The sequence below is a fragment of the Actinoplanes sp. G11-F43 genome (genome assembly GCF_050589265.1).
In the GTDB taxonomy this organism is placed as follows: Bacteria; Actinomycetota; Actinomycetes; order Mycobacteriales; family Micromonosporaceae; genus Actinoplanes.
Genome location: NZ_JBNZCE010000017.1, coordinates 505,854 through 617,200, shown reverse-complemented (window position 1 = coordinate 617,200; position 111,347 = coordinate 505,854). Strand labels below are relative to the sequence as shown.

At 70.9% G+C, this 111,347-nt stretch carries 106 protein-coding genes and 5 pseudogenes (2 of these 111 cut by a window edge); 74 read left to right on the top strand and 37 right to left on the bottom strand.

What is annotated here, in order from left to right; all coding sequences use genetic code 11:
- Together ACQ0O7_RS21665 and ACQ0O7_RS21660 are read left to right on the top strand one after the other, a co-directional pair.
- Positions 1–79, top strand: partial view of an O-methyltransferase gene (locus ACQ0O7_RS21665; protein WP_430783950.1) — the end only. The gene continues 956 nt to the left of window position 1, outside the view; only the last 79 of its 1,035 coding nucleotides appear in the window; its start codon lies beyond the left edge, outside the window; the stop codon is at positions 77–79.
- Positions 79–2,058 carry an acyltransferase family protein gene (locus ACQ0O7_RS21660; RefSeq protein ID WP_430783949.1) on the top strand — a complete coding sequence of 660 codons (1,980 nt, stop codon included), beginning with the start codon at positions 79–81 and terminating at the stop codon, positions 2,056–2,058. The genes ACQ0O7_RS21665 and ACQ0O7_RS21660 overlap by 1 nt, the downstream gene beginning before the upstream one ends.
- Positions 2,059–2,229: 171 nt before the next feature.
- On the opposite strand, the gene ACQ0O7_RS21655 is transcribed toward ACQ0O7_RS21660, so the two are convergent.
- From ACQ0O7_RS21655 to ACQ0O7_RS21635, 5 genes are read right to left on the bottom strand one after another with little or no spacing between them, the layout of a single operon-like run.
- Positions 2,230–2,625 carry a GtrA family protein gene (locus ACQ0O7_RS21655; protein ID WP_430783948.1) on the bottom strand — a complete coding sequence of 132 codons (396 nt, stop codon included), beginning with the start codon at positions 2,623–2,625 and terminating at the stop codon, positions 2,230–2,232.
- Complete coding sequence (locus ACQ0O7_RS21650) at positions 2,612–3,592, bottom strand: glycosyltransferase family 2 protein (protein WP_430783947.1); 981 nt, start codon at positions 3,590–3,592, stop codon at positions 2,612–2,614. The genes ACQ0O7_RS21655 and ACQ0O7_RS21650 overlap by 14 nt, the downstream gene beginning before the upstream one ends.
- The gene (locus ACQ0O7_RS21645; protein ID WP_430783946.1) at positions 3,589–5,124 is read right to left on the bottom strand and encodes a hypothetical protein; all 1,536 of its coding nucleotides are present in this window, start codon (positions 5,122–5,124) and stop codon (positions 3,589–3,591) included. The genes ACQ0O7_RS21650 and ACQ0O7_RS21645 overlap by 4 nt, the downstream gene beginning before the upstream one ends.
- A 26-nt stretch (positions 5,125–5,150) precedes the next feature.
- Positions 5,151–5,768, bottom strand: a complete 618-nt coding sequence (locus ACQ0O7_RS21640) for a hypothetical protein (protein ID WP_430783945.1) — start codon at positions 5,766–5,768, stop codon at positions 5,151–5,153.
- Positions 5,768–7,945, bottom strand: coding sequence for a glycosyltransferase (locus ACQ0O7_RS21635; protein WP_430783944.1), 2,178 nt, complete (start codon positions 7,943–7,945; stop codon positions 5,768–5,770). The genes ACQ0O7_RS21640 and ACQ0O7_RS21635 overlap by 1 nt, the downstream gene beginning before the upstream one ends.
- Positions 7,946–8,028: 83 nt before the next feature.
- Between ACQ0O7_RS21635 and ACQ0O7_RS21630 the strand changes: the two genes are divergently transcribed.
- Positions 8,029–10,503 carry a glycosyltransferase family 2 protein gene (locus ACQ0O7_RS21630; RefSeq protein ID WP_430783943.1) on the top strand — a complete coding sequence of 825 codons (2,475 nt, stop codon included), beginning with the start codon at positions 8,029–8,031 and terminating at the stop codon, positions 10,501–10,503.
- A 231-nt stretch (positions 10,504–10,734) separates the two neighbouring features.
- Here the strand turns inward: ACQ0O7_RS21630 and ACQ0O7_RS21625 are convergent, their stop codons facing one another.
- Positions 10,735–12,012 carry a nucleotide sugar dehydrogenase gene (locus ACQ0O7_RS21625; protein WP_430783942.1) on the bottom strand — a complete coding sequence of 426 codons (1,278 nt, stop codon included), beginning with the start codon at positions 12,010–12,012 and terminating at the stop codon, positions 10,735–10,737.
- 9 nt (positions 12,013–12,021) lie between these two features.
- Positions 12,022–13,764, bottom strand: a complete 1,743-nt coding sequence (locus ACQ0O7_RS21620) for a stealth family protein (protein WP_430783941.1) — start codon at positions 13,762–13,764, stop codon at positions 12,022–12,024.
- A gap of 223 nt (positions 13,765–13,987) precedes the next feature.
- On the opposite strand from ACQ0O7_RS21620, the gene ACQ0O7_RS21615 reads away from it, so the two are divergent.
- The 5 genes from ACQ0O7_RS21615 to ACQ0O7_RS21595 all read left to right on the top strand — a co-directional run bounded on the left by ACQ0O7_RS21615 (position 13,988) and on the right by ACQ0O7_RS21595 (position 17,932).
- Positions 13,988–14,206, top strand: a complete 219-nt coding sequence (locus ACQ0O7_RS21615; RefSeq protein WP_430783940.1) for a hypothetical protein — start codon at positions 13,988–13,990, stop codon at positions 14,204–14,206.
- Between the two features lie 63 nt (positions 14,207–14,269).
- Positions 14,270–15,826, top strand: a complete 1,557-nt coding sequence (gene ffh / locus ACQ0O7_RS21610; protein ID WP_430783939.1) for a signal recognition particle protein — start codon at positions 14,270–14,272, stop codon at positions 15,824–15,826.
- Positions 15,827–15,882: 56 nt separating this feature from the next.
- A complete protein-coding gene (locus tag ACQ0O7_RS21605) occupies positions 15,883–16,413 on the top strand; it encodes a hypothetical protein (RefSeq protein WP_430783938.1) in 531 nt (176 codons plus the stop codon).
- Between the two features lie 274 nt (positions 16,414–16,687).
- Positions 16,688–16,828, top strand: coding sequence for a hypothetical protein (locus ACQ0O7_RS21600; RefSeq protein ID WP_430783937.1), 141 nt, complete (start codon positions 16,688–16,690; stop codon positions 16,826–16,828).
- Positions 16,829–16,855: 27 nt separating this feature from the next.
- A complete protein-coding gene (locus ACQ0O7_RS21595; RefSeq protein WP_430783936.1) occupies positions 16,856–17,932 on the top strand; it encodes an amidohydrolase family protein in 1,077 nt (358 codons plus the stop codon).
- Positions 17,933–17,935: 3 nt separating this feature from the next.
- Here the strand turns inward: ACQ0O7_RS21595 and ACQ0O7_RS21590 are convergent, their stop codons facing one another.
- A complete protein-coding gene (locus ACQ0O7_RS21590) occupies positions 17,936–19,312 on the bottom strand; it encodes a PQQ-binding-like beta-propeller repeat protein (protein ID WP_430783935.1) in 1,377 nt (458 codons plus the stop codon).
- Positions 19,302–19,796 (bottom strand): sigma-70 family RNA polymerase sigma factor, encoded by a 495-nt coding sequence (locus ACQ0O7_RS21585; RefSeq protein WP_430783934.1) that lies wholly within the window; start codon positions 19,794–19,796, stop codon positions 19,302–19,304. The genes ACQ0O7_RS21590 and ACQ0O7_RS21585 overlap by 11 nt, the downstream gene beginning before the upstream one ends.
- A gap of 84 nt (positions 19,797–19,880) precedes the next feature.
- On the opposite strand from ACQ0O7_RS21585, the gene proS reads away from it, so the two are divergent.
- The 13 genes from proS to ACQ0O7_RS21520 all read left to right on the top strand — a co-directional run bounded on the left by proS (position 19,881) and on the right by ACQ0O7_RS21520 (position 28,469).
- A complete protein-coding gene (gene proS, locus ACQ0O7_RS21580; RefSeq protein WP_430783933.1) occupies positions 19,881–21,287 on the top strand; it encodes a proline--tRNA ligase in 1,407 nt (468 codons plus the stop codon).
- A gap of 3 nt (positions 21,288–21,290) precedes the next feature.
- Complete coding sequence (locus tag ACQ0O7_RS21575; protein WP_430783932.1) at positions 21,291–21,944, top strand: DUF402 domain-containing protein; 654 nt, start codon at positions 21,291–21,293, stop codon at positions 21,942–21,944.
- A gap of 173 nt (positions 21,945–22,117) precedes the next feature.
- Positions 22,118–22,540 (top strand): 30S ribosomal protein S16, encoded by a 423-nt coding sequence (gene rpsP / locus ACQ0O7_RS21570; RefSeq protein WP_430783931.1) that lies wholly within the window; start codon positions 22,118–22,120, stop codon positions 22,538–22,540.
- A complete protein-coding gene (locus tag ACQ0O7_RS21565; protein ID WP_014447131.1) occupies positions 22,518–22,775 on the top strand; it encodes an RNA-binding protein in 258 nt (85 codons plus the stop codon). The genes rpsP and ACQ0O7_RS21565 overlap by 23 nt, the downstream gene beginning before the upstream one ends.
- Positions 22,776–22,781: 6 nt before the next feature.
- Entirely contained in the window at positions 22,782–23,348 is a 567-nt protein-coding gene (gene rimM, locus ACQ0O7_RS21560) for a ribosome maturation factor RimM (protein ID WP_430784022.1), read from the top strand.
- Positions 23,345–24,109 (top strand): tRNA (guanosine(37)-N1)-methyltransferase TrmD, encoded by a 765-nt coding sequence (gene trmD, locus ACQ0O7_RS21555; protein ID WP_430783930.1) that lies wholly within the window; start codon positions 23,345–23,347, stop codon positions 24,107–24,109. The genes rimM and trmD overlap by 4 nt, the downstream gene beginning before the upstream one ends.
- A gap of 123 nt (positions 24,110–24,232) precedes the next feature.
- A complete protein-coding gene (gene rplS / locus ACQ0O7_RS21550; RefSeq protein WP_430783929.1) occupies positions 24,233–24,589 on the top strand; it encodes a 50S ribosomal protein L19 in 357 nt (118 codons plus the stop codon).
- 124 nt (positions 24,590–24,713) lie between these two features.
- Positions 24,714–25,604 carry a signal peptidase I gene (lepB, locus tag ACQ0O7_RS21545; RefSeq protein WP_430783928.1) on the top strand — a complete coding sequence of 297 codons (891 nt, stop codon included), beginning with the start codon at positions 24,714–24,716 and terminating at the stop codon, positions 25,602–25,604.
- Entirely contained in the window at positions 25,601–26,260 is a 660-nt protein-coding gene (gene lepB, locus ACQ0O7_RS21540) for a signal peptidase I (protein WP_430783927.1), read from the top strand. Before lepB (ACQ0O7_RS21545) ends, lepB (ACQ0O7_RS21540) begins: the two co-directional genes overlap by 4 nt.
- A 24-nt stretch (positions 26,261–26,284) precedes the next feature.
- The gene (locus ACQ0O7_RS21535) at positions 26,285–26,755 is read left to right on the top strand and encodes an NUDIX hydrolase (RefSeq protein ID WP_430783926.1); all 471 of its coding nucleotides are present in this window, start codon (positions 26,285–26,287) and stop codon (positions 26,753–26,755) included.
- Between the two features lies 1 nt (position 26,756).
- Positions 26,757–27,596 (top strand): ribonuclease HII, encoded by an 840-nt coding sequence (locus ACQ0O7_RS21530; protein WP_430783924.1) that lies wholly within the window; start codon positions 26,757–26,759, stop codon positions 27,594–27,596.
- Positions 27,593–27,916: a DUF2469 domain-containing protein gene (locus ACQ0O7_RS21525; protein WP_020517955.1), complete on the top strand. Its 324-nt coding sequence runs from the start codon at positions 27,593–27,595 to the stop codon at positions 27,914–27,916. The genes ACQ0O7_RS21530 and ACQ0O7_RS21525 overlap by 4 nt, the downstream gene beginning before the upstream one ends.
- A 76-nt stretch (positions 27,917–27,992) precedes the next feature.
- Entirely contained in the window at positions 27,993–28,469 is a 477-nt protein-coding gene (locus ACQ0O7_RS21520; RefSeq protein WP_430783923.1) for a M23 family metallopeptidase, read from the top strand.
- On the opposite strand, the gene ACQ0O7_RS21515 is transcribed toward ACQ0O7_RS21520, so the two are convergent.
- From ACQ0O7_RS21515 to ACQ0O7_RS21505, 3 genes and pseudogenes are all read right to left on the bottom strand, one after another.
- Positions 28,460–29,647: an aminotransferase class V-fold PLP-dependent enzyme gene (locus ACQ0O7_RS21515; RefSeq protein WP_430783922.1), complete on the bottom strand. Its 1,188-nt coding sequence runs from the start codon at positions 29,645–29,647 to the stop codon at positions 28,460–28,462. The two genes, ACQ0O7_RS21520 and ACQ0O7_RS21515, sit on opposite strands and share 10 nt — an antisense overlap.
- Positions 29,648–29,665: 18 nt before the next feature.
- Positions 29,666–30,163 (bottom strand): annotated as a pseudogene (locus ACQ0O7_RS21510) (tyrosine-type recombinase/integrase); the annotation flags it as partial.
- A gap of 642 nt (positions 30,164–30,805) precedes the next feature.
- A pseudogene (locus tag ACQ0O7_RS21505) lies at positions 30,806–31,045 on the bottom strand (site-specific integrase); the annotation flags it as partial.
- Positions 31,046–31,130: 85 nt separating this feature from the next.
- On the opposite strand from ACQ0O7_RS21505, the gene ACQ0O7_RS21500 reads away from it, so the two are divergent.
- A complete protein-coding gene (locus ACQ0O7_RS21500) occupies positions 31,131–31,592 on the top strand; it encodes a pyridoxamine 5'-phosphate oxidase family protein (RefSeq protein ID WP_430783921.1) in 462 nt (153 codons plus the stop codon).
- Positions 31,593–32,055: 463 nt separating this feature from the next.
- On the opposite strand, the gene ACQ0O7_RS21495 is transcribed toward ACQ0O7_RS21500, so the two are convergent.
- Both ACQ0O7_RS21495 and ACQ0O7_RS21490 read right to left on the bottom strand, forming a co-directional pair.
- The gene (locus tag ACQ0O7_RS21495; RefSeq protein WP_430783920.1) at positions 32,056–32,460 is read right to left on the bottom strand and encodes a winged helix-turn-helix domain-containing protein; all 405 of its coding nucleotides are present in this window, start codon (positions 32,458–32,460) and stop codon (positions 32,056–32,058) included.
- 101 nt (positions 32,461–32,561) lie between these two features.
- Positions 32,562–32,819, bottom strand: a complete 258-nt coding sequence (locus ACQ0O7_RS21490) for a hypothetical protein (protein ID WP_430783919.1) — start codon at positions 32,817–32,819, stop codon at positions 32,562–32,564.
- Between the two features lie 533 nt (positions 32,820–33,352).
- Here ACQ0O7_RS21490 and ACQ0O7_RS21485 point away from each other — a divergent pair.
- Positions 33,353–33,538: an AlpA family phage regulatory protein gene (locus ACQ0O7_RS21485; protein ID WP_052164533.1), complete on the top strand. Its 186-nt coding sequence runs from the start codon at positions 33,353–33,355 to the stop codon at positions 33,536–33,538.
- 118 nt (positions 33,539–33,656) lie between these two features.
- Here ACQ0O7_RS21485 and dprA read toward each other — a convergent pair whose 3' ends face one another.
- On the bottom strand, positions 33,657–34,838 hold the full coding sequence (gene dprA / locus ACQ0O7_RS21480) for a DNA-processing protein DprA (RefSeq protein WP_430784021.1): 1,182 nt from the start codon (positions 34,836–34,838) through the stop codon (positions 33,657–33,659).
- A 434-nt stretch (positions 34,839–35,272) separates the two neighbouring features.
- Positions 35,273–35,980: pseudogene (locus tag ACQ0O7_RS21475) on the bottom strand (ATP-binding protein); the annotation flags it as partial.
- 56 nt (positions 35,981–36,036) lie between these two features.
- Here ACQ0O7_RS21475 and ACQ0O7_RS21470 point away from each other — a divergent pair.
- From ACQ0O7_RS21470 to ACQ0O7_RS21455, 4 genes are all read left to right on the top strand, one after another.
- Entirely contained in the window at positions 36,037–37,596 is a 1,560-nt protein-coding gene (locus ACQ0O7_RS21470; RefSeq protein WP_430783918.1) for a recombinase family protein, read from the top strand.
- Between the two features lie 488 nt (positions 37,597–38,084).
- Positions 38,085–38,456: a hypothetical protein gene (locus ACQ0O7_RS21465; protein ID WP_430783917.1), complete on the top strand. Its 372-nt coding sequence runs from the start codon at positions 38,085–38,087 to the stop codon at positions 38,454–38,456.
- Between the two features lie 155 nt (positions 38,457–38,611).
- Positions 38,612–40,642, top strand: a complete 2,031-nt coding sequence (locus ACQ0O7_RS21460; RefSeq protein ID WP_430783916.1) for an AAA family ATPase — start codon at positions 38,612–38,614, stop codon at positions 40,640–40,642.
- A gap of 1,033 nt (positions 40,643–41,675) precedes the next feature.
- Positions 41,676–42,353, top strand: a complete 678-nt coding sequence (locus ACQ0O7_RS21455; protein ID WP_430783915.1) for a hypothetical protein — start codon at positions 41,676–41,678, stop codon at positions 42,351–42,353.
- A gap of 664 nt (positions 42,354–43,017) precedes the next feature.
- On the opposite strand, the gene ACQ0O7_RS21450 is transcribed toward ACQ0O7_RS21455, so the two are convergent.
- Both ACQ0O7_RS21450 and ACQ0O7_RS21445 read right to left on the bottom strand, forming a co-directional pair.
- Positions 43,018–43,458 (bottom strand): hypothetical protein, encoded by a 441-nt coding sequence (locus ACQ0O7_RS21450; RefSeq protein WP_430783914.1) that lies wholly within the window; start codon positions 43,456–43,458, stop codon positions 43,018–43,020.
- A 232-nt stretch (positions 43,459–43,690) separates the two neighbouring features.
- Positions 43,691–43,885, bottom strand: a complete 195-nt coding sequence (locus tag ACQ0O7_RS21445; protein WP_430783913.1) for a helix-turn-helix transcriptional regulator — start codon at positions 43,883–43,885, stop codon at positions 43,691–43,693.
- A gap of 110 nt (positions 43,886–43,995) precedes the next feature.
- On the opposite strand from ACQ0O7_RS21445, the gene ACQ0O7_RS21440 reads away from it, so the two are divergent.
- The gene (locus ACQ0O7_RS21440) at positions 43,996–44,199 is read left to right on the top strand and encodes a hypothetical protein (protein ID WP_430783912.1); all 204 of its coding nucleotides are present in this window, start codon (positions 43,996–43,998) and stop codon (positions 44,197–44,199) included.
- A 70-nt stretch (positions 44,200–44,269) separates the two neighbouring features.
- Here the strand turns inward: ACQ0O7_RS21440 and ACQ0O7_RS21435 are convergent, their stop codons facing one another.
- Positions 44,270–44,455 (bottom strand): hypothetical protein, encoded by a 186-nt coding sequence (locus tag ACQ0O7_RS21435; protein ID WP_430783911.1) that lies wholly within the window; start codon positions 44,453–44,455, stop codon positions 44,270–44,272.
- A 170-nt stretch (positions 44,456–44,625) separates the two neighbouring features.
- Here ACQ0O7_RS21435 and ACQ0O7_RS21430 point away from each other — a divergent pair, with 170 nt between their 5' ends.
- A complete protein-coding gene (locus ACQ0O7_RS21430) occupies positions 44,626–44,916 on the top strand; it encodes a hypothetical protein (RefSeq protein ID WP_430783910.1) in 291 nt (96 codons plus the stop codon).
- 199 nt (positions 44,917–45,115) lie between these two features.
- Here ACQ0O7_RS21430 and ACQ0O7_RS21425 read toward each other — a convergent pair.
- Positions 45,116–46,054: pseudogene (locus ACQ0O7_RS21425) on the bottom strand (YifB family Mg chelatase-like AAA ATPase); the annotation flags it as partial.
- Positions 46,054–46,413: a YraN family protein gene (locus tag ACQ0O7_RS21420; protein ID WP_430783909.1), complete on the bottom strand. Its 360-nt coding sequence runs from the start codon at positions 46,411–46,413 to the stop codon at positions 46,054–46,056. The gene ACQ0O7_RS21420 and the pseudogene ACQ0O7_RS21425, both read right to left, overlap by 1 nt.
- Positions 46,414–46,748: 335 nt before the next feature.
- On the opposite strand from ACQ0O7_RS21420, the gene rpsB reads away from it, so the two are divergent.
- The 7 genes and pseudogenes from rpsB (at position 46,749) to ACQ0O7_RS21385 (ending at position 53,675) form a co-directional block, all read left to right on the top strand.
- A complete protein-coding gene (gene rpsB, locus ACQ0O7_RS21415) occupies positions 46,749–47,645 on the top strand; it encodes a 30S ribosomal protein S2 (RefSeq protein WP_430783908.1) in 897 nt (298 codons plus the stop codon).
- A gap of 33 nt (positions 47,646–47,678) precedes the next feature.
- Positions 47,679–48,509, top strand: coding sequence for a translation elongation factor Ts (gene tsf, locus ACQ0O7_RS21410; RefSeq protein WP_430783907.1), 831 nt, complete (start codon positions 47,679–47,681; stop codon positions 48,507–48,509).
- Between the two features lie 111 nt (positions 48,510–48,620).
- Positions 48,621–49,376 (top strand): UMP kinase, encoded by a 756-nt coding sequence (gene pyrH / locus ACQ0O7_RS21405; protein ID WP_203796550.1) that lies wholly within the window; start codon positions 48,621–48,623, stop codon positions 49,374–49,376.
- Positions 49,377–49,433: 57 nt separating this feature from the next.
- The gene (gene frr / locus ACQ0O7_RS21400) at positions 49,434–49,991 is read left to right on the top strand and encodes a ribosome recycling factor (RefSeq protein ID WP_430783906.1); all 558 of its coding nucleotides are present in this window, start codon (positions 49,434–49,436) and stop codon (positions 49,989–49,991) included.
- Between the two features lie 277 nt (positions 49,992–50,268).
- Positions 50,269–51,147 (top strand): annotated as a pseudogene (locus tag ACQ0O7_RS21395) (phosphatidate cytidylyltransferase); the annotation flags it as partial.
- A gap of 43 nt (positions 51,148–51,190) precedes the next feature.
- Positions 51,191–52,384: a 23S rRNA (adenine(2503)-C(2))-methyltransferase RlmN gene (gene rlmN, locus ACQ0O7_RS21390; RefSeq protein ID WP_430783905.1), complete on the top strand. Its 1,194-nt coding sequence runs from the start codon at positions 51,191–51,193 to the stop codon at positions 52,382–52,384.
- Between the two features lie 37 nt (positions 52,385–52,421).
- Positions 52,422–53,675, top strand: a complete 1,254-nt coding sequence (locus ACQ0O7_RS21385) for a DivIVA domain-containing protein (protein ID WP_430783904.1) — start codon at positions 52,422–52,424, stop codon at positions 53,673–53,675.
- Positions 53,676–53,715: 40 nt separating this feature from the next.
- Here the strand turns inward: ACQ0O7_RS21385 and ACQ0O7_RS21380 are convergent, their stop codons facing one another.
- Positions 53,716–53,949: a DUF2631 domain-containing protein gene (locus ACQ0O7_RS21380; RefSeq protein WP_430783903.1), complete on the bottom strand. Its 234-nt coding sequence runs from the start codon at positions 53,947–53,949 to the stop codon at positions 53,716–53,718.
- 121 nt (positions 53,950–54,070) lie between these two features.
- Between ACQ0O7_RS21380 and ACQ0O7_RS21375 the strand changes: the two genes are divergently transcribed.
- Complete coding sequence (locus ACQ0O7_RS21375; protein WP_430783902.1) at positions 54,071–55,621, top strand: Rieske 2Fe-2S domain-containing protein; 1,551 nt, start codon at positions 54,071–54,073, stop codon at positions 55,619–55,621.
- Here ACQ0O7_RS21375 and ACQ0O7_RS21370 read toward each other — a convergent pair.
- Positions 55,618–57,171, bottom strand: coding sequence for a phytoene desaturase family protein (locus ACQ0O7_RS21370; protein WP_430783901.1), 1,554 nt, complete (start codon positions 57,169–57,171; stop codon positions 55,618–55,620). The genes ACQ0O7_RS21375 and ACQ0O7_RS21370 overlap by 4 nt on opposite strands.
- An 11-nt stretch (positions 57,172–57,182) precedes the next feature.
- Positions 57,183–57,980: a YhjD/YihY/BrkB family envelope integrity protein gene (locus ACQ0O7_RS21365; protein ID WP_430783900.1), complete on the bottom strand. Its 798-nt coding sequence runs from the start codon at positions 57,978–57,980 to the stop codon at positions 57,183–57,185.
- A 48-nt stretch (positions 57,981–58,028) separates the two neighbouring features.
- On the opposite strand from ACQ0O7_RS21365, the gene dxr reads away from it, so the two are divergent.
- Genes dxr through ispG form a run of 3 tightly spaced genes read left to right on the top strand, consistent with a single transcriptional unit; the run spans position 58,029 to position 61,671 of the window.
- Complete coding sequence (gene dxr / locus ACQ0O7_RS21360) at positions 58,029–59,231, top strand: 1-deoxy-D-xylulose-5-phosphate reductoisomerase (RefSeq protein WP_430783899.1); 1,203 nt, start codon at positions 58,029–58,031, stop codon at positions 59,229–59,231.
- Entirely contained in the window at positions 59,231–60,490 is a 1,260-nt protein-coding gene (locus tag ACQ0O7_RS21355; protein WP_430783898.1) for a M50 family metallopeptidase, read from the top strand. Before dxr ends, ACQ0O7_RS21355 begins: the two co-directional genes overlap by 1 nt.
- 8 nt (positions 60,491–60,498) lie before the next feature.
- Positions 60,499–61,671 carry a flavodoxin-dependent (E)-4-hydroxy-3-methylbut-2-enyl-diphosphate synthase gene (ispG, locus tag ACQ0O7_RS21350; RefSeq protein ID WP_430783897.1) on the top strand — a complete coding sequence of 391 codons (1,173 nt, stop codon included), beginning with the start codon at positions 60,499–60,501 and terminating at the stop codon, positions 61,669–61,671.
- 80 nt (positions 61,672–61,751) lie between these two features.
- Here the strand turns inward: ispG and ACQ0O7_RS21345 are convergent, their stop codons facing one another.
- The gene (locus ACQ0O7_RS21345) at positions 61,752–62,591 is read right to left on the bottom strand and encodes a GNAT family N-acetyltransferase (protein WP_430783896.1); all 840 of its coding nucleotides are present in this window, start codon (positions 62,589–62,591) and stop codon (positions 61,752–61,754) included.
- A 123-nt stretch (positions 62,592–62,714) separates the two neighbouring features.
- Between ACQ0O7_RS21345 and ACQ0O7_RS21340 the strand changes: the two genes are divergently transcribed.
- On the top strand, positions 62,715–63,305 hold the full coding sequence (locus tag ACQ0O7_RS21340; protein WP_430783895.1) for a PadR family transcriptional regulator: 591 nt from the start codon (positions 62,715–62,717) through the stop codon (positions 63,303–63,305).
- A 237-nt stretch (positions 63,306–63,542) separates the two neighbouring features.
- Here the strand turns inward: ACQ0O7_RS21340 and ACQ0O7_RS21335 are convergent, their stop codons facing one another.
- The gene (locus tag ACQ0O7_RS21335) at positions 63,543–64,520 is read right to left on the bottom strand and encodes an LLM class F420-dependent oxidoreductase (protein WP_430784020.1); all 978 of its coding nucleotides are present in this window, start codon (positions 64,518–64,520) and stop codon (positions 63,543–63,545) included.
- 129 nt (positions 64,521–64,649) lie between these two features.
- Between ACQ0O7_RS21335 and ACQ0O7_RS21330 the strand changes: the two genes are divergently transcribed.
- The 3 genes from ACQ0O7_RS21330 to ACQ0O7_RS21320 are packed head-to-tail and all read left to right on the top strand — an operon-like array spanning position 64,650 to position 68,002.
- Positions 64,650–65,273 (top strand): ABC transporter ATP-binding protein, encoded by a 624-nt coding sequence (locus tag ACQ0O7_RS21330; RefSeq protein ID WP_430783894.1) that lies wholly within the window; start codon positions 64,650–64,652, stop codon positions 65,271–65,273.
- Positions 65,270–67,402 (top strand): YhgE/Pip family protein, encoded by a 2,133-nt coding sequence (locus tag ACQ0O7_RS21325; protein ID WP_430783893.1) that lies wholly within the window; start codon positions 65,270–65,272, stop codon positions 67,400–67,402. The genes ACQ0O7_RS21330 and ACQ0O7_RS21325 overlap by 4 nt, the downstream gene beginning before the upstream one ends.
- 3 nt (positions 67,403–67,405) lie before the next feature.
- Positions 67,406–68,002, top strand: a complete 597-nt coding sequence (locus tag ACQ0O7_RS21320) for a TetR/AcrR family transcriptional regulator (protein ID WP_430784019.1) — start codon at positions 67,406–67,408, stop codon at positions 68,000–68,002.
- Positions 68,003–68,011: 9 nt separating this feature from the next.
- Here the strand turns inward: ACQ0O7_RS21320 and ACQ0O7_RS21315 are convergent, their stop codons facing one another.
- From ACQ0O7_RS21315 to ACQ0O7_RS21295, 5 genes are read right to left on the bottom strand one after another with little or no spacing between them, the layout of a single operon-like run.
- Positions 68,012–69,079, bottom strand: a complete 1,068-nt coding sequence (locus ACQ0O7_RS21315; RefSeq protein WP_430783892.1) for an ABC transporter permease — start codon at positions 69,077–69,079, stop codon at positions 68,012–68,014.
- The gene (locus tag ACQ0O7_RS21310; protein WP_430783891.1) at positions 69,076–69,969 is read right to left on the bottom strand and encodes an ABC transporter ATP-binding protein; all 894 of its coding nucleotides are present in this window, start codon (positions 69,967–69,969) and stop codon (positions 69,076–69,078) included. Before ACQ0O7_RS21310 ends, ACQ0O7_RS21315 begins: the two co-directional genes overlap by 4 nt.
- 49 nt (positions 69,970–70,018) lie before the next feature.
- A complete protein-coding gene (locus tag ACQ0O7_RS21305) occupies positions 70,019–70,672 on the bottom strand; it encodes a response regulator (RefSeq protein ID WP_430783890.1) in 654 nt (217 codons plus the stop codon).
- Positions 70,669–71,907 (bottom strand): sensor histidine kinase, encoded by a 1,239-nt coding sequence (locus tag ACQ0O7_RS21300; RefSeq protein WP_430783889.1) that lies wholly within the window; start codon positions 71,905–71,907, stop codon positions 70,669–70,671. Before ACQ0O7_RS21300 ends, ACQ0O7_RS21305 begins: the two co-directional genes overlap by 4 nt.
- Positions 71,908–71,929: 22 nt before the next feature.
- Positions 71,930–72,256, bottom strand: a complete 327-nt coding sequence (locus ACQ0O7_RS21295; RefSeq protein WP_430783888.1) for a MerR family transcriptional regulator — start codon at positions 72,254–72,256, stop codon at positions 71,930–71,932.
- 593 nt (positions 72,257–72,849) lie between these two features.
- On the opposite strand from ACQ0O7_RS21295, the gene ACQ0O7_RS21290 reads away from it, so the two are divergent.
- From ACQ0O7_RS21290 to ACQ0O7_RS21260, 7 genes are all read left to right on the top strand, one after another.
- Positions 72,850–74,346 (top strand): amino acid permease, encoded by a 1,497-nt coding sequence (locus ACQ0O7_RS21290; RefSeq protein WP_430783887.1) that lies wholly within the window; start codon positions 72,850–72,852, stop codon positions 74,344–74,346.
- Positions 74,347–74,358: 12 nt separating this feature from the next.
- Entirely contained in the window at positions 74,359–75,705 is a 1,347-nt protein-coding gene (locus ACQ0O7_RS21285; RefSeq protein WP_430783886.1) for a glutamine synthetase family protein, read from the top strand.
- 16 nt (positions 75,706–75,721) lie between these two features.
- Positions 75,722–77,083 carry an aldehyde dehydrogenase family protein gene (locus ACQ0O7_RS21280; protein WP_430783884.1) on the top strand — a complete coding sequence of 454 codons (1,362 nt, stop codon included), beginning with the start codon at positions 75,722–75,724 and terminating at the stop codon, positions 77,081–77,083.
- The gene (locus tag ACQ0O7_RS21275) at positions 77,084–77,848 is read left to right on the top strand and encodes a 3-oxoacyl-ACP reductase (protein ID WP_430783883.1); all 765 of its coding nucleotides are present in this window, start codon (positions 77,084–77,086) and stop codon (positions 77,846–77,848) included.
- A gap of 170 nt (positions 77,849–78,018) precedes the next feature.
- Positions 78,019–78,717, top strand: coding sequence for a gamma-glutamyl-gamma-aminobutyrate hydrolase family protein (locus ACQ0O7_RS21270; protein ID WP_430783882.1), 699 nt, complete (start codon positions 78,019–78,021; stop codon positions 78,715–78,717).
- A 23-nt stretch (positions 78,718–78,740) separates the two neighbouring features.
- On the top strand, positions 78,741–79,454 hold the full coding sequence (locus tag ACQ0O7_RS21265; RefSeq protein WP_430784018.1) for a gamma-glutamyl-gamma-aminobutyrate hydrolase family protein: 714 nt from the start codon (positions 78,741–78,743) through the stop codon (positions 79,452–79,454).
- Between the two features lie 66 nt (positions 79,455–79,520).
- A complete protein-coding gene (locus ACQ0O7_RS21260; protein WP_430783881.1) occupies positions 79,521–83,054 on the top strand; it encodes a SpoIIE family protein phosphatase in 3,534 nt (1,177 codons plus the stop codon).
- Here the strand turns inward: ACQ0O7_RS21260 and ACQ0O7_RS21255 are convergent.
- Positions 83,045–83,359: an STAS domain-containing protein gene (locus tag ACQ0O7_RS21255; RefSeq protein ID WP_430783880.1), complete on the bottom strand. Its 315-nt coding sequence runs from the start codon at positions 83,357–83,359 to the stop codon at positions 83,045–83,047. The genes ACQ0O7_RS21260 and ACQ0O7_RS21255 overlap by 10 nt on opposite strands.
- Before the next feature lie 69 nt (positions 83,360–83,428).
- On the opposite strand from ACQ0O7_RS21255, the gene map reads away from it, so the two are divergent.
- Positions 83,429–84,286, top strand: a complete 858-nt coding sequence (gene map / locus ACQ0O7_RS21250) for a type I methionyl aminopeptidase (RefSeq protein ID WP_430783879.1) — start codon at positions 83,429–83,431, stop codon at positions 84,284–84,286.
- 15 nt (positions 84,287–84,301) lie between these two features.
- On the opposite strand, the gene ACQ0O7_RS21245 is transcribed toward map, so the two are convergent.
- From ACQ0O7_RS21245 to ACQ0O7_RS21235, 3 genes are read right to left on the bottom strand one after another with little or no spacing between them, the layout of a single operon-like run.
- On the bottom strand, positions 84,302–85,009 hold the full coding sequence (locus tag ACQ0O7_RS21245) for a nucleotidyltransferase domain-containing protein (RefSeq protein WP_430783878.1): 708 nt from the start codon (positions 85,007–85,009) through the stop codon (positions 84,302–84,304).
- Between the two features lie 44 nt (positions 85,010–85,053).
- Positions 85,054–85,482, bottom strand: coding sequence for a ferritin-like domain-containing protein (locus ACQ0O7_RS21240; RefSeq protein WP_430783877.1), 429 nt, complete (start codon positions 85,480–85,482; stop codon positions 85,054–85,056).
- A gap of 18 nt (positions 85,483–85,500) precedes the next feature.
- Positions 85,501–85,953 (bottom strand): hypothetical protein, encoded by a 453-nt coding sequence (locus ACQ0O7_RS21235; RefSeq protein ID WP_430783876.1) that lies wholly within the window; start codon positions 85,951–85,953, stop codon positions 85,501–85,503.
- Positions 85,954–86,112: 159 nt separating this feature from the next.
- Between ACQ0O7_RS21235 and rimP the strand changes: the two genes are divergently transcribed.
- The 17 genes from rimP (at position 86,113) to dapB (ending at position 104,545) form a co-directional block, all read left to right on the top strand.
- Complete coding sequence (gene rimP, locus ACQ0O7_RS21230; protein ID WP_430783875.1) at positions 86,113–86,742, top strand: ribosome maturation factor RimP; 630 nt, start codon at positions 86,113–86,115, stop codon at positions 86,740–86,742.
- Positions 86,739–87,755, top strand: coding sequence for a transcription termination factor NusA (nusA, locus tag ACQ0O7_RS21225; RefSeq protein ID WP_430783874.1), 1,017 nt, complete (start codon positions 86,739–86,741; stop codon positions 87,753–87,755). The genes rimP and nusA overlap by 4 nt, the downstream gene beginning before the upstream one ends.
- The gene (locus tag ACQ0O7_RS21220) at positions 87,733–88,119 is read left to right on the top strand and encodes a YlxR family protein (RefSeq protein WP_430783873.1); all 387 of its coding nucleotides are present in this window, start codon (positions 87,733–87,735) and stop codon (positions 88,117–88,119) included. Before nusA ends, ACQ0O7_RS21220 begins: the two co-directional genes overlap by 23 nt.
- A 108-nt stretch (positions 88,120–88,227) precedes the next feature.
- Positions 88,228–91,368, top strand: coding sequence for a translation initiation factor IF-2 (gene infB / locus ACQ0O7_RS21215; RefSeq protein WP_430784017.1), 3,141 nt, complete (start codon positions 88,228–88,230; stop codon positions 91,366–91,368).
- Between the two features lie 65 nt (positions 91,369–91,433).
- Positions 91,434–92,459, top strand: coding sequence for a TRM11 family SAM-dependent methyltransferase (locus ACQ0O7_RS21210; protein WP_430783872.1), 1,026 nt, complete (start codon positions 91,434–91,436; stop codon positions 92,457–92,459).
- Positions 92,460–92,492: 33 nt separating this feature from the next.
- Complete coding sequence (locus ACQ0O7_RS21205) at positions 92,493–92,786, top strand: DUF503 domain-containing protein (protein ID WP_430783871.1); 294 nt, start codon at positions 92,493–92,495, stop codon at positions 92,784–92,786.
- 74 nt (positions 92,787–92,860) lie between these two features.
- Positions 92,861–93,325 (top strand): 30S ribosome-binding factor RbfA, encoded by a 465-nt coding sequence (rbfA, locus tag ACQ0O7_RS21200; RefSeq protein ID WP_430783870.1) that lies wholly within the window; start codon positions 92,861–92,863, stop codon positions 93,323–93,325.
- Positions 93,322–94,335 (top strand): DHH family phosphoesterase, encoded by a 1,014-nt coding sequence (locus ACQ0O7_RS21195; RefSeq protein ID WP_430783869.1) that lies wholly within the window; start codon positions 93,322–93,324, stop codon positions 94,333–94,335. Before rbfA ends, ACQ0O7_RS21195 begins: the two co-directional genes overlap by 4 nt.
- A gap of 291 nt (positions 94,336–94,626) precedes the next feature.
- On the top strand, positions 94,627–94,782 hold the full coding sequence (locus ACQ0O7_RS21190; protein ID WP_430783868.1) for a hypothetical protein: 156 nt from the start codon (positions 94,627–94,629) through the stop codon (positions 94,780–94,782).
- A gap of 76 nt (positions 94,783–94,858) precedes the next feature.
- Positions 94,859–96,175: an MATE family efflux transporter gene (locus ACQ0O7_RS21185; RefSeq protein ID WP_430783867.1), complete on the top strand. Its 1,317-nt coding sequence runs from the start codon at positions 94,859–94,861 to the stop codon at positions 96,173–96,175.
- Positions 96,176–96,276: 101 nt separating this feature from the next.
- Positions 96,277–97,164, top strand: a complete 888-nt coding sequence (truB, locus tag ACQ0O7_RS21180; RefSeq protein ID WP_430783866.1) for a tRNA pseudouridine(55) synthase TruB — start codon at positions 96,277–96,279, stop codon at positions 97,162–97,164.
- 458 nt (positions 97,165–97,622) lie between these two features.
- On the top strand, positions 97,623–98,549 hold the full coding sequence (locus ACQ0O7_RS21175) for a bifunctional riboflavin kinase/FAD synthetase (RefSeq protein WP_430783865.1): 927 nt from the start codon (positions 97,623–97,625) through the stop codon (positions 98,547–98,549).
- A 114-nt stretch (positions 98,550–98,663) separates the two neighbouring features.
- Entirely contained in the window at positions 98,664–98,933 is a 270-nt protein-coding gene (gene rpsO, locus ACQ0O7_RS21170) for a 30S ribosomal protein S15 (protein ID WP_045741481.1), read from the top strand.
- Positions 98,934–99,128: 195 nt separating this feature from the next.
- Positions 99,129–101,459, top strand: coding sequence for a polyribonucleotide nucleotidyltransferase (locus ACQ0O7_RS21165; RefSeq protein ID WP_430783864.1), 2,331 nt, complete (start codon positions 99,129–99,131; stop codon positions 101,457–101,459).
- Positions 101,460–102,794, top strand: coding sequence for a M16 family metallopeptidase (locus ACQ0O7_RS21160; protein WP_430783863.1), 1,335 nt, complete (start codon positions 101,460–101,462; stop codon positions 102,792–102,794).
- Between the two features lie 102 nt (positions 102,795–102,896).
- Complete coding sequence (locus ACQ0O7_RS21155) at positions 102,897–103,796, top strand: phosphatase PAP2 family protein (RefSeq protein ID WP_430784016.1); 900 nt, start codon at positions 102,897–102,899, stop codon at positions 103,794–103,796.
- On the top strand, positions 103,793–104,545 hold the full coding sequence (gene dapB / locus ACQ0O7_RS21150; protein WP_430783862.1) for a 4-hydroxy-tetrahydrodipicolinate reductase: 753 nt from the start codon (positions 103,793–103,795) through the stop codon (positions 104,543–104,545). The genes ACQ0O7_RS21155 and dapB overlap by 4 nt, the downstream gene beginning before the upstream one ends.
- Positions 104,546–104,599: 54 nt before the next feature.
- On the opposite strand, the gene ACQ0O7_RS21145 is transcribed toward dapB, so the two are convergent.
- Complete coding sequence (locus ACQ0O7_RS21145; protein ID WP_430783861.1) at positions 104,600–105,154, bottom strand: GNAT family N-acetyltransferase; 555 nt, start codon at positions 105,152–105,154, stop codon at positions 104,600–104,602.
- Positions 105,155–105,193: 39 nt separating this feature from the next.
- Between ACQ0O7_RS21145 and ACQ0O7_RS21140 the strand changes: the two genes are divergently transcribed.
- The 5 genes from ACQ0O7_RS21140 (at position 105,194) to ACQ0O7_RS21120 (ending at position 111,236) form a co-directional block, all read left to right on the top strand.
- Positions 105,194–106,423 (top strand): winged helix-turn-helix domain-containing protein, encoded by a 1,230-nt coding sequence (locus tag ACQ0O7_RS21140; RefSeq protein ID WP_430783860.1) that lies wholly within the window; start codon positions 105,194–105,196, stop codon positions 106,421–106,423.
- 5 nt (positions 106,424–106,428) lie between these two features.
- Positions 106,429–106,968: a DUF2752 domain-containing protein gene (locus tag ACQ0O7_RS21135; protein ID WP_430783859.1), complete on the top strand. Its 540-nt coding sequence runs from the start codon at positions 106,429–106,431 to the stop codon at positions 106,966–106,968.
- Positions 106,969–106,994: 26 nt separating this feature from the next.
- Entirely contained in the window at positions 106,995–107,888 is an 894-nt protein-coding gene (dapA, locus tag ACQ0O7_RS21130) for a 4-hydroxy-tetrahydrodipicolinate synthase (RefSeq protein WP_430783858.1), read from the top strand.
- A gap of 13 nt (positions 107,889–107,901) precedes the next feature.
- Complete coding sequence (locus tag ACQ0O7_RS21125; protein WP_430783857.1) at positions 107,902–109,590, top strand: ribonuclease J; 1,689 nt, start codon at positions 107,902–107,904, stop codon at positions 109,588–109,590.
- Between the two features lie 116 nt (positions 109,591–109,706).
- Complete coding sequence (locus ACQ0O7_RS21120; RefSeq protein WP_430783856.1) at positions 109,707–111,236, top strand: S1 family peptidase; 1,530 nt, start codon at positions 109,707–109,709, stop codon at positions 111,234–111,236.
- Positions 111,237–111,287: 51 nt separating this feature from the next.
- Here ACQ0O7_RS21120 and ACQ0O7_RS21115 read toward each other — a convergent pair whose 3' ends face one another.
- Positions 111,288–111,347 carry the final stretch of a YbjN domain-containing protein gene (locus ACQ0O7_RS21115; RefSeq protein WP_430783855.1) on the bottom strand. It continues 417 nt past the right edge of the window, so 60 of the gene's 477 nt are visible here — the last part of the coding sequence; its start codon lies beyond the right edge, outside the window — the gene reads right to left on this strand; its stop codon occupies positions 111,288–111,290.

The window sequence follows — 111,347 nt, the reverse complement described above, 5'->3', positions numbered from 1 at the left end:
CCGAGAGGGTGAGCTGCTCGGCCGGCACGCCGTACTGGCCTTCGCCCGGCCGCCCGCGTTGGCTGCCACCCACGCCTGATGACCGTCACGCTGACCCGGCGCCGCCCTCGACCGGCGCCGGGCGCCGCACCGCGCGCGTACCGGGGTGACATCGAAGGACTGCGCGCCGTCGCGGTCCTGCTGGTGGTCCTCGCCCACGTCGGCGTACCCGGCCTGGCCGGCGGATTCCTCGGCGTCGACGTGTTCTTCGTCGTCTCCGGCTTCCTGATCACCGGCCTGCTGCGGCGGGAACTCGAAACCACCGGGCGGCTCGACCTGGCCCGGTTCTACGCCCGGCGGGCCGTCCGGCTGCTGCCGGTGGCCACCCTGGTGATCGTGGTGACCCTCGCCGGCGCCTGGTTCTGGGCGCCACCGATCCGGTTCACCGCCTTCGCCGGCGACGCCCTCGCCGCCGCCACCTGGACCATGAACCTGCGCCTGGACACGGCCGGCACCGACTACTTCGGCGACCCGGTGCCGTCCCCGTTCCAGCACTTCTGGTCCCTCGCCGTCGAAGAACAGTTCTACCTGCTCTGGCCCCTGCTGCTGCTGGCCCGCAGCCGGCTGCTGCTGGTCGCCGTCACGGTCGCCTCGTTCGCCTGGTCACTGCACCACCTGTCGTACTTCGGCTCACCCGGGCGGGCCTGGGAACTCGGCGCCGGAGCGCTGATCTCCCTGATCGCCTGCCGCCGGCAGCCCTGGCTCGGCTGGGCCGGACTCGCCGTCGTGGTGGCCGGGGCACTCACCGTCGACCAGACCACCCGATGGCCCGGACTCGCCACCCTCATCCCCGTCCTCGGCACCGTCGCCGTCATCGCGGCCGGCGGCAACCGGCTCTTGGAGACCGCACCCATGCGGTGGCTCGGCCGGATGTCGTACGGCTGGTATCTGTGGCACTGGCCGCTGCTGCTCGCCGCCCCCGACGGCCTGGCCGCCCGCACCGGCGCCGTCCTCGCCGCGCTCGCACTGGCCGTGGTCAGCCATCACCTGCTGGAGAACCCGGTGCGGCATCACCGGATCTGGACCGTACGGCCGCGCCGTGGTCTTCTCCTCGGTCTCGGCCTGGCCACCACGGCCGCCGCCGTCGCCGGCGCCGGCATGCTCCGCCCGCCACAGATCCCGGCCCACGGCAGCGCCCCCGACGCCGACCGGGCCGTCGCCGCAGCCGGCGACCCGTCCGCCCGGCTCACCCGCCTCCTGCATGAGGCGACCAGCGCCACCGACCTGCCCCGCAACCTCACCCCCGCCCTCGACGACGTGGCCGACCAGCGGCTCGCCCCCCAGCGCGACGGCTGCCACGTCGGTCTGACCGGGCCGTTCCGGCCCAGGAGCGACTGCTCATACACCAGCGGTACGCGTACCGTCGTCCTCTTCGGTGACTCGCACGCCCTCCAGTGGTTCCCCACCCTCGACGAACTGGCCCGCAAGAACCGCTGGCGGCTCTACAGCTTCACCCGCAGCTCGTGCAGCCCCGCCGGGATCGCCCTCGACGAACGCCGGGCACAGAGCCGGTACACCGCCTGCGACGACTGGCGGACCCAGGTGATGGCCCGGATCGCCCAGCTCCGGCCGGACCTGCTGGTGGTGTCCTCCAGCGTCAACTACCGGCAGGTGCTGACCGGCGCCCCCGCCGACCCCGACGCCGTCTGGCAGACCGGCTGGGCCCGCGGCCTCACCGCCCTGAAACGCTCCGCCGACCGGGTGGTGCTGCTCGGCGACACCCCGTTCCTGAAAGTGGCTCCCGCCGACTGCCTCAGCCTCAACGCCACCAACGTGTCCGGCTGCGCCGACCCCCGCGACGAGATCCTGCCCGAACCCCGCTGGCGGGAGATCCAGCTGGCCACCGCCGACGCGGTCGGCATCCCGGTGGTGGACCCGGTGCCGTGGCTGTGCGTGGACCGGTGCCCGCTGGTGGTCGGGGACACCATGGTCTACCGGGACAGCAACCATCTGACCGAGGCGTACGCCCGCCTGGTCGCCCCCGTCATGGAGACCCGCCTGCCACGCCTGACCGGTTAGGGGCGAGCCCTCGGCGGGGGACGGCGGGTCCGCGTTCACCCGGCCGGGTCCGCGCCGGGACCGTCGCATTCGCCCGGCGGCCGCTGGGCGGCCCGGAGTGGCGCCCGCGTCGCGTGGTGGGGGCGGGGGATCCCGGGTCGGCGGGAAGTGGCCGATCGTACGGAAAATGTCTCAGTCTCCGGCGAAGGTCCACCGTGAGTTGAGCGCATAGTTAAGCCCCGGGATCAGCAGGATCGCCACCGCCTGGGCCAGCGGGAACGGGGCGCCGAGCCGCCCACCGCTCCAGAGGATCACGGTGTTGAGGGTGAACGCCGCCGCCGTGACGGCGAGGAACCGCGGGCCGGTGACGGCGTGCCCGGCGCCGGGGGTGAAGACCCAGGCGCGCTGCAGCAGGTAGGACACGGCGACGCTGGCCGCGAATCCGGCGGTGGAGGCGGGCACCGCCGGTATCCCGAACAGGGTGACCCCGGCGAGCCCGACCACGAAGTGGGTGACCGCGCTCAAACCCCCGCTGACCGCGTAACGGGCGAGGCGGGCCAGGCGGGTCAGCTGGTCAGCGTTCGGCACGCTGTTCGACCACCCAGCGTTCGGGTGCGACGGGCTGTTCGGGGACGACGGCTCCGGCGCCGGATCGTTCCCGGATCAGGTACCGGGGGCGGCCGCGGACCTCCTCGTGGATGCGGGCCAGGTATTCGCCGATGACGCCCAGGCCGATCAGGACGAAGGTGCCGGTCACCAGCAGCAGCAATATGACCGTGGTGAATCCGGCCACCGAGCCGCCGCTGACCCAGCGGACCAGGGTCTGTACCCCGAGGACCGCGGCGAACAGGGCGAATCCGAAGCCGGCCAGGGTGACCATGTGCAGGGGCGCGGAGGTGAACGAGGTGAGCCCGTTGACGGCGAGCCGGGCGAGGCCGCGGGCGGTCCACCGGGAGGCGCCGCCTTCCCGGTGGTCGATCTCGACCTCGACGGTGGCCCGGGTGAAGCCGATCCAGCTGCTGGTGCCGCGGAAGAACGACGAGTGTTCGGGCATCCGGGCCAGGGCGTCCACGGCGGGGCGGGCGAGGAGCCGGAAGTCGGTGGCGTCGACCAGGTCGACCCGGGTGAGGCGGGTGAAGGTGCGGTTGAACAGTTTCGCGGAGAGCCGGTTGCCGAGGGACTGGCCGGTGCGGTTGCGTTTGACCGCCTCGACCACCTGGGCGCCGTCCTGCCAGCGGCGGACCATCGCGGGGATCGCCGACGGCGGGTGCTGGAGGTCGGAGTCGATGACGACCACGGCGTCGCCGCCGGCGTGTTCGAGGCCGGCCAGCAGGGCCGCCTCCTTGCCGAAGTTGCGGGACAGGCGCAGGCCGCGGACCCGGCGGTCGAGCAGGGACTGCCGGCTGATCCGGGACCACGAGTCGTCGGCGGAGCCGTCGTCGACCAGGACGAGTTCGAAGTCGATCTGCGCGGCCTCCAGCACCTCGGTGAGCCGGGTCACGAACCGGTCGACGCCCGGTCCCTCGTTGTAGATCGGCGCCACCACCGAGATCATCGGGCCGTCCTCTCGCAGAACGGCACGCCGGCCAGGGTCCGGGAGGCCACGTCGAGGGAGTCGGCGTAGCGGGTCTGCAGGAACGGTTTGCCGGCGTTGGCCGTGATCGCCTCGTCGAGGAGCGCGCACCGGCGGGCGTTGCCGTCCGGGCCGGGTTCGAAGGCGGCCATCGCGGCGGAGAGCCGGGTGTCCAGCCGGGTGGCCGGGACGGCGGCGGCGGTGTCGGCGTAGGCGTGGTTGGCGGTGGCCGAGACGGTGCCCCAGAGCACGGTGGCGGCCAGGATCCCGATCGCGATCCGGCGCCTGGTCATCAGCAGCAGGGCGACGGTCAGCAGCATGCCGCCGGGCACGGTGAGGGCGGAGTCGCGCCAGCCCTGTTCCCACAGTTCGCGGCCGGTCATCGCGGCGCGCACCGCGACGCTCAGGGTGGCCAGCAGGGCGCCGGAGAGCAGGATCACCAGGGCGACGGCGGCGAGGCCGGCCAGCTCCCGGTTCGCCGGGCGCGGGGCTTGTCTCAGGAGCTTGCCGGTACGCACGGCGAGCACCCCGAGAACGATCAGCACGACCACCGGCACCAGCCCCCACAGCCAGGTCCCGTCGGCGCCGGTGGTGGCGGCCCGCCACTGCAGCGGTGGCAGCCAGGCGGTCATCCGGACCGGCAGCAGCAGGATCGACCGCCCGTCCACGATCAGGTCCGAGCCCTGGTAGCAGCCACCGCCGGCGCAGAATCCGCGGATGATCCAGCGGACCGTGCCGAACACCGGCAGGAATCCGGCCCAGAGCAGGGCGGCGAACCGGAATCCGGCGCCGCGGAACAGTTCCCGCGCGGTCAGCCCGAGCACGAACCGGCCGCGCAGCAGCACCGCGGCCCCGGCCAGTGGGACGGCGAAGTAGGCGGGTTCGTTGAAGACCGCCAGCGCGGCCCCGGCGGCCACCGCGAGCACCCCGTGCCACCAGCGGAACCGGTCCAGCCGGCAGGCCGCCGCGGCGACGGTGAGGACCAGGGCGGCGGTGCTGAAGTAGAGGCCGCCGAAGAGGACCGTGGTGCTGTCCGGCCCGGCCGCGACGAATCCGGCGCCGACCGCGTACGGGATCAGCAGCGCCACCACCGACGGGGTGGAGCCGAGCAGCCGGCCCCGGTTGAGCACGCTCTCGGCGAGGAGCACGGCGGCGAGGGTGAGCACGATCGCGGCGAGGACGGAGACGGCCCGCAGCATCACCGCGGCGGGTAGGCCGAGCTGCTGCATGCCGGTGAAGGCGAGCAGGTCGAGGCTCTTCTCCAGCATCCGGCCGAGGGGGCGGAAGTTGCCCAGCCGCAGGTAGGCGTCGCCGCTGGCGATGGTGTGGGTGACGATGGCGGCCGGGTCGTCGCGGAACATGCCGCCGTGCCAGTAGACGTTGAACCGGTGGTCCCGGGTGGGTGCGACGGCGAGCAGTGGGGTCAGTACGGCGAGCGGGACGAGCACGCACCGGCGGGCCACGTGACCCCACAGCCGCGGTGCCCCGGACTGCTGCGGTACCGAGACCGACAAGTCCGGAATTATCGTTGTCTGGGCCGTCATGTCTGCTGCAACGACTCCCGTACCGGCGGGGTTGTGTCCAGCATCTGCGGCAGTGTCGGCGGTCTCTCCGGGTCGACGAAGCTCACCCGGGTGGCGCCGTGCTCGGCGTACAGCCGGGACAGCCGCTCGGACAGCACCACGTCCCACGGCTGATCCGGGCGGTGCCGCTCCCAGGTCTGCCGGTCCGGCAGGTACTCCAGGATCAGCCCGGCCTTGCGCAGCAGCGAGAACTCCGGATTGTCGGTCAGCACCACGGCCCGGTGATCCGGCTCCACCAGCACCAGCCGGCGGACCGTCTGCACGAACTCGCGCAGGGTCGGCAGATCCAGCCCGATGGCCACGTACAGCCGGGCCGGCAGTGGCCGTTTGGCGGCGGCCCGCCGCTGTGGAACCCCGCGGCGGGCCCGGCGCATCAGCCGGATCGGATCCCGGGCCAGGCTCACCAGCCCGCGGCCCAGCCGGTAGGAACCACTGCCCCGCAGCCTGCGGACCGCCTCCCGCTCCTGGTCACGCTCCCCGGCCAGCCCGTCACAGCGGTCCCGCCAGGCGTCCCGCTCCTGCTCGATGGTGCGCAGCCGGACCACCAGCGACTGCAGCTCGTCCTCGTCGGGCATCAGCTTCCCGCCTTCTCGGTCAGATCGGCCAGCCAGTCCGCGGCGTCCCCGGCGCCGTTGCGGCGGGCCACCTCCGCGCAGCGGCGGCTCAGGGCGTCCCGGACGTCCGGCCGCACCGCGCGGGCCAGCACCCGGTCCAGATCGTCGCCGTCCGGATCCTCCACGATCAGTGCCGCACCCGCGGCCGCCGCGAACCGGGCCCGGCTGACCTGGTCGTCCAAGGCGGTCTCCCGGTTCGGTACGAAGACCGCCGGGATGCCGAAGGCGATCAGCTCATGGAACGAGTTGTAACCCGAAGCGCTCACCACCAGGTCGAAACCGCGCAGGTATCGACTGATCGGGTAGACCCGCACCACCCGGGTGCCGGGCGGCTGCGGCATCGGCTCGGTGGCGATCGCCGACTCGGCCAGCACCACCTGGAACCCCGCCGACCGCAGATGCCGGGCGATCCGGGCGGCCGGAGACGAGATGTCGTTGATGTTCCCGGCGCCCAGCTGCAGCAGCGCCGCCGGCCGGCCCGGCTCCAGCTCCAGGACCGTGCGGGCCTCCTCCGGCTCGACCAGGTCGCCCGGGTCCAGGTAGGTGATCGGGCCGACCAGGCGTACGCCGTCCCGGTCCGCGACCGTCGCCCCCTCGTCGGCCGGCTCGGCGAACTCGCCCGGCTCCAGCACGTGATCGAAGACCGGCCGGCGCTCGATCCACTCGGCGCCGACGTCCCGCCGCCACATCGGCCGCCGCACCCACACCCAGGTCACCTCCGGCCGGGCCCGGGCGGCCGCCACGATGCCGTCGTGCGGGACGCTGTCCACCGCCACCACGGCCGGGCGGTGCAGGTCGATCAGATGCTCCAGGCGGCTGCGCAGCAGCTCGGTCCAGTTCTGCCGGGGCAGGCCGAGGACACCACGGGACGGGATGTACTCGGTGAGGAACCCCTCCCGGTGCGCCACCGACGCGCCGTGCGACTGGGTGGCCACCACCACCGGGGTGTCGCCGGGCAGCCGCCGGCCGATCGCCATCAGCCGGGACAGGTGGCCGAGACCCACCCCGTTGTCGCTGACCAGCAGCACCGCGCGCGGCGGGGCCGGCGGTGGGCCGGCCAGCGCCGGCGGCTGCGGTGCGCCGGCCCGGACCCCGCGGTCGGCGAGCCGGGCCAGGTGGGACGGGTAGCCGTACCGGGACTCGATGAACTCCCGCCCGTGCAGCACGATCTGCCGGTACCGCTCCCGGTCCGCCCACAACTGGCGGACCAGCGGAAGCACCCCCGCCGGGGTGGTGTAGAGCGCGGCGTCGCCGAACAGCGGCCGGAAGTGCTCACCGACGATCACCGGCACCCCGGCGGCCATCGCCTCCATGATGGTGCGGCCGAACGCCTCGATCAGGTCCGGGTCGTGGAAGTAGACGAAGAAGTCGATCCCGTGCAGGAACGCGGCCGGCTCGACCGTGCCGAACTCGACGATCTCCCAGTTCGCCGGTCTGCGGCCGAGACGTTCCACGGCCAGCTCACCGCCGCCGAGGATCCGGACCCTCACTTCCGGATCGATGGGGTACGCCTGGAGCAGCTCCTCACGGGTCCGCGGCCACTTCACCGGATCCGGCCGTCCGTGCCGCCCGATGACCGGGGGCCGCCCGGTCCCGCCGTCCGGCGCCCGCCACCACTCCGACCCGTCGATGATCTCGTGCCAGTCGGCCGGGGTGAGCACCGCCGACGGATCGGCGCGCAGCACCTCCTCGCGGACCCGCGGACTGATCGGCGCCCATTCGATCCCGGCGCCGAACAGCTCGGCCACCCGATCCCGGACCTCGGCGTACCGGTAGTAGCGGGCCGGATCCCCGGCATCCCCCGGAGCCTGGTTGAGCACCATCACCGCCCGGCCGGAACGCACCCGGGGCAGCACCGCCGGATCCTCGGTGAAGATCCGGGGCTGGCGGACCACCAGCAGCCGGGCGGTCACCTCCTCGCCCTCGGACGCCAGCACCGCCGAACCGTCCCGGATCAACGCGACGATCAACGGGTGGAACGGGCGCTTCGCCTTCAGATGCGGCGACCGCACATGGACGAGCACCGTGGTCAGCCCGGCCCGGGCCTGGGCGCGGACCTCCGCGGCGATGCTGGCGGAGGTGCCTCCCGGATAGCGGAAGTCCGAGAGGATCGCCACGTCGTACACGGTCGCGGTCATGGTCACCTCAACGAACCGTGAACCCCCCGCGTCACGCACCCCACCCCCGGCGCGTTGATCCGGACGAGCTCTGAGGGGGGTCATTGCGCAGGCAGCACACCACACCGGACGCGTACGGCACCGACCTGCTGGAACGTCACTGGCGGAACCTGACCGCCGGGTCGCCCGGCGGCCCGGCCGCGGCGGCTCTGCACACCCGCTCGGCCTCGGCCCGCGCCCTGCTCGCCTGGGCCGCGGCCCGCCGGCCGGCCGACGAGCTGGTCGCCGCCGCCCGGGAGGGCCGGCTGTTCCCGGACGCCGACCCGTGGGCGCTCGGCGAACTCGCGCGGGTGATCTCGCTCCAGGACCTGTACCCCGGCGACCGGGGCGAGGGCCTGGTCCTCTTCGACTCGCTGCTGCGCACCTTCGGCCCGGCCGGGGTGGCGCCCGAACACCAGGGGCTGCACGCGCAGATCGCGTTCGCGACCGGCGACCTGGTCCGGGTGGCCCGGCTGCTGGCCGACTACCCGGACGTGCCCGCCCCGATCCGGGAGGCGCTCGGCGTCGACCTGTCCACCCGGGAGGAGTGGGCCGACCGGTTCACCGCCCTGCTCCCGGCGCCCGGACTCGACTTCGGCATCGACGCCGGCACCCTCTTCGACCGGATCGACTCCCCGGCGGTGCCCCGGCACGGGTCGGCGCACCGGATCAGCACCATCGTCACCACGTACCGGCCCGGACCGGAACTGATCACCGCGGTCCGCTCCCTGGTCGCGCAGAGCTGGACCAACCACGAGATCCTCGTCGTCGACGACGGCTCCGGCGCCGGCTACGAGGAGGTGCTGTCCCGGGCGGCCGCGCTGGACGCCCGGGTGCGGATCATCCGGATCCCGGCGAACAGCGGCACCTATCGGGCCCGCAACGCCGGACTGGACCTGGCCAGCGGCGAATTCGTCACCTTCCAGGACTCCGACGACTGGTCGCACCCGCTGCGCCTGCAACGCCAGGTCGCCCCGCTGCTCGCCGATCCGGCCCTGTTCGCGACCACCTCCGCCGCCATCCGGGTCACCCCCGACCTGGTGATCACCCGGCCCGGGTACGCCGAGTTCCGGTCGTACAACCTGTCGTCGGTGATGATCCGGCGGGAGACCGCCCTGGACCGGCTCGGCTACCTGGACCCGGTCCGCAAAGGCGCCGACGCCGAGTACGTGGAACGCGCCCGCGCCGTCTTCGGCCGGCCCGCCGTCCGGCACCTCGGCAGCGAACCCCTCGCCCTGATCCGGCTCGGCGCCGGCTCACTGTCCAGCGCCGACATCGGGCCCGGCTGGATGAGCCCGGCCCGGCACGCGTACCTGTCCGCCTTCCAGGCCTGGCACAGCCGGGTCGCCGACGGGCTGGAACCGGCGGTACGCCCGCGCAACCCCCGGTTCCGGGCCTTCGCCGCCCCGCGCGGCCTGGCCGGCGACGCCGGACTGCGCCGGTCCAGCTACGACGTGATCGTGGCCGGCGACTGGACCACCCGCGGCGACACCGACTGGCCGGTCGCCGAACGGGTCCGCGCCCTCGTCGAACCCGGCCGCACCGTCGCCGTCCTGCACGTGGACACCCCGGCCGGCGTCGCCGCCGGCCGCCCGCGACTGGACCCCACCCTCCAGCAGATGATCAACGCCGGGGTGGTCGACCAGGTGGTCCTCGCCGACGACATGCACGCCCGCCTGGTCCTGGTCCACCATCCGGCGATCCTCGGGTACGCGCCCGGCACCCCGTCCGGAGTCCGCGCCGGCCGGGTGGTGATCGAAGCCGACCCGGCCTGGCTGCCCGCCGCCGCCCACTGCGCCGCCGAGGCCCGCCGCCTGTTCGGCGTCGAACCACACTGGGCACCCACCGACCCGGCCGGCCGCGCCACCCTCACCGGCGGCGACGTCATCACCCGGATCGCCGCCGTCGACATCCCCGGAACCGTCAGCCCCCGCCGGTGGCGCCTGCACCGGTCCGGCCCCCGTGCCGACCGCCCGGTCATCGGCCGCGTCCACTCCGGCGGCTCGGCCGACTGGCAGCGCCTCACCGCGACCCTCGGCGGCACCACCGGCCTGGACGTCCGGATCCTGGCACACACCCCGCCGCCCGGCCCCGCCCCCGACGGCTGGCTGGTCTACCGCCCCACCGACGTGGACACCCGCGGTTTCCTGCACCAGCTCGACTTCTACCTGTACCTGCCGTCCGAGGAGCCGGCCGCGGCCACCTGCCCGGAGATCCTGACCGCGATGGCGGCCGGCTGCGTCCCGGTCCTGCCGCCCGGCCACGCGGTCGCGTTCGGGCCCGCCGCCCGGTACGCCGAGCCACCGGACGTGGCCGCCACGGTGACCGCCCTGCGCCAGGACCCGGCGGCGATGCTGGCCCAGTCCGCGCGGGGCCCGGCCTTCCTGGACCGGAACCACCGCCACACCCACTACGCGGACGCCGTCGCCACCCTCCTGAACCCGCCCCCCACCACCGGCGACGAGGTGATCACCGGCGAGATCATGCTGGCCCTCCCGTCGGGCGAGGTGGTGGCCCTGCCGACCCCGGTGACCTCGTAGCGGGAGCCCGGGTCGTGTGCCGGGCTGTGGCTTGAATCGAGCCACAGCCCGGCACACGAACGGAGGTCCTGACGCGGAGAGCTCTTCGGCGCCCGCCTCCGCCGCCGGCCCTCGGTGTGGTGGCCGGTGAGGGGCCCGCATGAGCGGGCGGCGGGGGACGGTCGGGAGGGGACGCCGACCGTGGCCGCCAGATGGCACGGGGCCATCCGTGATCCGTACCGGAGCGGGTTCTCAGAGGCGGTGGGCCTCGCGGACCGTGGTGACGCCGCGGGTGTCGAAGAAGCGTTTCGCGATGCGGGCCAGGTGGTCGGGGTCGTAGTCGCGGTGGTTCTGGACCAGGATGACCAGGTCGGCGGAGGCGGCGGCGCCCTCCAGGTCGTCGGTGCGGGAGACCGGCACGCCGTCCAGGTCCCACGTCGTCACGTGCGGGTCGTGGTAGGCGACGGTGGCGCCGAGGGCCGACAGTTGCCGGGCCAGCGGGGCGGCGGGGGATTCGCGCTGGTCGGCGATGTCGGGCTTGTAGGTGATGCCGAGCAGCAGGATGGTCGCTCCCCGTACCGCCTGGCCGTCGGTGTTCAGGAGGTTCTGCGCGCGCCTGGCGACGTACGCCGGCATGGTGGTGTTGATCTCCTGCGCCAGCTCGACGAACCGGAACGGGTAGCCGAGCTTGGTGCGCACGTTGTGGGAGAGGTAGTTGGGGTCGATCGGGATGCAGTGGCCGCCGACGCCGGGGCCGGGGTAGAACGCCTGGAAGCCGAACGGTTTGGTGGACGCCGCGTGGATCACGTCCCACAGATCGATGTCCAGTTCGTGGCAGAACCGCGCCATCTCGTTGACCAGCGCGATGTTGACGTGCCGGTAGGTGTTCTCCAGCAGTTTCGCGGTCTCCGCCTCCCGGGTGGACCGGGTGCGGACCACGGTCTGCACGAACCGGCCGTAGAACGCGGCGGCCGAGTCGGTGCACGGCGGGGTGTAGCCGCCGACCACCTTGGGGGTGTTGTGCGCGCCGTACACCGCGTTGCCCGGGTCGATCCGTTCCGGGGAGAACGCCAGGTGGAAGTCGATGCCCGCGGTCAGTCCGGAGAGGTTCTCCAGCAGCGGCCGGACCTCCTCGTCGGTGGTGCCGGGGTAGGTCGTCGACTCCAGCACCACCAGCGTGCCGGGGCGCAGGTTGCGGCCGATCGCCGCGGTGGCGCCGAGGACGGCCCGCAGGTCCGGCCCGTCGCCGTCGGACAGCGGCGTCGGTACGCAGATCACCGCGGTCCGGGCCGGTCCGATCAGGGTCTCGTCGGCGGTGGCTCGGAATCCACCGGTCAGCATCGCGCCCACGTCGGCGTCGCTGAGGTCGTCGACGTGTGAGCGGCCCGCGTTGAGCGCGTCCACCACGGTCTCGTCGACGTCGAAGCCGAGGACGGTGAGGCCGGCCCGGATCGCCTGCTGTGCCAGGGGCAGCCCGACGTACCCGAGTCCGAGGATGACGACGTCGTAGCTCAAGGTGGTCTCCTTCATGAGAGCAGGTCAGGCGACGGGGGCGGGCGGGACCGGCCGGTCGTCCCGGTCGGGGCTCGGCTGCCGGGGCGCCGCGGGGGTTCGCAGGGTGCGGTGCTGGAGTTCGAACGGGGAGGTGAACGGCAGGTAGGCCGGCAGGAATTCGGCGACCAGTTCCTCCTGGTCGGCGACGGCGGCGCTGTGCATGTCCACGTCGTTGAGGCAGAACGCGTCCACGTTGCGGCCGCGCAGCAGCCGGGCCAGCTGGAACGGGGTGGCCGGCTGGGCCAGGTCGGTGTAGAGGTAGCGGATCTTGCCGGGGGCGGCCTTGCCGGTCAGGTACGCGTAGTACTGCTGCAGCGACGACAGCAGCGAGATGTCGTCGGGGTGCCGGAACTGGTGCCCGGCGGTGGCGGTGACCTGCTCGGCGAACCGTTCCTCGATCTCGGCGATGACGCTGCGCCGGGACGGGTGCGGGGTGTGCATCATCTTGCGGGTCAGCATCCGGCCGAAGGTCTCCTGGATCAGCCGCCTGTTGTTCTTGGCGGCCGAGTCGGCGGGCCGGTCGGCGGGCCCGCGTGGCGCGGTGTCGACCCGGGCCGCGGAGGCGAAGAACTTGGTCAGCCCGCCGGGGGTGAAGAACAGGTTCGGGGTGACCGGCCGGCCCAGGATCACGTCGTCGTTGAGGTAGAGGAAGTGTTCGGCCAGCCCGGGGATCCGGTGCAGCCGCGACTCGATGGCCTGGGAGTTGAAGGTCGGCAGGGTCCCGGTGGCCCCGAAGATCTCGCGATGCGACACCACGGTCAGCCGCGGGTGGGTACGGTCCAGCCAGTCCGGCACCTGATCATCGGTGACCAGGAACACCCGGCGTACCCACGGGGCGAAGCAGTGCAGCGCGCGCAGCGAGTAGCGCAGTTCGTCGCGGCTGGTGTAGCGGGAGTCGTTGGCGGCCTGGACGCTGACGTCGCCGACCCAGGTGTTCTCGGCCAGCGCCCGGGCCTTGCGCCGCTGCCATTCCGGGTCGGATCCGTCCACCCAGGTGTAGACCACGTCGACCGGGAACTCGATCCGGTCCGGGTCGACGGCGGTGAAGATCCGGCGGGTGCGGTACGTGGTCGTGTCGTCCGGCGCGCTGAACGCCCCGAACACCGGCTCGGTGGCGGTGGTGACCGGTTCGTCCACGCCGATCGTGTCGGCCACCGGGTTGCGGCGCGGAGCGATCAACCGATCGTTCTGTACGCGCCAGAACTCCACTTCGCAGGCCAGGTCATGGCCGAGCACCAGACTGCCGCCGGGATCGGTGACCGGCCAGCACACCCCGACCACTTCCGGCGTACGGCGGCGGGGGCCGGGCCGGACCACCCGCAGCGAGCCGTCCCCGGCCGGGATCAGGCGGCGCAGCAGATCCAGCACGGCCGGCCGGTCGGTGGCGCGGACCGCGACGGCGGTGCGGGCCGGGTTGTTCGCCGGCACCCGGAACCAGTCGACGCCGGCCTCGTCCAGCGCCCGGATCACCCGCTCCAGGTTGTGCCGGCGCACGTCGGCGGGGGCGGCCGCCGGGTCGATCCGGGCGGTCAGCGTGCCGGCCGCGGTGCGGACCCGGATCCGGCCGTCGACGGCGCGGGCCCGGGCCGGGCCGAGCGGCATCAGGGTGCGGGCGACCCGCAGTCGCCGTTCCGGATCGACCCGGGGCAGGACTCGCGCCTCGACGGTCTCGAAGATCCGCCGGCGGACCGACCACGGGGTCAGCCGCAGGACCTGTCGCAGGGCCACGCCGTCGTCCTTTCGCCGCACATTCGCCGAGGGTTCCAACGTCACGATCGAAACCAAAGTTGCGGTCTATATCCCCTTTAATTGGGTTATACGACTTTAGGGGCGCTCACGCACCGAATCGCCGGACTGCCACCCCTAGGGGAACGCCTAGGGGTCTCGGCCGATGCGGTTGTTGCGCGGGCCGGGCATGGTGGAGAGAGGTGACTACGGCGGGAGGCCGGCGATGGGCAAGGCAATCGCGTTCCTGGTGGCGGTGGTGGCCGTGGGCTGGGTGGCCAGCTCACTGCTCGGGCCGCTGATCTACTACCTGATCGTGGGCGCGCTCGTGGTCGGCGGCGGCGCCTACCTCTACTCGAAGGTCAAGCGCGGCATCGCGCCGGGCACCCGCACCCAGCGGCGGATCGAGGCGGCCACTCGCACCTACCGCATGCGCAACCGGTGAGCCCGCGGCGGGACCGCTAGGCTTGGGCGACGCCATCCTTTTCGACCAACGGGAAGTCGCACCGTGTTTGACACTTTGAGTGACCGCCTCTCCGGGATCTTCGGCAAGCTCCGCGGCAAGGGCAAGCTCACTGATGCCGACATCGACGCCACCGCACGCGAGATCCGTCTCGCGCTGCTCGAGGCCGACGTCGCGCTACCGGTGGTCAAGGCGTTCATCGCCAGCCTGAAAGAACGTGCCCGCGGCGCCGAGGTCTCCCAGGCCCTCAACCCGGCCCAGCAGATCGTCAAGATCGTCAACGAGGAGCTCATCCAGATCCTCGGCGGCGAGGGGCGGCGGCTCCAGTTCGCCAAGCAGCCGCCCACCGTGATCATGCTGGCCGGTCTCCAGGGTTCGGGTAAGACGACGCTGGCCGGCAAGCTGTCCCGCTGGCTCAAGGGCCAGGGCCACCAGCCGCTGCTGGTCGCCTGTGACCTTCAGCGCCCCAACGCGGTCAACCAGCTCCAGGTGCTCGCCCAGCGGGCCGGCGTGGACGTCTACGCCCCGCAGCCCGGCAACGGCGTCGGCGACCCGGTGCAGGTGGCCCGCGACTCGATCGAGCACGCCAAGCGGACGGCGAAGGACATCGTCATCGTCGACACCGCCGGCCGTCTCGGCATCGACGCCGAGATGATGCAGCAGGCCGCCGACATCCGCGCCGCGGTCGACCCGGACGAGGTCATCTTCGTCATCGACGCGATGGTCGGCCAGGACGCGGTGCGCACCGCCGAGGCCTTCCGCGACGGCGTCGGCATCACCGGTGTGGTCCTGTCCAAGCTCGACGGCGACGCCCGCGGTGGTGCCGCGCTCTCCGTCCGGCACGTCACCGGCCAGCCCATCCTGTTCGCCTCCACCGGTGAGAAGCTGGAGGACTTCGACGTCTTCCACCCGGACCGGATGGCCGGCCGGATCCTGGACATGGGCGACCTCCTGACCCTCATCGAGCAGGCCGAGCAGGCCTTCGACGAGGACCAGAAGGAGAAGATGACCAGCAAACTGCTCGGTGGCGAGCAGTTCACGCTGGAGGACTTCCTGGACCAGCTGATCGCGGTCCGGCGGATGGGCCCGATCGCCAACATCCTCGGCATGATGCCCGGCATGGGCCAGCTCAAGGGCCAGCTCGACGACCTGGACGACAGCCACTTCGACCGGGTCACCGCGATCATCCGCTCGATGACGCCCGCCGAGCGCACCAACCCGAAGATCATCAACGGCTCGCGCCGGCTCCGCATCGCCAACGGTTCCGGCGTCACCGTGATGGACGTGAACCAGCTGCTCAACCGCTTCACCGACGCGCAGAAGATGATGAAGCAGATGACCGGCATGATGGGCCTGCCCGGCGGTCGCCGCAGTGCCACCAAGAGCCAGAAGAACAAGCGCAAGGGCACCAAGGGCGGCAACCGGCCCCGCGTCGGCGGCCGTCCCGGCGGGATGCCGGGCGGATTCCCCGGCGGCATGCCCCAGCTCCCGCCCGGCCTGGACCCGAACGCGCTGGCCGGTGGCGGTGGCCTGCCGCCCGGCTTCAAGCTGCCGAAACTCGACTTCAACAAGCTGAGCAAGCCGAAGGACGAGGATCGCTGATCGATTTCACCCGCTGGAGTGAGGGCACGGAGCAGTAGGCCCGCGACTATTGCTCCATGACTTTCGAGGTGCCCGCCCAGGGCCGCTGGACCGTCGACGACATGGCGATCTTCCCGGAGAAGTTCCGCTACGAGCTCGTCGACGGTGTGATCGATTTCCAGGACCGCGCCCCGCTCACCTGGCTGGCCGGTGTCGCGGTGATGGGTGCGCTCAAGGACGGCTGCCCGCCCGGGCTCCGGGTGGTGCCGTGGGCGCCGATCCTGCCCGCCCCGCCGACCATCGCGGTGCTCGGCGGCGACGGCGCGGTGCTGGTGGTGGACGTGGTGCAGGCCGACTGGTCGTTCATCGACCTGCACGCCCGGACCCGCCTGTTCGCCGCGCTCCGCGTCCCGCAGTACTGGGCGGTCGAGCCGATGGGCTGGCGCGAGCTCGTGCTGACCGTCTTCGGCGGCCCCGACGACGACGGCTATGTCGTCGAGTCGAGCACCCGCGACGTCTTCCGCACCGACGACCCCTACCCGGTGACCGTCGACCTGCCGTCGATGGCCAGGCGCTGGCCGGTGGTGTCGGAATTCCATCGGTGGTGATGAAAGCGCGGTCAGGGCGCGCGTACAGGTGATACGGAGCAGGCTGACTCGCACCTACTGGATATGGAGCAAACGAACTGAGTGGCGATCCGTATCGAAGGGGCGAGCGTCAGCCCGGTTCTGGCGTTCGACGTCCTCCTGGCCGTCGAGGTCATCTCACCGTCGTCGGTCTCCACCGATCGCGAGGACAAGAAGAAGATCTGCGCGGACAGCCCGGATCCCCCGCTACCGGATCATCGATCCGCTCGCGGAGCGGGTCACACTGACCGAGTTCGTGCTCGGGCCGGACGGGCGTTACCAGCGGACGCTCCGCACTGAGGAGCGGGTGGCCCTGGACAGCCCCTGGGAGATCACCCTGGACGTGCCGGCCCGGACGCAACGGCGCGACCGCATCCAGCGGGCCCGGCGCGCCTGATCCGCGATCGTCCGGTAGGACTTGTGTATGGCGCTTCATGTGCGTGGGACGGTTCTGCCGGACGGCGAGGTCCGGGATCTGTGGCTGGTCGGGGACCGGGTCACCTTCGAGCCGGTGAGCGGGGCCGAGACGATCAGCGACGGTGGGTTCGTGCTGCCGGGGCTGGTGGACGCGCACTGTCACCTGGGGATCGCGTTCGGGGCGAAACCGATCACCGGTCTCGATCAGGCCCGTGAGCTGGCCCATCAGGATCGGGACGCGGGTGTGCTGGCGATCCGGGACGCCGGCTCGCCATACCCGTACCCGGAGCTGGATGACGAACCGGGAGTGCCCCGCCTGGCCCGCGCCGGTCGTCACGTCGCCGCGCCGCGGCGCTACCTGCGGGACATCGGCGTCGAGGTGGCCGCGGACGAGGTGGCCGCCGCGGTGACCGCGCAGGCGAAGGCGGGCACCGGCTGGGTGAAGCTGGTCGGCGACTGGATCGACCGGGGTGTCGGCGATCTGGCGCCGAGTTGGGACGCCGGCACGATGGCCGCCGCGGTGGAGGCGGCGCACGCGGCGGGCGCCCGGGCGGCGGTGCACACCTTCTCCGAGGAGGGTGTGGAGATCATGGTGCGGGCCGGGGTGGATTCGGTGGAGCACGGCACCGGGCTCACCGTGGACCTGGTCGACGAGATGGCCCGCCGGGGGACCGCCCTGGTGCCCACGATGATCAATATTCGGACGTTCGGGGCGATCGCCGACAGCGCGCGGGGCAAGTTCGACGGCTATGCCGATCACATGATCGCTCTGCGGGACCGCTTCCCGGCGGTGGTGCTGGCCGCGTACGAGGCGGGTGTCCCGATCTTCGTGGGCACCGACGCGGGCGGCGGCATCCGGCACGGGCTGGCCGCCGAGGAGATGCTCTACCTGCACGAGGCCGGGATCCCGGCGGTCGACGTGCTGGCCGCCGCCTCGTGGCGGGCCCGGGAGTGGCTGGGTTTCCCGGGCCTGGTGGAGGGCGGCCTGGCGGACCTCGTGGTGTACGACACCGATCCCCGGGTGGATCTGCGGGTGGTGCGGGCGCCCCGCCGGATCGTGCTGCGGGGCGCCGTGATCAGCTGATCGTCACCGGACGAAACGCCAGAGTCGCATCTCCGCGCCGGCCGGGCAGGCCAGGACGTCCGCGGTCCACGCGCAGTCGCCGCTGGTGCCGGACGTCTCGGGCAGGTCGGTCCGGCGGCCGTCGATCGCCGAGACCACCGCGTAGCCGGTTCCGTTCCGGAGCAGCACGTCACGATCGTCGAGCCAGGCGCCCCGGCCCGGGCCGTGAAAGACGATCAGGCCGTCCGGGCCGGTGATCGTCGTGGTGCCGTCGCTGCCACTCAGGAGCCGTCCGCCGGACAGCGCCGCGTTCGGGGCCTGGATCACGGTTCGCTGGCCGTCGTCGGTCACGCAGAACCGGTCCGTCCCGCACCGCTGGAACCGTTCCAGCCCCGGCCCCTCGGCCAGTCCCGGATAGCGGTCCAGCGCGGTGGTGTCGACGTGGGACAGACCGGTGACCCAGATGTCCTTCCCGGTGCGGGTGAACAGCCGATCACGTTCGATGTACGCGTCCTGGGCCTCGGCCGCCGTCCGGCCCCCGCCCGACCAGGTCTCCCCGGTGCGCATGCCCCGCACGATCAGCCGGCCGCTCTCGGTGATCTCGTAGAACCGGTCGCCGGCCCGGGTGATCGGAATCAGCGGGTTGTCGACGGTCCCGTCCGGGCCGAGGGCGAACAGCACCGTGTCGACGGTGTCGCCGGGCATCCGCCGGGGGCGCAGATCGCTGTCCGCCGGGATCCGCCACAGCCGTCCACCGCCGTCGGCCAGGTCGTATCCGGAGACCGAGCCGTCCGGGAACCGCATCACCAGTTGCTCGTCACCGGCGACGATCTGTGTTCCGGGGCCCCAGCCGAACTGGAGCAGGGTCTTCCCGGTGGCCGGATCCACGGCCACCGCGTCCACCGCGTCCCGGTCGGCCGGGCTGGAGCTGGGGGTGGCTACCAGCAGCGGGCCGCCGGGCACCGCGACCACACCACCCTTGTCGCTGTAGTCGCCGTACGGCCCGCCGGCCCAGAGGGTGGCGCCGGTCCCGGCGTCCAGCGCGACCACCCGGTTCTCCCCGGACGGGATCTCCAGCACCGAGAAGATCCGGCCGTCCGCGGCGGTGGTCTGGTGCCAGACGTTCTGGTCGCTGCCGAACACGACGGGCCCGGTCACCGGGCTCATCCCGCGGATCCGCCCGTCCGGGGCGGTGGGCAGCACCGGCCGCGGATCCGGCTGGAACCGGGCCACCACCCCGATCCCGGCGATCAGGGCCAGCACCGCCCCGGCCGCGGCCAGTGCGGCCTGCCGCCGGCCGCGCTGCCGGCCCCGGCGGATCACCTGCTCGGGGGGACCCAGCGGCAGCGTGTCGGCCTGCCGGCCCAGTGCGGTGAACAGTTCGTCGAGGTCAGCGGGCACGGCGGGCTCCCTCCGGGGCGCGGGTCTCGGCGAGGGCGGCGGCGAGTGCCGTCCGGCCCCGGGAGAGCCAGGACTTGACGGTGTTCGGGGTGCTGCCGGTCTCCTCGGCAATCTCGGTGATGGACCGGTCCAGCAGGTAGTGCAGGGCGAGCGCGCGCCGGTGCCGGTCGGGCAGCGCCCGCATGGCGCGGACGAGCAGGACCACGTCCTCGGACGGCGGCTCCACCGGCGGGGCGGGCGGCTCGGCGGCGGCGCGGGCCCGGCGGATCCCGATCCGGCGCCACCGGTCGGTGGACAGCCGGTTCACCACCAGCCGCAGCCAGGCTTCCGGGTCGTCGTACCCGGCCAACCGCCGTCGTCGCTGCCAGGCCCGGGCGTACGCCTCCTGCACCAGGTCCTGGGCTTCGGCCGCGTCCCCGGTGAGCCCGTATGCGTATCGCAGCAGCCGCCGGGACGTGTCCCGGTAGAAGCCATCGAAGTCCATTCGTCACTCCCGTTCGTCTCCGTTGAGGGACACGGGATGCCCACCCGGCTGGTTGCGGAGGTGGCGCGACTACGATGCTTCCTCATGGCTCGCGTGCTCACTCCCCGTGCGGAGGACTTCCCCCGCTGGTACCAGGACCTCATCGCCAAGGCGCAGCTCGCCGACAACGGCCCGGTGCGCGGCACGATGGTGATCCGGCCGGTCGGCTGGGCCATCTGGGAGCGCATGCAGGCCGACATGGACCTGCGCATCAAGGAGTTGGGCGTGCAGAACGCCTACTTCCCGATGTTCATCCCGGAGAGCTACCTGCGCCGTGAGGCCGACCACGTGGAGGGCTTCTCCCCGGAGCTGGCCGTGGTCACCCACGCCGGCGGCAAGCAGCTCGCCGAGCCGCTGGTGGTCCGCCCCACCAGTGAGACCGTGATCGGCGAGTTCATGGCCAAGTGGGTCGACTCGTACCGTGATCTGCCCCTGCTCCTCAACCAGTGGGCCAACGTGGTCCGCTGGGAGCTGCGCCCGCGGACCTTCCTGCGGACCACCGAGTTCCTCTGGCAGGAGGGGCACACCGCGCACGCCACCGAGGCCGACGCCCGGGAGCACGCGCGCGACGTCCACAAGAACGTCTACGAGCAGTTCATGACCGAGCTGCTGGCGATCCCGGTGGTGCCGGGCCGCAAGACCCGTGGTGAGCGGTTCGCCGGCGCCACCAACACGATGACCGTCGAGGCCATGATGGGCGACGGCAAGGCGCTGCAGATGGGCACCTCGCACGAGCTGGGGCAGAACTTCGCGAAGGCGTTCGACATCACCTACTCGTCGGCGGAGCGCACCGTCGAGCACGCCTGGACCACCTCGTGGGGCACCTCGACCCGGATGGTCGGCGGCCTGATCATGGTGCACGGCGACGACAACGGCCTGCGGCTGCCGCCACGGCTGGCGCCGATCCAGGTCCAGATCATGGTGGTCAAGGCCGGCGAGGGCGTCACCGAGGCCGCGACCCGGCTTCGCGACGACCTCAAATCCGCTGGTGTACGGGTGAAGCTCGACGATCGTGCGGACATCCCCTTCGGGCGGCGAGCCGTCGACGCCGAGCTGCAGGGCATCCCGATCCGGGTCGAGGTGGGCCCGCGGGACCTGGCCAACGGCAACGCCGTGGTGGCCCGCCGGATCGACGGCTCGAAGTCACCGATCGCGCTGGCCGAGGTGACGAACGCGGTGGTCGCCGCGCTCAAGGCCGACCAGCAGCGGCTGTACGACGACGCGCTGGCCTTCCGCGAGGAGCGCACCGTCGACGTGAAGACGCTCGGCGAGGCGATCGAGGCGGCGCAGACCGGCTGGGCCCGGGTGCCGTGGTCGGCTGTCGGCGAGGCCGGTGAGAAGGAGGCGAACGGCAAGGCGGTGACGGTCCGCTGCCTGACCCGGCCGGACGGTTCGATGCCGGAGTCGGACGAGGAGACGGACCTGATCGCGTACGTCGGTCGCTCGTACTGAATCGTGGGTTTTGATCCGGGTCGTCTGATCCTGCACCGCGACACGCATCACGGCGGGATCGGCTTCGTGCACCCCGGCCGGGTGATCTCGGACGACGAGCGCGGGCTGCTCATCTGGGTGGCCCGCGGCTCGGTGGTCGCGGTGGAGCGGTCGCTGGACGGCCGTGGGCCGCGGGACTTCCCGTTCGCCGACTGGATGGCGCAGGCCCGCGAACCCCGGACCGCGCGGTGGAACGGTCCGGGGGTGCTGCGGTTCTTCCCGCCGGGGGAGAACCACTCGGTCTGGTTCTTCCGGGACGACGAGGGCGCCTTCACCGAGTACTACGTGAACCTGGAGGAGTCGGCGGTCCGCTGGGACGACGGCGGTGCCGCCGGGATCGACGTGATCGACCAGGATCTGGACATCGTGGCCCGCGCCGACGGCACCTGGCGGTGGAAGGACGAGGACGAGTTCGCCGAGCGGCTGGCCCGCCCGGACCTCTACTGGGTGCCGGACGAGGCGGCGGTGTGGGCCGAGGGCCGCCGGGTGATCAAGCGGATCGAGGCGAGGGCGTTCCCGTTCGACGGCACCTGGTGTGATTTCCGCCCGGACCCGTCCTGGGAGACCCCCACTGAGCTGCCGAAGGGCTGGGATCGCCCGGTGGTGGCCCGAACCTGAGGCCGGTTGGGTGCGATGCCGGATCGTCTGGCAGAATGGCTTGTTGGTATCCGGCTAGCGACAGGCGCCCTCTAACCCCTGATCGTGACGCCAATCCACGAGGCTTCGGTCCCGCAATCCCCACGTGGGTTCCGGTCGGCTTCACCCACGTATTCACCAGGAGCGAAAACACCGTGGCCGTTAAGATCCGGCTCCTGCGGATGGGCAAGATCCGCAACCCGCAGTACCGCATCGTCATCGCCGACTCGCGCACCAAGCGTGACGGTCGCGCCATCGAGTACGTCGGCATCTACCAGCCGAAGGAACACCCCTCGGTCATCCAGGTGAAGTCCGAGCGTGTGCAGTACTGGCTGTCGGTCGGCGCGCAGCCGAGCGAGGCCGTGCAGCGCATCCTCGAGAAGACCGGTGACTGGCAGCAGTTCAAGGGCCTCCCCGCCCCGCCGCCGCTCCTGGTCAAGGAGCCGAAGGTCAAGCCCGAGGTCACCGAGGAGGAGGCCAAGCCGGCCGCCACCCCGAAGAAGGCCAAGAGCGACGCCAAGGCGGAGACCACCGAGACCGCTGAGGACCCGGCCGGTGCCGGCGCCGACGCGAGCTGACGGGGCGCTCCGGCCCGCGCTGGAGCACCTCGTCAAGGGCATTGTGGACAACCCGGACGACGTCCGGGTTCGTCTGGTCGACTCGCGCCGTGGTAAGCGGCTCGAGGTCCGCGTGCACCCCGAGGACCTGGGAACGGTCATCGGGCGCGGCGGGCGGACGGCCAAGGCCCTGCGTCAGGTGATCGGCTCGATCGGCGGGCGTGGCATCCGGGTCGACATCGTCGACGCGTACTGAACGATGCTGCTCGTCGTCGGCCAGATCGGTAAACCGCACGGCATCCGGGGCGAGGTCTCGGTGGTCGTGCGGACCGACGAGCCCGAGGAACGCTTCACCGCCGGTTCGGTGTTCATCACGGAGGTCCCCAGGGACCGCCGGGTGAGTGCCGGCCCGGCGGCCGCGCCCGCTCCCGGTGCTCGCTTCGAAATCCCGCAACAGCTCACCCTCGAATCGATCCGCTGGCACCAGGGCCGCGGCATCGCCGTCTTCGAGGGCATCCACGACCGCAACGTCGCCGAGGCGTTGAAGGGCGTGTTCCTCCAGGTGGACAGCTCCGAGCTGACCCCGCCGGAGGATCCCGAGGAGTTCCACGACCACCAGCTCACCGGGCTGAAGGTGGTGTCCGCGGACGGCACCGAGCACGGCACCGTGCAGCGGATCGAGCACGCGCCGGCCTCGGACCTGATCGTGCTCGCCAAGACCGGTGGTGGCACGGCTCTGATCCCGTTCGTCACCGCGATCGTCCCGACCGTGGACCTGGGCGCCGGCCGGATCGTCGTCGACCTCCCGGAAGGCCTGCTCGACCTGTGAGGGTTGACATCGTCTCGATCTTCCCGGACTACTTCGCGCCGCTCGATCTCTCGCTGATCGGCAAGGCGCGGGCCGCCGGGACCCTCGAACTGGCCGTGCACGACCTGCGCACCTGGACGTCCGACGTGCACCGGACGGTGGACGACTCGCCGTACGGCGGCGGGCCGGGCATGGTGATGCGCCCGGAACCCTGGGGACAGGCCCTGGACGCCGTGGTGTCGGACGGGGCCACCCTGGTCGTACCGTCGCCGGTCGGGAAGCCCTTCACCCAGGCCGACGCCCACCAGCTCGCCGGCCTGGACCACCTGGTCTTCGCCTGCGGCCGGTACGAGGGCATCGACCAGCGGGTGCTGGACGAGGCCGCGGACCGGATGCCGGTGCGTGAGGTATCCCTCGGCGACTACGTGCTGTTCGGTGGTGAGGTCGCGGTCATCGTGATCCTGGAGGCGGTCACCCGGCTGCTGCCCGGGGTGCTCGGCAACGCCGACTCGCTGACCGAGGAGTCGCACGCGGCCGGCCTGCTGGAGGCCCCGGTCTACACCAAGCCGCAGGAGTGGCGGGGCCGTGAGGTGCCGGACGTGCTGCGTTCCGGGGACCACGGCCGGATCGCCCGCTGGCGCCGGGAGCAGAGTCTGCTGCGCACCGCCGACCGCCGGCCCGACATGTACGCCTGCTACCCACCGGAGAATCTCGACAAGAGGGACCGGAAGGCCATCGCCGAGGCCGGATTACAGCTCCCCGCTCCGCGTGTGGCAGAGTAGTGGGGTTGCCGTGTTCGCTCACACCGTGAGCTGGCCACGAGGATCCTCTGAGGTGGTGGAGGATCAGCATTGCCCACGTGCGCGCCGACTCCCGGTGCGCCTATCGAGTACGAGGATGCAGCGATGAACACGCTGGACGCTATCGACGCCCAGTCGGTGCGCACCGACCTCCCCAACTTCCGGGCCGGTGACACCGTCAAGGTGCACGCCCGCGTCGTCGAGGGTAACCGGTCCCGTGTCCAGGTCTTCCAGGGCGTCGTGATCGCCCGTCAGGGCAGCGGCCTGCGGGAGACCTTCAAGGTTCGCAAGATCAGCTTCGGTGTCGGCGTCGAGCGGACCTACCCGCTGAACAGCCCGGCCATCGACAAGGTCGAGGTCGTCACCCGCGGTGACGTCCGTCGCGCCAAGCTCTACTACCTGCGCGAGCTGCGCGGTAAGAAGGCGAAGATCAAGGAGCTGCGGGAGAAGCAGACCGTCTGATCTCCGCGGTGCGGGTGCACTGTTGGTGAACCATTCCAGTCCTACCGCCCGTAACTTCCCGTAGCCGGGAAGCTCGGGCGGTAGTGCTGTATCCGGGGACGGTTCGGCCGGTAGGCGGCGGGAGATGCGAAGCGTGGATCCGATGGAAGGCTATCGGCCGGCACGGCGGCGGCGTGGCGTGGTGCGGAAGGAGATGCCTCTCTGGCAGGAACTTCCTCTGCTGCTGATCGTGGCGTTCTGCCTGGCCGTGTTGATCCGGACCTTCCTGGTCCAGGCCTTCTTCATCCCCTCCGGGTCGATGGAGAACACCCTGCAGATCAACGACCGGGTGCTGGTCAACAAGGTCGTCTACGACATGCGTGATCCGCTGCGCGGCGAGGTCGTGGTGTTCCGCGGCACCGACGACTGGGCGCCCGAGGTGACCGAGCCGGTCAGCGACGCGTTCATCGCCAAGCTCGGCCGGACCATCGGTGACCTGGTCGGGGTCAGCCGCCCCGGCGAGCGCGACTTCATCAAACGGGTGATCGCCCTTCCGGGCGACAAGGTCGCGTGTTGTGACGCGCAGGGTCGGATAACCGTCAACGGGGTCGGCATCGACGAGGAGTACATCACCGACGGCTTCAACTCGGATCTGAGCCAGCCGCCGATCCCCGGGCAGTGCACCAGCCGCCGGTTCGCCGAGGTGACCCTGCCACCCGGGCAGATGTTCGTGCTGGGCGATCACCGCTCGGTCTCGCAGGACGCCCGCTGCCAGGGGCCGGTCCCGATCGAGAACATCATCGGCCGGGCCTTCGTGATCGTCTGGCCCAGTGACCGTTTCACCGGCCTGGACGTCCCGGACGTGTGGAAACAGTTCGACGAGCAGTTCCCGTCGGCCGCCGCGGCCCGTCCGGTCGAGGTCCGGGAACCCGAGCCGATCGTCGCGGCGAATATGTTCCCCCTCCTACTCGGTGTGGTTTTATCCGCGCGTTCCGGCATGTCGTTCGCGACTCGACGACGTAGGCTCCGAGCGTGATTGACGAGCACACCGAAAAGCGCAAGGGATCTTTCTGGCGCGAACTCCCCATCCTCCTGGGGGTGGCGATCCTCGTCGCCGTCCTGGTTCGCGCCTTCGTCCTGCAGACCTTCTACATCCCGTCACCCTCGATGCAGCACACGCTCGAGCTGTGGGACCGGGTGCTGGTCAACAAGCTCGTCTACAACTTCCGGGAGCCGCGGCGGGGCGAGATCATCGTCTTCAAGGCGCCCACCGCGTGGCAGTCCGGCGCCGACGGCGAGGACTTCATCAAGCGCGTCATCGGCCAGCCCGGCGACAACATCGTGTGCTGCGACGCCGAGCGCCGTCTCATGATCAACGGTCAGTCGCTGGACGAGCCGTACGTCTACGTCGAGTCCGACGGCACCCGCAACCAGGTCGCCGACCAGGACTTCGACATCACCGTGCCGAACGACCGGCTCTGGGTGATGGGCGACCACCGGGAGGCGTCCGGCGACTCGCTCGAGCACTACCAGCAGAGCGCCGCCACCGACGAGGCCGGCAAGATCCTGGAGGCGACGATCCCGGTCGACTCGGTGGTCGGCCGGGCGTTCACGATCTTCTGGCCGGCCGGCCGGGCGACGCTGCTGTCGGTTCCCGAGGAGTTCGACGCCATCCCCGACGCGGCGAAGTGACATTCGCGCAATAGGCTTGGTCGCGTGACCGAGGTGATAGACCGACGCGCCGGCCGGGTCCTGCTGGTCGATCTCTCCGGCCGTGTGCTCCTGCTGCACGGTGGTGACCCGGCGCGCCCGGGGACCGGCTGGTGGTTCACGCCCGGTGGCGGCCTGGACCGGGGCGAGACGACCCTCGACGCCGCCGTCCGGGAGCTGTTCGAGGAGGTCGGGCTGCGAGCCGACCCCGCCGACCTGGGTGAGCCGGTGCGCAGCGAGGTGACCGAGTTCTCCTACGGCGGCCGGGCGTATCGTCAGGAGCAGGACTTCTATCTGTTCCGGGTGCCCGGCTGGCAGGTCGACACGACCGGGATGGACGAGGAGGAACAGCTCACCATCACCGGGCACCGGTGGTGGTCGGCGGCCGAGATCGAGGCGAGTCGCGAGGAGATCTTCCCGCGCGACCTGGCGGCCCTGCTCCGGCCGTTGACCGGCGACGTCACCGAGGGATCCTGACATGCTGGCCCCACCCCGCACCGTGGTCCGCCGCGAGGCCGGGCTGTACGCCCTGGAGCAGGCGCTGCAACGCCGCGGCTTCCGGCACGTGGCCGGCGCCGACGAGGCCGGCCGGGGCGCCTGCGCCGGGCCGCTGGTCGCCGCCGCGGCGATCCTGCCGGAGGGCCGGCGCGGCGAGATCCCCGGCCTGGCCGACTCCAAACTGCTGACCGCCGCCGCCCGCGATCGCGTCTACGACCAGGTGGTGGCGAAAGCGCTGGCCTGGTCCGTGATGATCATCCCGCCGGCCGAGGTCGACGCCCGCGGCCTGCACGTCTGCAACCTCGCCGCGATGCGCCGCGCGCTGGCCTCGCTCGACGTCCCCCCGGACTATGTGCTGACCGACGGCTTCCCGGTCGACGGCCTGGGCGCGCCCGGCCTCGCGGTGTGGAAGGGCGACCGGGTGGCCGCCTGCGTCGCCGCCGCCAGCGTGCTCGCCAAGGTCACCCGGGACCGGCTGATGGTCGAGCTGGACGAGCGGTTCCCCGCCTACGGGTTCGCGGTGCACAAGGGGTATATCACCGAGGAGCACAGCACCGCGCTGACCACCCACGGGCCGTGTGCCGAGCACCGGTTCTCGTACGTCAATGTCGCCGCCGCCTCCGGGCGTGGCAACCGGCCGCCGCGGGCCCGCCGCCCCGCCGCGACACCGGCGCCGTCTCTGTTTGACGATGTATCCGTTACCGAGCCGCTGCTGATTCCCGGGACCGCTGAGGGTACCGTCGGCGTGGCGTCGGGCGAGCAGCCTCAGCCGTCGCCGTCGGTGGGGGAAGATAAGGCCATGGAGGGCGAGACACGATGAGCGCAGAGGATCTCGAGAAGTACGAGACCGAGATGGAGCTGCAGCTCTACCGGGAGTACCGCGACATCGTCCGCCAGTTCTCCTACGTGGTGGAGACCGAGCGCCGTTTCTACCTGGCCAACCAGGTCGACCTGCACGTCCGCAACTCCGACGGCGAGGTGTATTTCGAGGTCGAGATGCACGACGCCTGGGTGTGGGACATGTACCGCCCGGCCCGCTTCGTGAAGAACGTGCGGGTGATGACGTTCAAGGACGTGAACGTCGAGGAGCTGGAGAAGCCGGACATCTCGCTGCCGGACGACGCCGGCTTCGGGTCATAGCCTTCGGGTTGTCCACAGTTCGCGGTTGTCCACAGGGGCGGTCGCGGAGGTGTGGTCCGGCGGGCAGGCTTCCGGCATGCCCGTCCTCGCTGTGCTGCTGTCGCTGCTGTTCCCGGCCCTGACCCCGGCGTCCCCGGCCTACACGTGGCCGGTTCTGCCGCCCTCGGTGACGCGGCCCTTCGACCCGCCGGACCAGCCGTGGCTGCCCGGCCACCGGGGTGCCGACCTCGGGGCCGTGCCCGGTGCGGTGGTGCGGTCCGCCGGCGCCGGAGTCGTCGTCTACGCGCGGCGGCTCGCCGGCCGGGGCGTGGTGAGCGTCGCCCACGCCGGGGCCCTGCGGACCACCTACGAGCCGGTCACCGCCACCGTCACGGCCGGGCAGACGGTCGCCGTGGGCGATCCGATCGGCACCGTCGAGGCCGGGCATCCGGGCTGCCCCGTCGCCGCCTGCCTGCACTGGGGTCTGCGGCGCGCCGAGGCGTACCTGGATCCGCTCGCCCTGCTCGGCCTGGGCCGGGTGCGGCTGCTGCCCCTGGACGGGGCTCAGCGGTGATAGGCGGCGAGCAGGGCCGGGAGCCGTTCGGCCAGATGGTCGTATTCTTCCGGCCGGTTGTAGACCTGGCCGCTCAGCCGCAGCATGCCCCCACCACCCCACGCGCTGACCTGCACCTCGGCGGCAAGCTTGTCGGCGATGTGCAGCCGCAGGTCGTTGGCCTCCGGCGGGGTGGTCGCCAGTCCCGCGGGCAGCGGCACCACCCGCATGGCCACCCCCGGTCCGCCCGGGTGCGGCAGATCCCGGGGCGCCAGGCCCAGCGCCGCACCGACAACCCGTTGGCCGTACGCCGCCAGGGCCTCGTTGTGCGCCCGGACCTCGTCCAGCCCGAGCGTGCGCATCGCGAAGACACCCGCCGGAGCCGCCAGCCACGGGGTGTAGTCGACGGTCCCCTGGAACTCCACCGACAGCGGAAAACCCCGCTCCTGCTCCCAGGAGACGACCAACGGATCGATCCGCCGCCGCCACGGCTCCGCCACGTGCAGCAGGGCCGTGCCGCGGGGTGCCCAGCCCCACTTGTGCAGGTTCCCCACCCAGAAGTCGGCGCCGATCGCGGCCACGTCCACCGGCAGCATCCCGGGCACGTGAGCCGCGTCCACCAGCACCGGGATCCGCTGCTCCCGGGCAGCGGCGACGATCTCCCGGACCGGGAAGAGCGTGGCCGTCGCCGACGCCAGCTGGTCGACGACCAGCAACCTGGTCCGGCCCGGCCGGAGCGCGGCCCGCACCCGGGCGACCGTCTCCGCGGCCGACGCCCCCAACGGAACCGCGACCGTCCGCGCCGACGCCCCGGTCCGGCGGCACTGCCGGCGCACCGCCATCGTCACCGCGCCGTAGGAGTGATCGGTCGACAGCACCTCGTCGGCGCTCCCCAGCGGCACCGACTGGAGCACCAGCGAGACCGCGGCCGTCGTGTTCGGCACCAGGGCGCTGCCGTCCGGGTCGGCGCCGAGAAACCCGGCCAGGTGACGTCGGGTGTGGACGATCCGGTCCATCAGGCCCGAGCCGTAGAAGCGCAGCGGGTTCGCCTCCATCTCGTCCCGGAGCCGCTGCTGGACCCGCTGCACACTGATCGGCAGGGCGCCGAACGAGCCGTGGTTGAGATAGGACACCGCCGGATCCAGCGAGAACAGCAGCCGTGCGCCGGGAATGGGCCGGGGCTGCACCGGGGCGCTCATGCTGTGGATCGTACGATGTCAGGCTCGTGGATGGGCTTGATTGAAGGCGGCCCGCAGCCGTTCGGTCGAGACGTGCGTGTAGATCTGGGTGCTCGACAGCGAACTGTGCCCCAGCAGCTCCTGCACCGCGCGCAGATCGGCGCCGCCGTCCAGCAGATGGGTGGCCGCCGAGTGCCGCAGATCGTGCGGGCTGGTGTGCGGCAGCCCGGCGGCCCGCGCCGCGTCCCCGACGATCCGGCGGACCACTGTGGGTTGCAGCCGGCCACCCTTCGCCCCCAGGAAGAGCGCGTCGCGGCTCGCCCTGGTCAGCAGCTCCGGGCGGGCCAGGCGCAGGTAGTCGTCGAGCGCCCGCCGGGCCGGATGCCCGAACGGGACGGCCCGCTCCTTGGCACCCTTGCCGAAGACCCGGACGACCTGGCGCGCGTGGTCCACGTCGGCGCGGTTCAGGGTGCAGAGTTCACTGACCCGGATGCCGGTGGCGTAGAGCAGTTCCAGGACGGCCCGGTCCCGGATCGCGAGGGCGTCACCCGGGCTCGCGTCTTGGTCCGCGGTCGTCTCTCGGCCTGCGGTCGCCTCTTCGCCCACGGTCGCGCCCTCGCCCGCGCTCGTCCCTCTGCCCACGTTCGCCTCTTCGCCCACGGTCGCGCCCTTGCCCGGGCTTGTCCCTCTGCCCGCGCTCGCCTCTTCGCCTGACCCGTTATCCGGTGCTCTGCCCGGCCCTTCGTCTGGGGCGTTTCTTCCAGCGCCGCCGTCGCTCATGTGGTTTTCCGCGTCTGTTCCGCCGCGCGTTCCCGTAGCGGTTTCCGGGTTCGAGCGGTCGTATCCGCTGGCGGCGGCTCCGGCATCCGCTCCGCCGTCACCGCTCGTGGAGGTTTTTGACCCTGCGTATCGTTCGTGACTTTTGTCGTTTTCCGCGCTCGCGGAGGCCTGATCTTTTTCCACGCTCGTGGAGGCCTGATCTCCGGACCGGTCCGTGCGGTCCGCGGGGCGCGCCGGGGTCATCAGGGCGGCCGCCTGATCGGCGCGCAGCACAGTAGGCAGGGAGCGGTGCGCGCGCGGGCTGGCCAGCTGGGCGCCCGGGTCGCCGGGAGCCCGCCCGGTCCGGTGCGCCCACCCGGTGAACGCCCGGGCCGCCGCGGCACGCCGGGCCTGCGAGGCCCGGGCGGCACCCGACCCCATCCGGGCCGCGAGCCAGCCCCGGAGCACGACGATGTCCAGGTCGGCGACGGTGGCCCGGCCCTCGAAGGCGGCATGGTCCAACAACGAGACCACATCCCCGACGTACGCCCGGACCGTGTGCTCCGACCGCCCCTCCACCGCCGCCAGGTGCCGGCCGAACTCGTCGACGGCCTCGCGCAGGGCCGGGGGCAGTCGCTCGTGCAATTCACGGATCCGCATCGCCTCCGACCGTCCACCGCGCCGGATCGGGAGTCAAGCTCATGGTTCGGCGTTTCTGTCATACCCCCGGTCTAGCCTCGGGGGCATGGCACGGTGGGAGGAAATCGAGAGAGACGCCCCGGAGTTCGCGGCCCGGGTCAGGGCCCTGTTCGACGCCGGCACCAACAAGACGATCGCCACGTTGCGGCGTGACGGTTCACCCCGGATCAGCGCGTCGGAGGCCCAGTTCACCGACGGCGACATCACTTTGGGCATGATGCCCGGTTCGCTGAAGCTGAGAGATGTGCGCCGCGACCCCCGCCTGGCGATGCACAGCCCCACGCTGGAGCCGCCACCGGGCGACCCGTCCACCGCCCCCGGTGACGCGAAGCTCTCCGGCCGCGCGATCGAGATCCCACCCCCACCGGACACCCCACACGCCGGCGCCGGCTTCTTCCGCATCGACATCGAGGAGGTGGCCCTCACCTACGTCGGCACCCCCGCCGACCACCTGGTGATCGAGTCCTGGCACCCGTCCCACGGCTACCGCCGCCGCACCAGAGCCTGACGGGCCATCCGGGCCCACGCGGCACTCGGAACGAGTTACGCCCGCGCCCGCAGGTTTCGCGCCGCGTCCATGGCAGCCCGCGCCCGCGCCCGCGCTGTGCGGCGCCCGCGCTGTGCTGCGCCGCGCCGCGCCTGCGCTGTGCCGCGCTGTGCTGTGTCGTGCCGCGCCTGCGCCTGCGCCGTGCCGTGCCGTGCCGCGCTGTGCTGTGCTGCGCCTGCGCCGTGCCGTGCTGTGCCGCGCCATGCTGCGCTGTGCTGCGCCCGCGCTGTGCTGCGCTGTGCTGCGCTGTGCTGCGCCCGCGCTGTGCTGCGCTGTGCTGCGCCCGCGCTGTGCTGCGCTGTGCTGCGCCCGCGCCGCCCCGCGCCGCCCCGCGCCGCCCCGCGCTACGCCCGCTCCGCGCCGCGTCCGTACTGCGCCCTGTGCCGTCGCTCCAACGCCTGACCGGCAGCCCTGTGGCTCGCGGTCAGGGTTGGGTCAGGTGGAAGCGGTCCGCCGGGTAGGTGGTTCGCGAACCGTCGGGTGTGGTGACCACCAGAACGGGGACGCCGTCGCTGAGCTGGTGGTGGCGCCTTTCGCTGACGGTGGGCATACGGGCGCTGACACGTTCGCCACCGGTCAGCCGGACCAGTTCGACCGGCTCGGGGACGCGGACGAACGTGCCGCGCGGCCGGTCCACGGTGACCAGGCCCTCACTGCGTAACTGGCCGATGGCCTGGCGCACCGTGGTCCGGCTGAGCCGATAGCCGTCGGCCAGCCGCAGTTCACTGGGCAGCGGGTCGCCGGGTGCCAGGTCGCCGTTCTCGATCTGCTGCCGCAGCAGATCGGCGAGCTGGCGAAAGACCGCGCGGTCCGCCGAGTGATCGATCATGGCGAGTACTTTACGTGCCGTGACCTGCTGTAGTTATGTACCGACCTTGCCCCCTTTCCGGGTCCGACGGCCCTTGACCGGGTCGTCCGTTCCGGGGCTGTTCAGTGTGGTGGGTGGGTTCGTGTCCAGGCCAGGAACCGTTCGTACAGGTTCGGGGGTGGTCCGTCGCCGCCGGCGGTCAGGTCCTCCATGGCGTGGTACATCTGCGCCGACAGGTAGATCCTCAGCAGCGACGGGAACGCGCGGTACTCCCGCAGGAGCGTGGCCCGGGCGTCGGTACAGGGCCAGGGGTGGCCGCACACCCGGCACAGCCATCGAGGGCGGTCGCTCAGGTGTTCGGGCCCCGGATTTGTGGACAAACGGTTTCCCCCGTAAGTGATCGTCGGCGGGCCGCGGAATCAGTGACCGCGGGGACGGCGGTGTGAATGGGGTCGGCGGCCTCGGCCGGCGCGATGTTCCTGGGCCGGAGTGAGGCGGCCCGGGCGTCCCACGTTCGAGTCGGGATCCGGTGTGCGAATGGGGGAATCCGGAATGGTGGAAATCGGTGCGCCAACGGCTTCCGGCAGCGCGTGCCTGGATCGATAGAGGCCGCCGGGCCTCGGGATCGGCACTGTTTCCGCAGGTGACGACCGGATCCGCGGATATGGTGGAGGAGGGGGCGGCGGAATGCGGTCGATGCAGGGTGCTCGAAGTCCACAAATGCAACGCCTCCAGAATGTGCGCCAGTCGCGTCGATGACGGGGATGAAAGGGAACACGGCCCGTTGACGGGCGCTCTCTAGGCATGGGTCCACCTTAATTGTTTCGGGACTAGCTGTCTCCTATGAACTTGATAAGGGACTAATAGTCTCGCGCCTACGGTCGATCATGTGGGAGTGAAGCCGATCCGCCTCATGGGCGCGCACGAGATCCGCATCCGTCTCGGCGGAGTCAGCCGACAGCGGGCGTACCAGATCACCAGCCGCGCCGACTTTCCGAAGCCGGTCGCCGACCTGGCGCAGGGGAAGGTGTGGCTGACCGAGGACGTCGAGGCGTGGATGAAGGTTCATCGCCGTGACCTGGACGAGTCCGAGGACTGACACGCCCGGCCACCTGTCGTGGCCGCCCGACCGGCCCGGGAGCCGGCCACCGTCACCACGGCGGCCGGCTCCCGACAGGCCGGCCTTCACCGTGCCGCCGTGCCGCCGGGACCGCTGATCAGTCGTCATCGGACCGGCCGTGGTCCGGGGTGTGCTTCAGCGTGTAGCCGTCGCCGGTTCGTGCCACCAGGCCCGCGCTCTCCAGCAGCGACAGCCGCCGCAGCACCGTGCGCAGGCTCAGCCGCGCCCCTGCGGCGATCAGTTCCGGGGCCGTGGATCCGTTCGCCGGCAGGGACTCCAGGACGAGCGCGGTCTCCTCGTCCAGTTTGTCGTGCCGGCGTTCCGGCCCGCGCGGTGGCGTTGCCAGGTACTCGCCGATCCGCCCGACCTCCTCCAGGATCTCGTCGGCGGACGTGACGACCCGTGCGTACGGATGGCTCCGCAGAATCTCGTGGCAACCGACCGACATCGCCGAGGTCACCGGGCCGGGCACCACCATCGCCGGCCGGCCCAGGGCCAGTACCCGGCTCATCGTCTGGGTCGCGCCGCTGCGGGCGGCGGCCTCCACGACGACGGTGCCGGCGGTCGCGGCGGCGATGACCCGGTTCCGGATCAGGAAACGGTGCCGCAGCGGCTCGGCGCCGATCGGCCACTCGCTGATCAGCAGGCCGTTCTCGGCGATCCGGTCGAGCAGGGCCGCGTTGCCGGCCGGATAAGGGCGTTCCACCCCACAGGCGAGGACCGCTACGGTACGGCCGTCGGCCGCGAGCGCACCCCGGTGAGCCGCCGCGTCGATGCCGAACGCCCCGCCGGACAGAACGGTCCATCCCGCACGGGTCACCGAGTAGGCCAGGTCGGTGGTGACGTTGATGCCGTACTCGGTGGCCGCCCGGGAGCCGACGACCGCGACCGACCGGTCCAGCGCCTCGCCGAGCGGCCACATCCCGCGCACCCAGAAGCAGAGCGGCGGCCGGATGTCGGCGTTGATCCAGCCGCCGGCGTCCAGTTCCAGCGTCTCCAGATCGGTGAGCCGGGACGGCCATTCCGGGTCGGACGGCACCACCAGCCGCGCGCCGAGCCGGTCCCCGCGCCGCAGCGCGATCTCGGCGACCCGGCGCGCGTCCCCGGCCACGGCCCGTGCGGCGACCGCGCCGCGCAGCCGCCGATCCGGCACGTCACCGGCGAGCAGCCGGTCGAGCGTGCCCGGCGCGCCGTGCTCGCGGACCATCTCCCAGACCGCCCGGTTCCCCGGCTCGGCCAACCATGTCAGCGCGACCCGCGCCGCCCGGTCCGCCTCCATGATCCCGGTCACGCGGTCACCGCCGGCCCGGCTCCGGCCGGGAGAGGAGGAGAACCGGCGCCCGAGGAACGAACGAGGGCCGGCGCGGAGACAGCGGGGGAGCGGGCCGGCAGGGAGGCAACGGGGGAGCGGGCCGGTGGTGAATCGGGGCGGAACCGAGTGGTACGGATACCGGTCCGGTCGATCGTGGTGTTCATCGTGTCTCCGTTCGAGTGAGCTGGAAAACGCGTCGAGAGGGCTGGAAAACGCGTCGAGAGGGCTGGAAAACGCGTCGAGAGGGCTGGAAAACGCGTTGAGAGGGCCGGGGAACCGCGAGGGGGCCGGGGCCGTGAATCAGGCGGGGCCGCGAGTCGGCGGGGCCGTGAGCGGGCGGGAGGTTCGAGACGGTGGGGGACCGTGAGCGGGTGGGGGATTCGGGTGGGCGGGACGGCGGGTCAGCGTTTGCGGCGGATCCCGGAGTCGCCCATCCGCAGCTGGTACGCCTCGCACACGTCGCCGCCGTCCGGACGGGGGCGGCCGTCCAGGTCGGCGATGGTCCAGGCCAGCCGGAGGCAGCGGTCGTAGCCGCGGGCGGACAGGGCGCCCCGGTCGACGGCGGTGTGCAGGACCGCGGTGTCGGCGGGTGGCAGGCGCCACGGCGACTGCCGCAGCAGGACGCCGGGGACCTCGGCGTTGAGGTGCCGGCCGTCGGCCGCCCACCGGTCGGCGGCGGCCTGACGGGCCCGGGCGACCCGGGCGGCGACGGTCGCGGACGGCTCGGCGGGTTCGAGTCCTTCCAGCAGTTCGACGGACCGGACCGGCAGCAGGGTGACCCGCATGTCGATCCGGTCCAGCAGCGGGCCGGAGAGCCGTCCGAGGTAGCGTCGGCGCACCACCGGCCCGCAGTGGCAGGCCTGGTCTCCGGCCGGTGACGCGCACGGGCAGGGGTTGGCGGCGACGACGAGCTGGGCGCGGGCCGGGTATTCGGTGGTGCCGCGGGCCCGTGCCAGGATCACCCGCCCGCTCTCCAGCGGCTGCCGCAGCGCCTGCAGGGTGGCCCGGCCCATCTCCGGGATCTCGTCGAGGAAGAGCACCCCGCGGTGGGCGAGGGAGACGGCGCCCGGCCGGACCCAGCCGGAGCCGCCGCCGATCAGGGCGGCGAGGTCGTCTCTCGGCCAGTGGGTGGCGTCTGCAATAAATCTCGTGTTCCGATGTCCGCATGGACGAGACAGCACGGGTTCTTTGGCCTTACCTGCGGGTGTCCCAGGACGGGAAGGGCCGGAGTAACAGCACCGACGAGCAGTTCGGAGACTTGGAGCGGGACAATGACCGTCAGGGCTGGCGACTCGGCGATCCCTACATCGACAAGGGGATTTCGGCTTCCCGGTACGCGACCCAGGCCCGGGGCGACTTCGAGCGGCTGATGTCCGACCTTCGCTCTGGTCTGCTCAACGGCGGGATCCTCGGCCTGTGGGAGTCGAGCCGAGGCAGCCGCCAAGTCGGCGAGTGGGTGGCGATGCTCGACGAGATGGAACGACGTGGCGTCCACATCTGGGTCCACGAACATAAGCGGCTGTACGACCCGGCGAACGGACGTGACCGCCGGACGCTGCTTGAAGACGCGGTAGACAGCGAATACGAGTCGTACAAGACCCGAGGCCGCGTGCTCCGGACGTTCGATGCCGGTCTGGCCGAAGGCAGACCCCACGGCACGGCGGCTTACGGCTACCGACGGCGGTACGACCCGAACACCGGCGCGCTGGTCGAGCAGGTTATCGTGCCGGAAGAAGCCGAGGTGGTCCGGGAGATCTACCAACGGCTCGACGCCGGACACTCGATCCAGGCGCTGGAGCGCGACCTCAAGAAACGCGGCATCCGGTCTCGGGTTCGGATTGAGCACGTTCGGCAGCCGGATGGGCGGAAGGTGCCAACCGAGGTGGGCGGGATCCCGCTGTCCATGGTCGTCATCCGAGACATGGCGCTGAACCCGACCTACAAGGCGCACCGGAGGGGCCGCAAAGGAGACCAGCGTACTTACCCCGGCAACTGGGAGCCGATCGTGTCGGCTGAGGTGTGGGACCGGGTGTACGTCCGGTTGTCCGACCCGAAGCGAACCACCCGGCGGGATGGCCAGGGGAAGCACCTTCACTCGATGATCGTGAGGTGTGCTCGCTGCCTCGCTCCGATGACGAGCAGCCAGCGGCGCGGCGAGCCATGGCACCTGCGTTGTCACGCGAACTGCGGCATCCAAGTGAACGAGGCCCTACTCGATGAGCTGTTGGTCGACTTGATGATCGGCTACCTGTCGCGTCCCGATGTCGTGGAGCGGGTACTCAAGGCAGACGACAACAACCCTGAGTTGCAGGCGGTGCGCACGTCTCTGGCTGCCGTGAGAAAGGAGCTTGCCGACCTGGCAGCCGGAGTCCTCGCCAAGCGATTCACGATCTCATGGGCGGGCCAGCTCGTACCCGGCCTGGAGGAGCAGCAAGCGAAGCTAGAGCAGCAGGAACAGGCGCTCACCTCGCGGTCGGCCCTCACCCGATTCGTCGGTCCGAAGGACGAGGTGACCCGCCGGTGGATGGCCGCTCCGCTCTCGGCCAAACGAGAGATCGCCCGGCTGGTGCTGTCGCCTGGGCTCCTCGGTGAGGTGCGGGTCGGTCCGACCCCGAACGGACCTTGGTGCCGACACGAGTCGCACGACCGCCCGCAGCAGACCTGTCGGCACCGGGTCCTTGCTCGGCTCAAATTCGTACGGGGCCAGGCGCCGGCCGCTGGGTAAATCTGCACGCGCGATTCAAATACCCGCCTCTACACGGCTACGAGCCGTGTGGTGCGATGGTCGTATCCAAGCGGTGGCACCGGCGCACATCCAGTGCGGTAACGGGATAAGGGGAACGGGACTGTCCCGCGCTCTATGACTAAGCCGCGATTCTCTCCACAGGGAGTTTCGCGATGGCTATTCCGTTGCCTCGCCCTCAGTCCCCGGCCTACCGCTCGGCGAACGCCCGGGTTGGAGTGCTTTCCCGGTTGCACGGTCCGGACTCGCTCCGGACTGCTGAAGCCCGAGTTGAGCGGGACGTAGTTGGTATCGAGGAGCGGCTGGCCGCCCTCATCGACTCGGCTCCCGCGCCGACCCCGGAGCAGATCGACCGGCTGCGTCGACTTCTCCCGGCGGTGTCCGCATGAGGCTCGCACTCAAGTTCGCCGGGGTCGTCATCGTGTCGACGATGTGGGCGGCTGGTCTGTTCGCTGCCGTGGTCGGCTGAGATGGCAGCGAACCACACACCCGCCGACCTGGCGCACCAGGTTCTGTTCCCGGTCGCCGCATGCGCCGGTCAGGCTCGCCAGTTCATGTTCCAGCTTGCTGCCCACCGGTGTCTGAAGGTCGGTCGCCGGGTCTATGTGCTGGGCGTCCGACGAGACGGCCAGGTCGTGCTCTGCCAGCGGCCGGGATGCGACCACCCGGGAACGCCGTACGTCATTCCGGCTGTCGATGAGATCGAGCTGGCTGCGAACGACCCGGGCTACAAGCGACCGGTTCGAGCTGTCGAGTGGCAGGTGCCGGGCATCGAGGTCGCATACGCGATCGGGTTCGACTGGCCACCGGCGGCTTACTGGCTTCCGTGGTGGCGGGGGTGAACACGCTTCGGCCCTCGACGTGACCAGCGCCGAGGGCCGATTTAGCAAGACAGCTCCGAGGTGGACGAGACGAAGGAGCCGACCAATGGAGAAAACAGGGGGCAAACCCCCCACAACACACCGAGGATCAGTACACCATGCGATTTACACCACGGATGCTGCTGGATATGGGACCGGGTGAGCGGCCACCCGGATGTGTTCCCCTTGACGTAGATGGGAAGCCAATCCCGTTTGACGAAGACGGCAATCCTGTTCCGATCCCCGGCGTCGAATATGACCTGACTGCCTATTTGTGTTACGTAACCATGCTGATGGAGGCGTGGGACGAGGGCGTCTCAGGAGACGAACTCGACGTGATGAAGGACCTTGCCGAGGGATGCCCCTGCGGGAGTTATCAGCCGGTCCGGCAGGCCGATTTGGACTGTTGGCGGTGGGACGGTGTTGAGTTCGCTTCACTGTCTGAGCTGATCTACGCCCGCTGGCACTGGCGTCGGTACGTCAACGCTCAACATCTCGAACGCTCGGTCGAACTGGACGACTTGACGTCCGAGTCGGTCAACGCGGTGATCGACGGAATCCGGCAGGAACCGTGGTGGGTGCCCCCTCTCGGCAGCGAAGAGCAGGAGGCAGCGAATGCCCTGGTCGAGCTGTTCCAAGAGGAGCGATACGACTCGCGCGATATCGCTGAAGCGAGCTGCCGTGGTGGTTTGGAGATTGTCTACCGGCATCCGACCGGAGACGTTAAGGAGGTCGTCGGCTCGCACCTGCACGCCTGGCCCTGGGTGTGGCCCTGGAAGCCGCCAGCCCTCCAGCAAATCGAACAAGAGGCGATCCGGGAGGCCAATCGTCTGATGCGCCAGGACCAGGAGACCCGAGCCGAGATCGACGCGGTTTATGCGGCAGCACGGGGGCTTGGCCAAGCCGACGAGATGGACCGACTGATACGTGTCGGTTACTCGGACCCCGACGCTACCGAGGCCGAGCGTGAAGCTGCCCGGAATGAGTGCGAGGTCCGATACGAGGTGCTGCTCGCAGTGGCCAAGAAGACCGCCCCGGAGGGGCCGGGGGCGAACCAGGAGCAGGGAGCGGGCATGACGGCAGCACCGGGGCCGTACGGCCCGCCGGAGACCGCTCCGGGGGTCGAACCAGGCTTGCAGGTGATGGACCTCGATGCCTTCCTGTCGATGCCGGAGCCCGAGTGGCTGATCCGCGATTTCCTGGACAGCGGGTTCTCCTACCTGACCGGTGCGTCGAACGTCGGCAAGACCTTCGTCGCGATCGACCTCGCCTGCCACCTCGCGATCGGCCGAGAATGGCACGGCCTGAAGATCCCCAAAGCGATTCGGGTTCTGTACCTCGCAGCCGAAGACCCGACCGGTGTGGTCACCCGGCTGCGAGCCTGGATGGACACCCACGCCGACCAGGGCGATCGAATCGCCCTCAAGGAGCGGATGTCGTTTTCGGCCGACACCCCGAGTGTGATCGACCCCGGTGACCGTAACCGGCTGGTCGCTACTGCCTGCCAATTCGACCTGACGATCGTCGACACGCAGACCGACATCACCAGCGGGCTGAACGAGAACAGCAAGCAGGACATGGACAGTTTGCTGGTGGTGATGAAGGCGATCGTCGACGCGGGCAAGTCGGTCCTGATGATTCACCACCCGAACGCAGGGGAGGGCTCGTGGAAGCCCCGAGGCATCGGTTCGCAGGTCGGCAAGGCCAACACCGTTCTCTACGCCCGCCCAAAGGACGACGACGAGAAGAAGAACGACGGCCGAGTCGTCGTCGTGGCAAAGAAGCAGAAGCACGCGAGGAAGGGCATGGCGCGGGGGTTCCGGATCGTGCAACCCGGCATCCTGGAACCGCTGGACTACGAACGTCCCGTCCCGTTGGTTGAGACCCCGAAGTGGGACCCGGCCGAGTTGATCGTTCGGGCCATCTGTCAGCTCGGGCTGGCTGACCTAAGCCGCGACAAGCTCCGTAAGCAGTCAGAGGCGATCGCTGACAAACTCGTCCTGGATATGCACTCCGAACTGCTCAGGAACGGCAAAATCGTGAGCCGTCAAAGGGAGGAGGCCTGGGGACGTATCCAACGCCGCAAGAAGGATGCGGAGTGGGAGGGCGACCTCTGGGTGTCCCCGGATCAGGCAGCGAACACACCAATCGACCTCGTCTTCGAGTGACGACAAGGAAATGCGCCGACCGGGCCGCACGCTACGGTGTGCGGCCCGCACGTGGCGGTGTGCGGCAGCGTGCGGCCATTTGGTCTACATGTGCTCTGACCGGCCACGGAGCGCCGCACATGCGGGGGGTGCGGCAGCGTGCGGCTGATGAATCCGAAGGGGTCCTGGCAGCGCACCGCACAGCCGCACGGGGGGACGTAGTCCCCGTGCAGCGTGCGGCGTGCGGCCCCCTAGCCATATTTGGATCAAGAGGTGTGTTGTTGTTGGTCGCTGCCTCCTGTCGTCCGAGACCCCCCCCCGCCCCATCCTCACGAACGGCGAATCCCCCTACCCCCTGCTTCACGTGAAACAGGCACCCCTACCCCCCGCCGGCCGAGGGTCAAATGCGATTCGGCCATAGGCGCCTACCAAGTGGGAGGCAGATAAATGGGCAGACGACCGGCCCGACCCCCAAGCCGACCAGGACGCCCGCATTGGATTTGGAATGACGGCTGGGGTGCAGACCAACCAATCTGGCGAGACCAGAGCAGGCAGCGACCCAACAACACCCAATGCCAGCGGTCGCGTCGAGGTGAGTTCCTGCGGATAGCCGACGTGTCGTACATGGAACCGGGCCGCAGTCGCCTTGCCTGGCACCCACCCGACTACGACCCAGACGAGCGCTGACAACGAACCCCCGCGCTTTTTGGGGACGACAACTAAACGGCAACCCCGCCACTTGCTGTTCTCCCTCTCCCCGAGGGTCGGTGCTGGGGCGGGGGTATTGGATTGGTGTGGCCGAGCCAGACTGGCGGGTCTCCGCCGGGAGGGCATCGTCGTGGCGTCTCGAAGGTCGACGGAGGACACGAGGGGGCCGGACCCGGCCCGACGTACCCCGGAGGCCCCGAGACCGACGGAGAGGCCAGGAGACAGCAACCCACACACCCGCCTCCAACCTGCCATCCCGATTTTGTGAATAGCGGGGGAATAGTCTCGGGAGGCTCCCGATCCCGCGTGATCCGCTGGTGTCCAGGACGGACACAGAGGAGCACAGATGGCAGAGACAGCGGTAACCGAACCCCCGCTCTACCCGAAGTTGACCGGCATGATTGCCTACACGCTCGGCATGGAAGCCGTGAGGGAGGGCGTTCCCTACAGGGGTCACCCACTGCTCCCGATCGAACGGCCGGAGCTGTTCGGCAGGACGCAGTCCCCGGTCAGAAACGGCGCAATGATGCCGAACCCGAGCTGCTGGACCTGTGGGGAGACCTTCACACCAAAGCAGACCGGCCAGCGGTACTGCGGGGCGGAATGCCGCCGGATGCGGGAGCGTGAACTATCCCGAGCGATTCGGATCACGAACCGGGTCGGTAAGCCTGCGGACATCCCGCGAGGAGCCGACGTGATCGCCGAGCTGGAGATCCAGCAGGCGCTGGTCCGCAAGCTGATCTACAACCTGGGCGGCTGGATTGAGTCGCGGGAGGATGTCACGGTCGACGAGATCGCGCTGGAGATCCCCGACCCGAGTTCGCTCGTCGGTAAGGCGAAGATCCGCTACGGCGAGCTGACCAAGTTCATCAACGACGAGCGACACCGGCTCAAGAAGGAGCCACCCATGCCCGGCATGAACGTCGACCCCCGGACAGAAGCTGCCGCCAACCAGCGGCAGCTCACCGAGCGCGCCAGGGTCGCTGCCTGGAACGCCTACGCGGCGACCCTGGGGGGAAACTGATGCCGGGTCTGGAGTTCGGGAGCGAGCGCGGTCACCGGCGAGGGCCTCGTCTCAAGCTAACCGTGGGTCAGGTCGCCGAGAAGCTGAACGTCAGCCGGGGTTACGCGACCATGTTGTTGATGACCCACGGCAACAGCGACTCGAAGCAGTGTCGGGGGGCGGGCTGCAAGGTGCTCATGTTCGCTCACGACGGGCAGAAAGTGGATCGCGAATTCTGCTCCGACGGGTGCTCCTCCGGTCGCGGTCCGGCCCGTCGGGCGTCGAGTGCCCACGACCGGACCCGTCGCCTGTTGGCCGCAAGAGCGAGGTACGCGGCGTGAGCTTCCACTGCGGCAGGTGTGGCCGGGGGGTCGAGGAGGACGGGGCCCACCTTGACCCGACCGGTCAGCCGACCTCGCCTTGCAAAGAGGGTGAGGTGATGGTGGTCGCGGACGAGGCGGCGACCCCTCCAGCGAAGTCGCCCCCGGATGACGGCGAGCGGGTGTGGGGTCTGCCCGGCGGTAGGCCGAACGGCTACTGAACACAGGCGTGAGGCGAGGAAGACCCTGGCCCCCTTCCTCGCCTCACTGTTCCGACGTGTGGAAGCCGTCCACCACTGTCGGGACATACAGAACAGCCCCGGTCGCCTCCCTTGCTGGTGACCGGGGCTGTTCTCTGTTCAGGGTTAGGCGTTCTTCGGGGTGTTCCGCCGACGCCGCGTGGTGGCCGGTTTGGTCTCGGCCGCCCCCGGGGTGGTCGGTTCGGCAGGCGGTGTGTTCTTCGCTGCCTTCTCCTCGGCCTTCTTCTTCGCTCCGTCCAACATCCGGGCGGCTTTGGCGGCGAGGGCCTCGCTGACCGTCTGCGCGGCCTTGACGGCTCCGGCGTAGGCGATCCGGGTTCCGGCCTCGATCTGGCTGATCTCCAGTCCCGCCAGCTCGGCCCGAACCAGGAACCCGACCAGCTTGGCATCGTGGCCCTGGGCGAACCGGGCTTTCGTCTGCCTGTCACATCCGGTCCCGTTGCCCTCGTAGCTCTCGGCCGACCCGTCAGGTCCGTACTGGCCGACCTCGAACAGCGAGCAGGTGCACGGCTTGAGGGTCTTCGGGGTGGTGGGCTTGGCGGTCATCTCGTCCTCCTGAGCGGTTGGTTCCGGCTACAGGAAAATCGAAACACCCGGCTCAGTGGCTCCATAAGTTTGGCGTCGGTCAATGGATATGACTCGGGGCGGGCGACAGAGATCGGGGGGATCGGTGCGGCGACCGCCCCGGAGGGTCCGCCGACGAGGCAGAGGAGACGATCCGGCCCGACAATGCCGGATGGGACCCGGTAGGCCTCCGGAGGGCACGGGAGGCGGCGAACTAAGGCCGCGCGTCGTCGGGGTGTTCTTCAATCCAGCGCTCTACGTCTTCGGCTCGCCAGACCGCACCCATCTTCAAAACGGCGACCGGTGCCGGGAAATCGCGGCGCGTGGTGATCCGGTAGACCCGCTGGCGGTTCGCTCCGCCCAGGCGCACGCCGATCTCGTGAGAACCCATGAGATTCAGCTCGGCCACGATCCGCACCCTAGGCGCGTAACCGCTGGTCGCGGGCAATCTTCACGGTGTCCGAAGCAGCCGGTAGGGTAACTGTACAGGTGTCGGCAGACTAGTGTTTGGGTGGCGCGATGAAACGGTGGCTCAGAGCGGGTGGAGAGGTCGAGTTCGCCGACCATGGCGAGTCGGACTGGAAGATGGTGCTTTACCGGGAGCGGACCGAACACATCTCGTTGCTGAAAGAACTGCTCGTCGGCAACGGAATGGACCCCACGCTGATTAATGACCTGGAGATCGCACCGGGCCGGTGGTTCCTGCCCGGCACCCCGCCCTGACTCCGGGTACAAAGAAAGGTGACCCCGGACCAGGAATGGTGGTCCGGGGTCGCCTTGTTTCTGCCTCTGGTCAGGCGTCGAGGTCCAGCTCGGTCCACTGGTTCAGGTTGATCGCGATGTCCTCGGCGGTTGCCGGGTCGATCGCCTCGATGTCGAGCTTCCACTTCTCCGCGATCCGGTTGGCTGCCTCGGTCGCGTCCAGGGTGGTCCGGACCAGGAACTCGCCGCCGGTGTGGAAAACAATGAACTCGTTCATTCCGACTCTCCTTGGGGGCTGGGGCGGTGAATCCGCCCTACAGGAAAATCGAAACAAGGCGATCTAATTCGGCACAATTCTGTACGGATCGCATCTAGTTGGGCGTCTTTGCTGGACGTATGTCATCCGAGCCGAGGTCACACGCCAGGGTCCGCCGAGCCAAAGAGCAGATGTTCGCCATCCACGGGGACATCTGCCACCTGTGCGGGCACCGAGGCGCGACAGTCGCAGACCATCTGAAGCCCAAGCGGACCCACCCGCATCTGATCGACGACCCGAACAACATGCGTCCGGCACACGGCGTGAAGAACCAGCGCGGACCCGGCGGCATCCCGTTCGACGCTCGCTGCCAGACCTGCCTCAGGGAGGGGAAGCCGGGGACCTGTAACGGGAGCCGGGGAGCGAAACCGATGGAGAGCGATGTGGTGTTCGCTGCCTACGTCCCGCCGGTCGTTCTGTGAGGGGTACCGCCTCGGGGCGCAATTAATGTCAGAGGGTGCGCCTAGCGTAGGTGACATGAATATTCAGCCGACAGTGATCGCCAGTGGGGGAAACATGAATCCGCAGCCGCAGTGGCGCAAGGTCAAGGGCCGTCCGGAGGGATCCAACATCGGACGCGTCATCGACACGAGGGAGATCGGGCTGAAGGGTGAAGCCCGGGTGGACTACCTCCTGTTCGAGGAGACCGGCGAGGTTGTCATGTACCGGTGGCAGGAGACCGAGAAGGTGGACGGCCCCGCCTGACGCCGCCAATGGGCTAAGAGCAGGGAGTGAGGAGCTGTGGTGGGGTGCCTGGAACGGCGGCCGGCGCACGAGCCGCCCGTCGGGTGGCAGCACTCCGGCGATCGACTGGAGGGCGGTCACCTCGAGCGCGGCCTCGTCGTCGAGCGGGGGCAGGAGGGACGGCAGCCGCTCGGCGAGCATGGTCTTGCCGGCGCCGGGCGGGCCGATCAGGGCCAGGTGGTGGCCGCCGGCGGCGGCCACCTCCAGCGCGTATCGCCCGGTGGCCTGGCCGGTGAGGTCGGCGAGGTCGGGGCCGGCCGGTTCGGGCCGGGGCGGGGTCTCCGGCGGCTCCAGCAGGGTGCCGGTGCCGCCGGCGAAGTCGGCCAGCCGGTGCAGGGTGTCGACGGCCCGGACGGTGATCCCGGGCACGACGGTGGCCTCACGGGCGTTGGCCGACGGCACGATCACCCGGGTGACGCCGGCCCGGGCCGCGGCGGCGACCATCGGCAGCACGCCGCGCACCGGCCGGACGGTGCCGTCGAGGCCCAGCTCGCCGAAGAGCGCCACCTGCTCGAACCGGCCCGCGGCCAGCTCACCGGCGGCGATCATGACGGCCACGGCGATCGGCAGGTCGAAGCCGCTGCCGTGTTTGGGCAGGGCGGCGGGGCGCAGGTTGACGGTGATCCGCCGGTTGGGCCAGACCCGGCCGGAGTTGATCACGGCGGCCCGGACCCGGTCGCGGGCCTCGTGCAGGGCGGCGTCGGGCAGGCCGGTGAGCACCAGGGTGGGCAGTCCGTTGGACAGGTCGGCCTCGACCTCGACGAGGTGGCCGTGGACGCCGTCGAGGCCGGCGCAGAGAACCCGGGCGTAGCTCATCAGAACGCTCCCCGGAGGTGGGTGACCAGGGCCGCTCCCCGGGGCTGCGGCCGGACTTCGACGACGTCGAAACGGACGCTCGCCGCCCGTATCCCGGTCTCGGTCAGCCACCTGGTGGCCAGATGCCGCAACCGGCGCACCTTCCGGTGGTCGACGGCCGCCGCGGGCGGGCCGAAGGTCTCCGTGCGGCGGGTCTTGACCTCGCAGAAGACCACGTCGTCTCCGTCACGCAGAATGAGATCGATCTCTCCGTTCGCGCAGCGCCAGTTGCGTTGCAGCAGCTCCAGGCCGCTGTCTTCGAGATGCCGGGCGGCCAGGCGCTCGCCGTAGGCGCCGACCGCTCGTCGCTGAATCGTCATGACCGGGGAGGCTCACACGATTCCGGTCACCGTGTGCGAGGCCCTGTGGACCGGCCGTCGATGTGGATGGCGGGCGGGGGGTTCGGCCGGACGTGGTAGGCACGAGGGCGGACCGTCCGTCCGGGCGGCTTGGCGTATGCTTGTCGACGGCGACCGCCCACGCGGTCGACCTCGCGCGCCCTCCAACGGTTCCGACAGCTGATCTTCAGCGCCGGCCGGCGGCGGTGGCCCTCCCTGGTCCCGATCCTGTCGGGCCCGACTGCGGCCATCGACCGGGCGCCAGGACGCCCACCGCCGGTGAGCGTGACAACCAGGGATGATCAGGGAGTAACACCATGGCCGTCGTGACCATGCGCCAGCTGCTGGAGAGCGGTGTCCACTTCGGGCACCAGACCCGGCGCTGGAACCCGAAGATGAAGCGCTTCATCTTCACCGAGCGCAACGGTATCTACATCATCGACCTGCGCCAGACCCTCGACTACATCGAGAAGGCGTACAGCTTCGTGCGTGACACCGTCGCCGAGGGTGGCCACATCCTCTTCGTCGGCACCAAGAAGCAGGCCCAGGAGGCCATCGCCGAGCAGGCGACGCGGGTCGGCCAGCCGTACGTGAACCACCGTTGGCTCGGCGGCATGCTGACCAACTTCCAGACCGTGTACAAGCGCCTTCAGCGGATGAAGGAGCTCGAGGCCCTGGGTGACCTGAGCGGTACCGCCGCCGGTTACACCAAGAAGGAGACCCTCCAGCTCTCCCGCGAGAAGGAGAAGCTCACCAAGACCCTCGGTGGTCTGCGTGACATGACCAAGGTCCCCTCGGCGATCTGGGTCGTGGACACCAAGAAGGAGCACATCGCGGTCGACGAGGCCCGGAAGCTCAACATCCCGGTCATCGCGGTGCTGGACACCAACTGTGACCCGGACGAGGTCGACTTCCCGATCCCGGGCAACGACGACGCGATCCGTTCCGCCGAGCTGCTGACCAAGGTCGTCGCGGCCGCCGTCGCCGACGGTCTGATCGCCCGCCACGGCCGTGGCCGGAACAACAACGCCGACGAGAAGCCCGAGGCGGGCACCGTCGCCGCCGGCGAGCCGCTGCCCGAGTGGGAGCGGGACCTCTACGAGGGCGCCGAGAAGAAGGCCGAGGAGCCCGCCGCCGCGGCTGCCGCTCCGGCCGCCGAGGCTGCTCCGGCCGAGGCTGCCCCGGCCGCTGCCGCCGCCGTCCCGGCCGAGTAAGTACGTCCTCCGACTGACATCGAGAGAAGAGTCATGGCTAACTACACCGCCGCGGACGTGAAGAAGCTCCGCGACCTCACCGGTGCCGGCATGATGGACTGCAAGAAGGCGCTCGAGGAGTCCGCGGGCGACTTCGAGAAGGCCGTCGAGTTCCTGCGCGTCAAGGGCGCGAAGGACGTCGGCAAGCGGGCCGGCCGCACCGCCGCCAACGGCATCGTCAGCCACTCCGGCAAGGCGCTGCTGGAGCTGAACTGCGAGACCGACTTCGTCGCGAAGACCCCGGACTTCGTGGCTCTGGGCCAGCGCTTCGTGGAGTTCGGCGAGGTCAACAAGGTCGCCGACGCCGCCGCGCTGCTCGCCGCGACGCTGGAGGACGGCAAGACCGTCGCCGACACGATCCAGGAGTACTCCGCCAAGATCGGCGAGAAGATCGTCCTGAACCGTTTCGTGCTCGTCGAGGGCACCGTCGCGGTCTACCTGCACCGCAAGGCGCAGGACCTGCCGCCGCAGGTCGGCGTCCTGGTGGAGTACACGGGCAAGGACGACGAGGCGGCCGACAACGACGCCCGCGCGGTCGGCATGCAGATCGCCGCCATGCGGCCGAAGTTCCTGACCCGCGACGAGGTCCCGGCCGAGGTCGTGGAGACCGAGCGCCGCGTGGCCGAGCAGACCGCTCGTGAGGAGGGCAAGCCGGAGCAGGCGCTGCCCAAGATCATCGAGGGCCGGGTGAACTCCTTCTTCAAGGACTTCGTCCTGCTGGAGCAGGCGTCGGTCACCGACAACAAGAAGACGGTCAAGCAGGTCGTCGCCGAGTCCGGTATCGAGGTAACGCGCTTCGTCCGGTTCGAGGTCGGCCAGGAGTAAGGCTCCTCACGCAGATGACACGGGAGGTCGGGTACGCGATTGAGCGTCCGGCCTCCCGGTCGCATAAGGTCTCCTCCAGACAGCGAAGGGAAAGGCGGGTCTCACATGACGATGGTGACCGAGCAGTCCGCCACGGTTGACGAGAACCCGCCGACCATGCGGCCACGGCGGGTCGTGCTCAAACTCTCCGGCGAGGTGTTCGGCGGCGGCGCGGTCGGGGTCGAGCCCGACGTGGTGCAGTCGCTGGCGAAGCAGATCGCGACGGTGACGCGGCGCGGCATCCAGGTCGCGGTCGTGGTCGGTGGTGGCAACTTCTTCCGCGGCGCCGAGCTGCAGAAGCGCGGGATGGACCGCAACCGGGCGGACTACATGGGCATGCTCGGGACGGTGATGAACTGCCTGGCCCTCCAGGACTTCCTGGAGAAGGAGGGCATCGAGACCCGGGTGCAGACGGCGATCACCATGGCCCAGGTCGCCGAGCCGTACCTCCCTCTGCGTGCCATCCGGCACCTGGAGAAGGGCCGGGTGGTGATCTTCGGCGCCGGCGCGGGCATGCCGTACTTCTCCACCGACACGGTGACCGCCCAGCGCGCGCTGGAGATCCACGCGGACATGGTGCTGATGAGCAAGAACGGCGTGGACGGCGTCTACACCGCCGACCCCCGGATCGACCCGACCGCTCAGAAGCTCGAGACGATCACCTTCCAGGGAGTGCTCCAGCGCGGGCTGCGGGTGGCCGACCAGGCCGCGTTCAGCCTCTGCGAGGAGAACAAGCTTCCGATGCTGGTCTTCGGCGCCGAGGGCGACGACACCATCGTGCGCGCCTGCGCCGGTGAGCGGATCGGCACCCTGATCACCGCCGACTGACGCGGCGCCCCGTCCCATTCCGCACCACCGAAGACAGCAAGGAGGCGAGAAGAGCCGGTGATCGAGGAAACCCTCTTCGAGGCCGAGGAGAAGATGGACAGCGCGGTCGAGCACGCCAAGGAGGAGTTCGCCGCCATCCGGACCGGCCGGGCCACTCCCGCGATGTTCTCCAAGATCGTGGTGGACTACTACGGCGCTCCCACCCCGGTGACGCAGATGGCCTCCGTCGGCATCCCGGAGCCGCGCATGGTCATCGTGAAGCCTTACGACGCGTCCCAGCTGGGCCCGATCGAGCGGGCGATCCGCGACTCGGACCTGGGCGTCAACCCCAACAACGAGGGTACGCAACTCCGCATCCACCTTCCGCAGATGACCGAGGAACGTCGTCGCGAGATGATCAAGGTGGCCCGGGGCAAGGCCGAGGACAGCCGGGTCGCGATCCGCAACGTCCGGCGCAAGGCCAAGGACCAGATCGACAAGCTGGTCAAGGACGGCGAGACCGGTGAGGACGAGGGCCGCCGTGCCGAGAAGGAGCTGGACGACCTGACCCACCGTTACGTGGCGGTCGTCGACGAGCTCGTCAAGCACAAGGAAGCCGAACTGCTGGAAGTCTGATGGGCGTTCACTGCCCGGCGCGTCCCGTCACCGGGCTGTGCCGGGCAGCGGCCTGTTCACGGGTGATTAAAAAGCCCGTCATCTCGACGGCTGTTCAAACGTCACCTTTGCAGTACGCTCTGCACGGTTCCGGTGAGGGGCGTAATTGTTGACATACGGCAGGTAGGGGTTCGGTTTTGTCCTCGAGTTCGGCGGCTGTGCCGTCCACGACCCTGACCGAGCCCTGATGACGTACGCCCCTGAGGTAGAGGACCCGATGACCGAGCCCGGTAACCCGGACGAGGAGACCGGCCGGACCGGTGGCAAGGGCCGGCGTCGTGCCGGCCGGGGACGCAAGCCGCGGGGCGGTGGCCGTGCCGGGCGTAATCTGCCCGCCGCCATCGCGGTCGGCCTCAGCCTCGGCCTGGTGGTGCTGGTCTCGCTGCTGATCGAGCCGATGGCCCTGCTGGTGGTGCTGGTGGTGGCCTCCGGTGTCGGCGCCTGGGAGATGACCCGCGCGCTGGCCGGCACCGGTGCCCGCCCGCCGCTGATCCCACTGGTCGCCGGCAGTGTGGTGATGACCGGCCTGGCGTGGTACGAGGGCGCCGACGCGCTGCTGCTCGGCCTGCTGGTGACGATCGGCGCGGCCTCGCTGTGGCGCCTCGCCGACGGCCCGGCCGCGGTCCGCCGGGACTTCACCCCGAGCGTGCTGATCGCCGTCTACGTGCCGTTCCTGCTCAGCTTCGCGGCGATGCTGGTGCAGATGGACGACGGCCCGGTGCGTGTGATCTGCACCCTGGTCGCCGTGGTGTTGTCGGACACCGGTGGGTACGCCGCCGGCGTCTTCCTCGGCAAGCACCCGATGGCCCCGAAGATCAGTCCGAAGAAGTCCTGGGAGGGTTTCGCCGGCTCGGTGGCGGCCGCCGCGATCGGCAGCTCCGCCCTGCTGTTCTTCCTGCTGGACGTGCCGGTCCACTGGGGCCTGCTGTTCGGCGCCGCGCTGTCGGTGGTGGCGGTCCTCGGCGACCTGGCCGAGTCGATGCTGAAGCGGGACCTGGGCGTGAAGGACATGAGCAACCTGCTGCCCGGCCACGGCGGTCTGATGGACCGGCTGGACTCCATCGTCTTCGCCGTCCCGACCGCCTACCTGCTCTTCTCGATCATCGCCCCGAGCTAGCTGTGGGCGACCGACTCCGCGGACGTGGGAGACTGGATACGCCATGACGATTCTTCCGGTCATCCCGATCAGCCCCGACCAGCCCGACACCCTGCAGTCCGGGTCGGGCACCACCCGCCGCCGCCCCTCGATGCCGCCACGCCATCTCGCCGACCTGGACCTGGCCGGCCGTAAGAGTGCGATGGCCGATCTCGGCGAGCCGGCGTTCCGGGCCAAGCAGATCTCCACCCACTACTTCGGCCGTCTGGTCCGGGACGCCGCGGCGATGACCGACCTGCCGGCCGCCACCCGGGAGCGGCTCACCGCCGATCTGCTGCCGACTCTGCTGCACCCGTTGCGGGAGCAGGCGTGTGACGACGGCGCGACCCGCAAGACGCTGTGGCGCCTGCACGACGGCGCGCTTGTCGAGAGTGTGCTGATGGGTTACCCCGACCGGGTGACCGCGTGTGTCTCCAGCCAGGCCGGCTGCGGCATGGCCTGCCCGTTCTGTGCGACCGGCCAGCAGGGCCTGACCCGGAACCTGTCGATCGCCGAGATCGTGGACCAGGTCGTCTATCTGGCCGGGGTGGCCGCGTCCGGCGCGGTCACCGGTTCGCCGCCCCGTCTGTCCCGCGTGGTCTTCATGGGGATGGGCGAGCCGTTGGCGAACTACCCCCGGGTGATCGAGGCGGTCCGCCGCCTGACCAGCCCGGCGCCGGAGGGCCTGGGGCTCTCCCAACGGCACATCACGGTGTCCACGGTGGGTTTGGTGCCCGCAATGCGACGGTTGATCGCCGAACAGCTCTCAGTGACTCTTGCGCTGTCACTTCACGCCCCCGATGATGATCTGCGCGATGAGCTTGTGCCCGTCAACCAGCGTTGGAAGGTAGCCGAGGTGCTCGATGCCGCGTTCGATTACGCGGCACAGACCGGCCGTCGGGTTTCCATCGAATACGCCCTGATCAGGGACGTAAACGATCAGCCCTGGCGTGCCGACCTGCTCGGCCGCCTTCTGAGCGGCAAGCTGGCCCATGTGAATCTCATCCCGCTCAACCCGACGCCGGGCAGCAAGTGGGATGCGAGCCCGAAACCGGTCGAACGGGAGTTCGTCCGCCGGCTGCGAGAGGCCGGCGTCTCGACGACCGTCCGCGACACCCGGGGGCAGGAGATCGACGGCGCATGCGGCCAGTTGGCCGCCGGCGAGCTGACGGACGCGAGCGCTGGGGGCGCCGCAGCCGACGCGGAGGTGGCACAGTGACTGGGCGCAGGTCCCAGCGAGCGGAGTGGGAGACGTTGTGACGAGTCAGGGGCAGCGTTTCCGAAGGCGTGCGCTGCGGCGTGGCTACAAGGTCGACGAGGTGGACGCCTTCCTCGACCGGGTCGAGGCGACCCTGGCCGGGGAGCAGGTCGGCCCGCCGGTCGGTGCGCAGGAGGTGCACGACGTCGTCTTCCGGGTCCGTTTCGGCGGTTATGACGAGTGGCAGGTGGACCTGCACCTCGACCGGGTGGAGCGGCAGCTCGCCGAGTTCGAGGAGCGTGGTGGGCGGCCCGCTCCGGACCCCATGCGCGACTCGATGCGCAGCGGCCTCACCACCGGTTCGATCTCCGGCCCGCCCGCGATGAGCGGCCCCGGACCCGGTGGTCCCGGTCCCGGCTTCGACCGTGGCGGCTTCGGGCCGGGAGGGCCGGGTGGCCCCGGCGGTCCCGGCGGGCCGGGGGGCATGCAGCAGGGCCCGCCGCCCTCGCAGTCGCAGGGGTTCCCGCCGCAGGGTTACCCCCAGCAGCCGCCGCAGGGCTTCCCCGGGCAGCAGCCGCAGATGAACCCGGCGGCCCGGACTGCCTCGCCGCCGACCGAGCGGCTGACCATGCCACCCCAGATGCCGCCGCAGATGCCGCAGCGCCAGCAACAGCAGCTGCCGCCCGGCCCGGATCAGTACGGTGGCCGCTACGACGAGCCCACGAGCTACGGCCAGCCGCCCCAGCGTCCCGGCTCACCGCCCGGCTACGACCAGGGTGGCTATGACCAGGGCGGATACGACGGCTTCGAGCCCGGCCGGCACGGCAAGACGGACATGACCGCTGAAATCCGGATGCCCGACCGGGATCCGCGCGGTGGCGGCTACGGCGGTCAGATGCCGGGCGCGCCGATGCCCGGGTCGCCGATGCCGATGCCGGGGTCACCGATGCCCGGTGCTCCGATGAGCGGCCCGCCCTACGGCGGCGGTGGTGGCGGCGGTTACGGCCAGCCCCAGCAGCCTCAGCAGCCGCAGATGGGCCCGCCGCTCGGCGAGCCGGGTGGCGAGCTGTACCGGGTGGATCAGCTGCGCCGGACGTTCCAGCCGCGCCGGTTCGGCAGCGGCTACGACCCGATGCAGGTGGACCGTCTGTTCGAGGGCATCCTCCAGGCGATGACCGGCCGGGGCCCGATGCCGGTGAACGAGAACGATCTCGACATGCTGCAGTTCGGGCTGGTGCCCAACGGTTACTTCGAGGCCGAGGTCGACGCCGCGCTGCGGGAGGTCAAGGACATCCTGACGCGCCGGCGCTGACCGGCGAGCGTGGCGGAAGGGGGCCTGCGGGCCCCCTTTCTCAGTCGTTGGACCGCAGGCCGTTGCGGCGCAGCACCGCGTCGACGATCAGGACGCCGATCAGGCCGGCCGCGATCACGACGAGCCAGACCAGTTCGGTGTTGCCCTGCTGGTTGCCCCAGAAGAACATCAGCAGGATCACCGCGGAGATGATCGCCCCCTTCTGGCCGCGCTTGCGGTTGCCCGGCTTGAGCTGATCGGGCGCGTAGACCTCGCCGTGTTCCTCGGCAGCCACGATCGATCCTCCTAGTCGATGTTGGGTCGGAGGACAGTCTGTCACGGGGTCGCTGGGCGGAACCGAGCAACCCGGCTGTACTTTCGAGGCGGTCACAACGCCGCAAGCAGAGGAGCGACAAGTGCGGATCACTGGCACCGGCCATGCGAGCATGCGGATCGACACCGCTGCCGGCAGCATTCTGTGCGATCCGTGGGTGAATCCGGCGTATTTCGCCTCATGGTTCCCGTTCCCGGACAACTCTCTGCTGGACTGGGAGACCCTGGGCGACGTCGACTATCTGTACGTGTCCCACCTGCACCGGGACCACTTCGACGCGGAGCACCTGAAGAGGTTCATCAACAAGAAGGCGACCGTCCTGCTGCCGGAGTACCCGACCAGCCAGCTCGAGGACGAGCTGCGTGATCTGGGCTTCACCAGCTTCCTGCGGACGAAGTCGGACGAGGTGCACGAGCTCGACGGCGGCCTGAAGGTGATGATCCAGGCGCTGATCAGCCCGACCGACGGCCCGATCGGTGACTCGTCGCTCTGGGTGGAGCACGACGGCATCCGTGTGCTGAACCAGAACGACGCCCGCCCGGCCGACCTGACCCGCTTCAACGAGCTGGGCCACGTGCACGCGCACATGCTCCAGTTCTCCGGCGCGATCTGGTACCCGATGGTCTACGAGCTGCCGGAGAACGCGAAGACCGCGTTCGGCAAGCAGAAGCGGGAGCGGCAGTTCGACCGCACCTGGCGCTACATCGAGGACCTGAAGGCGGACTTCGTCTTCCCGATCGCCGGCCCGCCGTGTTTCCTCGACGACGACCTGTGGCAGTTCAACGACATCCACGGTGACGAGGGCAACATCTTCCCGGACCAGTCGGTGTTCCTGACGGAGTACGCGAAGGTCGGCGGCACCAACGCGATCGTGCAGCTGCCCGGCAGCGTCACCGTGCTGTCCGACGGCGGCACCACCGAGACCACCACGCACCCGACGCCGATCGACGAGTTCTTCGCGAACAAGCGCCAGCACCTGGAGGAGATGCGGGAGCGCAAGCGCCCGGTCATCGAGGCCGAGAAGGCGTCCTGGCGGCACCCCGAGGTGGACGTCCTCAAGGAGCTGAAGGCGCGGATCGAGCCGCTGCTCGAGGAGTCGATCTACATGGCCAAGGGGGTGGGCGGCCCGGTCCGGTTCGACCTGGTCTCCTACGACGGCGACGAGATCGAGTCGATCGTGGTGGACTTCCCGGGCAAGCAGGTCCGGGCGTACGCCGATGAGAAGGTCCGCTACCGCTTCAAGATGCAGCGGGAGCTGATCGAGCACCTCATCTTCATCGACGAGGGCGACTGGGTGAATTCGCTGTTCCTGTCCTGCCGCTTCTCCGCGGCCCGGATCGGGCAGTACAACGAGTTCGTCTACGCGTTCTTCAAGTGCCTCTCCGAGGAGCGCCTGCAGTACGCCGAGGGCTGGTACGACGAGCACGAGAAGGCCGTCGACGCCGAGGACATCGAGTTCGGCGACTGGACCGTGCAGCGCCGTTGCCCCCACCTGAAGGCCGACCTGTCCCGGTTCGGCTTCGTGGAGGGCAACGTGCTGACGTGCCAGCTGCACGGCTGGAAGTTCGACCTGCCCAGTGGCCGCTGCCTGACCGGCGTCGGCCACAAGATCCGGGCGAGCAAGAACTCCTAGACGGCCAGATCCCTCAGGATGCGGCGGGCCGCGTTGTGGCCCGCCGCGCCGATCACACTGCCGGCCGGGTGCGCCCCGGCCGAGCCGTGGTAGAGCCCGTCGAGGCCGGTGAAGTACGGCATCCGCTTGTCGAAGGCGATCGTGTTGTCGACGTGGTGGATGTGCCCGCCGGTGATCCCGAAGTGCTTCTCGATCCCGGGTGGAGTGAGCGGGAACACATCGGCGACCAGATCCGAGGTGCCGGGTGCGTACCGGTCGCAGATCGCCAGGAGCCGGTCCACGTACCCGGGAAGCTCGGAATCCCACGACGAACCCGCCGGCTCGAAGGGGACCGACTGCACGAACAACGCCGAGGAATGGTGTCCGGCCTCGTCGCGCAGCGACGGGTCGACGGTGGTGTGCAGGTACCACTCGATGGTCGGCTCGGCGGGCAGCACCCCGGCCCGCACCTCCGACCACATCCGGCGCAGGTTGGCCATCGGCGCCGCGTCACCCGGCAACAGGTGGATCGTCGACCCGAAGGGTGACGGCGCCCCCTCCGGCAGGCAGGGGAAACGCGGCAGATCACGCAGCGCGAGGTTGACCTTGAGGGTGGTCCCGGGCCGTTTGACCGCGGCCATCCGGTCGGTCAGCGCCGCGGGCAGGGTCCCGTCCGGGACCAGACCCATCAGCGTGTACGGGTCACAGCCCCCGAGGACCACCTTCGCCGACACCGACCGCCCGTCCGCGAGCACCACCCCACCGACCGCCCCGCCATCCACGGTGACCGACGTCACCCGGGCGTCGGTGTAGAGGCGGGCACCGGCGGCCCGCGCCGCGTCGGCGAACACCCGGGACACGGTGCCCATCCCACCCTCGGCGATCAGCCACGTCCCGTCCGAACCGGGCAGCCGGCACATGTTGTGCACCAGGAAGTTGTGCCCGGTCCCGGGGTCGTCCGGACCCGCGTTCAGACCGGACAGACCGTCGGTCACGGCGTACATCGCGGTCAGCAGTTCGCTCTTGAAACCGAACCGGGCCAGGTAGTCGGCGACCGAGCCGCGGACCAGATCGAGGAACGTGCTGCGCAACGGCGCCCGGATGTGCCGCTCGGCGATCTCCTCCACCGGCAGCGGCTCCGCCAGCCAGGACGGCGCCAGATCGGTCCGCAGCGCGCCGATCTCGACGGCCAGGGCCTCGTCGGCGCGGGCGTCCCGGTCGTCCAGCTGCGCCCGGTTGGCCGCGGCGTCCCCGCCGAAGAGGAGGTACGGCGCACCCGCCCCGGCGCCGGGCAGGAAGTAGTGGGGATCGCGCCGCAGCACCGGGATGTCCACGTCGAGGGTCCGCAGCAGCTCGGGCGGCATCAGCCCGAGCAGATAGGAGCCGGTGGACTGGCCGAGGCCGGGCACCCGGGGGAAGGGGTGCTCGGTGCGGGTGGCGCCGCCGAGGACTCCGGCGGCCTCGAGCACGACGACGTCGAGCCCGGCCCGGGCGAGCAGGATCGCGGAGACCAGAGCGTTGTGACCAGCACCGATGATCACCACGTCGGAACGGTCCGGAATGGGGGTCATGGTTCGCGAGCCTATCCCCGGGAACCCTCCGGCGGACTCGGCGATTCGTCCGACTTGACGGCGTGCGTCGCCGCGAATCCGGTCAGTAACACGGTGTGGAACAGATACAGCCACAGACCGATCGCGACCATCGCGCCGATCTCGGTGAAACCACCGAACGGCACCCCCAGATCCAGCGGCAGTGCCGAGAACAGCACCGCTCCGTGCAGGAAACCGGAGAGGTTCGCGGCGGTGAACGAGCCGATCAGCGTCGTCGCGAGCCACGGCGGGCGGCCCGGAGCGACGTACCGGAACACCCAGATCACCACCGGGGTCAGCACCAGCCAGGTGGCCAGGAACGACAGCACCACGCCCAGCACCGACCACCAGCCACCCCGCAGCCATAGCCCACTGGTGGTCGGCAGGGCCAGGAAGAGCGCCAGCAGCAGAGCCGGCGCGGCCGCCAGCAGGGGCAGCCAGAGCAGCCGGCCCCGCCAGCCGACCAGCTTCTCGCCGGGCCGGGACAGTGAGGCGAAGGCGCGGCGCAGGCCCTCGCCGTACAGGCTGGCCGGCAGCAGGCTGGCCAGGGCGAACAACGGTGGCAGCGTCAGCCCGGCCTCGATCAGCGCGGCCAGCGCCCGGGGCGCGCCGATCTGATCCGGCAGGGCGGCGATGGTCAGCCCGGTCAGATCCCGGACCCGGTCGGCGCCCACCGTCAGCCCGGTCAGCCAGATCGCCAGCAGCGCGGCCGGAACCATCGCGATCCCGCTGTAGAACGTGATCGCCGCGGCGTGCAGGGCGACATCCTTACCCCGCAGGAGTCGGAACATGACCATGCCCATACCCACGCTCGTCCCGCCGTGCACCAGCAGGGGAAGATGTGCGGTATGCGTGACCTCGTACTGCTCGGCTCCACCGGGTCCATCGGGACCCAGGCCATCGACATCGTGCGGCGCAACCCGGACCGGTTCCGGGTGGTCGCCCTCGGCGCCGGTGGCGGCAACGTCGGACTGCTCGCCGCGCAGGCCCTGGAGCTGGGCGTCGAGGTGGTCGGGGTGGCCCGCGCCTCGGTCGCCCAGGATCTCCAGCTGGCCTTCTACACCGAGGCGCAGAAGCGGGGCTGGGCCACCGGCGACTTCAAACTGCCCAAGATCGTGGCCGGGCCGGACGCGATGACCGAACTGGCCCGCTGGCCCTGCGACGTCGTACTCAACGGGGTGGTCGGCAGCCTCGGCCTGGCGCCCACCCTGGCCGCCCTGGAATCCGGCCGGATCCTCGCCCTGGCCAACAAGGAGTCGCTGGTCGCCGGTGGTCCACTGGTCCGGCGGATCGCTCGTCCCGGGCAGATCGTCCCGGTCGACTCCGAGCACTCGGCGCTCGCCCAGTGCCTGCGCGGCGGGACCGCGGCCGAGGTGCGCCGGCTGGTGCTGACCGCGAGTGGCGGGGCGTTCCGCGGCCGCCGCCGCGAGGAGTTGTCGAACGTCACCCCCGAGGAGGCGCTCAAGCACCCGACCTGGGACATGGGCCCGGTCGTCACGATCAACTCGGCGACCATGGTGAACAAGGCGCTCGAAGTGATCGAGGCGCACGAGCTGTTCGGTGTGCCGTACGACGACATCGAGGTGATGGTCCACCCGCAGTCGGTGCTGCACTCGCTCGTCGAGTTCACCGACGGCTCCACCCTCGCCCAGGCCAGCCCACCGGACATGCGGCTGCCGATCGCGCTCGCCCTGGCCTGGCCGGAGCGGGTCCCGGCGGCCGCCGCCGCGGTCGACTGGACCCAGGCCCACAACTGGGAGCTGCGCCCGCTCGACGACGAGGCGTTCCCCGCGGTGCGGCTGGCCAAGGAGGCCGGGCGGGCCGGGCGCTGCCGTCCGGCGATCTTCAACGCGGCGAACGAGGAGTGTGTGGCCGCGTTCGTCTCCGGTCGGCTACCGTTCTTGGGCATCGTCGACACCCTGGAGCGTGTGCTCGCCGCGGCCCCCGATTTCGCGGAGCCGGGTACCGTCGATGACGTGCTTGCCGCGGAGGCGTGGGCGCGTGCCCAGGCACAGCGGACTATCGAGGCTGAAGGAGCCTGATGCTTTTCTGGCTGGGTGCGGGTGCCTTCGCGCTGACCATTCTCATCTCGGTGAGCCTCCACGAGCTGGGGCACATGATCACCGGCAAGCGCTTCGGGATGAAGGTCACCAAGTACTTCGTCGGCTTCGGCCCGACGATCTTCTCCTTCCACCGTGGCGAGACCGAGTACGGGCTGAAACTCATCCCACTCGGCGGCTTCTGCAAGATCGTCGGCATGACGCCGCAGGACGACGACGTCGCTCCGGAGGACCAGCACCGCGCCATGTGGCGGTTCCCGGTCTGGAAGCGGACCGTCGTGATGGCGGCCGGCTCGATCGCCCACTTCATGCTCGCCCTGGTCGGCGCCTGGGTGATGGCCTGGAGCATCGGCCTGCCCAACATCGACCTGCCGCAGTCCGCCTCGGAGCAGCGCGCCGCCCCGGCGATGATCTACGTCGGTGACTGCATCCGCACCTCGCTCACCGACACCAGCGAGGACTGCGTGCCCGGCCAGGCCAGCGCCAAGGCGTCCCCGGCCAAAGCCGCCGGCCTCCAGACCGGTGACCTGATCACCAAGGTCGGGACCACCGCGGTCGCCAACTACGGTCAGCTGACCGACGCCATCAGAGCACAACCGGCAGGAACAACCCCCTTCGAGTACGTACGGGGTGGGCAGACCGCCACCGCCCAGGTCGACCTGGTGACCGCCGAACGCACCCCGATCGACGACCCGACCGGCCCGGTCACCCAGGTGGCCGTCGCGGGCGTGAGCTGGACCACCGATCAACCGGCGGTGATCGAATACAGTGTGCTCGGCGCTGTTCCGGCATCCGGCCAGTTCAACTGGTACCTGGTGGAGAACTCGATCAAGGCGATGGCCCGGATCCCGGAGAAGGTGCCCGCCCTGTGGAACTCGATCACCGGTGACGAGCGCGACCCGGACACCCCGATCAGCGTCGTCGGGGCCAGCCGGATCGGCGGCGAGGCCATCGAGAAGGGCGTGCCCGAGGTCTTCTGGCAGGTCTTCATCTCGCTGAACGTGTTCATCGGGCTGTTCAACCTGCTGCCCCTGCTGCCCGTCGACGGCGGTCACATCGCGATCGCCTGGTTCGAAGCCGCCCGCTCCTGGCTCTACAAACGCTTCCGCCGGCCTGATCCGGGTCGGGTCGACTACTACAAACTGATGCCCGTGACGTACGCGGTCATCCTCGTCGGTGGCGCGTTCACCCTGCTGACCGTGACCGCCGACATCATCAACCCGATCTCGATCTTCAAGTGAGTAAAGAGATGACTGCGATCAGTCTCGGAATGCCGGCCGTACCCCCGCCGCCGTTGGCCCCGCGCCGCCAGAGCCGCCAGATCAACGTCGGCGGAGTGCTGGTGGGCGGTGGTGCTCCGGTCAGCGTCCAGTCGATGACCACCACGCTCACCTCCGACGTCAACTCCACACTCCAGCAGATCGCCGAGCTGACCGCCTCCGGCTGCCAGATCGTCCGGGTCGCCGTGCCCTCCCAGGACGACGTCGAGGCACTGCCCGCGATCGCCAAGAAGTCCCAGCTCCCGGTGATCGCCGACATCCACTTCCAGCCGAAGTACGTGTTCGCCGCGATCGACGCCGGCTGCGCCGCGGTCCGGGTCAACCCGGGCAACATCCGGCAGTTCGACGACAAGGTCAAAGAAATCGCCAAGGCCGCCGGCGACGCCGGCATCCCGATCCGGATCGGCGTCAACGCCGGCTCGCTCGACAAGCGCCTGCTGGAGAAATACGGCAAGGCCACCGCCGAGGCGCTCGTCGAGTCCGCGCTCTGGGAATGCTCCCTCTTCGAGGAGCACGGCTTCCGGGACATCAAGATCTCGGTCAAGCACAACGACCCGGTCGTGATGATCCGGGCCTACCGCCAACTCGCCGAACAGTGCGACTACCCGCTGCACCTGGGCGTCACCGAGGCCGGCCCGGCGTTCCAGGGCACCATCAAGAGCGCCGTCGCGTTCGGCGCCCTGCTCGCCGAGGGCATCGGCGACACCATCCGGGTCTCGCTCTCCGCCCCGCCGGTCGAGGAGATCAAGGTCGGCAACCAGATCCTGGAGTCGCTAGGCCTGCGCGAGCGCGGCCTGGAGATCGTCTCCTGCCCGTCCTGCGGCCGGGCCCAGGTGGACGTCTACACGCTCGCCGAGCAGGTCACCGCCGCCCTGGACGGGTTCCCGGTGCCGCTGCGGGTGGCCGTCATGGGCTGCGTGGTGAACGGTCCCGGCGAGGCCCGCGAGGCCGACCTGGGCGTGGCCTCCGGCAACGGCAAGGGCCAGATCTTCGTCAAGGGCAAGGTGATCAAGACCGTGCCCGAGTCGATCATCGTGGAGACCCTGGTCGAGGAAGCCCTGCGACTGGCCGACGAGATGGGCGCCGACCTGCCCGAGGAACTGCGCGACCTGCTCCCCGGCCCGACGGTGACCGTGCACTGATCCCACGCTGCCCCGGCATACCGCGTGNGACTTCCGGTGCCTTTCGCACCGGAAGTCGGCACGCTGTCGTTACGGGCCGGTCAGAACAGCACGGTGGCGAACGAACCGGCCGAGACGAAGCCGCAGTTCGCATACACCCGGCGGGCCGGCGCGTTGTAGTCGTTCACATAGAGGCTGACCGACGGCGCGACCCGCCGCAGCGCGTCCGCCACCACCGCCGCCATCGCGCCGGTGGCCAGACCGTGACCCCGATAGTCCGGATGCACCCAGACGCCCTGCACCTGAGTGGTCCGCCGGGTCACGATCGCCAGCTCGGCCTTGAAGATCACCAGATCGCCGTCGAACCGCGCGTAAGTGCGCCGCGCCTTCACCAGCTCGGTGATCCGCCGCCGGTAGCCCCGCCCGCCGTCGTCCTGCAACGGTGAGACGCCGACCTCCTCGGTATACATCGCCACCGCCGCCGGAAACAGCTGATCCACCTCCGAGCCGCGCACCAGCCGAACCCCCGGATCCGGCCGGACCAGCGGATCCCGATCGGTCACCAGCAGCGGCTGATGCGGCCGGACATCACGGGCCGGGCCCCAGTTGCCGCCCAGCCGGTCCCACAGGTCGAGCACCGCCTCGGACCGGCCGATGATCGACGAACAGATCCGCGGCTCCGCACCGAGCAGATCGGCGAAGGCCGCGGTGGCCGACGGCGTCGCACCCACCGGCACCAGATGCGCCCCGGACCAGATGATCGACTCGATGTGGCGGCCCGGCTCATAGCCGTAGATCCGCCCGTCGGAACGCCACCAGTTCAGACCGTGGGCGGCCACGCGCTCGGCTATCTGGGCGCCCGCGTAGGGATCGGCGTCGAGGATTCGCTCGACGGCCGCGCGCTCGGGCTCACCGAGCTGGCGAATGGGCACCGTCAACACAGGTACCAGATTGCCAGATGCGGGGCGTTCGACACGTACCGCAACCCATCGTTCTCGGAAACCCTTGCAGGCGACACGTTGCCGATATATCGTCTAACTATCGACGACAGAACGGAGAAGGTCATGAGGCACCCCCACGGACCCCACGGACACGGCTGGACCGGAGAATTCCGCAAGCGCGGCTTCGGCTTCCCGCCCGGATTCCCCTTCGGCCCCGGCGGCCCCGGCTTCCCGCCGCCCGACTTCGGCGGCCGGCCCGGCGGACGACGAGGCCGCGGTGGCCGGCAGAACGTCCGGCCGGCCATCCTGGCCCTGCTGCTGGAACGCCCGATGCACGGCTACGAGATGATCCAGGAGCTCGACTCCCGCACCGGCGGCATCTGGCGGCCGAGCCCCGGCTCGGTCTACCCGACACTCCAGCTGCTGGAGGACGAAGGCCTGATCGAGGTCACCGCCGAAGGCGGGCGCAAGAGCTACCGGCTCACCGAGGACGGCCGGCCCGAGGCCGAGGCCGCCGCGCAGAACCCGCCGTGGTCCCAGATCGGCGAGGACACCATGTCCCAGGTGCAGGACTTCCGTGACGCGGCGGTCGGCATCATGGGAGCGCTCAAGCAGGTCGGCTTCAGTGGCACGCCGGAGCAGCGGCAGAAGGCCCTGGAGATCCTGAACGAGACAAAACGCAAGCTCTACGCGATCCTCGCCGAGAGCGACTGAGAGGTGTGTGGAGGGCCTCTGGGCTATGCCCGGCCGCAGCCCAGAGGCCCTCCACACACAAAGCCCACCCCGCCACTTTGCGGCTAGCCGTACGTGAGGTGTCTTATCGGACCCGGATTACCTGTCTGAGGTACAGCCGAGCAACCCCGGCTGTACCTCAGACAGGTAATGGAGGGCGTATTCCGTCGCTGAGCGACGGCTAGCCGCCGGCTAGCGGGGTGGGGTGCTAGCCGCCGGCTAGCGGGGTGGGGTGGGTGGGGAGAGGGTGGTTATCAGGTTCAGGAGGGCGGGGAGGCCGCCCTTCTGCAGGGCCGGGGTGGGGGTCAGGGCCATCACCGGGATCGTCACGCCGGCGTCCGCGTAGGCCTGGACCCGGGCCCGGCATTCGGCCGGTGAGCCGTGCACGATCAGCTCGTCCACCAGGCTGTCCGGGATGGCGGCCAGCGCGCCCTTGCGATCCCCGGCCTCCCAGGCCCGCCACATCGGGGCGAGGATCTCGGCGCGGCCCAGCCAGCGGTGGAAGGCGGCGTAGGCGGGGACTGTCAGGTAGGCCGTGATCAGCCGCCGGCCGACGGTGCGGGCGAAGTCGGCGTCCTCGGTCGGCACCAGGAAGATGCGGGTGGCGACGTCGAATGCGGGCCCGGCGTCCTTGGTCTCGGCGAGCGCGGTGGCCACGTCGCCGGCGGCGAGCCAGTTGAGGATCACCCCGTCGGCTTCGGCGGCGGCCAGGCGCAGCATGCCGGGCCGGAGTGCGGCCAGCATGATCCGGGGCGGGACGGCGGGTGGGCGTTCGAGCCGGAAGCGCCGGATCGTGAAGGTGTCGAAGTCGCCGTCGACCAGTTCGCCGGCGAGTGCGGTGCGCAGGAACCGGAGCATGTCCCGGCTGCGGGCGTACGGCCGGTCGAAGTCGACGGCGTTCCAGTCGCCGACGACGACCGGGGATGAGGCGCCGATGCCGAGCTGGAATCGGCCGGGCGCGGTTTCGGCGAGTGCGGCGGCGGTCATCGCGAGGAGTCCGGGCCCGCGGGTGTAGACGGGGGCGATGGCGGTGCCGAGCCGGAGCCGGGGTTCCCAGGCGGCGGCCAGGGTGAGTGGGGTGAATCCGTCGGTGCCGGCGACTTCGGCGGTCCACGCGTCGGTGAATCCGGCGTCGGCCAGCGCCTGGTAGACGGTGGCGTGTTCGGCGAGTGGTACGCCACCGAACGGAACGGTCATGCCCCATCGCATCGACATGCCCCCGATCCTGCCGGTCCTGGTCAGGTGATGTCTACCACCCGATGATGTCGTGCCGGATTCCGTGGGTATCTTTTTGAACTGACCAGTCAGTTCAAAAAGGGAGTCGTCATGACGGTGCTCGTCGCGAGCGGGGCCGGGGTGCGGCATCGTCGCCGCTGGCTGATCCGCGACCTGGACCTGCGGGTCGAGGCCGGGGAGACGGTGGCGATCGTCGGCCCGCCGGGCAGTGGGCGCACCAGCACCCTGCTCGCCCTGGCCCGGCGGCTCCGGCTGACCACCGGCCGGGTCGAGGGCGGGCCGGTGGCGCTCGGTCACGTGCCCGGGGTCGGCGAGCCGGAGCCGGTGTTCACCGTGCGGGAGCACCTCGCCGAGCGGGGCGCGCTGCTGGGCCGGCCGGCCGACGTCCCACTGCACGGCCTCGATCCGGGGCTGCGCGGCCGGGATCTGGGCCCGTACCAGCGGCAACTGCTGGGTTTGATCCTGGCCTCGATGGCCGGACCGCGGGTGATCGCGCTCGATGACGCCGACGCCGGGCTGGACCGCGCCGAGCGGGCGGATCTGTGGCGGCTGCTCGGTGGGATCGCCGCCGGCGGGGTGGCCGTGCTGGTCACCGCGCGGGAGGTCGGCCCGGAGGCGGTGGACCGGGTGATCCGGCTGACCGGCGACGACGGACGGGCGGAGATCCGGACCGCCGCCGAGTACGCCGAGGCGAACGCAGTGGGGGCGCGGTGAGGACCCTGTCGCTGGCCGGGATGGAACTCCGGCGATTCCTCCGCGGCCGTCTGCCCGCGGCCGCCCTGGCCGTCCTGGCCGTGGTCCCGCTGCTGTACGGGGCGCTCTACCTGTATGCCTTCTGGGATCCCTACGGCCGGCTGGACCACATTCCGGCCGCTCTGGTGGTCGAGGACCAGCCGGCCGTGACGTCCACCGGCGAGACCGTGCACGCCGGCCGGGATCTGGCCGACGAGCTGATCGAGCGGGAGATCTTCGACTGGCGGCTGGTGGACGCGGGCACCGCCGACGCGGGCCTGCGGGACGGGCGTTTCCAGATCGAGCTGCGGATCCCGGCGGACTTCTCGGCCGATCTGGCGGCGGCTCCGGAGCCGGACCGCACCGCACGGGCGGCCCGCCTGTCGGCGGTCAGTGACGACGCCACCAACTACCTGTCCGGGGTGTTCGCGCGGACCGCGTTCGACGAGGTGCGGGCGGCGGCGTCGGCGAGCGCCTCGGCGAAGTACTTCGACCGGATGCTGATCGGGTTCACCGACCTGAAGGAGCGGACCGGGACGGCGGCCGACGGCGCGACCGATCTGCGGGACGGCGCGGGCCGGGCCGAGTCGGGGGCCGGTGACCTGACGGACGGGCTGGACTCGGCCGACGCCGGGGCCGGGAGGCTGGCCTCCGGGTTGCGTACCGCCGGGTCGGGGGCGGCGGATCTGGCCACCGGGCTGAAGAAGCTGGACGCGGGGGCGGCGCAGCTGGCGTCCGGCACCGCGGAGGCGGCGACCGGCGGCCGGAAGCTGGCGACCGCGGTGGACGCCGCCGCGGACCGGGTGGAGCCACTGCTGCGGGAGCACGCGGCGACCATCGAGGAGGCGGCGGACCTGGTGGCCCGGGGTGCGGACCGGCTGGCCGGGCAGGTCGGCGACCTGGACGAGGCCGCGGACCGGGCCGTGCGGGACGCCGGTGAGCTGCGGGACTATCTGGACGGGCTGCCCGCGGACACGCCGGGCCGCGACGACGCCCGGGAGCTGGCCGGCCGGCTGGTGGACGACGCCGGGCGGATGCGGGCCACCATCGACGCGGCCGACCTGGACGCGCTGCGGACCAGGCTGCGGGAGGTGGCGGCGACCGCACGGGCGGTGGCCGGCGCGGCCCCGCATCTGGCCGACGACGTGGTGGCGGCCCGTGCCCGGGTGGACGCGCTGGCTGACGGCCTGGACCGGCTGGCGACCGGGGCGCAGCGGCTGAAGTCCGGGACGGCGGACGCCGAGAGGGGTGCGACCGAGCTGCGAGGTGGGGTGTTCGCGCTGGCCAGTGGCGCCCGGGAGCTGGACGGCGGGCTGGCCCGGCTGTCCACCGGCGGCCACGACCTGACCACCGGCCTGGGTGATCTGCGGGACGGCGCGGGCAGACTGGCCGACGGTCTGGCGGACGGCGCCGGTGAGATCCCCGGCTACCGGGGCGCCGACGGCCGGGCGGGTGTGCTGGCCGATCCGGTCGCCCTGGACCGGGTGGTCCGGCATCCGGCGAGCACCTACGGTGTGGGTTTCGCGCCGTACTTCCTGGCGCTGGCCCTGTGGGTGGGCGCGATGATCAACTACATGCTGTTGCGGCCGCTGAACCGCCGTTACCTGATGTCCGGCGCGCCACCGGCCCGGGTCGCGGCGGCCGGGCTGATCCCCGGTGTGGTGATGGGTGCGGTGCAGGCGCTGCTGCTCTACGCGGTGGTGCACTTCGTGCTCGGCCTGGCCCCGGTGCACCCGGCGGTGACGGTGGCGCTGATGCTCGGCGCCGCCGCCGTCTTCGCGGCGATCATGCAGCTGCTGGGCGCGGCGCTCGGGCCGGCCGGGCGGGTGGCCGCGCTGGTGCTGCTGATGCTGCAGCTCACCTCGTCCGGCGGGACCTATCCGGTGCAGACCTCGCCGGACTTCTTCCAGGCGATCCACCCCCTGCTGCCGATGTCGTACGTGGTGGAGTCGATCCGGCACGCGGTGGACGGCGGTTCCGGCGCGACGGTCGGGCACGACGCGGTGGTGCTGGCCGGGTTCGGGCTCGGCGCGGTGCTGCTGACCGTGCTGCTGGCCGGCCGGAAACGCCTGATGCGGACCGCCGACCTGCATCCCGAACTGGTCCTCTAGGGTCTGCTCGTGGGAACGGACGGGCGCAGCCGGCGGCGCGAGGACACCCGGCAGCGGTTGTACGAGGCAGCCGTCCAGCTGATCGCCGAGCAGGGTTTCTCGGCGACCACGGTGGACGACATCGCGCTGCGGGCCAACGTGGCCAAGGGCACCGTCTACTACAACTTCAAGTCCAAGACGGACCTGTTCGAGGAGCTGCTCCGGCACGGGGTGGGCCTGCTCACCGAGCAGTTCCGGGCGGCGGTGGCGGATCTGCCGCCCCGGGAGGCGTTGCGCGCGCTGATCCGGGCCCAGCTGGAGTACATCCGCCGTTATCAGGCGTTCGCCCAGCTGCTGCTCTCCGAGATGTGGCGGACCAACCGGGAGTGGCAGCAGACCTTGGTGCTGTTGCGGGAGCAGGCCGTCGGGGTGATCGCCGAGACCATCCAGGCCGGTGTCGACTCGGGTGATCTCCCGGCCGAACTCGACGTGCGGGTGGCCTCGGCGGCCCTCTTCGGGGTGGGGCTGGTGGTGGCGGTGGACTGGCTGGTCTTCCAGCCCGGCCGCCCGATCGAGGACGTCGAGGAGTCGCTCCTCGCGATCGTCCGCCGGGTGGCCTGAGGTTCTGCCCTAGGCCACCGTGCTCTTCGTGCGCCAGGCGGCCATGAACGAGGTCTTGCCGCTGGTCCGCAGCAGCGAGCCCTGGTAGACCCGGGCGCCGACGAGCAGCATCGCGAACGCGCTGACCGCCAGGATCGCCAGGGCGGCGAACGGCTCCCAGGCGGCCGCGTCGCCCTCGAAGATCCGGATCGGCATGGCCATCGGTGCGGCGAACGGGAAGTAGGACAGGGCGGTCAGGACCGCGGCGTTGTCCCGCATGAAGATCACCGCGAAGAACGGGATCAACACCAGCATCTGTACGGTCCCCGAGGTGCTGCCCAGGTCCTCCTGCCGGGCGGCCAGCGCGCCGACCGCGGCCCAGAGGGTGGCCAGCATGACGAAGCCGAGCGCGAAGAACGGCAGGAACCAGCCGATCGCCGGCCGGATCGCGTCGATCAGCCCGGTGTCCAGCCCGGCCACCCGGGTGCCGACCAGCGCGATCACCGCGAGCAGGCCGACCTGGGCGAAGGCCAGCACGGTCATCGCGGCCACCTTGCCGGCGAGCAGTGCCCGGACCGGGATGCTGGCGACCAGGATCTCCACGATCCGGGTCTGTTTCTCCTCCACCACGCTCTGCGCGATCTGCATGCCGAACAGCAGCGACGTGATGTAGCAGAGCATGGCCAGCGCCAGCGGCACGACGATGGTGAAGGCCGGGTCGAAGGCGGGCGCCTCCAGCAGCTCGATCTGTGGGGGAGTGCTGAGCAGGCTGATCACCTCGCCCGGCGCCTCCTCCATGGCGATCACCTTGGGGCCGGGCAGCACCACGGCGGCCACCTCGCCGTCGCGCAGCAACTGCTCGGCGGCGGCCGCGTCGCCGGTCTCGTGGACCTCCAACTCGGCGGCGCGCAGGGCCGGGGTGAACGTGCCGTCCACCACGGCGACCCGGGTCGGCCCGCCGTCCAGCCAGGCCGGGATGGCGATCGAGCCGATCAGGACGACCAGGAACGAGATGGTGCTGAACAGGAACGCCTTGTCCCGCAGCTTGGCGGCGATCTCCCGGCTGAAGACCAGCCGGGTGGCCTGAAGGGTGGTCATCGGATCACCTCTCGGAAGATCTCGGCGAGGGAGGGGCGGACCGGGCCGAACGCCCGGACCGGGCCACGGGCCAGGGCGGACCGCAGCACCGCCTGGTCGTCGGCGCGCGGGGCCAGGTCGAACACGGCGTGCGCGCCGTCCAGCTCGGTCAGGGTGACGCCCGGCTCGTCGCGCAGCCAGCCGGCGTCGCCGTCCACCTCGATCCGGTAGCGGGGCAGGGTGTACTGCTCGCGCAGTGCGGTCCGGGAGCCGGCGGCCCGGATGGTGCCGTCCGCGATGATCACCAGGTTGTCGCAGAGCCGCTCGACCAGCTCCAGCTGATGGCTGGAGAAGAGCACCGCGGCGCCGGAGCGGGCCCGCTCACGGAGCACGGCCAGCACCTTCTCCACCGCGATCGGGTCCAGGCCGGAGAACGGCTCGTCCAGGACCAGCAGCTCCGGGTCGTGCACCAGGGCGGCGGCGATCTGCGCCCGCTGCTGGTTGCCGAGCGACAGTTTCTCCACCGTCTCCCCGGCGCGCTCGGCCAGCTCCAGCCGCTCCAGCAGGGTGGTGGTGCGGCGTTTGGCGTCGGCGGCGCTCATGCCGTGCAGCCGTCCCAGGTAGACGATCTGCTCGCCGACGGTCATCTTCGGATAGAGCCCGCGCTCCTCCGGCATGTAGCCGAAGCGCTGCCGGTCGGCGCGGGTCAGCGGCGCGCCGCGCCAGTGCACCGAGCCGGACTCGGCGGCCAGCACCCCGAGGATGATCCGCATGGTGGTGGTCTTGCCGGCGCCGTTCGCGCCGACGAATCCGGTCAGCCGGCCGGACTCCACCGCGAACGACACGTCCTTGAGGACCTGACGCTCGCCGAAGGACCGGTTCACGGCCTCCAGGTTCAGGGCGGTTGTCATGTGTCCACGCTATTGATCGAGCGATGCCGTGTCGTCCGACTCGGGTATGTCATACCGGCGGAGGACCCGGGACCACCACCCCGAGCTCGTACGCCATCACCACCGCCTGTGTCCGGTCCCGTGCCCCGATCTTCATCAGCACCCGGCTGACGTGGGTCTTCACCGTGGTCTCGCCCAGTCGCAGGGCGGCCGCGATCTCCGCGTTGGTGGCCCCGCCGGCCAGCCGGACCAGCACCTCGTGCTCGCGCGGGGTGAGCTGGTCGAGCCGGACGCCGGAGTGGCCGGGCGCGGTGAAGGTGGCGATCACCCGGCGGGTGACGGCCGGGGCGAGCAGGGCCTCCCCGGCCGCGATCACCCGGATGGCCTCGGTCAGGGCCTCCGGGGTGCCGTTCTTCAGCAGGAATCCGCTGGCCCCGGCCCGGAGCGCGGCGAACAGGTAGTCGTCCCGGTCGAAGGTGGTCAGGATCAGCACCGACGGCCCGCCCCCGGCGGCGATCCGCCGGGTGGCCTCCAGCCCGTCCATCCCGGGCATCTCGACGTCCATCAGCACCACGTCCGGGCGCAGCCGCAGGGCCATCTCGACGGCTGTCGTGCCGTCCGCGGCCTCCCCGGCGACCTCGATGTCGTCCTCCATCTCGAGGATGACCCGGAAGCCGGTCCGGACCAGCAGATGGTCGTCGGCCAGCAGCACCCGCACGGTCATGCGGCCACCCCGGTGGAGTACGGGAAGCGGGCCCGGACCCGGTAGCCGCCGTCCGGGTGCGGGCCGTGGGTGAGGGCGCCGTCGTGCACGGACACCCGCTCGCGCATGCCGACCAGGCCCATCCCGCCGCCGGCCGCCGAACCGCCCCGCCCGTCGTCGGTGACGTCGATCTCCAGCTCCCCGTTGAGGTAGCGGACCCGGACGTCGAGGGACCGGGCGTGCGCGTGCTTGAGGGTGTTGGTCACCGCCTCCTGAACGATCCGGTAGGCGGTCTGGGACAGCGACTCGGGCAGCGGCACCGGTTCACCGTAGACGGCGAAGCCCACGGTCAGCCCGGCCTCCCGGGCCCGTTCGGCGATCTCCGGCAGCCGGTCGATGCCGATCTTCTCGACGGCGGCCGGCTCGGTCTCGCCGGAGCGCAGCGCGCCCAGCATCCGGCGCAGCTCGTCGACGGCGGTCCGGGCGCCCTCCTCGACCGCGGTGAGCGCGATCCGGGCCCGGTCCGGGTCCTTGTCCAGCGCCCGGCGGCAGGCGGACGCCTGGATGCCCATCACCGACACGTGGTGGGCGACCACGTCGTGCAGCTCCCGGGCGATCCGGACCCGCTCGGCGAGGACGGCCCGCCCGGCGGCCAGCGACTGCGCGGCCCGCAGCTCGGCGGCCTGTTCCGCCAGCTCGTGGTGGCGCCGGGCGCCGTTCCACACGGCGTCCCCCATGACGTGGCAGAAGGTGAAGAAGGCGACGTTCACCACGAAGGCGTTGATCGCCAGCGAGGTGGTGGCGGCCGGGCCGGGCAGATCGCCGGAGAAGAGGAAGAAGGACAGGACCAGCCAGCCGAACATCCCGCCGATGATCGACAGCCGCAGGATCCGCGAGCGGTCCCGGTGCCGGCCCCAGGCGCCGAGCGTGTAGATCGCCGCGAACAGGGTGCCGGTGGCGATCTGCTGCTCCTGGGAGCCGCGGTACTGGCCGGCGATGAAGGCGACCGAGATGACCACGGCGACCACGTCCGGGTACGACCGGCGCACGGTCAGCGGCAGGGTGGTGGCGAGCACCCACCAGATCTGCTCGGGCAGCGCGGCGGCGTGGTCGAAGTCGAACATCCCGCCGCCGCGGGCGGAGAAGAGGTTGACCAGGGCGACGGCGGCCACCGCCAGACCGCTCCACAGGTCGGTGCGGCGCTGGCGGGCGGTCGGGCCGGGGCGCTGCCACTCGTCGGGGGTCACCGATGGCATGGACCGACGATCGCACGGATCCTCAGGAACGTCGCGTCTGCGTGGGGATCGTCGCGTCCTCGTCCGGTGTCACCCGGCCGCCGAGGGCCCGGATGTGCCGGTGCGCGGCGGCCAGCCGGTCCTCCAGGGTGACGATCCGGCAGGCGGCGGCGAGCAGGAAGCCCTCGTCGAGCAGCACCCGCGCCCGGGCGGCCAGGTCGAGCTGATGCCGGGAGTAGCGCCGGTGGCCGCCGGCCGACCGCTCCGGCTCGATCAGCCCGGCCTCGTCGAGACTGCGCAGAAAGGCCTGCGTCACACCGATCGTCTCGGCGGCGCGGCCCATGCTGTAGATCGGACTGTCGCGGTCCATGCCACCCATCAGACACAGGCCGAGGCCCCGGCGGGTAACCGGGGCCTCGGCTTTTCAATTCTCGTGCCGGTCACTAACCGGCGCATGTGGTCGACCGGCTGCGTGCCGCTAGCAGTCGACCGGAGTGTTGGGCATCGGCTGCGATCACCTCATGTCGGGTCGGGGACGTCTTGATTACGCGTTGCTGCGGTATCTCGTCCTCCTTCTCCAACTTAGCGACAGTGCCAGTTGCGTTGCCGACCTTGGCCGACGAATCAAATGTAGGCCTGTACAGCCGAAATTTCTAGAGTCGCCGCTGTAGATTTTTTTCAACAAAAGTCAGACTGAGCTGCATAAATGTCCGGTGAAGGGGAAGGGGCGGCGGTGCGGGGCGGGCGCTTGCCGTGAGAGAGGTGACCGCGCCCCGCGCCGCCGCGGGAGGGGTGTCCACTGGCGATCCTGCCGAGGAACCGCCGTGACTCAAGGCTCGCACCGCACGCTCGGTGCGGCAACGCAATTAACCCTGCGCATTGACGCCCGTAACACTGCGGAGCGATCATGACCGGAGCAGTGGCTCAGGTCACAGTCTCTCTCCTGTGTAGGGGGCACGTCTGATGAGCACCGACGAGGAACGACTCGCTCAACTCGGCTACAAACAGGAACTCCACCGCCGGCTCTCCGGCTTCTCCAACTTCGCCGTCTCCTTCTCGATCATCTCGATCCTGGCCGGTGCGATCACCTCGTACGGCATCGCCATGAAGGCCGGCGGCCCGATCGCGATCACCCTGGGCTGGCTCTTCGTCGGTGTCATGGTGACCTTCGTGGCCCTGGCCATGGCCGAGGTCTGCTCGGCCTACCCGACCGCGGGCGCCCTCTACTGGTGGGCGGCCGCGCTGGCCAAGAAGAACAAACCGGCCTGGGCCTGGTTCGTCGGCTGGTTCAACTTCCTCGGCGAGGTGGCCGTCACCGCGGCCATCGACTTCGGCGCGGCGATCACCACGGCGGCGTTCCTCAGCCTCACCTTCGGGCTGGAGGTGACCGCCCTCTCCACGTTCCTGATCTTCCTGGTCATCATCGTGGTGCACGGGCTGCTGAACACCTTCGGCGTCAACCTGGTGCGGATCCTCTCCGACGTGAGCGCCTGGTGGCACCTGATCGGTGTCGCGGTGATCGTCGGCATCCTCGCGATCGTCCCGGACCAGCACAAACCGATCTCCGAGGTGTTCACCGAGGTCTACAACGCCACCGGCTTCACCTTCGCCGGGGCGGGCATCTACGCGGTGCTGATGGGCCTGCTGATGGCGCAGTACACGTACACCGGCTACGACGCCTCGGCGCACGTCGCGGAGGAGACCCACGACGCGGCCAACGCGGCGCCCCGCGGCATCGTGATGTCGGTGGTGGTGTCGGTGATCGCCGGCTTCGTCCTGCTGGTCGCGATCACCTGGTCCATCCAGGACTACGAGGGCGCGCTCGGCACCGACCTCGGCCTGCCCCCGGCGCAGATCTTCATCGACGCGGTCGGCCGCGACCTCGGGATCTTCCTGCTCTTCATCTGCATGGTCGCGCAGTGGTTCTGCGGGATGGCCTCGGTCACCGCCAACTCCCGGATGTCCTACGCCTTCGCCCGCGACGACGCGCTGCCCGGCTCACGGATCTGGAAGAAGGTCAATCCCCGCACCGGTACGCCCACCAACTCCATCTGGCTCTGCGTCTCCCTCTCCACCGTCCTGGTGCTGCCGTCGCTCTGGAACACGGTGGCCTACTTCGCCGCCACCTCGATCGCGGTGATCGGCCTCTACATCGCCTACGTCGGACCGGTCCTGCTGCGCCGGCTCAGCCCGGACTTCGAGCCGGGCCCGTGGAACCTGGGCCGGTGGAGCGCCCCGATCGGATGGATCGCGATCGTCTGGGTAGGGATCATCTGCGTCCTCTTCGTGCTGCCGCCCGCCTCGCCGATCACCGCCGAGACCTTCAACTACACGATCGTGGCGGTGGCGGTGGTGCTCGGAGCGGCCGCGATCTGGTGGTTCGCCAGCGCCCGCAAGTGGTTCACGGGCCCGAAGCAGAACCTCCTGGAAAAGGCCCACCACGGCGAACCCACCGACTGATAGGACTGATCCATGGATCTCGAGGAGCTCGACGTCTCCGTCGACAACGGCAGCATCGACACCGTGCTGCTGGCCCTGACCGACATGCAGGGCAGGCTGCAGGGCAAACGCCTGCACGGGCGGTACTTCCTGGACGAGGTGGTGTCCGGTGGCAGCGAGGGATGCAACTACCTGCTCGCGGTCGACGTGGACATGAACACCGTCGACGGCTACGAGATGTCCTCCTGGTCCACCGGCTACGGCGATCTGGTGATGAAGCCCGACTTCAGCACGCTGCGCCGGGTCCCGTGGCAGCCGGGCACCGCGATCGTGCTGGCCGATGTCCTGGACGCCGCCGGGCAGCCGGTGCCCGCGTCACCCCGGCAGATCCTGCGCCGCCAGCTGGACCGGCTGGCGGCGCACGGGCTCACCGCGTTCGCCGGGACCGAGCTGGAGTTCGTGCTCTACAAGGACAGCTACGAGCAGGCGTTCGACAAGAGCTACCGCAACCTGATCCCGGCCAACCAGTACAACGTGGACTACTCGCTGCTCGGCACCGCCCGGGTGGAGCCGCTGCTGCGCCGGATCCGCAACGAGATGTACGGCGCGGGCCTGCTCCCGGAGAGTGCCAAGGGCGAGTGCAACCTCGGTCAGCACGAGATCGCCTTCCGCTACGCCGACGCGCTGACCAGCGCCGACAACCACGTCATCTACAAGAACGGAGCCAAGGAGATCGCCGCCCAGGAGGGCATGGCGCTCACCTTCATGGCCAAGCCCAACGAGCGGGAGGGCAACTCCTGCCACATCCACTTCTCGCTGCGCGGGCCGGACGGGAGGTCGGCGATGCTCGGCGACGGGCCGGCCCATCTGAGCGTGACCGGGCAGCGGGTGCTGGCCGGGCTGCTCGCCACCATGCGCGAGTTCAGCCTGCTGTTCGCGCCGAACATCAACTCGTACAAGCGCTACCAGCCCGGATCGTTCGCGCCGACCGCGCTGCGCTGGGGGGTCGACAACCGCACCTGCGCGCTGCGGATCGCCGGGCACGGGCAGGGCATGCGGGTGGAGAACCGGGTGCCGGGCGGGGACGTCAACCCGTACCTGGCGATCGCCGCCCTGGTCGCCGGGGCGTTGCACGGGATCGAGAACGAGCTGTCGCTGGAGGACGAGTTCGCCGGTGACGCCTACCGGGACGAGACCGCCGGGCGGGTGCCCGGGACGCTGCGCGCGGCCACCGACCTGTGGGCGGGCAGCGCGGTGGCGGAATCGGCGTTCGGCGCGGACGTGGTCGCCCATTACGCGAACATGGGCCGGGTGGAACTGGCCGCCTACGACGCCGCGGTCACCGACTGGGAGTTGCGTCGTGGCTTCGAGCGCCTCTGAGTGTGAGGATCTTGTCGTGGCGACTACAGAGGTGATCGACCCGTCGACGGGGGGCGTCTTCACGACCGTACCGTCGCTGGGTCTGGAGGAGACCGACCTGGCGATCGACCGTGCGCGGAAGGCCTTCGACGAGTGGCGCCGGGTGTCTCCCGGGGACCGGGCGCGCCTGTTGCGCAGGTTCGCCGCGGTGGTCGAGGACGACATCGAGAACCTGGCCCGGCTTGAGGTACGCAACGCGGGTCACACCATCGGCAACGCGCGGTGGGAGGCCGGCAACGTCCGGGACGTGCTGAACTACTACGCGGGCGCGCCGGAGCGGCTGTCCGGGCGGCAGATCCCGGTGGCCGGCGGGGTCGACGTGACGTTCCACGAGCCGCTCGGCGTGGTCGGGATCATCGTGCCGTGGAACTTCCCGATGCCGATCGCCGGCTGGGGGTTCGCGCCCGCGCTCGCGGCCGGCAACACGGTGGTGCTCAAACCGGCCGAGCTGACCCCGCTGACCGCGATCCGGCTCGGTGAGCTGGCCCTGGAGGCCGGGCTGCCGGAGTACGTGTTCCAGGTGCTGCCCGGGAAGGGGAGCGTGGTGGGGCAGCGGTTCGTCACCCATCCGGCGGTGCGCAAGGTCTGTTTCACCGGGTCCACCGAGGTCGGCAAGTCGATCATGGCCGGCTGTGCCGATCAGGTGAAGCGGGTGACGCTGGAGCTGGGCGGCAAGAGCGCCAACATCATCTTCGCGGACGCCGATCTCGACGCCGCGGCGGCCGGTGCTCCCGGCGCGGTCTTCGACAACGCGGGTCAGGATTGCTGCGCCCGGTCGCGGCTGCTCGTGGAAGCGTCGGTGTACGACAGGTTCCTGGAACGGTTCGAGTCGGCCGTACGACAATTCCGGGTTTTGGATCCTAATGATGATTTGTCAGAAATGGGTCCACTGATCTCTTCCGGGCAACGATCGAGTGTCACGTCCTACCTGGACGGGGCCGACGTCGCCTTCCAGGGGAGCACACCTGATCAGGACGGCTGGTGGTTCCCGCCGACCGTGCTGCTGGCCGCCTCACCGAACGACAGGCACTGGCGGGAGGAGATCTTCGGCCCGGTGGTCAGCGTGCTGCCGTTCCGGGACGAGGCCGAGGCGATCGCGCTGGCCAACGACACCGAGTACGGCCTCTCCGGCTCGATCTGGACCCGGGACGTGGGCCGTGCGCTGCGCGTCTCCCGGGCGGTGGAGACCGGCGCGCTCAGCGTCAACAGCAACTCCTCGGTGCGCTACTGGACGCCGTTCGGTGGTATGAAACAGTCCGGCCTGGGTCGTGAGCTGGGACCGGACGCCCTGTTGTCCTTCACCGACGTGAAGAACGTATTCATCTCAACGGGAGACTGAGTGGAACGTCTGCGGGACCGGGTCGCCGTGATCACCGGCGCCGGTAGTGGAATCGGTCTGGCCACCGCTCGGCGGTTCGCGGCCGAAGGAGCCTTCGTAGTCTGCGTGGACATCTCCGAAGGGGCCGGCAAAGCGGTCGCCGAGGAGGTCGGCGGCGAGTTCGTGTCCTGTGACGTCAGCGACGAGGAGCAGGTCAAAGCCCTCTTCGACGGCGTCGCCGAACGGCACGGCCGGGTCGACATCGCCTTCAACAACGCCGGCATCTCGCCGCCCGACGACGACTCGATCCTGGTCACCGGCATCGACGCGTGGGAACGGGTCCTCAAGGTCAACACGACCTCGGTGTTCTTCTGCTGCAAGTACGCCATCCCGCACATGCAGCGCCAGGGCAAGGGCTCGATCATCAACACCGCGTCGTTCGTGGCCCTGCTCGGGGCGGCCACGTCACAGATCGCCTACACCGCCAGCAAGGGCGGCGTGCTGGCGATGACCCGGGAGCTGGGGGTGCAGTTCGCCCGGGAGGGGATCCGGATCAACGCGCTCTGCCCCGGCCCGGTGGCCACCCCGCTGCTGATGGAGCTGTTCGCCAAGGATCCGGAACGGGCCGCCCGCCGGCTGGTGCACGTGCCGATGGGCCGGTTCGCCGAACCGGACGAGATCGCCGCCGCGGTGGCGTTCCTGGCGAGTGACGACGCGTCGTTCATGACCGCCTCGCAGTTCGTCGTCGACGGCGGCATCACCGGAGCGTACGTAACTCCGTTGTGAGGGTTTAATCACCCGCTACCGTGGAGAAGGTTCCCTGTACACCCAGCTCACACAGGTGTATAGGGTCGAATCCCCGTCCGTGCGGTCCAGCTCCCGTGCGGGTGGGACAGAGGGGCCCGTGACGCGGCGTCGGATCTCCGGCGCCGCGCACCTGTGATTACGGTGGTGCGATGCGTCCGATCATCGGCATAACGTCCTACGTGCTCCCCGCCCACTGGGGAGTGTGGGTGGATCTCCCGACCACGCTGGTCCCGCACGACTACGCCGAGGCGGTCCGCCTCGCCGGAGGCCGCGCGGTGGTCCTCCCGCCGGACGATCTCGACGCCGACGTGCTGGACCGCCTGGACGGCCTGGTGCTGTCCGGCGGGCCGGACGTGGCCCCGGCGCACTACGGCCAGACCGCCGGGCCGCACACCGTCACCCATCCCGAACGGGACACCGCCGAGCTGCTGCTGCTCCGCGCGGCCCTGGACCGCGACCTGCCGCTGCTCGGCGTCTGCCGGGGCATGCAACTGCTCACCGTGGCCGCCGGCGGCAGCCTGCACCAGCACCTGCCGGACCTGCTCGGGCACGAGAAGCACCGGCCGGGGCCGGGCGTCTACGGCTCCCGGTCCGCCGGGTTCGCGCCCGGCAGCCGGATCGCCGCCCTGATGGGCGACGACACGACCATCAACTGCTTCCACCATCAGGGCGTCGCCGACCCCGGCTCGCTGACCGTGACCGGCTGGGCCGACGACGGCCTGCCCGAGGCGGTCGAGGATCCGGATCGGCGGTTTGTTCTCGGTGTGCAGTGGCATCCGGAGGTCAGCCGCGACCGGCGGCTCTTCGGCGCCCTGGTGGCGGCGGCCTCCGAGGAGAAGAACTCTTGACCACGAAGCGACCCCTGATCGGCATGACCGCCTACGCCGAACAGGTGCGGCACGGCCGGAACGACCTGTTGGCTGGGATGCTCCCGATGACCTACGTGAAGGCGGTGCACGCCGTCGGCGGCCGGGCCGTGCTGATCACCCCCGACGACCCCGGCACCGACGTCATCGACTCCCTCGACGGCATCGTGTTCTGCGGCGGCGGCGACGTCGACCCGGCGCACTGGGGCGCGCCGCCGCACCCGGCCACCGAGGTGGACGGCCCCCGGGACGCCTCCGAGCTGATCCTGATGCGGGCCGCCCTGGCCGCCGGCCTGCCGACGCTCGGCGTCTGCCGGGGCATGCAGGTGATGGCGGTGGCCACCGGCGGCAGCCTGCACCAGCACCTGCCGGACCTGATCGGCCACGACCGGCACCGGGCCGCGGCCGGCACCGATCCGCTCGCCGCCGGGGCCTCCGACTACGGCCGGCACGACGTGGTGGTCGAGGAGCGCTCGATGGCGCACCGGCTCCTCGGCCGCTCCCTGACCGTCAACTCCTTCCACCACCAGGCGATCGCCGACCCCGGCGAGTTCGTCCCGGTCGGCTGGTGCCCGGACGACCGGGTGATCGAGATCGTCGAGCATCCCGCGCACACCTTCGCCCTGGGTGTGCAGTGGCACCCGGAGCGCACCGCCGACCTGAGGGTCTTCGCGGCTCTGGTCGAGGCGTCGGTGGAGGCCCGGTCGGTAGCCGCCTGACGAGCGCTTCCGGCTGTCCGATGTTAGGTTCTGTCTCGCGGATCAGGCGGGACATGGGAGGCGCTGATGACTGCCCTGCCGAGGCGGTTGAGCAACGCCTTCGAGCGGGGTGGCGAGATGGGCGCCCGGATGTCCGGTCTGGACTGGGCGGCGACCCCCGTCGGCGACCCGGCCGGCTGGCCCGTCGAGCTGGTCGACGCGGTCGCCACCATGCTGGCCTCCCGGGCCCAGATCATCGTCTTCTGGGGACCCGAGCGGGTGGTGCTCTACAACGACGCCTACATCGTCACCATGGGCGGCAAACACCCCGGCTTCCTCGGCCGGCCCGGCCGGGAGCTGTGGGGCGAGGTCTGGGACGTGCTGCGGCAGCTGTTCGACGGGGTGGTCGCGGACGACCGGTCGTTCGAGGCCCGGGACCACCTCTTCATGATCGAGCGGTACGGGTACGTCGAGGAGACCTACTTCGACGTCTCGTTCGATCCGATCCGCTCCGGCGACGGCGTCCCCGGCGGCGTGATGTGCATCGTCACCGAGACCACCGGCCGGGTCCTCGGCGAGCGCCGGCTGCGCACCCTGAGCGCCCTGGGCCGGCGTCTCTCCGCCACCTCGGACCAGGCGGTGCTGGCCGCCGAGACGGCCGCGGTGCTCACCGCGGACGCCGAGGACGTGCCGTTCGCCGAGCTGATCCTGGACGGAGCCGGCACGCACCCGGCGATCAGCGAGGTGATCACCGAGGGGAACCCCGGGCGGATCCCGCTGGCACTGCTGACCGTCCCGGCCCCGGCCGCCGCCGAGGAGGCCCTGATCCTGCCGATCGGGGTGGGCGCGGACACCGTCGGCGCGCTGGCCGTCGGGGTGAGCCGCCACCTCCCGCTGGACGACGACTACCGGGACTTCCTGGACCTGGCCGCGGCCCAGATCTCCCGCGGGGTGGCCAACGTCCGGGCCTTCCAGCAGCAGCGCGAGCGGGCCGCCGAGCTGGCCGCGCTGGACCGGGCGAAGACCCAGTTCTTCTCCAACGTGAGCCACGAGTTCCGGACCCCGCTGACCCTGATCCTCGGCCCGCTGGAGGACCTGATCGAGGACCCGGAGCTGCGGGCCCGGCTGCTGCCGGTGCACCGCAACGCGCTGCGGCTGCTCAAACTGGTCAACACGGTGCTCGACTTCTCCCGGACCGAGTCCGGCCGGCTGCGCGCCGTCTACCGCCCCACCGACCTGGCCGGGCACACCGCGCGACTGGCCCGGACCTTCCGCCCCGCCCTGGACCGGGCCGGGCTCGCGCTCACCCTCGACACCCCACCGATGACCATGCCGGTGTACGTCGACCACGAGCTATGGGAGAAGATCGTCTTCAACCTGCTCTCCAACGCGGTGAAGTTCACCCGCGAGGGTGGTGTCGAAGTGCTGGTCCGGGCGGCCGGCGGGCAGGCCGAGCTGATCGTGCGGGACACCGGCGCGGGCATCCCGGAAGCCGACCAGTCGATGCTGTTCGACCGCTTCCACCGGGTCACCGGCGCCTGGTCCCGCAGCCACGAGGGCACCGGCATCGGGCTGGCCCTGGTCCGCGAGCTGACCGAACTGCACGGCGGCACGGTCGCGGTGCGCAGCCGCCCCGGCGCGGGCAGCGAGTTCACCGTCCGGATCCCGTTCGGCACCGCCCACCTGCCGGCCGACCGGGTCAGCGCGGACCCGGCGCCACCCGGCGACCCGGCCGAGCCCCGCCTCTGGGTCGACGAGGCCACCTGGTGGGCCGGTGACGGGCCGGGCATCCCGCAGCCCCGGCAGGGCGAGCCCGGCGGCCGGATCCTGCTCGCCGACGACAACGCCGACCTGCGCGACCACGTGTCCCGGCTGCTCTCGCCACACTGGGACGTGGCCACCGCGGTGGACGGCGCCGCGGCCCTGGAACTCGCCCGGGAACAACAGTTCGACCTGGTGCTCACCGACGTGATGATGCCCCGGCTGGACGGCTTCGGGCTGATCGCCGAACTGCGGGCCGAGCCGCGGACCCGGGACGTGCCGATCGTGGTGCTGTCCGCCCGGGCCGGAGAGGAGTCCGCGGTCGAAGGGCTGTCCGCCGGCGCCGACGACTACCTGGCCAAGCCGTTCTCCACCCGCGAGCTGATCGCCCGGGTCCGGGCCAACCTGGAACTCGGCCAGCTGCGCCGGGAGATCGTCAGCAACCTGCGCGGGCTGGTCGACGCCACCGCCGCCCTCAACGCGGTGCCCACCACCGCCGAGGTGCTCGACGTCGCCGCCCGGCACGTGCAGGCGATGACCGCGGCCGGGCGGGTGGTGCTGACCACCCCGGACGGCCGGGCCGAACGGGACGGCGGCGCGGCCGGCACGGCCCACCCGGCCGCGGTCCTGCCGCTGCCGGACACCAGCGGGCCGCCCCTGGGCGAACTGCGGGTCTGGTCCGGCCCCGGCGGGCCGGTCGACACCGTGGTGCTCACCCAGCTGGCCCGGCTGGTCGGGCTGCGGCTGGCCAACGCCCGGCTCTACGAGACCGAGCACCGGATCGCCGCCACCCTCCAGCACAGCCTGCTGCCGCAGTCACTGCCCCGGGTGCCGGGCGCCATCGTGGCCGGGCGATACCTCCCCGGCAGCAGCGAGGCCCGGGTCGGCGGCGACTGGTACGACGTGATCGCCGGCCCCGACGGCGAACTGTTCCTGGTGATCGGGGACGTGGTCGGCAAAGGGGTGCAGGCGGCCGCCGGGATGGGGCAGTTGCGCAACGCTCTCCGGGCGTACCTGCTGGAGGGTTTCGACTGCGGGACCGCCCTCAGCCGCCTCAACCGCCTGGTCGACACGCTCGGCCGGCGGCAGTTCGCGACCGTCCTGTGTGTCGGCTTCGACCCGCGGACCCGGCGGATGCGCTACTCCTCGGCCGGGCATCCGTCACCGGTGCTGATCCCCGCCGGGCAGACCGGGACCTTCCTGTACGACACCGCGCTCGGCCCGCCGGTCGGCGCGCTCGGGTCGGTCACCTACCCCACCCGGGAGACCGAACTGGACGCCGGCACCCGCCTGCTGCTCTACACCGACGGGCTGATCGAGGACCGCCGGCAGGCCATCGACGACGGCCTCAGCGAGTTGACCGCCGACGTCGCCAAACCCACCGAGCACATCGACGACCTGCTGGACAAGCTGCTGGCCAAGGCCACCCGGCGCGGCGCCCGGCGGGACGACGTGGCGCTGGTCGCGATGGAGGTCACCGAACCCCGCGAGTTCGTGTTGCGGCTGCCCGCCGACGCCGGCCGGCTGATCGTGCTGCGCCGCCGGCTGGAGGACTTCCTGGCCGCCCACCGGGTCTCCGACGACGACGCCTTCGACCTGGTGATGGCGGTCTCCGAGGCGGCGGCCAACGCCATCGAGCACCCGGTCGACCCGGCCGAACCGGTGATCACCGTGACCGCCTCGTTCCAGCCGGAGGCGGTGCTGGTCGCGATCCGGGACACCGGCAGCTGGCGGCCGGCCACCGACGCCGGATTCCGCGGCCGGGGGCTGGCCCTGATCGGCGCCCTCACCGAACTGTCCGTGCACCGCTCCGCCGAGGGCACCGAGGTGGTGCTGCGCCGCCCACTCGGTCAGCCCTGATCGGCGCTGACCCAGGGCTGGTGCCCGAGCCCGGAGATGTCCAGCACCCGCCGCACCCGGTCGGACGGGAACACCTTCAGGGCGCCCGGATAGTGGTCGGCCAGCCGGACCAGGGTGTGGATGGCGGCCGAGTCGAAGAAGGTGACCGCCCGCAGGTCCAGAGTGGCCGCCCGGACCCGGCCGGGGGTGGCGGCCCGGAACATCGCGTCCGCGGTGGCCATGTCGACCTCACCGGACACCCGCACGGTGACACGATCACCGGCGACCTCGCCGACGGCGGAGAAGCCCGGGTCCTCTTGATCCACGCCGACCACGATTCCACAGGCCCACGGGGGCGGCAAGGACGGGGCCCACGGGTGGTTAGGCTGGAGTCCATGACCGTACGTGCCCCACTCGTGCCCGGAAAGCAGTCGCGCACGCGATCGGTCCCGGCGCAGATCGTCCGCCCCGAGTACGTCGGCAAGAAACGCCCGAAGGAGTGGCGCGGCTCGCACGTGCAGACCGCCGAGACGATCGAGAAGATGCGGATCGCCGGCCGGATCGCCGCCCAGGCCACCCAGCTCGCCGGCGAGCACTGCAAACCCGGGGTGACCACCGACGAGATCGATCGGGTGGTGCACGAGTTCATCCTCGACCACGGCGCCTACCCGTCGACGCTGGGCTACAAGGGCTTCCCCAAGTCCTGCTGCACCTCGCTCAACGAGGTGATCTGCCACGGCATCCCGGACTCCACCGTGCTGGAGGACGGCGACATCATCAACGTGGACGTCACCGCGTACCTGAACGGCGTGCACGGCGACACCGACGCCACCTTCTGCGTCGGCGAGGTCGGCGAGGAGGCCCGGCTGCTGGTCGAGCGGACCCACGAGGCGATGATGCGGGGCATCCGCGCGGTCGCCCCGGGCCGCCCGATCAACGTGATCGGCCGGGTCATCGAGGCGTACGCCCGGCGCTTCGGCTACGGCGTGGTCCGCGACTTCACCGGCCACGGCATCGGCGAGACGTTCCACTCCGGGCTGTACATCCCGCACTACGACCGGCCGGACCTCACCACCGTGATGGAGCCGGGCATGACCTTCACCATCGAGCCGATGATCTGCCTCGGGACGTACGAGTACGAGGTGTGGAAGGACGGCTGGACGGTCGTCACCCGGGACCGGAAGTGGACCGCCCAGTTCGAGCACACCCTGGTGGTCACCGACGACGGCGCGGAGATCCTGACCCTGCCGTAGACCCGGGTCCCGGTCTCAGTCGAAGAGCGCGCCGAGCCGGCCGTCCACCGGGCGGCCGCGCGCGGTCAGCTCCTCGGCCTGATACCGCAGGATCGCCTCCAGCTCCGGCATGCCGGCGGTGGCCACCCCGGTGTGCCGGACCGCGTCGGTGGCGTTGCGGAAATAGGTGCGGGTCAGGAATCCGGTGACCATCGCCGCGTGCAGCCGGGCCTCGGCGGCCGGCATCAGGGCCGCGTCGGTGTCGTCACGCCGACTCTGCCGGGTGGCCCGGGCGTACGCGCCGTTCGCGATCGCCCAGTTGTGCCGGGCCTGTCCGGTGAACTCCATCGGGCGCGCCTCGGTCAGCAGCGTCAGATGCGCCTCCCGCCGGTCCTTGAACCAGTTCCGCGGATCCATCAGCGGGAACGTGGTGATGAACCCGTCCGCCCGCAACGGCCACCACGGGCCCAGCTGCCGGGCCTGGCCCAGCCCGTCCTCGGCGGTGATCACCCGCAGGTCGACCGGGATGCCGTCGACCAGCCGCCGGGCCGGCCTGGGCCCGGTCCGTGGGCGGGACGTCACCACCACCAGGTTGATGTCGCTGCCGTCGGTGTCGTCGCCGTGCGCCGTCGACCCGTACAGGCCGATCGCCACGACCTCGGCCCGCCACCGGTCCAGGACGGCTTCGCGCAGCCGGATCGCGAGTGACCCGCGGGGGGAGGTGGCGTCGAGGGCGTCGATCACGTCCTCATTGTCGGCTGATCACCCCGGCCGGGTGAGCCCGATCGTCAGGAATCCGGGCGGCCCGGGAAGGCCATCGTCAGCGGCGTCACGCCGGCCAGCCTCCGCCAGCGGGTGGCACGGATCGCCGAGTCGGTGAGATGCGACAACGCGTCGGTACGGTCCCCGGCCTCGGTCACCGGCAGCAGCACCCGCCAGGCCTGGGCCACCCCGTCCTCCACGTGCACCGCCAGCCGGAGCGCGCTCGCCCGGTCGGTGACCTCGAAGGGCAGCTGGTACGCCGCGGGGGCGGGCGCCGTGCCGGCCCGGGCCTCGGCCAGCTTCGCGACCAGCGCGTCCCGCCGGGACCGGTGCTCCTGCTCGGCGGCGCGGGCCCGGTTCACCTCGTCACCCGAGCGCAGGCGCACGCCGATCACGCCGTACGCATAGATGGCCGCCTCCTCGGCGGCGAGGGCGGCGGCGAGTTGTTCGGTCACGCTGCGAACCCTAGCGGGTCAGCGCAGCGCCTCGGCATGTGTGGCGCGACAGGCGGCGATCGATCCGACCAGCGCGGCCCGCCCGGCCGGGGCCGCCTTGCACGCCGCCACCGCGGTCTTCTGCGCCGCCTGCTCGGCTTTGCGCAGCGTGGCCGGGGTGTCCGCGGCGCCGGCCGGTGCCGAGGCGGACGGGGCGGCGGAGACCACCGCGGCGCCGATCACCCTGGCCAGCTCGGCGGCGTGCGCCCGGTGGTCGTCGGCCATCGGGGTGAGCCGGGCGGCCAGGTCCGGTTTCGCGACGATCGCCCGGTCGTACGCCCCGGCCAGCGCGATCGCCTCGTCGAGCAGCGGCTGCAGCGGGTCCGGCTGCGGCTCGGGCTCCGGGTCGCCGCCGAACAGCCCACAACCGGCGAGCGCCGTCGATCCGGCCGCCACCGCTCCCAGAAAGACCCGCCGTGAGTGCATCCGCATCCGGCCAGTCAACACCATTCGGTGCGGCGGTGCTCCGGCCCGTCCACCGGCGCGTTACGCTCAGCGTCAGCCGCGGGGCCACGAACTGCCCGGCGGCATATAGTCGTTCCCTGCGAGGACACTTCGTCCCGCGAAAAAGCTAGTGAGAGGTCGAGCCCGATGACGCAGCGTGGTCGCGCCGGGGCCCGGCCCGGTGGTCGCCCCGGCAGCCGGCGGACCAGGCCGGAGCCCGAGACCCGTGGTGCCGCACCCCAGCCCCGCGTCGATCTGGGCGCCGCCCGTGCCCGGCTCCGCGAGGTGGTCGAGCCGGTGGTCACCAAGGCCGGTTACGACCTGGAGGACCTGACCCTGACCCGGGCCGGCCGCCGGTTCGTGGTCCGGGTGCTGATCGACACCGACGGCGGTGTCGGCCTCGACGACGTGGCGGTGGTCTCCCGGGAGATCTCCGAGGCCCTGGACGCCGCCGACGAGAGCGGTGGCGAGCTGCTCGCCGGGGAGTACCAGCTGGAGGTCGGCTCCCCCGGGGTGGACCGCCCGCTGACCGAGCCCCGGCACTGGCGCCGCAACATCGGCCGCCTGGTCGCGGTGGACGGACTGACCGGCCGGGTGACCTCGGCCGACGACACAGGTGTGGCGCTTGACGTGGACGGCGTGACCCGCGAGCTGGCATGGGCCGGGCTCGGGGCGGGCAAGGTCCAGATCGAGTTCAAGCGCATGGACGAAGCCGATTTCGGCGATGACGACGACGTCGAAGACGACGACGAGGACGAAGGGGAGGGCGAGGAGTGAACATCGACCTCGCGGCGCTGCGCGCCCTGGAGCGCGAGCGGGAGATCCCGTTCGAGACCATTCTCGCGGCCATCGAGACCGCGCTGCTGACCGCGTACCGGCACACCGAGGGCGCGGAGAGCCACGCCCGGGTGGAGATCGACCGCAAGAGCGGCGTCGCCTCGGTGCTGGCCCAGGAGCTCGACGCGGACGGCACGGTGGTGCGGGAGTGGGACGACACTCCGCACGACTTCGGCCGGATCGCGGCGATGACCGCCAAGCAGGTCATCCTGCAGCGTCTCCGGGAGGCCACCGACGAGCAGCACTTCGGTGAGTACGCGGGGCGCGACGGCGACCTGGTCACCGGTGTGGTGCAGGCCGACGCGGCCCGGGCCGAGAAGAACATCGTGACCGTCGACCTGGGCAAGCTCGAGGCGGTCCTGCCGCAGTCCGAGCAGGTGCCGGGGGAGACGTACCCGCACGGCACCCGGATCCGCTGCATCGTGGTGCACGTGGCCAAGGGTTTCCGCGGCCCGCAGATCACCCTGTCCCGCTCGCACCCGGCCCTGGTGAAGAAACTCTTCGCCCTGGAGGTGCCGGAGATCGCGGACGGGACGGTGGAGATCGCCGCGATCGCCCGTGAGGCGGGTCACCGGACGAAGATCGCGGTGCGGTCCACCGTCCAGGGGGTGAACGCCAAGGGCGCCTGCATCGGCCCGATGGGCCAGCGGGTCCGGGCGGTGATGAGCGAGCTGCACGGTGAGAAGATCGACATCATCGACTGGTCGGAGGATCCGGCCCAGTTCGTCGGTAACGCGCTCTCCCCGGCCAAGGCGCTGCGGGTCGAGGTGGTCGACGCCGCCAGCCGTACGGCCCGGGTCACCGTGCCGGATTTCCAGCTCTCGCTGGCGATCGGCCGGGAGGGGCAGAACGCCCGGCTGGCCGCCCGGCTGACCGGGTGGCGCATCGACATCCGTCCGGACAGCGAGCCCGCCGGAGCATCGGACCGGGATGCGGCCGAGGCGGGGAACTGACCGGATACGCGTCCGGCGCGATCGAGGGGTAGACTTGGACTCGGTCGGCCCGACGCGAACCTGCGTCGGCTGTCGCAAACGCGCGCCGGCCAGGTCATTGCTGCGGTTCGTCGCGGCAGAGACGGGGGGCGACCTCCGGCTTCTGCCGGATCCGGCCCGCCGACTGCCGGGGCGGGGAGCGCATCTGCACCCCGATCCGGCCTGCTTCGCGCAGGCAGAGCGGCGTCGCGCCTTCGGGCGTGCGTTGCGTCTCGCTGGATTTGCTGACCCAGAGCTGCTCGCGGAGCACATCCGCGCGGTCTCCGTGCCGCGTGGAACCACCGATGACGAGGCGTCGGCGCCTCGTCACGACCCAGCAAGGTAGGACGACCCAGATGAGCACACGATGAAGTCCCTGAAATGACCAGGCTTCTAGTGCACGAGTGAGGTCTCTGCGGGTACTGCTCGCACGGACCTCAAAGTGAGGAGTGCAGTGCCAGGCAAGGCCCGCGTACACGAGCTCGCCAAAGAGCTCGGGGTCGACAGCAAGACCGTTCTCGCCACGCTCAAGGACATGGGCGAGTTCGTCAAATCCGCATCGAGCACCGTCGAGGCCCCTGTGGCCCGTCGGCTCCGTGGTGCTCTGGAGCAGGGCGGCGCCATCCCGGCGTCCTCGTCCTCTCCGGCGCCCAGCGCTCCCACCGCAGGTGGATCGAGCCCGTCCCCGGCCCCGCGCCCGGGACCCCCGATGGGGCGGCCTCAGCCGCCGCGCCGGCCGGGCCCGCCGCAGGGTGAAGCGCCCAACGCCCCTACTTCTCCGGCGCCGGCGCCCGGACCGTTCTCCGGTCCGAAGCCTCCGGTTCCCGGTCGTCCGGGCCCGCGGCCCGGTCCGATCGCGAAACCGGCCAGCGCCCACGACATCGAGGTGGCTGCCGCCGAGGCCCGCGCCCAGGCGCTGAAGGCCGAGCAGGAAGCCTCGGTCAAGGCCGCCCGTGAGGCTCAGGCCGCCCGTTCGCGGGATGCCGAGCGCCGCCCGCAGGGCACGACCGAGGGTGGCGCCCAGCGCGGTCCCGGTCCCCGCCCGGGTCCGGGCAGTGTCCCGCCGCGTCCGGGTTCCCCGGCCGCCGGCCGTAACCAGGGTGGTCCCGGTGCTCCCGGCGCCCCCCGTCCGGGTGGCCCCGGTGGTCCCCGTCCCGGTCCCGCCGGTGGCGCTCCGCGTCCGCCCGCCCGTGGTCCGGGTAACAACCCGTTCGGTGTCTCCGGTGGTGGCGCGGCGCGTCCGTCGCCGGCCTCGATGCCGCGTCCCAACCAGCCCGGCATGCCTCCGCGCCCGAACCAGGCCGGCATGCCGCCGCGGCCGAGTCCCGCCTCGATGCCGCCGCGTCCCAGCCCCTCCTCCATGCCGGCGCAGCGCCCGGCCCGCCCGGGTGGTCCCGGTGGCGGCGCCGGTCGTCCCGGCGGTCCCGGTGGCGGCCGTGGCGGTCCCGGTGGCGGCGGCGGTGGCGGCTACCGCGGTGGCGGTGGCGGCGGTGGCGGCTTCCGCCCGGGTGGCGGCGGCGGTGCCGGTGGCGGTTTCCGTCCCGGTGGCGGCGGCGGTGCCGGTGGCGGTTTCCGTCCCGGTGGCCCCGGTGCCGGCGGTGGCGGTCCGGTCGGCGGTGCCCCGGGTCGTCCCGGTGGCGGCGGTGGCCGTGGTCGTGGCGGCGGTGCCGCGGGTGCCTTCGGGCGTCCGGGTGGCCGGCCGACCCGTGGCCGCAAGTCGAAGAAGCAGCGGCGTCAAGAGTTCGACAACCTGTCGGCTCCGCAGATGTCGTCGGGTGCTCCCCGTGGCAACGGCCAGGAGATCCGGATGTCCCGTGGGGCGTCCCTCTCCGACTTCGCCGACAAGATCAACGCCAACCCGGGCTCGCTCGTCCAGGAGATGTTCAACCTGGGCGAGATGGTGACCGCCACGCAGTCGGTGTCCGACGACACCCTGCTGCTGCTCGGCGAGCACCTGGGCTTCACGGTCGTGATCGTCAGCCCCGAGGACGAGGACCGCGAGCTGCTCGCGCGGTTCGACATCGACCTCGACGCCGAGGTGGCCGAGGAGCGTCTCGTCACCCGTCCGCCGGTCGTGACCGTCATGGGTCACGTCGACCACGGTAAGACGAAGCTGCTCGACGCGATCCGCAAGACCAACGTGGTGGCCGGTGAGGCGGGTGGCATCACCCAGCACATCGGTGCCTACCAGGTCGTCGTTCCGCACCAGGGCGAGGACCGGGCGATCACCTTCATCGACACCCCGGGTCACGAGGCGTTCACCGCCATGCGTGCCCGTGGTGCCAAGGTCACCGACATCGTGATCCTGGTGGTCGCGGCCGACGACGGCGTCATGCCGCAGACGGTCGAGGCGCTCAACCACGCCAAGGCGGCCGACGTGCCGATCGTGGTCGCGGTGAACAAGGTCGACAAGCCGGACGCCAACCCGGACAAGGTCCGGCAGCAGCTGACCGACTACGGCCTGCTCGCCGAGGAGTACGGCGGCGAGACCATGTTCGTGAACGTGGCGGCCAAGCCCGGCATCGGCATCGACGACCTCCTCGAGGCCGTCCTGCTGACCGCCGACGCGGCGCTCGAGCTGACCGCCCCGATCGACGGCCCCGCCCAGGGTGTCGCGGTCGAGGCGCACCTGGACAAGGGTCGCGGTGCCGTGGCCACCGTCCTGGTGCAGAAGGGCACGCTGCGGGCCGGCGACTCGATCGTGGCGGGTGGCGCGCACGGTCGCGTCCGGGCCATGCTCGACGAGAACGGCCACCAGGTCGCCGAAGCGGGCCCGGCCCGTCCGGTCCTGGTGCTCGGTCTCACCTCGGTCCCGAGCGCGGGCGACACGTTCCTCGCCGCCGAGGACGACCGCACCGTCCGCCAGATCGCCGAGCAGCGGCAGGCTCGCCGCCGTGCGGCGACCTTCGCGAACTCGAGCCGCCCGAAGTCGATCGACGAGATGATGCGGGACATCAAGGAGGGCGAGAAGGCTTCGCTCACCCTGGTCATCAAGGGCGACGGCTCCGGTTCGGTCGAGGCCCTCGAAGAGGCGCTGTTCAAGATCGAGATTCCGGACGAGATCCAGCTCAAGGTCATCCACCGCGGCGTCGGTGCGATCACCGAGAGCGACGTCAACCTGGCGTCGGCCTCGTCGGAGCAGACCGCGACGATCATCGGCTTCAATGTCCGGGCCTCCAACAAGGTCAAGGAGATGGCCGACCGCGCCGGCGTGGAGATCCGCTACTACAGCGTGATCTACCAGGCCATCGAGGAGATCGAGGCGGCGCTCAAGGGCCTGCTCAAGCCGGAGTACGAAGAGGTCGAGCTGGGCACCGCGGAGATCCGCGAGGTCTTCCGCTCGTCCAAGATCGGTCTCATCGCCGGTTGTATCGTCCGGTCGGGTCTCATCCGCCGCAACACCAAGGCGCGGGTTCTGCGCGACGGTGTGGTGGTGGCCGACAGCGTCACGATCAGCTCGCTCAAGCGGTTCAAGGACGACGCGACCGAGGTCCGCGAGGGCTTCGAGTGTGGTCTGACCCTCCAGGGCTACGGCTCGCCGCAGGTCGGCGACGTCATCGAGACCTGGGAGATGCGCGAGAAGGTTCGCGCGTAAGGGCAACGGTCTGACGACGGCCCCCGGTGCTTCGGCGCCGGGGGCCGTCTCGGCAGAATGGCCACATGTCCCGCTATGCCATGCTGCTCGCCCCGTCCGCCAACCGCGTCTACGCCGATCAGGCGTCCCGCATGTCCCAGGCGGAGCTGGCCGCGTTCGGCCCGGTGCTGTCCTCGGGGCTCGACGAGATCGACGTCACACTGATCGGTGGTGTGGAGTATCTGACGTTCGCCGCCGAGCTCTCCGAGCGTGATGTCGCGTACATCTCGAATCTCTCCTCGGCCTACGCCCTCTTCGAGCGCGTCGAGGACGACCTGCTCCGCCCGCTGGCGCTGTCCCCGCTGGCCCACTACGACAGCGACCTGATCACCATCCCGAAGTACGCGGGCAAGACCAACGAGCAGTTCACCAAGCTGGTGCTCAACCTGACCGTGCTGGCCTCGGCGTCGGCCGGGCGGATGCTCGACGGCCGGCTCACCGTGCTGGACCCGCTGTGCGGGCGCGGGACGACCCTCAACCAGGCCCTGATGTACGGGTGGGACGGCATCGGTGTGGAGATCGACGGCAAGGACGTGGAGGCGTACAAGCTGTTCCTCCAGACCTGGCTCAAGCGCAAGCGGCTCAAGCACTCCGCCGACCTGGTGCCGGTGCGCCGCCAGGGTCGCCGGGCCGCCCGCCGGCTGGAGGTGACGATGGCCGCGAGTAAGGACGATCACAAGTCCGGGGCGGTGCAGAAGCTGATCGTGCTGAACGCCGACACCACCGGGCTGGACGGGCTGATCCGGGGCAACGTGGCCGACGTGCTGGTGGCCGATCTGCCGTACGGGGTGGCCCACGGCAGCTACGACGACGAGGGCGGCATCTCCCGGCGCCCGCTGGACCTGCTGGAGCGGGCCGTCCCGCAGTGGCTGCCGCTGCTGCGCCCGGGTGGCGCGATCGGCCTGTCCTGGAACACCAAGGTGGCCAAGCGGGAGCTGGCCGAGGACATCCTGCTCGCGGCCGGGCTGGAGATCGTCGAGTACCTTCCGGTCGACCACCGGGTGGACCAGGGCATCGAGCGGGATGTACTGGTGGCCCGGAAATCCGGCTGACCCGGCCGCCCGGCGGGCGTAACCTGCTCGCTGATGTATACCGAGACAGCAGTCTTCGACCTGCTCCTGCCCGGTGACTCGCAGTCGCTGAAGCAGAAGCGTTCGTATGTTCGCCCGATCATCGCGATGCTCAAGAAGTTCGACGTCAGCGTGGCCGAGGTGGGGTTGCACGACCGGCACGGCCGGGCACTGATCGGGGTGGCGGTGGTGGCCGCCGAGCCGTCCCAGGCCCGTGCCGTCGTCGACACCTGCGAGAACCAGATGGCCGGCCGCCCGGAGATCGAGCTGCTCTCGGTCAAGCGGCGGCTGTACGGCGATGACGATTGAGCCTGGGTAGGCTTCAGCAGTTAGGGCGGGGGCGGTTGGAGCCCCGCGGGATTCACAGTCCGGAGGTGGGCGATATGTCGGACCCAGCCAAGACGCGGCGGCACGCGGAGCGCATTCGTGAGCTGGTGGCTTCGCTGGTGCGGGAGATCAAGGATCCCCGTCTCGGCATGCTGACGGTCACGGACGCCCGGATCACCGGCGACCTGCGGGAGGCCACGGTCTTCTACACGGTCCTCGGTGACACGACCGAGCAGGCCTCGACCGCGGCCGCGCTGGAGAGCGCCAAGGGGATGCTGCGCACCCGGGTCGGGCACGCGCTGAAGCTGCGGCACTCGCCCAGCCTCACGTTCGTGCTGGACAACGTGCAGACCCACGTCAAGGAGATCGACGATCTGCTGACCGAGGCGCGCAACCGGGACCAGGAGGTCCAGCGGCTCGCGGCCGGTGCGAAGTACGCGGGTGACGCCGATCCGTACAAGAGCGACGACGACGAGGCCGGCGACGAGCCGGAGCGGGTCGGCGCGCGCGAGGAGGGGTGACCCCGACCGGGCCGACGGCCGAGCAGTGGGCCGCCGCCGTCGCGGCGGTCCGCTCGGCCGGTACCGGCGACGAGGTCCAGCTCATCTGCCACGTGAACCCGGACGGGGACGCGCTCGGCAGCATGCTCGGCTTCGGGCTGGGGCTGCGCCGCCTGGGCTACACGCGACTGCGGGCCACCTTCCCCGGCGACTTCGCCGTGCCCGGCCCGTACGCCGATCTCCCCGGTTCCGGCCTGCTCGTGCCGGCCGGTGACGCCTTCGTCTCCCCGCGCCTGGTCCTGGTCTTCGACGTGGCGAGCGAGTCGCGTCTCGGCGATCTGGCGGGCCTGCTCGCCGGGGCGCCGGCCGGCGTGGTTCTGGACCATCACGCGTCGAACACCGGGTTCGGCGGCGTGCAGCTGGTCGACCCGGCCGCGGCGGCCACCTCGGTGGTGGCCGAGGAGCTGCTCCGCCGGCTCGGGGTGGAGCTGGACGCGGAGATCGCCGAGTGCCTCTACGTGGCGCTGGCGACCGACACCGGCTCGTTCAAGTTCGACATGACCACTGTCGCGGTGCACGAGCTGGCGGCGCGGCTGATCGCCACCGGGATCCGGCCGGGCGAGATCTCCCGGCGGATCTTCGACAGCAAGCCGTTCGGGGCGATGCGGCTGACCGGTGAGGTGCTCGGGCGGGCGATCCTGGACCCGTCCGCGGCCGGTGGGCGGGGCATGGTGTGGACCTACGCCACGCTCGCCGACCTGGACCGGCACGGGCAGCCGCCCTACATCCTGGACACGCTGATCGACCCGGTCCGGTCGGTGGCCGAGGCGGACGTCTCGGTGGTGGTCAAGGAGGCGGCGGCCGGCGAGTGGTCGGTGTCACTGCGCAGCAAGGGCGCGGTCGACGTGAGCGGCGTGGCGATCTCGCAGGGTGGCGGAGGCCACCGCCTGGCGGCCGGATTCACCGGATACGGCGAGGCCGCCCAGGTGGTCGACACGGTCCGGGGGCTCCTCGACCGTTACCTGATCTGATCGATGTTTCACCTGTTCGGCGGGCTTTCCCATCTCGGATCGCGGGATCGGGCCCTGCGCGGCCGGTCCTGAACGTTAGTTTGGGAGCTGAACGGTGATTTGGTTTCGCGCGGGCCGCCACCGACGCCCATCGCGACACCTCGAGCCGCCCGGGTCCACCGGCCCGGGTCGCGTCATCAGCGCCAGAGGTCCCGGCGATCCCGGGCCGGCCATGTGACGCCCCGCTCGACCGATTCATGGGCGCGCCCGGATCATGTGGTGCGCCCGTACCACCGGAAGGATCTCTCTCTGATGACCACCCTCGTGGCCGCTCGCGGCACCGCGCTTCCCGCCGCCTTCACGGCCCGCAAGCCGCCGGCCGCCGCCGAGCCGGCGCCCCGGTCCGCCGACGACGCCGCCGAGCAGGCGCGCCGCGCGCTGCAGACCTCCCTGGACACGCGTCAGTAGCACTACCCGGCCCGCCGTGATGTAAGTGGCGGGCCGCATTGCGCTCATTACCGGCGGGCGGGCATCATGGGCATCCATGAGCCCGCCCGCTGACGCGCGCACCGCGACCGCCCGCCGGATCGCCGGCCTGGCCCTGCCCGCGCTCGTCGTCCTCGCCGCCGAACCGCTCTACGTCCTGGTCGACACCGCGGTCGTCGGACACCTCGGCCCGGTGCCACTGGCCGCCGTCGCCATCGGTGGCACCGTGATGTCGGTGGGCGTCTGGTTCGGCACCCTGATGGCCTACGGCACCACCGGCCGGGCCGCCCGCCACTACGGCGCCGGCGACCGGGCCGCCGCCGTCGCCGAAGGAGTCCAGGCCTCCTGGCTGGCCCTCGGGCTCGGCACCCTGCTCGCCCTGCTCGGCATGATCGCCGCCGGGCCGCTGGCCGGGGTGCTCGCCGGCGACCCGGAAACCGCCGAGGCCGCCGCCGGCTGGCTGCGGATCGCCGTCCTCGGAGCACCCGGCCTGCTGCTCGCCGCGGCCGGCAACGGGTGGATGCGCGGCGTCCAGGACACCCGCCGGCCGCTGTGGATCGTGCTCGGCGCCAACGTGCTCTCCGCCGTGCTGTGCCCGATCCTCGTCTACCCCGCGGGGCTCGGCCTGACCGGCTCGGCGATCGCCAACGTCACCGCGCAGACCCTCGGCGGCCTGCTCTTCCTCGTCATGCTGGTCCGCGAGACCCGTGAGCTGCGGCCGATCCCGTCGATCATCGTCCGGCAGGTGGTGCTCGGCCGCGACCTGCTGATCCGCGGCGCCGCCTTCCAGGCCTGCTTCCTGTCCGCCACCGCGGTGGCCGCCCGCTTCGGCATCGCCGCCGTCGGCGCCCACCAGATCGTGCTGCAACTCTGGTTCTTCGCCGCCCTCGCCCTGGACGCCGTCGCCATCGCCGCGCAGTCCCTGGTCGGGGCCGCCCTCGGGGCCGGGGACACGGAGGAGGCCCGGGACGTGGCCCGCCGGGTCACCCGGGCCGGTGGGGTGGCGGCGGTGGCCTTCGCGCTCGCCGCGGCCGCCGGATCCTCGGTGGTGCCCACCTGGTTCACCCCCGACCCGGCGGTGCACGCCCAGGCGGCGGTGATCTGGCCGTGGTTCGTCGCGCTGCTCCCGGTGGCCGGGGTGGTGTACGCCCTGGACGGGGTGCTGATCGGGGCCGGGGACGTGGCCTATCTCCGTACCCTGACGGTGTTGTCCGCACTGCTCTGCTTCCTGCCGGCGATCTGGCTGGCCTACGCCTTCGACCTGGGTCTGGGCGGGGTGTGGGCGGGGCTGGCGCTGTTCACCCTGGCCCGCTTCGCCGGGCTGACCTGGCGCTGGCGCTCCCCGAAATGGCTGATCGTCGGCGCCACCCGCTGACCGCGTGCCGCACCGGGGCACACCGGGTGAGCGTCTGTGTGCCACGTCGTGGTGTGGGGTGGGGGTCCGAGGGCCGGGCGGTGGGGAAATAGGGTGGGCGGGTGGATACGGATGGGCTGATCGTGGTGGACAAACCGGCCGGGATGACGTCGCACGACGTGGTCGCCCGGATCCGGCGGCTGGCCAGGACCCGGCGGGTCGGGCACGGCGGGACCCTGGACCCGATGGCCACCGGCGTCCTGATCATCGGCGTCAACCGGGCCACCCGGCTGCTGACCTACGTGATCGGGTCGGAGAAGAGCTACCTCGGCACGATCCGGCTCGGTGAGACCACCGTCACCGACGACGCCGAGGGGGACGTGACCGCGACCGTTCCGGCCGGTGCGGTCACCGACGAGGCGATCCGGGCCGGGCTCGCCGCGCAGACCGGTGAGATCGATCAGGTACCCAGCGCGGTCAGCGCCATCAAGATCAAGGGCGAGCGCGCCTACAAGCGGGTCCGCGACGGCGAGACGGTCGAGATCCCGGCCCGGCGGATCACCGTGCACCGCCTGGACGTCCTGGACATCCGGCGGCCCGAGGGCCGGGACGTGATCGACGTGGACGTGGACGTGACCTGTTCGTCGGGCACCTACATCCGGGCGATCGCCCGCGACCTGGGCGCCACTCTGGGTGTCGGTGGTCACCTGACCGCGCTGCGCCGGACCGCTGTCGGCGAGATGGCCCTGGATGCCGCGGCGACCCTGGCCGAGCTGGAGGAACGCGCCCCCGACGTGATCGGTCTGCCGCTGTCCGAGGCGGCCCGGCGGGCGTTCCCGCACCGGACCGCGAGTGAGGACGAGACCCGGATCCTGCGTCACGGCGGCCCGCTCGGGAGTGTCGGGATCGAGGGGCCGTACGCGGTGTTCGATCCGGCCGGCGAGGTGCTCGCCATCGTCAGCGAACGGGAGGGCCGGGCCCGCGCCGAGATCGTCCTGGCCCCGGCCTGAGGCCGTCCACCCTTTCCGGGGCCGGCGGTGCCGGAGGACCCGGGGGCGGGTCAGGCCGACCGCGGCGCCGGCTCGGGGTCCCCGGAGGGCGAAACGGCCGGCGATGCGGAGGACTGGGCGGACGACGGGACAGGCGGCGGAGCGGACTGCGGGGTGGACGGCCAGCCGGGCGGTGGCACCGCGCTGCGCAGCTTGATCGTCAGCGGCGGCCGGTCCGGCCCGGGAGGTGTGGGCGGTTCGGTCTCGGTGGAAGCCGTGGAGTTCCCGGGTGACATGGTGACACCTCGCGATGAGGGGCACGGTCACCCGTACCCGAAAAGGGTTGGCCAAGAAAACCGCGAAAATCACCTTTCATGGTATCGAGGTGGGCCTGATGCGGGGGCCGGACCAGGGCTCATGCCGCGCGGCTGAACGATCGATACGCTAGGACGGATTCTGTCGGCGGAGGAGCGTTTTCGATGCAGCGATGGCGGGGGTTCGACTCGGTCCCGTCGGGGTGGGGCCGATCGGTCGTGACGATCGGCGTCTTCGACGGTGTGCACCGCGGCCACCAGGCGATCATCGGGCATGCCGTGAAACGGGCCCGTGACCTCGATCTTCAGTCGGTGGTGATGACCTTCGACCCGCACCCGGCCGAGGTGGTCCGGCCCGGCTCGCACCCGGCGGTGCTGACCGAGCCGGTGCGCAAGGCGGAGCTGATCGAGGCGCTCGGCGTCGACGCGCTCTGTGTGGTGCCGTTCACGCCGGCGTTCTCCCAGCTGTCGCCGGACGAGTTCGTGCACGACGTGCTGGTGGAGTCGCTGCACACGGCGGCCGTGGTGGTCGGCGACAACTTCCGGTTCGGGCACCGGGCCGCCGGTGACGTGACCATGCTGGAGTCGCTGGGGCGCACCTTCGGCTTCACGGTCGAGGACGCTCCACTGGTCTCCGAGGGTGGGCTGGTCTTCTCTTCGACGTACATCCGCAGTTGTGTCGACGCCGGGGACGTGCGGGCCGCGAGCATCGCGCTGGGCCGTCCGCACCGCCTCTCCGGTGTGGTGGTCCGCGGTGATCAGCGCGGGCGCGAGCTGGGTTTCCCGACCGCCAATCTGATGGCGGACCGCTATGCCGCGGTGCCGGCGGACGGCATCTACGCGGCCTGGTTCACCGGTGCGGACGGGGTCCGGCGCGCGTCGAGCGTTTCGATCGGCACCAATCCGACTTTCTCCGGGACCGAGCGGCGCATCGAAGCCTATGTGCTCGATTTCGACGGTGATCTGTACGGCGAGCGGGTGAGCCTCGATTTCGCCGGTCATCTGCGTGAGCAGCGGACATACGACGCCATCGAACCGTTGATCGCGCAGATCCGGGCCGACGTCGAAGAGACCAGGATGTTGCTGGGCTGACCCCCTGGTAGGGTTGATTCGTCGTTGGGATATCCGACACCGGTCCCGCCTGCCTGCCCGACGCCGCGGGTCGCGGGGTAACCGTGCAATCGGCAACACAGAATTCCGGAGAACATGGCGCTCGATCAAGAGACCAAGAACAAGATCATGGGCGAGTACGCGACCAAGGACGGCGACACCGGTTCGCCCGAGGTTCAGGTCGCGATGCTCACCAAGCGGATCGCCGACCTGACCGAGCACCTCAAGGTGCACAAGCACGACCACCACAGCCGTCGTGGCCTGCTGCTGCTGGTCGGTCAGCGCCGCCGCCTGCTGAACTACGTTCAGAAGAAGGACATCGCGCGTTACCGGACGCTCATCGAGCGCCTCGGCCTGCGCCGATAGTTTGACTCCCGGGGGAGTGGAGAACTCCCCCGGGAAGCACCATTGACACCCCACGGACCCGCGCGGATCACACCCGTCAGCACCGGTCCTCGGTAGTGGTTCCCAGGCAGGACTCCTGGGCACTTCGATCGAAGACCGGCTCGACTGAAACGCGCTGTTGACCGCCGGGTCCTCGACGAAGGAGTACCGCACTTCATGACAGAGCAGAACAACGCTCTCGGTAACGAATCCCGCACGGCCGTCATCGACAACGGCACGTTCGGCACCCGGGAGATCGTGTTCTCCACCGGCCGCCTCGCCCAGCAGGCCGCCGGTTCGGTGATCGTCCAGCTCGGCGACACCACCGTCCTCTCCGCGACGACCGCCAGCAAGCAGCCGAAGGACCACTTCGACTTCTTCCCGCTGACCGTCGACGTCGAGGAGCGGATGTACGCCGCGGGCCGCATCCCCGGCTCGTTCTTCCGGCGTGAGGGCCGTCCGTCCGAGGACGCCATCCTCACCTGCCGCCTGATCGACCGGCCGCTGCGCCCGTCGTTCACCAAGGGCCTGCGCAACGAGGTCCAGGTCGTCGAGACCGTCCTCGCGCTCGACCCGTCGCACCCGTACGACGTCGTGGCCATGAACGCCGCCTCGATGTCGACCAAGCTCTCCGGCCTGCCGTTCAGCGGCCCGGTCGGCTCGACCCGCGTCGCGCACGTCGAGGGCCAGTGGATCGCGTTCCCGACCCTGGAGGAGCTGGAGCGCGCCACCTTCGACATGGTCGTCGCCGGCCGCGTCACCGCCGAGGGCGACGTCGCGATCATGATGGTCGAGGCCGAGGCCACCCCGCACGCGATCAAGCTGATCTCGGCCGGCGCCACCGCGCCCACCGAGGAGGTCGTCGCGAGCGGTCTGGAGGCCGCCAAGCCGGCCATCCGCGAGCTGTGCCGCGCGCAGAGCGAGCTGGCCGAGATCGCCGCGAAGCCGGTCGCCGACTTCCCGGTCTTCCTGGACTACCAGGACGACGTCTACTCCGCCGTCTCCGACGCGGTCCGCGCCGAGGTCGCCGAGGCGCTGAAGATCGCCGGCAAGCAGGAGCGCGAGGAGTCCCTCGACCTGGTCAAGGCGAAGGCGCACGAGCTGCTCGACGCTCAGTTCGAGGGCCGCGAGAAGGAGATCAGCGCGGCGTTCCGCTCGGTCACCAAGTCCGAGGTCCGGCAGCGCGTGCTGCGCGAGCAGGTCCGCATCGACGGCCGTGGCCCGCGTGACATCCGCCCGCTGACCGCGCAGGTCGGGGTGCTGCCCCGGGTGCACGGTTCGGCCCTGTTCGAGCGCGGCGAGACCCAGATCCTGGGTGTCACCACGCTGAACATGCTGCGCCTGGAGCAGTCGCTGGACACTCTCGCCCCCGAGAAGACCAAGCGCTACATGCACAACTACAACTTCCCGCCGTACTCGACCGGTGAGACCGGCCGGGTCGGTTCGCCGAAGCGCCGCGAGATCGGTCACGGCGCGCTGGCCGAGCGGGCCCTGGTGCCGGTGCTGCCGTCGCGCGAGGAGTTCCCGTACGCGATCCGTCAGGTCTCCGAGGCCCTCGGCTCGAACGGCTCCACCTCGATGGGTTCGGTCTGCGCCTCGACGCTGGCCCTGCTCAGCGCCGGTGTGCCGCTGAAGGCGCCGGTCGCCGGCATCGCCATGGGCCTGATCTCGGACGAGGTCGACGGCAAGACCGAGTACGTCGCGCTGACCGACATCCTGGGCGCCGAGGACGCGTTCGGTGACATGGACTTCAAGGTCGCCGGCACCAGCGAGTTCGTCACCGCCCTGCAGCTGGACACCAAGCTCGACGGCATCCCGTCGGACGTGCTGGCCGGCGCGCTGTCGCAGGCGCACGAGGCCCGCGCCACGATCCTCGCGGTGATGACCGCGGCGATCGAGGCCCCGGCCGAGATGAGCGAGTACGCCCCGCGCGTCACCAGCGTGAAGATCCCGGTCGACAAGATCGGCATGGTGATCGGCCCGAAGGGTCAGACCATCAACGCGATCCAGGACGAGACCGGCGCCGACATCTCGATCGAGGACGACGGCACGATCTACGTCGGCGCGACCAACGGCCCGGCCGCCGAGGCCGCGGTCGAGCGGATCAACGCGATCGCCAACCCGACGCTGCCGAAGGTCGGCGACAAGTTCCTCGGCACCGTGGTGAAGACCGCCGCGTTCGGCGCCTTCATCTCGCTGCTGCCCGGCCGCGACGGTCTGCTGCACATCTCCAAGGTGGGCGACGGCAAGCGGGTCGAGAAGGTCGAGGACTTCCTCAACGTCGGCGACAAGGTCGAGGTCCAGATCGCGGACATCGACCAGCGCGGCAAGATCTACCTGGACAAGGTCCGGCCCGAGGGTGAGGAGGCCCCGGCGGCCGCCGCCCCGGCCGCCGCGTCCGGTGAGGGCAAGCCGGAGCGGGCGCCGCGTGAGCCCCGCGAGGGTGGCGGCGAGCCCCGCCGCCGGTCGCGCCCGTCCGGCGGTGACCGTGGAGAGCGTCGCGAGTAAGTGACAGCCACCAGCGAGAACGGGCCGGCCGGAAGGCCGGCCCGTGTCGTCACCAAGACTCTGCAGGACGGTGTGAAGAAGACCGTCCTGCCGTCCGGGTTGCGCATCGTCACCGAGGCGATCCCGACCACCCGCAGCGCCGCTCTGGGCATCTGGGTGGGGATCGGTTCCCGGGACGAGACGCCGTCGCTGCACGGCGCCTCGCACTTCCTGGAGCATCTGCTCTTCAAGGGCACCCACAAGCGCACCGCGCTGCAGATCTCCTCGGAGATCGAGGCGGTCGGCGGCGAGACCAACGCCTTCACCACGAAGGAGTACACCTGCTACTACGCGCGGGTGCTCGACGCTGACCTGCCGCTGGCGGTGGACGTGCTGGTGGACGCGGTGGCCGACTCGATCCTGGAGCCGGCCGACGTGGAGACCGAGCGTGGCGTGATCCTGGAGGAGATCGCCATGCACGAGGACGAGCCCGGTGACGAGGTGCACGACGTCTTCGCCGAGGCGATCTTCGGCGACCACCCGCTCGGGCGGCTGATCTCCGGCACCCCGGAGTCGATCACCCCGATGACCCGGGACCAGATCCACCGGTTCTACCGGCGCCACTACACGGCGCCGGAGGTGGTGATCGCCGCGGCCGGCAACCTCGATCACGCGACGGTGGTCCGGATGGTCCGTAAGGCCCTGGCCGGCACCCCGCTGGACACCGGGCCGGCGGAGAGCGCCACGCCGCGGCCGGGCACCAGGCGGGTACGCGCCCGCAAGGCCCACGACGTCGTCCTGCACCGGGACACCGAGCAGGCGCACATCGTGCTGGGCGGGGTGGGCATCGGCCGGCACGACGAGCGGCGGTTCGCGCTCGGTGTGCTCAACAACGTGCTCGGCGGCGGCATGTCGTCCCGGCTGTTCCAGGAGATCCGGGAGAAGCGCGGTCTGGCGTACTCGGTCTACTCCTACGCCAGCCACTACGCCGACAGCGGCCTGGTCGGCGTGTACGCCGGTTGTGCCCCGGCCAAGTCCCGGGAGGTGCTCGACCTGATCCGGGTGGAGCTGGCCCGGGTGGCGGCCGACGGGATCACCGCCGAGGAGCTGGTCCGGGGCAAGGGCATGGCCAAGGGGTCGTACGTGCTGGGCCTGGAGGACTCCGGTTCGCGGATGAGCCGGCTGGCCAAGTCGGAGCTGCTGCACGGCGACCTGATGAGTGTCGACGAGCTGCTGGCCCGGGTGGACGCGGTGACCGTGGACGAGGTGAACGCGGTGGCCGCCGACCTGTTCGCGCGGCCGCTGTCGCTGGCCGTGGTGGGGCCCTTCGATGAGGATGAATTACCCTCCTGGTAACCCCTGGTCCTACTCTTGTTCCCCGTGACGACACTGGAGACACCGCCCGAGACCAGCCCGAGCTCGCCGCCACCGGATCTCCGGCGCCGGCGGATCATCGGGATGCTGATCTGGGCGGTGCTCTTCGCCGTCGGGGTCCATTTCGTCGGCGTGCCGACGAGTGATCCGCTGATCGCGTTCGGCTGGCTGTGGCTGGCCACCATCGCCTGGCGCAACCACGAGCCGTGGCGCACCCATCTGCGCTTCCTGCGCGACTGGTTGCCGATCTGCCTGCTCCTGGTCCTCTACAACGTGTCCCGGGGCTACGCGGACAAGTTCTTCGCCCCGCACGTCACCGAGCTGATCGCCTTCGACAAGTGGGCCTTCGGCTGGCTCACCGACGGCCTCACCCCGACCCAGTGGCTGCAGGAGCAGCTGTGGCAGCCGGGTGTGGTGCAGTGGTGGGAGGTGACCGTCTCGATCGTCTACTTCTCGCACTTCCTGACCATGCCGACGATCGCGGTGATCCTGTGGATGCGGTCCCGGCACCAGTGGGCCCGGTTCATGCGCCGCTGGTTCCTGCTCTGCCTGTTCGGGCTGATCACCTACTTCCTCTACCCGGCCGCGCCGCCGTGGTGGGCGGCCCTGCCGGAGCACGGTTCGCTGGTCGTGGCGGAGCGGATCTCCACCAACGGCTGGACCGCGATCGGCCTGCACGGCGCCGGCAACACCCTGAACGCGCTGCAGGTGGAGGCGTCCAACCCGGTGGCCGCGATGCCGTCGTTGCACACCGCGTTCGCCTTCATGTCGGTGGTGTTCTTCCTGCCGGTGGTGAAGAAGTGGCTGTGGCCGGTGCTGTTCGCCTACCCGCTGTCGATGACCTTCACCCTGGTCTACACGGCCGAGCACTGGGTGATCGACGTGCTGGTCGGATGGGCGTACGTCGGGGTGGTCTTCCTGGTGGTGGGGCTCGGTGAGCGCTGGTGGGAGCGGCGCTCGGGGTACGTTAAGTTGACGGAGTGACTGAAAACCTTCGTGTCGGTGTTCTCGGCGCCCGGGGCCGGATGGGCCTCGAGGTGTGCAAAGCGGTCGATGCCGCCGACGACCTCACTCTGGTCTCGATGATCGATCAGGGTGAGGAGCTGTTCCAGGCCTCCTCGGCCGGCGCCCAGGTGCTCGTCGACTTCACCAACCCCGACGTGGTGATGGACAACCTGAAATGGGCCGTCGGGCAGGGCATCAGCGTGGTCGTCGGCACGTCCGGCTTCTCCGATGAGCGGCTGGCGACGGTGCGCGGCTGGCTGGCGGCCGAACCTGAGGTCGGGGTGCTGATCGCGCCCAACTTCGGCATCGGCGCGGTGCTGATGATGCAGTTCGCCGCCCGGGCGGCCCGCTTCTTCGAGTCGGTCGAGATCATCGAGCAGCACCACCCGCGCAAGCTGGACGCGCCGAGCGGCACCGCGGTGCACACCGCCCGGGTGATCGCCGAGGCGCGGGCCGAGGCGGGCCTCGGCCCGATGCCGGACGCCACCAAGGAGGAGCAGCTCGGCGCCCGGGGCACCGACGCCGACGGGGTCCGGATCCACTCGATCCGGGCGTCCGGCCTGGTCGCGCACCAGGAGGTGCTGTTCGGCACCACCGGTGAGACGCTGACCATCCGGCACGACTCGCTGGACCGGTCCTCGTTCATGCCGGGCGTGCTGCTCGCGGTGCGTGCCGTCCGGCAGCGTCCGGGCCTGACCATCGGCCTGGACCCGCTGCTGGCGGACTGACCCCTGTTCCGTGGTCCTTTCCGGTGCGGATCGCACCGGAAAGGACCACACGGATCAGATGGCGACGTGCAGCCGGACCTGAGGGACGAGTAGATCGTCGACGTCCAGGGCCCGGCCCGCGCCGTCCGGCTCCCAGCCGGTCGAGCCGAGGAACGCCTTCATCGCGGTGTCCGCGTCGTAGACCCAGGCCACCGCGGTCCGGAACCCGTCGTCACGCCAGTTGTCCACGGCCGCCGCCAGCAGGCGGCTGCCGTGCCCGCGACGACCCCAGCGCGGTTCGATGAGAAGGTCGGTGACGGCCGCGACGTCGTCGCCGAGCGGTTTCTCCTCGGGAGCCAGGGCCTGCTCGTCGGCCGGGCCGGACCCGGCGAACCCGACCACGGTCGACACCGTCTCACCCTGCTCGACCGCGATCAGCACGCGGTGCCGCGGCGAGGGTGGCGCGCCGATCGCCTCGGCCCATCCCCGGGCCAGATACTCCTCGTCCAGGTTGGCGAGCACGTGCGGCGGGAACATCCGCCGATACGCCGTACGCCACGTGGAGAGCTGGATGCGTGCGATCTCCGCGGCGTCCTCGGGACGGGCGGGACGGACGAAGCCGAGTGCCATGGCGGCAACTTTGTCACACCCGGAGTTTAGGCTGCCCCGGTGGCCGTGCCCGAATCTCTCTCCGTCGCCCAGGCCCGCCGGATCACCCTGGCGGCCCAGGGCTTCACCGATCCCCGGCCCGGTGGCGCCACCGATCTGCGTCACCTGCGCCGGGTGCTGCGCCGTCTGCATCTGATCCAGATGGACTCGGTCAACGTGTTGCAGCGCGCCCACTTCATGCCGCTCTACAGCCGTCTCGGGCCGTACCCCGCGGGTCTGCTGGAGCGGGCGGCCTACCGGCGGCCCCGTGAGCTGTTCGAGTTCTGGGGTCACGAGGCGTCGCTGATCCGCACCGACCTGCAGCCGCTGTTCCGCTGGCGGATGGCGCGGGCGCACGAGCTGGCCTGGGGTGGCATGCGGCGGATCGCGGTGGAGCAGCCCGAGCTGGTCGCCTGGGTGCTCGGCGAGGTGCGCGAGCGCGGCCCGATCACCGCCGCCGAGATCGAGCACGACGCCCCGCGCGCCAAGGACCACTGGGGGTGGAACTGGTCGGTGGTCAAGCAGGCGCTGGAGTGGCTCTTCTACTCCGGGCAGGTGACCGCCGCCGAGCGGACCACCTCGTTCGCCAGGCGCTACGACCTGCCCGAGCGGGTGCTGCCGCCGGCGGTGCTGGAGGCGCCCACCCCGGAGCCGGCCGAGGCGTTCCGCACCCTGGTGGAGTTGTCCGCCCGGGCGCTCGGGGTGGCCGCCGAGGCCGAGCTGCGTGACTATTTCCGGTTGCCGCTGCAGCCGTGCCGGCAGGCGATCGCCGAGCTGGCCGAGGCCGGGGTGCTGCGGCCGGTGACGGTTCCCGGGTGGCGGGGCGCCTGGCTGCACCACGAGGCCCGGCTGCCGCGCCGGGTGGCCGGGTCGACGCTGGTCAGCCCGTTCGACCCGCTGATCTGGGAGCGGGCGCGCACCGAGCGGCTGTTCGGGATGACCTACCGGATCGAGATCTACGTGCCCCGGCCCCAGCGGCTGTACGGCTATTACGTGCTCCCGTTCCTGCAGGGTGACCGGTTCACCGCCCGGGTCGACCTCAAGGCCGATCGGCGGACCGGCGAGTTGCTGATCCCGGCCGCGTGGCTGGAGCCGGGGGCCGATCCGGACGAGACCGCCGCCGCCCTGGCCGCCGAGTTGTGGCGGCTGGCCGGCTGGCTCGGCCTGTCCGCGGTGGCGGCGCCGGAGCGGGGTGACCTCGTGGGCGCCCTGACGAGCGCGCTGTCCGAGAGCCCCGCGGGTGTACCGTGACGGCCATGAGTGCCGTCCAGCTGCCCCCCTGGCTGGCCGATCAGCCGATCCAGGGCCCGCCGGTGCCGCCGGAGTGGTTCCACCATCCGCGTCCCCAGCCCGACCGGCTGACGCGTTTCGTCAACCGGCTGTCCGCCCGGTCCCCGATCTGGCTCGCCCCGCTGGCGCTGCTGACCTGCGCCGGGGCCGCGGTCGGCTACACCCTGGCCACCGATCCGGCCGGGGCCGGGGCCGGCGACCCGCCGTCCTGCCTGCTGAAATATCTGACCGGCTTCGTCTGCCCGGGTTGCGGCGGCACCCGGGCGGCGTGGTTCCTGCTGCACGGCGACCTGACCGCGGCGGCCCGGCATCACGTGGTGTTCGTCTTCGCGGTGCCGTTCCTCATCTATCTCTACGTGGCCTGGGCCGGGCGCAAGGTGTTCGGCCTGCGGTTGCCGGAGCTGTCGATCAGTCCGGCCGCCATGATCACATTCATGGCGGTCTGGGGTGTCTGGAGCATCCTGCGTAACCTCCCGTGGGCGCCGTTCACCGCTTTCTACGTGTGACACGGGCGTCCGATAGGTTGTCAGGTATGACGCACGACCCGCGGCCCTTCGGACGGCTGCTGACCGCCATGGTGACCCCGTTCACCCCGGACGGTTCCCTGGACCTGGAGGGCGCCGCCCGGCTGGCCGCCCACCTGGTCGACGAGCAGCGCAACGACGCCCTCGTGATCAGCGGCACCACCGGAGAGTCCCCGACCACCACCGACGCGGAGAAGGAGCGACTGCTCCGCGTCGTGATCGACGCCGTGGGGGACCGTGCGCAGGTGATCGCGGGTGTGGGGACCAACAACACCGCGCACACCATCGAGCTGGCCCACACCGCGGAGAAAGCCGGCGCACACGGCCTGCTGGTTGTGACGCCGTATTACAACAAGCCCCCGCAGGCCGGCGTGGAGCGGCACTTCCGTGAGGTCGCCGACGCCTCCGGGCTGCCGATCATGGTCTATGACATCCCGCACCGGGCCGGCACGGCGATCGCCACCGACACCATGTGCCGGATCGCCGAGCACGAGCGGGTGGTCGCGGTCAAGGACGCCAAGGGCGACCTGATCGCCAGCTCGCAGGTGCTGGCCCGGACCGATCTGGCCTACTACTCCGGCGACGACGGCGCGACCCTGCCGCTGCTGTCCATCGGCGGCGTCGGGCTGGTCGGCACCTCGACGCACTTCACCGGTGTGCTGGTGCAGGAGATGATCGAGGCATTCGAACGCGGCGACGTCGCCACCGCGCTGGCCCGGCACCGGCAGGCGATGCCGCTCTTCACCGGGATCTTCCGGTCCCCCGGGACGATGCTGGTGAAGGCCGGGCTGACCGCGCTCGGCCTGCCCGCGGGCCCGGTGCGGTCGCCGCTCGTCGACGCCGGGGAAGAAGAGTTGAACCAACTGCGCCAGGACGCCGCCGCGGCCGGCATCGTGCTCTGACAGGAAGAGGCGAATGACTAACGCTCACATGGAGCTGGGTCCGCCGCCGCCGCTGCCGGAGGGCGCCCTGCGCGTCATCCCGCTCGGTGGGCTCGGCGCCATCGGCCGCAACATGACGGTCTTCGAGTACGACGGCAAGCTGCTGGTGGTCGACTGCGGGGTGCTCTTCCCCGACGTCGAGCAGCCCGGTGTCGACCTGATCCTGCCCGACTTCGCGCCGATCCTGGACCGGCTGGAGGACGTGCAGGCGATCGTGCTGACCCACGGGCACGAGGACCACATCGGCGCGGTGCCCTACCTGCTGGCCCACAAGCCGGACATCCCGCTGGTCGGCTCGGAGTTCACGCTGGCCCTGGTCGAGGCGAAACTGGCCGAGCGCCGGCTGGACCCGTACACCCTGACCGTCCGCGAGGGCGGTGTGGAGCGGCTCGGCCCGTTCGAGTGCGAGTTCTTCGCGGTGAACCACTCGATCCCGGACGCGCTGGCGGTCGCCATCCGGACCCCGGCGGGTCTGGTGCTGCACACCGGCGACTTCAAGATGGACCAGGTGCCGCTGGACGGCCGGATCACCGACCTGGCCGGGTTCGCCCGGCTCGGCGCCGAGGGTGTCGACCTGCTGCTGTCCGACTCGACGAACGCCGAGGTCCCCGGGTTCGTCACGCCGGAGCGCGACATCGGCCCGGTGCTCAGCTCGATCTTCGGCAAGGCGAAGGGCCGGATCATCGTGGCCAGCTTCGCCTCGCACGTGCACCGGGTGCAGCAGGTGATGGACTCGGCCTGGGAGTTCGACCGCAAGGTCGCCCTGATCGGCCGGTCCATGGTCCGCAACATGGGCATCGCCCGTGATCTGGGCCTGCTGCGCATCCCGGACGGCCTGCTGGTCAGCCTGGACGAGGCGGCCCGGATGCCGCAGGACGAGATCGTCTTCATGTCCACCGGTTCGCAGGGCGAGCCGATGAGCGCCCTGGGCCGGATGTCGACCGGCGACCACCGGCACATCACCATCACCTCCGGCGACACGGTGGTGCTGGCCAGTTCGCTGGTGCCGGGCAACGAGACCTCGGTGTACCGGGTGATCAACCAGCTGTCCCGGGCCGGCGCCACGGTGGTGCACAAGGAGACGGCGAAGGTGCACGTCTCCGGGCACGCCCCGGCCGGCGAGCTGCGTTACCTGCTGAATGTGACGCGCCCCAGCAACCTGATGCCGGTGCACGGCGAGTGGCGGCATCTGCGCGCCCACGCCCAGCTCGGCATCGAGACCGGTGTCGCGCCGGACCGGGTGGTGCTCTGCGAGGACGGCGACGTGGTCGATCTGGTCGAGGGCCACGCCCGCGTGGTCGGCCGGGTCAAGAGCCGCTACGTCTACGTGGACGGCCTGGCCGTCGGTGACGTCAGCGAGTCGCTGCTGACCGAGCGCCGGATCCTCGGTGACGGCGGGTTCATCGCGGCGACGGTGGTCATCGACTCGGTCACCGGAAAGGTGGTCGGCGAGCCCAGCGTCTCGGCGAAGGGTTTCTCCGAGGACCCGGACGCCTTCAACCCGGTCATCCCGCTGCTGACCGCGGCCCTGCACCGCTCGGCCGAGGACGGCATCACCGACACCCACCAGCTGCAACAGGTGGTGCGCCGCACGGTCGGGCGCTGGGTGAACGACGCCTATCGGCGGCGGCCGATGATCGTGCCGACGGTCGTCGAGGTCTGAGAGAACCTGTGAATCCATAAGGATCACGGTCGGCTTTCAACCATCTTCGGCCGGGCTGCGTACTCCCAGGCACCGGTGCCGCCCCCACGGCACCCGTGGCGGAGGGAGTTCACCAGATGGAGCGCAGATCGATCGCCGTAGTGACGGCGGTTGTGGTGGCGGCGGGTGCGGCGGCGGTCGCCTTCACCCTGCCGTCGTCGGCCGACACGGAGCGGAAGCCGAGCGGTACGCGTGTCGCGAGTGATCCGGGGGGTCTGTCCCCGGATCTGCTCGCGGCGATGAAGCGTGATCTCGGTCTCAGCGGCGATCAGGCTGCGGCCCGGCTGGCCCGCTCGCAGTGGGCCGGTGGCGTCTCGGCGACCCTGGCCGCGCAGACCGGCGAGAGCTTCGGCGGAGCCTGGCTGGCCGAGGACGGCAACACGCTCAAGGTCGCCGTGACCGACTCCGGGTCGGCGTCCGCGGTCAAGGCCGCCGGTGCCGTTCCGGTGCTGGTCAAGCGGAGCGAGGCGGACCTCGACGAGCTGAAGACCAAACTGGACGCGGGACTGGCCAAGGCCTCCGGCGTGACCGGCTGGTACGTCGACGTGGCCACCAACAAGGTGGTGCTGGTCGCCAAGCCGGGCGCGAAGTCGCAGGCGCTCACGCTCGCCAAGCGGGCCGGGGTGAACACCGGCGCGGTCACCGTGAAGGTGAGTGCCGCCCAGCCCAAGCCGCTGATCGACATCCGCGGCGCGGACCCGTACTTCATCGACATCGGCGGCGGCCAAGCCCGCTGCTCCATCGGTTTTTCGGTGGAGGGCGGCTTCGTGACCGCCGGCCACTGCGGCGAGGAGGGCACCGCCACCACCGACCCGGACGGGGTGGCGCAGGGCACCGTCGAGCTGTCCGTCTTCCCGGGCACCGCCGACATGGGCTTCGTCGCGACGAACGACAACTTCACCCCGACCGCCACCGTGGTCAACGACATCAACGGCGACGTGCTGCCGGTGGGCGGCAACACCGAGGCCCCGGTCGGCGCGGCGGTCTGCCGGTCCGGTTCCACCACCGGCACGTTCTGCGGCACGATCCTGGCGAAGAACCAGACGGTCCGCTACCCGGAGGGCGCGGTCACCGGCCTGACCCGTACCGACGTCTGCGCCGAGGGCGGCGACTCCGGCGGCCCGTGGCTCTCCGGCGACCAGGCTCAGGGTGTGACCTCGGGTGGTTCCGGTGACTGCACGGTCGGCGGCGAGACCTTCTTCCAGCCGCTCAACGAGATCCTGGCGGCGGGCGACCTGACCCTGGTCACCACCGAGGGCTCGGCCGCGCCGCCGGCCGGGGAGGGCGGCAACGAGACCGCCTCCTGCGACGCCCAGCCGATCCAGCGTGACGGCACCATCAACCGGGCCGGCCAGGCCCAGGCGCAGCCGAACGGTGGGGCCTACCGGGCCCGCGCCGGCACCCACACCGCCTGCCTGGAGGCCCCGGACGGCTTCGACCTGGTGCTGCAGCGGGCGAACAACAACGGTCAGTTCCGCACCGTGGCCACCGGCACCGGGGACGGCGTCAAGACGCTCTCCTTCACCGGCCGCACCGGCACCTACCGCTACGTGGTCGTGGCCACCTCCGGCACCGGCGCGTACAACCTGGGCTTCAACGTCCAGTAATCGCCGACCGGGCGGGCCGGGCCGGGTGTGGAAGCCACCCGGTCCGGCCCGTCACCGGGTCACGGACATCCTCAGCCCGGCCGGGAATCCGTGGGCCGGCATGATCGGGGT

Excerpts from the sequence above, each read along its gene's own strand:
- ACQ0O7_RS21660 (WP_430783949.1), top strand. The coding sequence starts at position 79 with ATGACCGTCACGCTGACCCGGCGCCGCCCTCGACCGGCGCCGGGCGCC.
- ACQ0O7_RS21650 (WP_430783947.1), bottom strand. The coding sequence starts at position 3,592 with ATGATCTCGGTGGTGGCGCCGATCTACAACGAGGGACCGGGCGTCGAC.
- ACQ0O7_RS21640 (WP_430783945.1), bottom strand. The coding sequence starts at position 5,768 with ATGCCCGACGAGGACGAGCTGCAGTCGCTGGTGGTCCGGCTGCGCACC.
- ACQ0O7_RS21635 (WP_430783944.1), bottom strand. The coding sequence starts at position 7,945 with ATGACCGCGACCGTGTACGACGTGGCGATCCTCTCGGACTTCCGCTAT.
- ACQ0O7_RS21625 (WP_430783942.1), bottom strand. The coding sequence starts at position 12,012 with ATGAAGGAGACCACCTTGAGCTACGACGTCGTCATCCTCGGACTCGGG.
- ACQ0O7_RS21615 (WP_430783940.1), top strand. The coding sequence starts at position 13,988 with ATGGGCAAGGCAATCGCGTTCCTGGTGGCGGTGGTGGCCGTGGGCTGG.
- ACQ0O7_RS21605 (WP_430783938.1), top strand. The coding sequence starts at position 15,883 with ATGACTTTCGAGGTGCCCGCCCAGGGCCGCTGGACCGTCGACGACATG.
- ACQ0O7_RS21595 (WP_430783936.1), top strand. The coding sequence starts at position 16,856 with ATGGCGCTTCATGTGCGTGGGACGGTTCTGCCGGACGGCGAGGTCCGG.
- ACQ0O7_RS21585 (WP_430783934.1), bottom strand. The coding sequence starts at position 19,796 with ATGGACTTCGATGGCTTCTACCGGGACACGTCCCGGCGGCTGCTGCGA.
- proS (WP_430783933.1), top strand. The coding sequence starts at position 19,881 with ATGGCTCGCGTGCTCACTCCCCGTGCGGAGGACTTCCCCCGCTGGTAC.
- rplS (WP_430783929.1), top strand. The coding sequence starts at position 24,233 with ATGAACACGCTGGACGCTATCGACGCCCAGTCGGTGCGCACCGACCTC.
- lepB (WP_430783928.1), top strand. The coding sequence starts at position 24,714 with ATGCGAAGCGTGGATCCGATGGAAGGCTATCGGCCGGCACGGCGGCGG.
- ACQ0O7_RS21530 (WP_430783924.1), top strand. The coding sequence starts at position 26,757 with ATGCTGGCCCCACCCCGCACCGTGGTCCGCCGCGAGGCCGGGCTGTAC.
- ACQ0O7_RS21525 (WP_020517955.1), top strand. The coding sequence starts at position 27,593 with ATGAGCGCAGAGGATCTCGAGAAGTACGAGACCGAGATGGAGCTGCAG.
- ACQ0O7_RS21520 (WP_430783923.1), top strand. The coding sequence starts at position 27,993 with ATGCCCGTCCTCGCTGTGCTGCTGTCGCTGCTGTTCCCGGCCCTGACC.
- ACQ0O7_RS21515 (WP_430783922.1), bottom strand. The coding sequence starts at position 29,647 with ATGAGCGCCCCGGTGCAGCCCCGGCCCATTCCCGGCGCACGGCTGCTG.
- ACQ0O7_RS21500 (WP_430783921.1), top strand. The coding sequence starts at position 31,131 with ATGGCACGGTGGGAGGAAATCGAGAGAGACGCCCCGGAGTTCGCGGCC.
- ACQ0O7_RS21495 (WP_430783920.1), bottom strand. The coding sequence starts at position 32,460 with ATGATCGATCACTCGGCGGACCGCGCGGTCTTTCGCCAGCTCGCCGAT.
- ACQ0O7_RS21485 (WP_052164533.1), top strand. The coding sequence starts at position 33,353 with ATGGGCGCGCACGAGATCCGCATCCGTCTCGGCGGAGTCAGCCGACAG.
- dprA (WP_430784021.1), bottom strand. The coding sequence starts at position 34,838 with ATGGAGGCGGACCGGGCGGCGCGGGTCGCGCTGACATGGTTGGCCGAG.
- ACQ0O7_RS21470 (WP_430783918.1), top strand. The coding sequence starts at position 36,037 with ATGGACGAGACAGCACGGGTTCTTTGGCCTTACCTGCGGGTGTCCCAG.
- ACQ0O7_RS21465 (WP_430783917.1), top strand. The coding sequence starts at position 38,085 with ATGGCAGCGAACCACACACCCGCCGACCTGGCGCACCAGGTTCTGTTC.
- ACQ0O7_RS21460 (WP_430783916.1), top strand. The coding sequence starts at position 38,612 with ATGCTGCTGGATATGGGACCGGGTGAGCGGCCACCCGGATGTGTTCCC.
- ACQ0O7_RS21455 (WP_430783915.1), top strand. The coding sequence starts at position 41,676 with ATGGCAGAGACAGCGGTAACCGAACCCCCGCTCTACCCGAAGTTGACC.
- ACQ0O7_RS21450 (WP_430783914.1), bottom strand. The coding sequence starts at position 43,458 with ATGACCGCCAAGCCCACCACCCCGAAGACCCTCAAGCCGTGCACCTGC.
- ACQ0O7_RS21440 (WP_430783912.1), top strand. The coding sequence starts at position 43,996 with ATGAAACGGTGGCTCAGAGCGGGTGGAGAGGTCGAGTTCGCCGACCAT.
- ACQ0O7_RS21435 (WP_430783911.1), bottom strand. The coding sequence starts at position 44,455 with ATGAACGAGTTCATTGTTTTCCACACCGGCGGCGAGTTCCTGGTCCGG.
- ACQ0O7_RS21430 (WP_430783910.1), top strand. The coding sequence starts at position 44,626 with ATGTTCGCCATCCACGGGGACATCTGCCACCTGTGCGGGCACCGAGGC.
- ACQ0O7_RS21420 (WP_430783909.1), bottom strand. The coding sequence starts at position 46,413 with ATGACGATTCAGCGACGAGCGGTCGGCGCCTACGGCGAGCGCCTGGCC.
- rpsB (WP_430783908.1), top strand. The coding sequence starts at position 46,749 with ATGGCCGTCGTGACCATGCGCCAGCTGCTGGAGAGCGGTGTCCACTTC.
- tsf (WP_430783907.1), top strand. The coding sequence starts at position 47,679 with ATGGCTAACTACACCGCCGCGGACGTGAAGAAGCTCCGCGACCTCACC.
- pyrH (WP_203796550.1), top strand. The coding sequence starts at position 48,621 with ATGGTGACCGAGCAGTCCGCCACGGTTGACGAGAACCCGCCGACCATG.
- rlmN (WP_430783905.1), top strand. The coding sequence starts at position 51,191 with ATGACGATTCTTCCGGTCATCCCGATCAGCCCCGACCAGCCCGACACC.
- ACQ0O7_RS21370 (WP_430783901.1), bottom strand. The coding sequence starts at position 57,171 with ATGACCCCCATTCCGGACCGTTCCGACGTGGTGATCATCGGTGCTGGT.
- ACQ0O7_RS21365 (WP_430783900.1), bottom strand. The coding sequence starts at position 57,980 with ATGTTCCGACTCCTGCGGGGTAAGGATGTCGCCCTGCACGCCGCGGCG.
- dxr (WP_430783899.1), top strand. The coding sequence starts at position 58,029 with ATGTGCGGTATGCGTGACCTCGTACTGCTCGGCTCCACCGGGTCCATC.
- ACQ0O7_RS21355 (WP_430783898.1), top strand. The coding sequence starts at position 59,231 with ATGCTTTTCTGGCTGGGTGCGGGTGCCTTCGCGCTGACCATTCTCATC.
- ispG (WP_430783897.1), top strand. The coding sequence starts at position 60,499 with ATGACTGCGATCAGTCTCGGAATGCCGGCCGTACCCCCGCCGCCGTTG.
- ACQ0O7_RS21340 (WP_430783895.1), top strand. The coding sequence starts at position 62,715 with ATGAGGCACCCCCACGGACCCCACGGACACGGCTGGACCGGAGAATTC.
- ACQ0O7_RS21335 (WP_430784020.1), bottom strand. The coding sequence starts at position 64,520 with ATGACCGTTCCGTTCGGTGGCGTACCACTCGCCGAACACGCCACCGTC.
- ACQ0O7_RS21330 (WP_430783894.1), top strand. The coding sequence starts at position 64,650 with ATGACGGTGCTCGTCGCGAGCGGGGCCGGGGTGCGGCATCGTCGCCGC.
- ACQ0O7_RS21315 (WP_430783892.1), bottom strand. The coding sequence starts at position 69,079 with ATGACCACCCTTCAGGCCACCCGGCTGGTCTTCAGCCGGGAGATCGCC.
- ACQ0O7_RS21310 (WP_430783891.1), bottom strand. The coding sequence starts at position 69,969 with ATGACAACCGCCCTGAACCTGGAGGCCGTGAACCGGTCCTTCGGCGAG.
- ACQ0O7_RS21305 (WP_430783890.1), bottom strand. The coding sequence starts at position 70,672 with ATGACCGTGCGGGTGCTGCTGGCCGACGACCATCTGCTGGTCCGGACC.
- ACQ0O7_RS21300 (WP_430783889.1), bottom strand. The coding sequence starts at position 71,907 with ATGCCATCGGTGACCCCCGACGAGTGGCAGCGCCCCGGCCCGACCGCC.
- ACQ0O7_RS21295 (WP_430783888.1), bottom strand. The coding sequence starts at position 72,256 with ATGGACCGCGACAGTCCGATCTACAGCATGGGCCGCGCCGCCGAGACG.
- ACQ0O7_RS21290 (WP_430783887.1), top strand. The coding sequence starts at position 72,850 with ATGAGCACCGACGAGGAACGACTCGCTCAACTCGGCTACAAACAGGAA.
- ACQ0O7_RS21285 (WP_430783886.1), top strand. The coding sequence starts at position 74,359 with ATGGATCTCGAGGAGCTCGACGTCTCCGTCGACAACGGCAGCATCGAC.
- ACQ0O7_RS21270 (WP_430783882.1), top strand. The coding sequence starts at position 78,019 with ATGCGTCCGATCATCGGCATAACGTCCTACGTGCTCCCCGCCCACTGG.
- ACQ0O7_RS21265 (WP_430784018.1), top strand. The coding sequence starts at position 78,741 with ATGACCGCCTACGCCGAACAGGTGCGGCACGGCCGGAACGACCTGTTG.
- ACQ0O7_RS21260 (WP_430783881.1), top strand. The coding sequence starts at position 79,521 with ATGACTGCCCTGCCGAGGCGGTTGAGCAACGCCTTCGAGCGGGGTGGC.
- map (WP_430783879.1), top strand. The coding sequence starts at position 83,429 with ATGACCGTACGTGCCCCACTCGTGCCCGGAAAGCAGTCGCGCACGCGA.
- ACQ0O7_RS21235 (WP_430783876.1), bottom strand. The coding sequence starts at position 85,953 with ATGCGGATGCACTCACGGCGGGTCTTTCTGGGAGCGGTGGCGGCCGGA.
- rimP (WP_430783875.1), top strand. The coding sequence starts at position 86,113 with ATGACGCAGCGTGGTCGCGCCGGGGCCCGGCCCGGTGGTCGCCCCGGC.
- ACQ0O7_RS21220 (WP_430783873.1), top strand. The coding sequence starts at position 87,733 with ATGCGGCCGAGGCGGGGAACTGACCGGATACGCGTCCGGCGCGATCGA.
- ACQ0O7_RS21210 (WP_430783872.1), top strand. The coding sequence starts at position 91,434 with ATGTCCCGCTATGCCATGCTGCTCGCCCCGTCCGCCAACCGCGTCTAC.
- ACQ0O7_RS21205 (WP_430783871.1), top strand. The coding sequence starts at position 92,493 with ATGTATACCGAGACAGCAGTCTTCGACCTGCTCCTGCCCGGTGACTCG.
- rbfA (WP_430783870.1), top strand. The coding sequence starts at position 92,861 with ATGTCGGACCCAGCCAAGACGCGGCGGCACGCGGAGCGCATTCGTGAG.
- ACQ0O7_RS21190 (WP_430783868.1), top strand. The coding sequence starts at position 94,627 with ATGACCACCCTCGTGGCCGCTCGCGGCACCGCGCTTCCCGCCGCCTTC.
- ACQ0O7_RS21185 (WP_430783867.1), top strand. The coding sequence starts at position 94,859 with ATGAGCCCGCCCGCTGACGCGCGCACCGCGACCGCCCGCCGGATCGCC.
- ACQ0O7_RS21175 (WP_430783865.1), top strand. The coding sequence starts at position 97,623 with ATGCAGCGATGGCGGGGGTTCGACTCGGTCCCGTCGGGGTGGGGCCGA.
- rpsO (WP_045741481.1), top strand. The coding sequence starts at position 98,664 with ATGGCGCTCGATCAAGAGACCAAGAACAAGATCATGGGCGAGTACGCG.
- ACQ0O7_RS21165 (WP_430783864.1), top strand. The coding sequence starts at position 99,129 with ATGACAGAGCAGAACAACGCTCTCGGTAACGAATCCCGCACGGCCGTC.
- ACQ0O7_RS21155 (WP_430784016.1), top strand. The coding sequence starts at position 102,897 with ATGCTGATCTGGGCGGTGCTCTTCGCCGTCGGGGTCCATTTCGTCGGC.
- ACQ0O7_RS21145 (WP_430783861.1), bottom strand. The coding sequence starts at position 105,154 with ATGGCACTCGGCTTCGTCCGTCCCGCCCGTCCCGAGGACGCCGCGGAG.
- ACQ0O7_RS21135 (WP_430783859.1), top strand. The coding sequence starts at position 106,429 with ATGAGTGCCGTCCAGCTGCCCCCCTGGCTGGCCGATCAGCCGATCCAG.
- dapA (WP_430783858.1), top strand. The coding sequence starts at position 106,995 with ATGACGCACGACCCGCGGCCCTTCGGACGGCTGCTGACCGCCATGGTG.
- ACQ0O7_RS21125 (WP_430783857.1), top strand. The coding sequence starts at position 107,902 with ATGACTAACGCTCACATGGAGCTGGGTCCGCCGCCGCCGCTGCCGGAG.
- ACQ0O7_RS21120 (WP_430783856.1), top strand. The coding sequence starts at position 109,707 with ATGGAGCGCAGATCGATCGCCGTAGTGACGGCGGTTGTGGTGGCGGCG.